This is a genomic window from Flagellimonas flava (assembly GCF_900129665.1).
GTDB classification, from domain to species: domain Bacteria; phylum Bacteroidota; class Bacteroidia; order Flavobacteriales; family Flavobacteriaceae; genus Flagellimonas; species Flagellimonas flava.
This window is the reverse complement of record NZ_FQWL01000001.1, coordinates 633,426-748,768: the sequence shown is the minus strand read 5'-3', so window position 1 is coordinate 748,768 and position 115,343 is coordinate 633,426. Positions and strand designations below refer to the sequence as shown.

The following is a 115,343-nucleotide window of genomic DNA, read 5'->3' as shown; positions in this document are numbered from 1 at the left end:
GAAATATGTCCATGGAGGGTCGGATGACCGTTTGCAACCTTAGTATTGAAATGGGCGCTCGCGGAGGTATGATAGCCCCAGATGAAAAGACCTTCGATTATGTAAAAGGAAGGGAATATGCTCCCAAAGGAGCTGATTGGGATAAAGCTATGAGCTACTGGCAAACTTTGTATACCGAGGATGATGCGGTTTTCGATAAAGAAATATCTTTTGATGCCAGCGAAATAGAACCCATGATCACTTATGGCACCAATCCCGGAATGGGAATGGGTATTCAAAATGATATCCCAACGGCAGATGCCGTGGAAGGTGGAGCGGCCACATACCAAAAGTCCTTGGCCTATATGGCGTTCAATGAAGGCGACGCGATGATTGGGAAGCCCATTGATTTTGTATTCCTGGGCAGTTGTACCAACGGCCGAATTGAAGATTTCAGGGCCTTTGCGTCCATTATTAGGGGTCGTCAAAAGGCCGATAATGTCACCGCATGGTTGGTTCCTGGGTCGCATCGCGTGGAAGAGGCCATAAAGGAAGAAGGTATTCTGGATATACTGCATGATGCTGGATTTGAACTAAGAGAACCTGGCTGTTCTGCATGCTTGGCCATGAACGATGACAAAATTCCTGCAGGAAAATATGCAGTGAGCACATCCAACAGAAATTTTGAGGGAAGACAAGGTCCTGGTGCCCGCACACTTTTGGCGAGTCCCTTGGTTGCGGCTGCAGCAGCAGTTACCGGAAAAGTGACCGACCCGAGAGAATTGCTGGAACTGCAAGAAGCCTAACCGGACCAGAAAATCATTGAACATTGATAATTAAGAAATAATGGCATACGATAAATTCAACATATTAACCAGCTCAGCCGTTCCACTTCCAATAGAAAATGTGGATACGGACCAAATAATACCCGCACGTTTCCTTAAGGCAACCGAACGTAAGGGTTTTGGTGACAATCTATTTAGAGACTGGCGATTTAACTCAGACGACACTCCGAAAGAGCACTTTGTGCTCAACAATCCCATCTACAGCGGAAAGATTTTGGTAGGTGGTAAGAACTTTGGTTCGGGGTCTTCAAGAGAGCATGCAGCCTGGGCAGTTTACGATTATGGTTTCCGCTGCGTGGTATCCAGCTTTTTTGCTGATATCTTCCGGAACAATTGCTTGAATATTGGAGTACTTCCTGTTCAGGTAAGTCCAGAGTTTTTGGACGAAATTTTCAAGGCCATTGAGACCAATCCAAATACGGAGTTGGAAATAAATCTTCCCGAGCAGACCATTACACTTTTGGAAAGCGGTGCAAAGGAAGGTTTTGCCATCAATGACTATAAAAAGGAAAATATGCTGAACGGTTTTGATGACATTGACTACTTGCTGAACATCCAGAACAATATTCAGGAATTCGCCCAAAATACCCCACTTTAAACCTTAAACCTTTTGCCTCGTTATTAAATTTTAATCGCATTCGTAAAAAGGAAATCCATGTCGCATAGAACGGTTGAAATTATGGACACCACCCTCCGTGATGGTGAACAAACCTCAGGAGTTTCCTTTTCGGCTTCCGAAAAACTCACCTTGGCCAAACTATTGTTGGAAGAGTTGAAGGTAGATCGTATTGAAGTGGCTTCGGCACGAGTTTCAGATGGCGAGTTTAAAGCGGTTAAAAATATCACAGAGTGGGCAAAATCTGAAGGGTATCTCCAAAAAGTGGAAGTGTTGACCTTTGTAGACAAGGGTGTTTCCCTAGATTGGATGGTAGCTACCGGCGCCAAGGTTCAAAATCTTCTGACCAAGGGCTCTCTGAATCATCTGACCCACCAGCTCAAGAAAACCCCGGATCAACATTTTAAGGACATTGGTGAAGTGATCAGCAAGGCTGAAACTTTGGGCATTACCACCAACGTTTATTTGGAGGATTGGAGCAATGGGATGCGCAACTCCCCCGAATACGTTTTTCACTTCCTGGATTTTCTGACGGCACAACCGGTAAAACGGATTTTGCTACCAGATACCCTGGGCGTATTAACACATCAGGAAACTTTTGATTTTCTAGATCAAATTATACAACGCTATCCAAACACCCACTTTGACTTCCATGGCCACAACGACTATGATCTTAGCGTTGCCAATGTTATGGAGTCGCTAAAAGCAGGCGTTCATGGACTTCACCTTACCGTTAATGGAATGGGAGAACGGGCGGGCAATGCGCCACTAGCAAGCGTGGTTGCCGTTGTGAACGATTTTATGCCCAATATAGCCATCAACGTCAAGGAATCTTCCTTGTACAAGGTGAGCAAACTGGTATCAGCATTTACCGGCTTTGGCATTCCGGACAACAAACCCATTGTTGGAGACAATGTTTTTACTCAAACTGCTGGCATACATGCAGATGGAGACAGTAAAAAGAATCTTTACTTTAATGATTTATTGCCCGAGAGATTTGGTAGAAAACGCAAATACGCTTTAGGAAAAACCTCCGGAAAAGCCAATATTCAAAAGAACCTTCAAGAGCTGGGATTGACCCTTAATGATGACGAACTTAAAAAGGTTACAGAGCGTATCATTGAACTTGGGGACAAGAAAGAAAGGGTAACCAAAGATGACCTGCCCTATATCATTTCGGATGTACTCGATTCAGAATGGCATCAGCAGCGCGTATTTGTGAAATCTTATGTGCTAACACATTCCAAAGGTCTTAAACCCTCTACCACTCTATCTATTGAAATTGATGGGAAGGCCTATGAGGAAAATGCTCAGGGCGATGGCCAGTTTGATGCCTTTATAAATGCCCTGAAAAAAGTATATGGCCGAGAGAAGATGGAATTGCCCAAATTAGTGGACTATGCAGTACGTATTCCTCCAGGGAGCACCTCTGACGCACTGTGTGAAACCATAATCACTTGGCAAACCAAGGAAAAAAGTTTTACTACGCGTGGATTGGATTCGGACCAAACCGTATCGGCAATCAAAGCCACCGAAAAAATGCTAAACCTATTTTAACATAGAATCAAGATTGGAAGAAACAAGATTCACAACCCAGCATACGGAAACAATACAACGACTGTGATATCTAAAATACCATCTCTAAAAACTGATAACTAACAACTCATAACCACCATATGAAATTAAACATAGCGCTTTTAGCCGGGGACGGAATAGGACCCGAAGTAATAGATCAGGCCGTAAAGGTAAGCGATGCCGTTGCGGCGAAATTCAACCATGAGATTAGCTGGACTCCCGCGCTTACCGGGGCCGCAGCAATTGATGCCGTTGGGGAGCCGTATCCAGATGAAACCCATGATATCTGTGCGAACTCTGATGCTGTGCTGTTCGGTGCCATTGGCCACCCACGCTTCGACAACGACCCATCGGCCAAGATTAGACCCGAGCAAGGCTTGCTAAAAATGCGGCAAAAGCTGGGATTATTCGCCAATGTGCGCCCCACCTTCACCTTTCCATCTTTGATTGATAAATCTCCCCTAAAAAGAGATCGGATAGAGGGTACTGACCTTATTATCCTGAGGGAACTAACGGGCGGGGTTTATTTTGGGGAACGTGGTCGAAAAGACGATGGTGATACGGCATTTGACACCATGACTTATCAACGTTTTGAAGTGGAACGGTTAGCCCGAAAAGGATTTGAAATGGCTATAAAGCGCGGCAAAAAACTGTGCTGTGTGGACAAAGCCAATGTGCTGGAGGCATCAAGACTTTGGAGAGAAACTGTACAGGCCCTAGAAAAAGAATATCCAGAAGTTGAGGTCTCCTATGAGTTTGTGGATGCAGTGGCTATGCGATTAATTCAGTGGCCCAAAGGATACGATGTCATTATCACAGCTAATTTGTTTGGGGATATTTTAACGGATGAAGCTTCCGTGATTTCTGGATCTATGGGATTGATGCCCTCCTCATCCGTGGGAAGCAAGGTTTCTTTATACGAACCCATTCATGGCTCGTACCCGCAGGCAGCGGGCAAGGATATTGCTAATCCACTGGCCACAGTACTTTCGGCCGCTATGCTGTTCGAAGATTTTAATTTGCCGGATGAGGCCCTAGCCATAAGGGATGTGGTGAATAAATCCCTAGCAGAAGGTGTGGTTACCGAAGACTTAGCTGAGGGCGGCAAAGCCTACAAGACCAGCGAAGTTGGCGATTGGCTTGCCGCGAATATTTAGATAAGCAATTATATAAACTCAAAGAGCCTCGGGGATTCCTGGGGCTTTTTTTTGAAATTGTGGGAAAATTCAAATTCAAAGCTCAAGTTCAAGACCAAAGCTCAAGTTCAAGATCAAATCTCAATGTCAAGCATCTGACATTTAAAGAATATAATCGGTGCTTAAAAAGTTGCTCACCTTGGCTTCCAGCAATTGCTCTATGGTCTCATTATTAAGGTCGTTGTCCTTAAAGGCCACAAACGTTCGTACTGAAAAGGAACGAAGAGCGTCATGAACACTTAAAGTAGATTGCGCCGAGTCTTTTCGGCCCGTAAACGGGTATACATCTGGGCCCCGCTGACAGGAACTATTCAAGTTTACCCGGCAAACAAGATTTGCAAGGGTATCAATTAGCGGAGATAGGGTATAAACATCCTTTCCAAACAAACTCACCTGTTGCCCGTAGTTTGATTCGGCCATATCATCCAAAGGTTCTTCAATATCTGTAAAGGAAACCACGGGAATTATCGGACCAAACTGTTCCTCTTCATACACACGCATATCCTTTGTTACAGGATAAAGTACCGCTGGCCAGATATAGTTATCAGAACGTTTCCCTCCCTTTTTGTTTTGGACTTTGGCGCCTTTGCCCTTGGCATCGTCCAATAAATCTTGAATATAATCCGGCTTTCCAGGTTCAGGTAGCGGTGTAAGCTTTACATCTTTGTCCCATGGATTTCCAAATTTAAGTGCGTCCACTTTTTCCGAAAATCGTTTAAGGAATTCTTCTTTTACATCCTCATGTACATAGACAACCTTGAGCGCTGTACAACGCTGTCCATTAAAAGACAATGTCCCGGCGATGCATTCATTAATGGTTAGGTCTAAATCTGCATCGGGGAGAATTATAGCGGGGTTCTTTGCCTCCAATCCAAGTACCAGTCGCAAACGGTTACTCTTAGGATGTTGATCCTGGAGCGCATTGGCCGACTTACTATTTCCGATAAGTGCCAGTACATCCACTTTTCCGGTCTTCATAATCGGTGCAGCAACTGCCCTACCGCGCCCAAAAAGAATGTTCACCACTCCTTTCGGAAAACTGCTTTGAAAAGCCTCTAACAATGGTGTAATTAACAACACCCCGTGCTTTGCTGGTTTAAAGATGGTGGTATTCCCCATAATTATGGCCGGAATCAATAGAGCGAAAGTTTCGTTCAACGGATAATTGTATGGCCCTAGACATAGCACTACACCAAGTGGTCCTCTTCGAATATGTGCATACACCCCATCGTGTTTAGAAAACTTGGCTGAATTACGGTCCAATTGCTTGTAATCCTCAATGGTATCGTAGATATATTCCACAGTACGATCGAACTCTTTATAGGAATCTGGCATGGACTTCCCTATTTCCCACATCAATAATTTAACCACCTCCTCACGTTTTTCCTCCATCTTTTTTACAAAAGATTCCATGCATTCGATGCGATCTTTAACTTTCATGGTAGGCCAAACACCCTGCCCTTGATCATAGGCCCCTACAGCCGCATCAAGAGCCTCCATAGCTTCCGTTTCTCCCATATCCGGGATGCTGCCCAAAATGGTATGTGCATAATCGTCAGTAGATGAAATAGTGGATATAACATCAGTGTTCTTACCCTTCCATTCACGTAATTCACCATTGACCAAGTATGTTTTTTGATGTATTTGGTCGGTGATTTGAAGTGCTTCAGGTATTGCTGATTTTGCAGGCATATTATTGAAGTTTATGTAATTAGTCTATGTTGTTTTTTAACCGAAAATTGAAAACAAATCTACTATAAAAATGCTTGGAATATGCACGTTTTCAAAGCTTTATCTACGCAAACGATATAGTTTTACGGATTGCACAAAAAGAAATTTATTCCAGTCTTTTTTAGACGAGATATTGAAACAAATCAGGTTTGTTGTTAAGATAATCCCCGAAAAAATTTCTAGCTTTCATACGAGCTATCAATGGTTCCAAATCCTCAGGGGACTTTAACTCAATGCCCACCACAGCGGGAGCGTTTTCCCTACTCGATTTTTTCGAATACTCAAAATGGGTTATATCGTCATTTGGCCCCAAAATATCGGCCACAAATTCCTTTAAGGCACCCGGACGCTGGGGAAACCTTATTATAAAGTAATGCTTAAGCCTTCCATGGAGCAGTGCCCTTTCCTTAATCTCCGCTGTTCGCGTAATATCATTGTTGCTACCGCTAACGATGCAGACTACGTTTTTCCCCAGCATCTCCTCCCTAAAATAATCCAATGCCGCTATAGTAAGTGCTCCAGCTGGCTCAACCACAATGGCATCCCTGTTGTATAGCTCTAAAATCGTCTGGCAGACTTTCCCTTCGGGTACAGTTTCCATTCGATAAAGGTGGTCCCTGCAAATTGGGAAAGTATATTCCCCTACTTTTTGCACTGCAGCCCCGTCGATAAACTTGTCTATTTGTGAAAGTTGCACCAACTTACCTTCTTGCATGGACAGCTTCATGGAAGGTGCCCCTTCCGGCTCCACACCAATGATTTTGGTTTCGGGTGATAAAGCTTTGAAAGTAGCACATAACCCCGAGGCGAGTCCTCCCCCACCTACGGCGACAAAAACATAGTCGATTGGCTCTGTGGTTTGATCTAAAAGCTCCAGCCCTACTGTTGCCTGACCTTCAATGGTTTTGGGGTCATCGAACGGATGGACAAAGGTCTTTCTTTTCATTTTACAAAAGTCCATGGCCGCACTGTACGAGTCATCAAAAGTATCTCCGTCCAAAACAACCTTGACCCTATCACCCCCAAACATCTTTGTCTGGTCTATTTTCTGTTTTGGGGTAACCACCGGCATAAAAATCGTACCATCTACTCCCAAGTGCTTGCAAGCAAAAGCCACTCCTTGAGCGTGGTTACCCGCACTTGCGCAGACCACGCCCTGTTTCAGTTCCTTAGGGGAAAGGGAGCTAATTTTATTGAACGCACCTCGAATCTTATAACTTCGAACACGTTGCAAGTCCTCTCTTTTCAGAAGGATATTTGCATCGTAGTTCTTGGAATATCGGATACTATGTTGCAAGGGAGTTTCCGAAACCACCTGTCCAATAGTCTTAGCCGCTTCCTGAATATCGGACAGCTTGGGAAAGTAAAGGGGCACGTTAGAATCATGCCCCTTTTCTTGTTTTGTATTTAGGTTGTTTTTCATAGAAAAACAGCTTTTCCAGTGTTACTCGGATTATTACACGATAGGCTTCATGGCCGTCATGGACTCGCGCAATCTTGCACCAACAATTTCCACGGGATGTTCTCGCAAAGCCTTGTTCACCGCAATCAATTTCATATTGTCCACCCCATTGTCCTTGCTTTTCCCATAATGGGTGCCGATGATATCCGTCTCCACTGTTTTCATGAAACCTTCCAAAAGTGGCTTGCAGGCATGATCAAACAGATAACATCCATATTCGGCCGTATCCGAAATCACTCGGTTCATCTCGAAGAGTTTTTTTCTTGCGATGGTATTCGCGATCAATGGTGTTTCATGCAAGGATTCGTAATAGGCAGATTCCCCAATAATCCCAGATTCGGTCATGGTTTCATAGGCCAATTCCACCCCAGACTTTACCAAAGCCACCATAAGCACGCCATTGTCATAATATTCTTGTTCCGAAATCTCATCGTTTCCGGCCGGAGTTTTTTCAAATGCGGTCTCTCCTGTAGCAGCTCTCCAATCCAAAAGGTTTTTATCCCCATTGGCCCAATCTTCCATCATTGTTTTTGAAAAATGACCGCTCATTATATCATCCATATGCTTTTGGAATAGGGGGCGCATTATCGACTTCAACTCTTCAGCCAAATCAAAAGCCTTAATCTTTGCGGGATTCGACAAGCGATCCATCATATTGGTAATACCTCCATGCTTTAAGCCTTCGGTGATGGTCTCCCATCCGTATTGAATCAGTTTTGAAGCATATCCTGCATCAACTCCTTTTTCAATCATTTTATCAAAACACAGTATGGAACCAGTTTGCAACAATCCACAAAGGATGGTCTGTTCCCCCATTAAATCCGACTTCACTTCGGCAACAAACGACGACTCCAAAACTCCAGCCTTATGTCCACCTGTACCAGCGGCATACGCCTTGGCCTGAGCCAATCCCTTGCCTTCCGGGTCGTTCTCAGGGTGAACCGCTATTAGGGTAGGAACTCCGAATCCCCTTTTATACTCCTCCCTAACTTCCGAGCCTGGGCTTTTTGGCGCAACCATAATAACGGTTAAGTCTTCGCGCACCTGCATGCCTTCCTCCACAATATTAAAGCCATGTGAATACGAAAGGGTGGCACCTTGCTTCATCAGCGGCATAACAGTACTCACTACATTGGTGTGCTGCTTGTCCGGCGTAAGGTTAATGACCAAATCTGCAGTTGGGATTAGGTCTTCATAGGTTCCCACATTGAAATTGTTTTCTTTGGCATTTTTAAAGGATTGACGCTCCTCTTTGATTGCCGCCTCTCTAAGCGCATAGGAAATATCCAATCCTGAATCACGCATGTTCAATCCTTGGTTAAGCCCTTGGGCACCGCAGCCTACGATTACAATTTTCTTTCCCTTAAGGGCCGTAACGCCATCTGCAAATTCGCCAGCTTCCATAAACCGACATTTTCCCAATTGGGTCAATTGATCTCGAAGCGATAGCGTATTAAAGTAATTTGTCATCTTGGTTTTTATTAAGTGCTATTTATTGATTTTGAAATTCTGCTAAAATATTTGTAATCGGCATGGTAGCCTTGGTCACGGCAATCCTACCAGATCGAACAAACTGCATGATGCCATAAGGTTCCAAGGCATCGTGCATTTCATCTATCTCATGACGTCTTCCAGTTTTGGCCAATACAAAGAAATCGCGGGCCACGGTGACAATTTGGGAATTGCTATCCTTTATGATATTCTGGATTTGACGTTCATCGAAAAGTAGGTCCGAAGCAATTTTGAACAAAGCGGACTCCTGATAAATGGTCTCGTCGTCAGTATGGTAATAGGCTTTTATGACCTCGATTTGCTTCTCAATCTGTCCCACAATTTTACGCGCCCAATCTTCAGTTGAATATATTACAATAGTAAATTTTGAAACATTCTCAATTTCTGATTTAGAAACATTTAGACTTTCTATATTAATGTGTCTCTTTAAGAATATTCCTGATATTCTATTCAACAGTCCTACATTATTTTCCGAGTATACGGAAATGGTGTACCATTGTTTTTCCATACCTATTTTATTTTGACGGCCACAATCACTCCTGTGGACCAATCCATTTTTGTTAATACAAAATCCTCTCTTTTCTCCAAGATGTCAACCAGTGATTTAGCAAGTTCTTCATGTCCATCTGGCCAGTTAGGCTGCTTCTTCATATCGTCGATTACATAGTAACCACCCATATTTACCATGGACAAAGCTTTATCAAGAGTACTATATTTTCCCGGCCATGCATCTGCAAATATTAAATCAAAACCATCTCCAGTGTACTCCTTAAGCCATACCTCCCCATCACAACAAAAAAGCTTAAGTCTTGCTTCCTTGTGAAAAAACTCTTTTGCGATATCAATTAAATCGCCATCATTATCCAAACTGATGGCGCATGAATCCTTGTCCATCCCGTCCAAAATCCAAGCTAATGATAGCCCCATTCCAGTACCCAATTCCAAGAAACTCCCACCACGTTTTGAGGCGACCAAAGTTTTCAGAAGCGTTCCAATGTATAAATCAGAAGGCATGGTGAACCCAACTTCCTTGGACTTGGAAACCAAATCGGAATACACCTTTGGTGCATCTAAAATATTGGTCTGGTCCATCTACTTCAATCGAATATCTGAAACCGAAGCTCCTGAGGGAATCATTGGAAATACATTATCCTCCTTTTCCACCCGCACCTCTAAAAAGTATGGATTCTTGGAAGCAATCATCTCCGTTACCGCATCTTGAAGCTCTGAACGTTCTGTTACTCTTCTTGATTGGATATGGTAGCCTTCTGCAATTTTCACAAAATCCGGATTGGTCATCACGGTGGACGCATACCTGCTTTCGAAGAAAAGCTCTTGCCATTGACGCACCATACCTAAATGGTCATTGTTCAGCACAACAATCTTGACTGGGACATTATGTTGGAAAATGACTCCCAGTTCTTGAATGGTCATTTGATAGCCGCCATCACCAATAATAGCAACAACTTCGCGCTCCATAGCGCCCATTTTAGCACCTATAGCCGCAGGCAATGCAAATCCCATAGTTCCCAAACCACCTGAGGTGATGTTACTTTTGGTCTGTTTGAACTTGGCATATCTGCACGCAATCATCTGATGCTGTCCAACATCAGTAACAATCACGGCCTTATGTTCCGAGGCGATGTTGATTTGCTCAATCACCTCACCCATCGTTAATCCATCCTTAGTAGGTGTTATATCTTTTTTTATGACGGTATCGTATTCTATTTGATACTTCTTATCAAATTCAGTCCGCCATGCCGTATGCTCATTTTTGTTGATCAAGGGCAACAAAAGCCCAAGAGTTTCCTTGGCATTTCCAAGTACCGCGACATCTGCCTTTACATTTTTATTGATTTCAGCAGGGTCTATTTCAAAATGAACGACCTTGGCCTGCTTGGCATAGGTATCCAAACTTCCAGTTACCCTGTCATCAAATCGCATTCCAATGGCTATAAGCACATCGCATTCATTTGTGAGCACATTGGGGCCATAATTTCCATGCATCCCAACCATGCCAACATTCAAGGGGTGGCTCGTATCCATGCCAGATAGTCCTAAAATGGTCCACGCTGCAGGGATTCCTGCTTTTTCCACCAAGGCTTTCAATTCGTCCTCTGCCTCCCCTAGAATAATCCCCTGTCCAAAAACAATATAGGGTCTCTTGGCATTGTTTATCAATTCCGCGGCTTGTTTCAACGAATTTTGGTCTGGTTTCGGGATTGGCTTATAACTTCTAACACCTGTGCACTTCTCATAGACAAAGTCCAACTCATCAAACTGGGCATTTTTCGTAATATCAACCAATACTGGGCCAGGTCTTCCAGACCGTGCAATATAAAACGCCTTGGCCATTATCTCTGGAATCTCACTTGCTTTGGTCACTTGATAGTTCCATTTAGTCACCGGAGTTGAAATGCCTACAATATCAGTCTCTTGAAAAGCATCCGAGCCCAACAAGTGCCTCGGTACTTGACCTGTAATACAGACCATAGGTGTGGAATCAATCTGGGCATCCGCCAGTCCGGTAACCAGATTGGTAGCCCCAGGTCCAGAAGTGGCCATGGCCACCCCGACTTTTCCGCTCACCCGGGCATAACCTTGCGCAGCATGGGTTGCCCCCTGCTCATGTCGGGTCAAAATATGAGTCAATTTATCTTGAAACTTGTACAGCTCGTCATACACAGGCATAATGGCGCCTCCAGGGTAGCCATAAATTAGGTCTACACCCTCAGCCAACAGACAATGGATAATGGCCTCCGCCCCACTTATTCTGATGGCAGCCTGCTTCTCGTTCTTAACTTTTTGGGCTTTTAATGTTTCCATAGTTCTCGTTTTTGGCAAGTACTTACCAATATTTTACTGTACTTATGCTAGAGTAAATCTGTTACACAGCCTTGTGAAGCTGACGAAACCGTCTTGGCATATTTGTATAAACTTCCTTTTCTTACTTTTAATTCGGGTTGTGTCCAGGCTTGTTTTCTTGAAGCCAGCTCAGTTTCCGAAACATCAACGGTAATGCTGTTTTTCTCTGCATCGATGGTAATGATGTCCCCATCCATTACTAGCCCTATTGTTCCACCATCCTGTGCTTCAGGAGCTATATGCCCCACCACAAAACCATGTGTTCCCCCGGAAAAACGCCCATCTGTGATCAAAGCCACATCCTTGCCCAAACCTGCACCCATTATTGCAGCTGTAGGTTTCAACATTTCTGGCATCCCCGGCCCTCCCTTTGGGCCTTCATAGCGAATAACGACCACATCACCTTTTTTTACCAAACCATTTTTGATACCATCATTAGCTTTAAACTCTCCCTCAAAAACCTTGGCGGGACCTGAAAAATGCAAACCTTCTTTTCCAGTGATTTTAGCCACAGCACCTTCTTCGGCCAAGTTGCCATATAGAATTCGGAGATGTCCTGTTTCCTTGATAGGATTGTCCAAATCCTTCATCACCTGTTGCCCTTCGGTCAAGTCCGGAACATTGGCAAGATTTTCTGCAACCGTCTTTCCAGTGACTGTCAAGCAATCTCCATGCAACATATTATGTTTCAACATGAATTTCATTACCGCCGGAACGCCACCCACCTTGTGAAGGTCCTCCATTAAATATTTTCCACTAGGTTTTAGGTCGGCCAAAAACGGGGTAGTGTCACTAATTCGTTGGAAATCCTCAAGAGTAAAATCGATTTCCGCTGCCTTGCTAATCGCAAGAAAATGAAGCACTGCATTGGTGGACCCACCAAGCACAGTAATTAGTCGCACAGCATTTTCCAAGGATTTTTTGGTAATAATATCGCTGGGTTTGATGTCATTTTCCAATAGATATCTCAATGCCTTTCCTGAGTCGACACAATCCTGTTTTTTACGATCACCGACGGCAGGGTTAGAAGAATTGTAAGGCAATGCCATGCCCAAAGCCTCTATTGCTGAAGCCATGGTGTTTGCGGTGTACATACCTCCGCAGGCTCCGGCACCAGGACAGGCATTTTGAATGACATTTTTGTATTCGGATTCGTTCATCTTTCCGGCAACCTTCTCTCCCCAAGCCTCAAAAGCCGAAACCACATCCAATTTTTTATTGCCAAGACAGCCAGAGGCTATGGTGCCTCCGTAGACCAAAACGGAAGGGCGGTTCAAACGAATCATGGCCATAAGTGCTCCGGGCATATTCTTGTCACAGCCCACAACGGTAACCAATCCATCATAGTTCATTGCTTGTACCACAGTCTCCATAGAATCTGCAATGATATCCCTTGAAGGTAAGGAATATCGCATTCCATAAGTCCCCATTGAAATACCATCACTTACCCCAATGGTATTGAAAATCAAACCTACCAAATCTCCCTGCTGAACACCCTCCTTTACATAGGTTGACAATTCATTTAGGTGCATATTACAAGGATTACCTTCATAGCCCGTGCTTCCAATTCCAATTAACGGTTTTTGAAGGTCTTCTTCTGTCAAACCTATTGCATGCAACATCGCTTGCGCTGCAGGCTGCGTAGGGTCCTGGGTAACGTTTTTACTATACTTGTTCAATTCCATTATTGATTTTCTTTCCGAAAGGGTATTCTATTGAATTTACTCTAGCATCCAAAGATAGATGTTTCCAAACCTCCATATTTTTAACAGTTTTTGGGCTTATAAAGCCATTTAAATTAATAGTTATTTATCTATTTGATTATCAGTATTTTAAATCCATATAAAATCCCATATTCATTTCTTTTCCAAGGCATAAAAAAAGGCCTGTATCTTTTAGGATACAGGCCTTTTTAATCAATAGCAAGTCTGTATCATTCCATGGCTGGAACAATAATGACGACGCTAATGACCAAATTTTGTCTATTCATACTTCAAGTGTACAAAAAAAGATAGTAAATACCAAGATGAACCAAAAATTCTTAAATCAATTTAAAAGAGATGGAGTCTCCAAATTTCCTTTGGGCCAACAGACCTATTGCCTCTTCTGAAAGCTGCAAGACCCTAGGGTACCCTCCAGTGGTCTGCCCGTCTTTCATAAGGATAATTAAACGGCCGGCAGGCGTGAACTGTACCGTACCGGGCAGCGTTCCCGAAGTAAGCATGGAGTATTTATGCCCTGGAAGCAATTCTGCAAGCTGATAGGCCATTCTGTTGTTCTTCTCAGAAACGGTAAAGGGCTGGGCGAACAAAGTGGCTAATTGTGAATCTGATAAAATGGAAAATTCTGGGCCTCTAAATACTTCGAGTTCGTTTTGTTGAAACTTATTTTCAACTTTTAGCCCAGATAAGGCCGGCTCAAATGCGACGGTTTCTTCATAACGGAGCTCATCACCATCTTTCAAGCATTTTTTTTGAGTTATAGGAATATATTGCGACCTGCTTCCCAAAACAACAGGGGTTTCCAATCCACCTTTAATTGCCAAATAACTTCTAAATCCATTTTCCATTTTGCCGTAAGACAAAATATCTCCCTTGCCGATTTTTAGCACTTGATATTGCGATACGGGCTCGTTATTTAAAGTGGGCGAAATGTTAGCACCTGATAGGCAGATGAACGTTGGCGCTTCAAAAAGCAAAGTGGGCCCAGTCATGGTAATCTCCAAAGCAGCGGCATCCAAAGCATTCTCCAGAAGTTGATTAGCTTTTTTGACAGCTTCGGTATCCATGGCTCCCGATACCGGCACTCCCATGTCCCTGTATCCAAATCGACCTAAATCTTGGATGGACGTAAAAAATCCTGACTTGAGGACCTTAAGCATTTAACCTCTTTTTTTGTGGTTGATATATACCGACTTCAGCTTCAATCTTTTTGAGATCATACGCTGCTTTGGAAATAGGTTCAAACTGAATCTTATCCCCTACCTTAACAAAACACGGTTGCTCTTTTGAAATATCAAAAATGGGAATCGGACAACTCCCGATTATATTCCAGCCACCAGGGGAGTTTTGAGGATAAATTCCTGTTTGTTTTCCGGCCAATCCAACCGAACCTCTGGCCACGGATAACCTAGGCTCTTTTCGTCTGGGGATTTCCAATTGCTGAGGTAATCCCCCCAAATACATGAAACCCGGTAAAAACCCTATCCCATATACTGTATACTGGTAAGCTGTATGTTCCCTGATAAGCTCATCAATGGTCATCCCCAATACTTCGGCCGCTTCTTTTAAATCCAGCCCGAATTCCTCCTCGTAACATACAGGAAGTTTCCAAAGGAAGCCATTACTATGTTTGGTTTTTACTTTTATCCCCTCATAGGCGGATAAAATCTGAGTTTTGACCTGTTCAAAATCAATATTCTGTCTTGTGTTAACCAAGGTTAGGGAATTATATGCCACCGACACTTCCCAATTGGGTAGTCCCAGGTTTTTAAAACTGTCCACAAAATCAAGGATTTCTGCTAAAATGGATTCGCTCACTTGGGCAGGCCATTCCACGAGTACGGCTCTTTGCCCAAATGGCTCTATGCGAAGGGGGTGGTTTTTCACTTTTGTACGAGTACCTTATGTTTAGGCAATTCCTGTGAAAGATACGTTAATATTTGTAATGCAGAGGGCGTATCTCCATGAATGCACAGGGTTTCCGCTTGGAGTTTAACTTTTTTCCCGTCCACCGTAAAAACGGTATCATTTTTAACAATGGGCAATACATGTGTCAAAACTATTTCAGGGTCCTCGATAAGTGCATTGGCCGACTTTCTGGAAACCAGACTCAAATCTGGGTTGTAGTTTCTATCTCCAAAGGCCTCATACTTAATTGTCAATCCTTTTTCCAAGGCCATTTTTGCAACAACAGAGCCGAAGGGAACATATAATGGCACTGAAAGGCCAAACTCCTTAGCCGTGTTTAAATAGAGTTGCGCCAAACCAATATTTTTGGCAGTCTCATTGTATAATGCTCCATGGGCCTTAATGTGGTTCATGACCATACCTTCCCTATCCAAAATATCTTGAAAATCTTTTAACTGCTGCAAAATACTTTGTTTAAGATCCAAATTGGAAATGGTCATCACTTCCCTTCCAAAGTTCGCCTTGTCTGGGTATGAGGGATGGGCACCAACCTTCACCTCATGTTTCTTGGCCAATCTGACCACTTCGGACATTATCTCTAAATCACCGGCGTGTCCGCCACAAGCCACATTGCAAGAGCTTATATGCGGAAAGAGTTCTGCTTCGTTTCCAACTCCCTCCCCTACGTCACAGTTAATGTCTATAATCCAGTGCTCCATTTAGAACAATCCAATAACCTTTAGTATACTTTTTACCCCTAAAAACACAGAAAAAAGCACAATGATGAGTCCAAAAACATTCTGAATTCCAGAGTTACGATGCTTGCCCATTACAGACTTTCGGTTCACGATCCAAAGTAATAAAATGGCCATTACCGGTAAAAGCACCCCGTTTGCAATCTGTGCAAACTGAATAATCTGAATCGGTTTAATATTGAACGACAAAAAGAAAACACCAAGTGCCAGTACCATGGTCCAAATGAACCTGAACCGCTTATCTTGCATTCCCCCTTTCCAACCCAAACAATTACTGGCCACAAAAGCGGCAGCTAAGGGAGCGGTAATCGCAGAGGTAATACCTGCGGCTATTAATCCTACAGCCATAAATAAAATTGCACTCTTTCCAAAAAGAGGTTCCAAACCTTTGGCCAAGTCCATGGCATTGCCAACCTTGCCCATGGGAGCTGCAGCCGCAGCAATCAAAATAGCCATGGACACTATTCCACCAAGTCCAATAGATATTATGGTATCCCACCTTACTGACTTTAGTTCGCGTGTCGATTTCCATTTTTCTTGGGCCAATGAAGCATGTAAAAACAGATTATACGGAACCACCGTAGTTCCCACCAATGCCACCACGGTCAGTACACTGCCATTGGGCAATCCCGGAACCAACAAACCCTCAAGCACTTCAAGAATTGGAGGTTTGGTCAATATCGCGGCCAGTAAAAAGCAAATCCCCATTACACCGACCAAAGCAGCAAAAATCTTTTCCAAGGCCTTGTACCCACTGAACCATAGCAGAATAAAGGCAAAAATTCCAATAATTAATGGGTAGAATGAAGAAATCGCTCTCTTACCAAACAAACCCTCCAATCCCAAGGTAGCCCCTCCAATGTTACCTGCTTCATATGCTGCATTGCCAATTAATATGGCAAACAGCACTATGACGATTACCGATGTCCGTATCCATTTCGTTCTAAGTTCTTTTCTGACAACATCCATCAATCCGCTTTGGGTCACCACCCCAATACGTCCTGACATTTCTTGAAGAACAATGGTAGCCCCTACGGAAAGTAATACAGCCCATAGAAGTGCGTAGCCAAAGTTTACGCCGGCCAAGGTACATACGGTAATAGTTCCCGGGCCAACAAACGCAGCTGCCACCAAAATTCCTGGGCCAATTCTTTTAAGCATATAGGTTCAATTTGTTAGGTTCAAAGTAAGCTGTTTTGCCTAAAAACTTGCATTTCATCCAAAAAAATGCATTTCGTCTAAAAATGGGGTGTTGTACATCGATATTTTATACGAATATGAAAATAGCAAAGTTATAATAGTCCCAAATCAAATAATTGACCTAAACTTAGCCAATACTCATGACATGTAAGGATTGTGGTAAAGACATCGGACATGACGAACACAAAGCATCTCTAGAATCACTAGGCATTGAATTGTGCGAAAGACATAGCCGACTTATCAAAAAAATCATACTGAACAACAATACACCGCTTGAGGCGATTCATCTCTTTTATGCCTTAAAGGAAGCAGGCGCACATCCTATGTTGGAATGGTGGGATGGAAAAAAATCTGTGGACATCGCTATTTCCAGAGTGAAACTTAATATTGAGATCGATAAGGATTACAATATGATTACCCACGAACAGGCCATTAGTGACCTGGAAGAAGCCATGCATTCCTTTAAAAATGGGTTTACCACCATACGGATTCCGCATCTTGCCGTGAAGTATTACCTGAAAGATACCGTACAAAATATTTTAGGAATCATAGACGGATTAAAGGCGAATATTAAGGCTATCTAATTAGGAAACAACACTTGGTGGCCTATAGGGCTTTCCTTGTACTCCAAAATATTGATCACAATAGGATGCTCTCCAATATTCTCAAGGTCGTTGGTATAGTCCTTGCCCTTGTGTTCACGGTATTCTGTATCTCCCGGATCTAGTTTGAGCATATCTATTTTACCATTGCCATGACGGGTTAAGGCCAAGCCACCGGTGACGCAGACCCAACTGTAATTGGTATTATGTTTTCTAAAGGGAATTCGTTCTCCAGGATTCAATCTTAAGTCCCATAATTTGACATTCTCATTTTCAAATACAAGCTTATCACCAAGGGACTGGGAAATGTTTTTATGTAACAGTTCATCTATCTTCTCTTGCTCCCACGGGTCAAAATTGCCCACGGGATTCAATTCTACGCACTGCATAACCGTATGTTAAAAAGGGGTGCAAATTTACTCGCTTAAAACACATTAACACCTACAAATCAGAGTTTTAACTCAAATTTTAAATAAATATAATTTCAGCCGTTACTTTTTAGAGGATTCATGAAAACTCCTTCAAATTTCAAAGGATTCCTTATCAAGAACAGTTCATAAACTGCAATATCGGACCGGGTCTAAGCGATAAGAAATATGCCATATATCCAATAAAACCAACAGCCAACCGATTTTCTATCGTACCCATATTCTGTGAGTTATATTTATTTTCTGTTTTAACAGAGTCATTATTATGGGAAACAATCTTATCGTAAATTTCACACCTACTGGAATGATACCCACCAAGGAAATGACCCCCCATGTTCCTATTATCGTTCCAGAAATCGTTGATCAAGTATTGGAAGCGTCAGAATTGGGAATCACAATGGTGCACTTACATGCACGAGATTCGCAAACGGGCGTACCTACCTACAAGAAGGAAATCTATGGTGAAATCATTGAAGGAATTAGAAAGTATGATCCAGAGTTGGTGATTTGCGTATCGCTCAGCGGTCGCAATTTTTCTGAATTTGAAAAGCGTTCAGAGCCTTTGTTCCTTGAGGGCGCCCTTAAACCTGATATGGGTAGCCTGACACTGAGTTCGCTCAATTTCAACGCTACCGCTAGCACAAACTCACCGGAGATGATTCAAAAACTTGCCAAAACTATGTTGGAAAATGGAATCATCCCTGAATTAGAGGCTTTTGATATAGGAATGATCAATTATGCAAAATACTTGGCTAAAAAAGGCTTGATCAAGCCGCCCTATTATTTTAATCTTATTCTTGGCAATATTGCGTGTGCACAAGCCAATCTGTTAAACGCTGGAATAATGATCAACGATTTACCAGAAAAATCACTTTGGAGTTTAGCAGGGATTGGAAACGCCCAATTGAAAATGAATTCCATTGGAATAGCCATAGGCGGAGGAGTTCGAGTGGGTATAGAAGATAATATCTGGTACGACACCAAACGCACCAAATTGGCTTCAAACAATAGTTTAATAAAAAGAATCCATACCATAGCACAAGCCAATGAAAGGAAAATAATGCCAGCTTCAGAATTTAGGGCCTTAATGAACATGGCTCCAGGAAATGGTTCATATGGTTTAAAAAGATAATGTGAGTTTAGAAAAACAGAATAGGAATTACACTCTATCGTTAATTAGAAACAGGTTTAAAAACGGCTTGGTGCTTTACAGTCTGCGCAACCTTTTAACCCGGACCGGGATTGATATTGATTTATATTATTGGGTAAAAGAAGGGCATGCTGAATATGTGATTCCCGAATCTCGTGATAAAGAAACCCAATATAATTTTGAAATACTTGGAGTAAAAGATATAGAAGCTATGCGATCATTGCGAATGCGATCCAATAAATTCGAAATGGTCAAAGGGATAAAAAGAGGTCAAAAATGTGTTGCCTTCAAAGATGGTGATAAAGTAGCTGCCCTAATGTTTATTGAGTACAATGATATTATCATAAACAATAAAAAAATTCAACTTGATGAAGATGAAGCTTACTTGCTTAACATGTATACAATGAACGACTACAGAGGTCGTAATTTAGCTCCTTTGTTAAGGCACAGATCATACGAACTATTGAAAGCAGAGGGTATAACTAAAATCTTCAGTGTTACAGAATACTTCAATAACTCTTCTAGAAAGTTTAAGGAAAAACTTAATGCTGAAAATGTTTCGTTATACTTTTGCCTTGGGTTGTTCCGAAAAAAGTATTGGACCTTTAAGCTAAGGGACTTTCAAAAAAACTGAAATCACCCCAACCACCCTTCTCTATCCAAACTGCGATATTGGATGGCTTCACTGATATGAGATTCGTTAATTTCTGTTTCATTTGCCAAGTCGGCGATGCTTCTTGCTACCTTTAAAATTCGGTCATATGCCCTGGCAGATAGGTTCAATCTTTCCATAGCTCCTTTCAATAGCGTTTTCTGTGATTCGCCCAAAACACAAAACTTTCTTATTTGCTTGGTGTTCATTTGTGCATTATAGTGAACATGTCCAAATGAAGCAAAGCGTTCTGTTTGTATGAACCTTGCCATTACCACACGTTGTCTGATCTCGGCACTAGTTTCTCCCTTCGACTCATTGGAAAGTTTATCGAAAGGAACTGGAGAGACCTCAATATGGATATCTATTCGGTCTAAGAGAGGTCCTGATATCTTACCCAAATAGCGTTGCATCTCCATTGGGGAGGAAGTCACCGGGGCATCCGGGTCATTGAAATAGCCGCTAGGACTTGGGTTCATACTGGCCACCAGCATAAAACTACTGGGGTAGGTAACCGTAAACCGTGCCCTCGCAATGGTCACTTCACGATCTTCCATAGGCTGTCTCATCACTTCCAACACCCGCCGTTCAAACTCTGGAAGCTCATCTAGGAACAGTACCCCATTGTGCGAAAGTGAAATTTCACCTGGTTGCGGATAACTTCCCCCTCCTACAAGTGCAGCACTACTTATCGTATGGTGCGGATTCCTAAAAGGTCGCTGGTTCATGAGCCCAACATTTTTGACCTTCCCCACTACACTATGTATCTTGGTTGTTTCCAAAGCTTCTTGAAGAGTCATTGGGGGCAAAATAGATGGTAATCGTTTGGCCAACATCGTTTTTCCAGAACCTGGAGGGCCTATTAAAATAATATTATGTCCTCCAGCCGCTGCAATTTCCATACAACGCTTTATACTCTCTTGCCCCTTAACATCCATAAAATCGAAGTCTGGAAAATCCTGGTTTTTATAGAATTGTTCTTTCAGGTCTATAGCGGTCTTGGGCAGCGGTTTTCCCAAGTCAAAAAAATGTATCACCTCTTCTATGCTTTCCACCCCATGCACATCCAGCTTATCCACAACGGCGGCTTCCATTGCATTGACCTTGGGTAAAATAAATCCTGTAAACCCATCTTTCTTAGCTTGTAAAGCGATGGGCAATGCCCCTTTTATGGGTTGTAGTTTTCCGTCCAGGGACAATTCACCCATAATCAAATACCTGTCAACATGTTCGGACTTCATCTGCCCTGAAGCCGATAGAATACCGATAGCCAATGTTAAATCATAGGCCGAACCTTCTTTACGAAGATCGGCAGGAGCCATGTTTATGGTAATTTTCTTACCCGGAATTCTATATCCATTGTTCTGCAAGGCCGCGGCAATCCGATAGTTACTCTCCTTTATGGCATTATCCGGGAGACCCACCAAATGATACCCTATTCCTTGATCAACGTTGACTTCTACACTAATGGTTTGGGCCTCCACCCCAAATACGGCACTTCCATATACTTTTACGAGCATCTTTTACATTTAGAATCTTAAAAGTAAAATTGCACGGAAAACAAAAGTGCACTATTTGATGGTTACCCCATTTGAATTGACGAGTATACCATTTAATCTAATAACCACATTAGTTGATTGGCAAAGTCCATTAGGAATGGAAGACTTATTTAACCATAAACTGCCGAGAGATGGACACCGGATTCCCGGTTGCCGAAAAGCCTTCCAAGGTCAACAAATAAGTCCCGGAGACATCAGATGTAAACAATTCCAACTCCTCGGAGCCATCGGCTAAATCTAATTTTGGAACCCATAAAAGCTGATATCTAAAATCTGGAACCCTGTCATTTGTATTGTCTCCAGTATAGGTTTGATTAAAGTACTGTTTCTTGGGTTGAGGCTTGAACAGGTCCACATTCACAATATTCGGGGTGTAAAAACTGGAATAAAAATCGCCTTCAATAGTTTTAAAGGAGAGCACTCCCTGGAATACCTGTTGCCCTAAAATCACCTTATTTCTGGCAAAACTAATCGACTTTATTTTTTTGGCGCCGAAGTCCATAAATTCCTCATGTCTCTTTACAAAAAGGCCATCTACAAAAACCATTGGTCTCAGGTTCAAATCGGTAAATCCTTCTTCGGGTCTAATTTCAAACCAGCGGTCCCCATTGTCCAATCGTCTTACCGATACTTGGTCAACTACCTCTACAATGGTTTCCTGGATGCTATTGAAACGTGTATAGTCATCCAAATCATAATGTTCCGTATAGTTTCGGTAAAATGGTTTGGCATGCTGGGCAGGAATTATCGAGTCAGACTTCACAGCCCGGAATCCATTCTCAATTTGGTTTTGAATACTTTTTTCTAGGATCAACGCTCCCATTTCTTTGGAAAGTTTGAATTCGACCACTTGTACACCAGGGTAAGCCGCTTTGTTCTCGTCCATTCGAATCTCATAGGATCCTGAATCTTCAGCTAAAACTTGGAGCGCCGCGGTCACATTGTCATATTCTTGATCAACCACAAATCTGAACCTTCCTTGGGCATCAGAAGTGGCAACATTGAAAAGATAATCTTCTCCGGGTAATGATAGCGAAATCTTTACTTCACCAACAGGTGTCCCACCTTCTTTGTTTACTATGGTTCCTGAAATTACTTCTCCTCTTATTTCGGGAAGATTTTGAACGGTACTAGGAGCTTGGGCCGTACTTTCACGGTTCACATAATCTTTGAAAAAAGCCTGAGCCGATATTTGAGAAGGAGCGTCCATTTGGTCCAATTTTCTAACGGAAAGCCCATAATTACCATTGGCGAAATTCTCATTTTCAGTGCTAAAAGTGATGGTCAACTTCTCTCTCTTGTCAAGTTCGTTTTTTTCCAAATCAACCTTAAGCACTCCGTTTCCATTAGTCTCTTTTGGTATATTTTGATGGACACCTTGTGAAATGTTTAAGTTTGTTGTCTCCATGGTAGAATCAACCACCTGCTCTAGATACTCTGCAGGAAGTGGTTGGTAGGGGTTTATAATCTTTACATCTGATTGAAAAAAGGTTTCTTTTCCAAAATTCTTCATCCATTCAGAATAGCCAATGAGCTTATAACTTCCCGTGGTAATTGAAGTTGGCACAAAGAAATCACCATAACCCGCTCCTTTCTCAAGTCGCACCTTGTGGGTAAAAACGGAGTTCCCGTTCTTATCCACCAAGGACACGTAGGCCATTTTACTGATATGGGTAAGTTGTCGTCTACTTTTATCCAAACAGTACACCTTATATAGTAGGTGTTCCCCAGAAAACAATAAAGACTGGTTAAACTGCAAATAAACGGACTCTTGCGGAATCTTATTGCCAAGGTTTGACTGCATGGACTGACCAAAACCGGTCATTCCAAAAGCTAGGCAAGTGAACAAGGTTAAAATACTATTTTTCATAAATCAGCTATTATCGCCAAGGCGTTATTAATAATTTTATTCGGTCCAAAATTCCGGTACTTCGGGTATACCCAAAACCGTACAATCCCCGCAAATACGTGGCGTAATAATATAAGGTCCCGCAAATGGTCCCGGTTCTGGATTCGTATCTATATATTTTATCAAGTTCAAATCTACCTGATTAAATAATTTATCTTCAGGGGGAGTTGAAGTTCCGCAAGGGTCCGCGTATGGGGGAAGTGGCTCGCCGGGAAAAAAATCCTCATAATTGAAGAAAATCCTCTTTTCATGTACTGTGGAAACATCAAAAAACCCCAATACCTTTTCCTCCTTGTTGTCCCGGGAAAATACATTTCCTTCCAAAAATCCTGGCTGCGTTTCCGAAAAAAGACTTTCTTGAGCCGAAAAATTATTCAAGGTCTCATAAAAGTTATACGCTTCGAAAGATTGCACATATTGGCGCACCAAAACGCTATACCTGTGTGAAATTATATAATTATCCCTACTTATAAACCTAACCATCAAACGCTCCAGTCGATTTTCATCCAAATCTTCTGTATCCGCCAAAACAATTTGGCTCGATAAATCCGTGGTATAGCAAACCTTTTCATCCAATGGCCTTTCTGGAAACAACCAACCCCCATCTGGGTTTATCGCCAAATCCCGACCCACAAATCTAGGCGCTATAATTTTATAAGTCTCTTCGTACTCGTAGCGATAGTATCCAGAACTTTCAGGGTCACCAGAATTGCTAATAACAATTGCCATTCCATCCTCACCTAAATCCGAGGTTATACGTTCGGCATACAAGGTGTCCAATTGGGTGGAACCGGACAATCTTGCGGTGTTTGAGGTATAAGACCTTCCATTTTGAGTGGTTACGGAAAGGGTGTAATCGGTGTTGGGAACGGCAGCGAATGCCATCTCTGAACGATACGTTCCAGCTTCCCCCTCTTGAAAGTCAAATCGAGTTCCATCTGCCGAGGTGACCCACACCTGGGCGTTCTGTTCACCTTCGGGGCCCTCATCACTGAACTTATAGGTTCTGGATAATTGTATTTCCTGCTGTTTTAACTGATCCGTAATAGTGGCATTAATCACCAAGGCACTTTCAAAATCCACAAACTTTGCACTAAACTCCTCAATACAACCGTAAAAAAGTAGCGGTAGCACCATGTAAGGTATAAGTGAATATGTAATTGGCCTTTTTATCATTCAATCCAAAAATCTGGTTGTTCTTCTGGTCCCAGTACGCTACAATCCCCACAGACACGAGATACAATAAAATAAGGTCCCTGCCCAACTCGAGGCTCCGGATTATCTCCTGCATACACCCCTATGCCCGCTTCTAAAATGGGCCTTATAATACAACCTCCGGTACTGGCGATTGGCGGAGAACTTGGCTTGCAATCCTCAACATAGGGCGGCAAACGCTCCCCTGGATAAAAATCATCGTAATTAAAAAATAAGCGCTTCTCCGAAACCGAACTTGCATTGAAAAAGCCCAACACCTTTTCATCTTCATCATCTTTAGAAAAAATGTTACCCTGTAAAAACCCTGGCTGCGTCTGGGAAAGAAGACTTTCCGAGCCTGAGAATTCGTTTAGTGTCTCGAAAAAGGTATATGCGTCATTCGATTCCACAAATTGGCGTACCAAAATGCTGTATCGATGTGAAATAATATAGTTGTTTCTGTTTACAAAGCGAACCATGAAATTGCTTACCCTATCCTCATTTAGATTGGCTGTTGAGGTTAAAATAAGTGCGTTGGAAAAATCTGTGGGGTAACAGATGCGGGCATCTGTTCTATTGGGAATTCGTATTACCCCACAACCTCCTTCAGGATCGCCTATCAAGGAATCAGAAAACCATTCCGGCGCGATTACCCTATAGGTCTCTATAAATTCATACCGGTAATTTACCGAGCTGCCTGTTGGGTCAAAACTATCTATAAAAATACCCATACCATCCTGACCATCGTCGTTGATGATACGCTCAGCCCTTATGTCGTCTATTGATGTGCTGCTGGTCAGTTGTACAACCTCCGAAGCATAGCTTTTTCCATCTTGTGTGTCCACCTCTAACTGATAATCGACCCCAAATTGGGCGGCAAAAGCTTCGGAAGGAACATAAACCCCGTCCCCAACATGTTCAAAACTGAAAGTAGTCCCATCTCCAGCAATTATCCTTACGTTCGCCGTAGTTTCTGGCGAAGGTCCATCAGCTTCAAATTCATAAGTTCTTGTCAATACGATTTGGTGCAATTTCAATTCATTCGTAATGGTTCCCTCAATGACCAAGGCACTTTGAAAATCTTCAAATACCGCATTGAAGGGCTCAATACAGCCATAGCAAATTAGCATTAGAAAAATGCTGCATCTAGACAGGTATGTTTTTACCCATTTTCTCATTCAGTCCAAAACTCAGGAATTTCCGAAGTACCCAACTCACTGCAGTCTCCGCATACTCTTGTTACAATAAAAAATGGCCCCTCGCCAAGTGCCGGTTCGCCATTATCTGCGGCATAAATACCGGCTCCTGACTCTAAAATAGGTCTTAATACGCATCCTCCCGGAGATGCAATGGGCGGCGCGCTGGGTCTGCAGTTTTCAACATAAGGAGGTAGTGCCTCCCCTGGGTAAAAATCATCATAGTTAAAGAACAGTCTGGTTTCGGATACTGAACTCACGTCAAAATAACCCAAAACCCGCTCATCCTCATTATCCGTTGAAAAGACATTTCCCTGTAAAAATCCGGGTTGGGTCTGAGAAAAAAGACTTTCCGAACCTGATAGTTCGTTCAAGGTTTCAAAAAAGGTATAAGCTTCGTTGGATTGGACGAACTGTCTTACCAGAATGCTGTATCTATGGCTAATGATATAGTTATTTCTGTTAATAAACCGAACCATAAAATTACTGACCCTATCCTCTTCCAAATCTTCCGTGGAGGTAAGAATAATGGCAGTGGAGTTTTGGGTTGGATAACAGATTCGCTCATCCGTTTCATTAGGCACTTTTAAAACAGCGCAACCCCCTGCAGGATCCCCAATCAATGAAGTTGGTGTCCAAGTAGGTGCAATTACCCTGTAGGTCTCCGCATATTCATAACGATAGTTCTTTGCGCTTCCGGTTGGGTCGAAACTATCCACAAAGATTCCCATACCATCTTCTCCCAAATCATTGGTAATTCGCTCCGCCCTGACAGCGTCAATTGCGGTTGCCGCAGTCAGCTGAGCTTGGCCTGAGCCATAATTACGCCCATCTTGTGTCGTTATTTGTAGTTCGTAGTCAATACCCGGTTGTGCCGCAAAGGCCTGGGAGGAAAGGTAAACCCCATTCCCAATGTGTTGAAAATCAAAATTTCCACCATCCCCTGAAATAACATTTACCGAGGCGTTAGTCTCTGGCTCGGGTCCATCATCCTCAAATTCATAGGTTCGGCTCAACACGACTTGTTGTTGCTTTAGCTCATTGGTTATGGTTCCCTCAATGACCAAAGCACTTTCAAAGTCCTCAAACTTGGCATTAAACGGTTCAATACAGCCATAAAAAAGCAACACTGTTGCGATTATGGTCCATACCTTATATGTCGTCTTTATTGTTTTCATTCAATCCAAAATTCTGGTGGTTCCACTGTTCCAATTTCCACACAATCACCGCAAACCCTCGGAACAACAAAATATGGGCCTTGCAAATCCCCTGGGCTATCATTGTTTCCTACATATCGAACTACATTTGCCGCTACCTGAGCACTTAAAACACATCTGGGAGGAACACTCTCCGTCTGAATCTGTGGTGAGGTCGGAATACAGGGGTCCACATAGGGAGGTAAGTCCTCTCCTGGAAACAAATCTTGATAATTAATAAATATGCGATTTTCCTGAACAGATGCAACATCAAAATACCCTAACACCTTTTCTTCTTCGTTGCTGTCTGATGCTATATTGCCTTCCAAAAAACCAGGTTGTGTTTGCGAAAAGAAACTTTCGTTGCCCGAAAATTCATTGAGGGTCTCATAGAAATTATAGGCCGCATTGCTCTGTATAAATTGTCTTACCAAAATACTGTATCGATGGGATATGATGTAATTCTGGCGACTAATGAACCTAACCAAAAAATTGCTCACACGATCCTCGTTCAAATCGCTGGTATTGGTCTGGATGATGGTATTGGAAAAATCTGTGGAAAAACAAGTTTGTTCGGATACTAGATCCGGAATTATTCGGACTTGACAAAATTCTGTGGCTTCATTCTGAGGAACTACTTCCAAATCCAAAGGCGACCAAGAAGGCGCTATTATCTTATACGTTTCCTCATATTGATATCTATAGTTCACCGAATTTCCGGTTGCATCAAAGCTATCGACTAAAATGGCAACACCCTCTTCTCCGAAATCATTGGTTATACGCTCTGCCCTTACCTCGTCAATCTGGGTGGCCTGAGTCAATTCTTCGTCTTCAGAGCTATATGAACGTCCATCTTGGGTTGTGATTTGCAATTGGTACGCTGTACCGGAAATGGCAGCAAAAGGTTCCTGTGAGACATACACGCCCTGCGAACTCTCATTGAAAATATAGGTGTTGCCTCCACCAACAACCTGCACACTTGCATTGGATTCTGAGGAAGGACCATCTTGTTCAAACTCATAAGTTCTTGTCAAGAAAACCCGTTGCAGCTCCATTTTATCCGTTATAGTGGCCTCTATCACTAGGGCACTCTCAAAATCTTCAAATGTTACCTCAATGGGTTCAATGCAACCATTAAACATTAGAACTGCCAATGAGCAGCCCACATAAACGACCTTATATGTTGAGCCTCGTTCTCTCATTCTACCCAAAAATCTGGAACTTCCACGGATCCAAGTTCTAAACAATCCCCACAAATCTTCGGCACTATAAAATAGGGTCCTTCCAAATCTCCAGGGCTATCATTGTTACCGGTATAACTCACCAAACCAAGTTCTATCTGTGTTCGCAACACACATCTTGGTGGCTCTCCATTAGCAATAAGGGGCGGGGCGTTTTGCACACATGGGTCAATGTAGGGAGGCAAATCCTCCCCCGGAAACAAATCTTCATAGTTGAAAAACAGACGTTCCTCTTGCACTGACGCCACATCAAAATAACCTAAAACCCGTTCCTCTTCGTTGGTATCAGACGATATGTTTCCTTGCAAAAATCCAGGTTGGGTCTGCGAAAAGAAACTATCATTTCCCGCAAACTCGTTTAGAGTTTCGTAAAAACTGAATGCCGCGTTGGACTGTACAAACTGTCTCACCAAAATACTGTAGCGGTGGGAAATGATATAGTTTTGTCGACTTATAAACCGTACCCTAAAATTGCTAACACGGTCCTCGTCCAAATCACTGGTATTGGTCTGGATGATGGCTTTGGAAAAATCGGTGGTAAAGCAAGTTTGCTGTGAAACAACATCGGGAACAACGCGCACCTGGCATAACTCCGTCGCTTCAGCCAAAGGAACGGGTTCCAACTCTTGGGGAGACCAAAACGGTGCAATAATCCTATACGTCTCCTCGTATTGGTACCTGTAGTTTACGGAATTCCCTGTAGGATCAAAACTATCAACCAAAATGGCAACTCCCTCTTCCCCAAAACTGTTTGTGGTTCTTATCGCCTTGACCTCATCTATCTGGGTTGTCTGGGTAAGCTCCTCTTCCTCGGAACTGTAGGATCGACCATTCTGTGTATTGATTTGAAGTTGGTACGATGTGTTTGGTAAAGTTGAAAATGGTTGTTCTGATAGATAAACCCCTGGAGAACTCTCAGCAAACACATAAGTATTACCACCCCCAACTACCCTAACATTGGCATTGGATTCTGCAGAAGGCCCATCATCCTCAAATTCGAAAGTGCGGGTCAAAAAGACGCGCTGCACCTCCATTTTATCGGTTATGGTCGCTTCAACAACTATGGCACTCTCAAAGTCTTCAAAGGTTACATCTATCTGTTCTATGCAGCCCTGAACAATAAAGCTCAAGATTGTTAAAAACAGTATACTCTTTATTTTATTTTCTCTTATCATTCCGACCAAAAATCAGGGGTTTCATTCGATCCCAATACCGTACAGTCCCCACATTCCCTAGGTACCACCAAATAGGGTCCCTCTTCAAAAGGTGGATCAGCATTAACATCAAAATAACTTACTTGACCTGCGTCTACGAGCGCACTTAAAATGCAGCGAGCTCCTCCTTGACTAATTAGCATGGGGGCTATTGTGCGACATGGATTTACGTATGGAGGTAAGTCCTCGCCTTCAAAAAAATCTGAGTAGTTGAAGAAAATCCGTTGTCTATCCACAGCACTTACATCAAAATAGCCCAATACTTTTTCGTCGGTATCTTCCCTCGAAAACACATTGCCCACCAAAAAACCAGGCTGGCTCTCCGAGAAAATACTTTCAGTACTTGAAAATTGATCTAGCGCACTAAAGTACGCCGCTGCTTCATCCGATTGGGTGTACTGTGTCACCTCAATACTATATCGATGGGATATAATGTAGTTGCTTCGGTCCATAAAACGCACCATAAACCGTTGTACGCGGTTCTCATCCAGACTTGCCGTATTGGCCAGAATAATATCATTGGAAACGTTGGAAGCAAAACAGATTTGGTTCTGAACTGTTTTCGGGATGATGTCCACCCCACATTCAATTCCAGTACTCAGTAAATCAAATGCATTCCATTGTGGAGCGATTATTTTATAGGTTTCCTGAAACTCATACCTGAAATTCGGTGAATTGCCAGAGGCATCAAAGCTGTCCACAAAAATTGCGATTCCATCCTTGCCCAAATCGCTGGTTATGCGGTCGGCATATACACTTTCCAAAGCCACTGCATCTGGTAACGAAGCACTTTGGGATTCATAGAAATTGCCTTCCGCAGTCTGAACATTAAGCACATAGGAACTTCCAGGTTGGGCAGCAAAAGGTTGTTGGGAGCGGTACTCCCCATCCTCCATTTCCGTAAAAATGATAGTATTAGTGCCATTCTCAACAATGGTAACCTGAGCTCCACTAACTGCTTCAGGTCCTTCTTCTTCAAACTTATAGGTTCGGGACAGGTAAACTGTCTGATGCTCATTTTCATTAGTAATGGTGGCATCAATAACTATGGCACTGACGAACTCCCCCGTTTCAGCATCAAAAGGGTCTATGCAGGAGGTAAACCCAATGGATCCTCCCACTAAAACTATCCATATGCTCCTTGCTAACGAGCGCATGTTCTAGAATTTAAAGTTATACGTAATCGTTGGAACCGGAATGGCGAAGATGGAGCTCTGGAAAGCCTTGATATCGCCGTCCTCCGTTACAAAAAATACTGAATATGGGTTGTTTCTTCCCAATACGTTATAGATGGAAAAACTCCAAAAACTATGGGCAAACTTCTTGATCTTATGGTTCCCTTCCATATTAAAGCTCAAATCCAAACGATAGTAATCCGGAATTCTGAATTTGTTACGATCGCTATAGAACACAAACTCGGAATTATTGAACGAGAAACTACCTATTGGAAAGGTAACAGGCCGACCAGTTTGATAGACAAAGTTGGCGGACGCACTAAACCTTCGGGTGAATTTGTAATTAGCCACCATGCTAATATCATGGGGTTTATCAAAATTGGATGGGAAAAATTCTCCATTATTTACACGTTCCTCACCAAAGGGGCTATCCAATTTTACAAAGGAACGGGAATAGGTATATCCAATCCATCCGTTCAATTTTCCTTCGTTTTTCTTCATTAGAAACTCTATACCGTAAGCCTTACCGTCACCCTGGATAACTTCAGTCTCTATAGCCTCGTTCAAGAGCAACTGCGCTCCCACCTTATAATCCAACAGGTTCTTTTGCTGCTTGTAGTAGCCTTCCAAACTAAGCTCATACTTATTTCCCTCGAAATTCTTGTAGAACCCAAGCGAAGCCTGGTAGGCCTCCTGCGGTTCAATGTTCAGGTCAGACAACTTCCATGTATCAGTCGGAGAAACCGTGGTGTTGCTGGATAATGTATGGATGTATTGGTATGCATTGTTTAAACTGGCCTTCACAGAAAAGTCCGGTGCCAAAAAGTAACGTGCAGATATTCGGGCCTCTGGCCCTCCATAGGTTTCAATTACCTCATTCTTGTCAAAATCCTGGGTCTCCACCAAAGTGCCGCTGTTTCGCGGCGCGTTGTCCTGATAGATACGCTGGGAAGAGGCCCCCAAAGCTGCATAAAAGGAGTATCGAAGCCCTACATCGATCAACAACTTATCGTTGACCTCGTAGCTGTCAGAAGCAAAAATTGCTGATTCCAATCCCCTTTCCTCGGGAATGACCAAGGAAGTCACATCCGATTCGGCACCCAGCGGAACGATATCCCCTGGATTGACCACATACAACTTGCTGGACAGACCAAAATCAAATTTATGCTTGTCGCTGTGGAGGTATTTCATTTTAAGCTTGACCTCCGTCTCATTGTTTTTGTAACCTAGGTCAAAATCATCATTGGATTCACCATCGAACTCGATACCAAATTTATATTCGCTATTGGACAGAATAACACTTCCCGTGGTCTTCTCACTAAACTTGTGGTCCCATTTTAGGGATACCAACCTGTTGCTGTAATCAAATATGGAATCGGAAGTGATGCTGAATTTATCCCTACTGAAATATCCCGTTGCCTTTATCTCATTCTTGTCATCGATGGTATGATTGTATTTGGCAACTACATCGAAGAAAGAAGCAGTACTGTTGTTCAATTGCTCATCATCCAAAGTTCGAAGGATCCAGTCGGAATAGGTGGCCCTTCCACCAACCAAGAGCGCCGACTTGTCCTTAACAATGGGAGTTTCCAAGACTATGTTACTTGTTACCGGGCCTATGGATGCCTCACCGGAGAATTTCTGGGTGTTCCCATCTTTTGTGGTAATGTCGAAAACGGATGAAAGTCTTCCCCCAAATTCTGCTGGGATATTCCCTTTATAGATTTCTGCCGTTCCGGTAGAAAAGGGGTTGATTGCGGAAAAAATACCGAAAAAATGCGATGGGTTATAGATAACCCCATTGTCCAGCAAAATCAGGTTTTGGTCCGTTCTACCTCCCCTAACATTGTATCCGGCGGAACCTTCGCCCGCTGTGGTAATACCAGGAAGCGTGACCGCTGCCTTTAAAATATCCCTTTCTCCAAGCACCAATGGAATGTTCTTTATTTTCTCTACTTCTATTAGGGTAACCCCTGTGAGAGCCGTTTCCACATTCCTGTCAAGGTTTCCTTGCACTACAACCTCATCAAGTGCCTGTACACTTTCACTCAAATCAAAATTGTAGGTGCCATTGTTGTACAAGATGATTTTGGTCCTGGAATCTTGAATCCCCAATCCTTGGGTTCTAATGATGTTCTCCCCTACAGGTAATTGCAAGCTGTAGTTCCCGTTGGAATTTGTAGAGGTTCCAATATCTTGACCTTCCACCAAAATGGCCAAGTCCGGAATAGGTTGTCCATTTCTAAGATTGGTAACTTTTCCTGATAAGGTAAAGGTGCGCTGTCTATTATTTCTATTTTCCTTTCCAATCTTAACGACCGGCATTCCCCTAGAAACACCACTGTCCTCATCCGTAACAAACAAAGGCCCTAAATCCTCAAGGTCTTCATAACTGGGTCCGTCATCCGCGAGCTGCTCCTCTTCCCCAAAAAAGTCATCTGGTAGGGCATCATAGATTTGATTGTTCTGCAAAAGAAAAATATTGTTGTTCGCGTCTATGTAAAAGTTGAGCACCGTGTCCTTAAAAAGGTCGTCCAGTATTAAACTAACCTGCATGTTTTCATAACTACCGGTTACCCTTACATCCTCTAGCCATTCCTCCAAGTAATAAAACCTGTAATTAGTTTTTTCCTCAATCGTGTTAAGCGCCTCCAACACCTCCACATTGGTAAAGGAAACGGAGATTCTAGGGATTGCATCTTGTGCCATACCTAACTGCATGCCCACTAGAAGCATGATGAATTGCAAACTTTTTTTCATTACTTGGAAGTGTTATTTGGTTGGGTCAAAAGCAACTCGATGCGTTTCATAAGACCAACGTGAAAACCATTTGGGTCAGATTTTCTGAGTCTTCTTGCAAGGTTGTAAAACTTATCGATGTCCTTCTTTAGGTCGGGAAAGACCTGAACTTGTTCTTTCTTTGAGTTGACGATATGGTAATTGCCATTATATAAGAGCACATGCTCCGTAGGGCCATCAGGAAATTCATAATACAGGGACCTTCTGTCCTTACGTTGAAAATTCTTTTTGGTGGGTTTGGAGTACAAGGTGAACCGAGGCCCATCATAGGCTATTTCATAAAACCCATAGGCATTCAAACCAGTGGCGTCCTTCTGATCTAAACGGATGAACTGGTGACCATCGATTTCAAAGCTACCTATCTTATCCTTAAAAAGTTTTAGGGTTCCTCCACCGGCCTTGCTAATAAGCTTTAGCAGAACCTGATCTTCGAACACGTCGTATCTTAAATCCAGATCGTAGTAACATTGACCATCATAACATACACTCCCAGGTAGAAAATCCCGGGTCTTGAAAAACTGCGTAAGCTCGTTTATGGTGCGATACTTTTCGGCATATACCACCCCTTGATACAAACCCGTATTCTCTACACCGATTTTCTGGTCAAAATAATTGTAGTAAGCAATTTCTGAAGAATCCTGTCCGTAAGCGGAAACAAGAAACCCTAAGAGCATAAATGCCTTGAAGTAATTCCTAATAAAAAACATAGTTACCTTTTTGATTGATGTCTGGGATAAGACAATCGTATTGAATTAGCCATTCCTAAATTAACACTTAAAAAGCGTAATTCTAAATATGTGTTAAAAAATGAAGAATATTCAATCATTCCGTTAAAAATCTCAAATTTTAATGATAGTTTAACGTAATATTAACACGAACTGCAAGGATAGGAAATGCTAGTTTGGACTTAGCAAAAGAACCGACTCTGAACTGGATTTTATTTCGGATTCGTTCATCATCATTTTTCGGAATTTTCCATCCACATAAAGTTGCGCCTGATCCCGATAATGCTTGCTGAATGGATTCCCAGATTGACCCGTTGGAAGGATACTGATACTATTTTCTATGTCCGAAAAATCCACGATTCTGCGTGTAGAGGGTCCAACCGTAACTTTATAATTTAAGGTACTATCGTAGGTAAAGGTGAGGTTATTAATAACTTCCCTAGATCCGTTTACGGCAAAAGGGCCAACATTAAAATAACTGCGCAATGCTTCAACCTGTCCAATGGGGTGTGGGTGTTCCAAAGTGTGGACCTTGTCCCAAGTCCACTGGGAGGGGTCAGGTCCGAAATCGGCCACAAGGGAAGCCCAGGCATCGGCAAATGATTTTAAAACAATATCACTTCGAGTCTCCACCCTGTCATCGGTGAGCACATTGTCCCACCAGGCTCCTGTTTGCATTTGAGCACCCCAAGCAATCTGCCTTTTAAAAAGATGTGTCCCCAAGAAATGCTGGAACTTTTCCTTCCCCAATTCGTCTTCGAAAGTGTTCTTTGCAACAAAATACTCGCATCGGTGAAAAAGCACCGGACTTGTTCCATCCAATTTGTAGGTACCGTCCCAATTCTTAAGATTATCGACCTCCACAAGTTGTTCATCCGTCAAATGGGATATATCCAGAAGCTTAATAAGCTCCGTTACCAGTGCGGGATTAACCAAAGAAGTGGCATCCAAAATCATTTCCGAGGTGGATTCTCTATCCCATTGCTTTCTACTTTCCAATAGTTGTACGATACGTAGTGCTCTATTTTCTGGTAAATAATATCCCGGATACAGCATTCCAGCAATGGAATCGGGTTGGTTATTGGCCGAATACACATAGTTCCATGGAGGATTAATGGCACTTGGATTTTCAGAAAAATCCAAATAACGGACGGGCTCATCTTTACCTGAGGTTCCATCCAAAACAAATTTTGTTGATAAGCTATCGGGCATTTGGAACAACTTTGCGGATGCCCACCATGCAACATTCCCCTTGGCATCCCCGTACATGACGTTCAAGCCTGGAGCGTGGATATTTGGGAGCGCGCTCTTGAACTCTTCCAGTTCCTTGGCATGACTCATACCATAGACCGCATCCAACACCTTGCTTTCCATTTGGGTATAGATCCACGACATGGAGATAGGTTCCTCTCCTTGGACCTGCTTAAGAATATTGTTTACCACAGGACCATGACCTGTTTTTCGGAACGAAAAGGAAACCGGCTCGGAGTCCTTTATCTTAATTTCTTTTGTAACCACTTCGTAATCCCTCCAAGCTCCTTCAACATAATACTGGGTGCTATCTGTGGGGTTCGTCCGCTCTCTGTAAAAGTTGAGATCATCATTTTGGAACATGGTGAGTCCATAGGCAATATTTCTGTCATGTGCCAACAATGGAAATGGAACACCGCCAATATGATAGCCATATTTTTCATACGTGGGCGTGCTCACATGCGCCTCGTACCAAACAGAGGGCTGGGCGAAGGAAATATGGGGATCATTGGCCAGAATGACCTTGCCCGACTTTGTTTTTTCTGGAGCAAGCACCCAACTGTTGCTGCCCTGGAACTGTGGCACCGGTAATTTTTCCAATGCTTTGTATACCGTTGCCACGATATCGGTTTCCAAACTATCAGGCACCGTGTTTTTGTAATTTTTTATCCATACCGTAGATGTATCCGAATTGACCGCTAAATCCTGAATATACCTTTCCCCAAGTCGATTTTTAATATCGGTCAACATAGGGTCGGTTTTATGGGCTTGGGCAAAACTGAAGGCCATATACCCCATGGCATCTAGAATATCGTTGAGTTGAAAAGGTTGTTTCTCCAGACCGGTCAGGTAAAACTCCACAGGTGTAGGGCCCTCTTCGATAAATTGATTTATCCCATCCAGATAGGCTTTTGAAAGCAAAACTGATTCGCTTTCCATATCCAACTGGGCCACCGTATTGATGGAATGGTCATCTATGCCCAAGGAAAGGAAGAACTTATCGGTTTCCAATAAATCTGCCCCGAAGACCTCGGAAAGTTTACCTTTGGCAATCCGTCGCAGCAACTCCATTTGCCAAAGTCTATCTTGGGCATGGACATACCCGAGCGCCCTAAAGGCATCTTCCTCGGATGAGGCGTAAATATGAGGAATGCCGAAATCATCAAAATAGACGCTTACCTCCTTCTCAAGACCGTTCAGGGTTTGATTTCCGTTATAATCCGGTTTAAGGGTTTGGACAGCTATGAATGCGCCAATTAAGACAATAAGCAACAGACTGATAAGTACAAGAAGTACTCTCTTTAGTTTTTTCACTGGGGCTTTGGTTAATTAAAATAGTTACTCTAAGGTAAACTATTTTCCCCTACCCATAAAATATGAAACAACTGAAGGACGCTATTTGTTCATGGAAAGCTGGTACTTTTCCAAGCCAGATCTTAGCCAATCGGCGTATGCCTCCACATCTGTATACTGCACTGCATCATTTAACACTTCCAGATTTGGAGAGAGTAGCACGTAGTAGGGCTGCGAAGCAGCATTAAAATTGATGGTTTGAAACGTACCCCATTTCTGCCCAATGGTTGCGATGTTCTTTATGCGCCCCGATTCGTACTGAAAATCAAATTGCTCCCCTTGGGGAAGTTCTTTTCTATCATCCACATATAGCGATATCAGCACATATTCATCCTTGATCAAGGGATACACTTTTGAATCGCTCCATACGTTCTCCTCCATTTTTCTGCAATTCACACAGGCCCAGCCCGTAAAATCCAATAATATGGGTTTGTTCTTTTCTTGCGCGTACGCAACCCCTTCTTCAAAATCCTTGAAACAATCCAAGCCCAACGGACAATCATTCTCCGATTTGGTAATACTGTAAAAATCTGGAGGTGCAAATCCGCTCAATATTTTAAGGTTGGTGAAATTGAAAGTCCCAAGAATAAGGTATACGCCAAAGGCAGCACTTAAGACCCCAACAAATCGCCTACCCACGGAAAGCTTTTGCTTTGGACCATCATGTGGAAATCTGAAAAACCCAAAAAGGTACAGCGCCAAAAGCACAAACAACACTATCCAAATCCCTAAAAAGATTTCCCTTTTAAAAATACCCCAGTTACCCACCAAATCTGCATTGGACAGAAACTTGAACGCAAATGCCAACTCCAAGAAACCGAGGACCACTTTGACAGTTGTCATCCATCCCCCGGATTTAGGCAGTGAATTTAACCACGCGGGAAACAGGGCAAAGAGCGCAAATGGAAGAGCCAGTGCAAGACCGAATCCTACCATACCAGCGGACAGATTGGTGGCCACATTTCCTTCGGCCAAGGTGGTACTCCCCAACAAACCTCCCAAAATGGGTCCCGTGCATGAAAAGGATACAATGGCCAAGGTGAGAGCCATAAAGAAAATACCCAAAAAGCCACCAACTTTGGTTGAAGCCGAATCCATTTTGTTGGCCCACGAGCTTGGTAATGTCAGTTCATAATAGCCGAAAAAGGAAAAGGCAAAAAAGATGAAAATTAAAAAGAAGAGCAGGTTTAACCAGATATTGGTTGCTATGGTATTCAAAATCTGCGAGTCAATCGAATCAAACAAATGAAAGGGCAGACTCAACAGAAAATAAATCAGGACAATAAAAAATCCGTATAGAATCGCATTGGTAATTCCTTTGGTCTTCTGTCCCGACTGTTTTGTAAAAAATGAAACGGTCAGCGGAATCATGGGAAAGACGCAAGGCGTCAGTAAGGCAATCAGTCCACCCAGAAACCCAAGTCCAAAGATCATCCAAAGCCCTGATTTCTCTTTTGCCTCAGACAAATCACCTTGGTTTAGGAGGTGTTTGTTCTTTAAGTTCAATTTAAGGGCTGCGGCCTTTGTCATGCTTGCCGCATCGACTTGTTTATCCTCAGCAACAAATGAATCGCCATCCAAGGAAACTTGGAACAGTTCGTCCTTTGGGATGCAAACCTCCTTGCAGATTTGATAAAACAGATTCACGGTGATCTGCCGCACATCCTGTTTCAGTAACTTTATCTTTTGGGTGAAGATGGCCTCTCCTTTGAAAAAGGTCTCTTCCACCTCAAAAATGTCACTATACTCCTTTATGGTTTCACTCTCTTCCGTTTTACCGACCAATTCATAGTCCTTTCCTGCCCCTTCAAAGGTAAACTCGCTGGGCAAGGAACCACCCTCGGCGGTATACTGCGAATAGACGTGCCAACCTTCCATGATTTGGCCCTTGAAAACCAGTTCATATTCCGTATCGGATATCTTATTGACCTGGTGCGACCAAACAGATGGTTCCGCATCTGTCTGCGCTTGAAGGTTTATTGCAAACCATAATCCAAATAGGAGTACTAACAGTTTTCTCATACAAGAAGTGAAATTTTCAAAATGTTTTGGGTGTCATCATCCACCCTGTATCGTTCGTCTGGCCTTCTGCCCACCACCCATACAATATCATCTCCAGAACAAAGAAGCCATTGATTTTCTTTGGAAACAACGTCTATTTTCTCGTCCTTGAAATATTTGGAAAGCTTCTTTTTTCCTCGCATCCCAAAAGGATAAAAATAGTCGCCTTTTTGCCATTTCCTTAATAATAACGGATAGTTTAACTTTTCCTTATCAACAAAAATGACGTTAGCGTTGGTTTTTTGATGCGTTTTTACCGTTTCAAATTTAAGGGGAATAGGTACGGACAGATTTGCCAAGTCCTTAATCAATGTCACTTTGTCCTCTCCCCTATCCTTTATTTTAGTTAGGATCAAATGCTCCCTATCCTTCACCAAACGGTGTGTCCTGGAACGCACTTCCTTTCCACTAAGAGCCGATAGTAATCCTTTCACGTCATCCCATTCGCTAAAACCATATGCATTAAAGAGCGCATACAAGTAGCCTTCCAAGGGTTCTAATTTTTCCAGCTCTGCTATGGCAATGGAACACCGATCTTCCTGCTCAACAAAAATCCTTTTTCGAGTTTCAGTGACAATTCCCTCTAACAACCGGACACTATCTTTTAAATGGTTTTGGGTCCGGATAAAACTGTCCAAAAACGCAGGATGCATTTTCTTCATCCCCGGAACAACGTCATGTCTGATCTTGTTACGAAGGTATTTGGTTTCAAGATTACTGCTATCTTCCCGCCACTCCAATCGTTCTACTTGGGCATAACTTCCAATATGGATTCGGGAAAACGGCAGCAAGGGTCTTATGATTTTTCCATTTTGTGCAAGAATCCCTGATAGACCATCGATACCCGTTCCCCTGGAAAGATTTATCAAAAAGGTTTCCAGGGCATCATCTGCATGGTGCGCCGTTAAAAGATATCCGAATCTACCCGATTCCAAAAGCTCATTAAACCACTTGTATCGCAGCTCTCGGGCAGCCATCTGCACAGACCCTACATGGATTTTAATATATTCTGTAACATCGAAAGACTTCACCTCTATTCCTGCGCGAAGGTCCGCGGCCAAATTCCGGACGAACGCTTCATCCCCATTACTTTCCTCCCCCCTGAGGTTAAAATTGCAATGGGCCAACGTTATTCTAAAGTCCAACTGTTTGCATAAATAAGCCAAGGTCACACTGTCCAATCCTCCGCTGCAAGCCAAAAGAATGGAGTTTCCCCTTAGAAAAGGGAAGTTTTGATCAATATGACGCTTAAACTCCTTTAACATGTGGCAAAAGTAGCAATAAACCTTAGCTTCCTTCCAAAACAGAGCGCATGGCTTTGGCTTTCAACAGACATTCTTGATATTCTTTTTCAGGTTCCGATTTGGCTGTGAAGGCACTTCCAACAGAAAACGAAACATATCCAGAGGTCTCATTGTATAAAATACTCCGGATGACCACATTAAAATCAAAATTGCCCTGAGGGTCCATATAACCAACCGCGCCACTGTAAAGCCCACGTTTGGTCTCCTCCAATTCCTCAATGATTTTCATGGCGGAGATTTTTGGGGCCCCGGTCATGCTTCCCATAGGAAAAGTCTCTTTGATCAGTTTTATAGGATTTACACCCTCAGGAACATTGGCCGATATGGTGGATATCATCTGATGTACCTGTTTAAAAGTATACACCCCGCAAAGCTCCTCTACCTTTACACTGCCTCTAACAGCACTTTTGGAAAGGTCATTGCGGACCAAGTCAGCTATCATAATGTTTTCCGAACGTTCTTTGGGGTCCAAAGAAAGCTTCTCTTTCAAAATATAATCATCCTTTTGGGTTTCCCCTCTTGGAGCTGTTCCCTTTATTGGCTGGGAAATAACCCTATCACCTTCCTTTTGTAAATACCTCTCCGGTGAGGCACTCATTAAGAACTTATCATGGTGTTTTACATAAGCCGCAAATGGGGCCGAGGAAATCCTGTTAAGATTTTTATAGGTAGCCAAAGGGTCAATTGTTGTGTGCTCCAAATAAAATTCCTGGCAAAAGTTGGCCTCATAAATATCCCCTCGATGGATGTGCTCCAGTAGCTTGGTCGCTTTTCTAAAATAAGCGTCCTTATGGATTCGCAATTTTACTTTGACCGACTGATTTGTTTTTGGATTTTCAGTTTTTCGCTTGATACCCTTTTGTATTGCGGTAAAATCAGAATCGATTTCCTCCTCCCATGCTTCCAAATACATAAAAATCAGCCTCCCATTTCTAAGGGCAATGATTTTTTGAGGCTGAAAAAAATACAATTCCGGAAAATTCAGTCCATCAAAATTGGTGGATTCCAGGTTTTCAATTTGGTTTTTTAGGTCGTATGAAAAGTATCCAAAGAGCCAATCCTTCTCTTTGTCGGCAAAACCCTTCGTTTTATCGATGCTTTTTGAGCTAAAAAAAGACTTATCGTTCTGTCCAGAAATTGCCATGATTGCATCGTATTTTCCGTATGGGTCAACATGGCCGTTGCTGTCCAACCATATTATATGCCCATAAGGTTTTGACCAGTCCAACAGCACTTCTTTGATGTTCTGAAAAGCTGCTACGGAAAAAGAACGTTGCTTGCGCAATTGATTTTACTTAAGGGATTCCAAAAACGTTGCAAGCGCTTCTTGGTGCGACGATTTCAATTCATGATCCACAATTCCATCAGACCCAAAATTTTCATGGAAGGAGGGCAAGGAAAATGTTGCGGTTATCTCCGCGCCAAATCTGGGAAGCAATTGTTCCACGATTCCCAAGGCACCCACACCCCCGCGTTTTCCAGGGGAGGTAGACATTAATAGCACCTTTGTGTCCGCAAGAAACTTTCGTTCCAAACGGGATAACCAATCCAATACGTTTTTAAAATAGGCCGAAGGATTGCCATTGTGCTCATTAACGGAAAGAATGAGTCCATTGGCGGCCTGAATGTCATTTTTTAGTTCAATAAGGGAATTGGAAAAACCGTTTTGCCGTTCTTCATCCTCACTATACATTGGAAAGGGATAACGAACCATATCCATCACCTGGACATCATTATTGTCAACCATTGAAACCGTATGTTGAACAAGTTTATAATTGATGGAAGTTGAAGAATTACTTCCTGCCAGTGCCAAAATTGCAGCCATATGCGAAAAACTTTGATTGTTTCGCTAAAATACCGCAAATGCCATTTACATGCGAGTATTTTGTCTAATTTTGACCCGCCGGACATCCAAACTTGCTGTTAGGCAAGTATATAGGGTAATTGTTTGCCAATGAAAGCCAAAACCTCACGATTGTTTTTTATTGATGCTATGCGTGCTTGGGCCATTTTAATGATGCTTCAAGGTCACTTCATTGATGGGCTTCTAGACCCTGGTTTTAGAGATCAGAACAATGAGGTTTTTAACATCTGGCTTTATTTTAGAGGCATTACCGCACCAGTTTTCTTTACCGTCTCCGGGTTTATTTTTACATATCTTCTTATTCGGGTACCGCAGGTTGGACTGGATAACCCCAGGGTTAAAAAAGGTATTCGGCGAGGATTGCAGTTGCTTTTTATAGGGTATCTGCTGCGCACCAACTTATTGGGACTTCTTAGCGGTAACATCTATAGTTCTTTTTATCTGGTGGATGTACTCCATTGTATTGGACTATCCATTTTAGCTTTGATAGGAATCTATTTGTTTTCATCCAATAGAAAGCCTTTTGTGTTTCCCATGCTTTTAATAGGAATCACTATGGTGCTATTTTTATTTGAACCTATATACAAGCAGTGGTCCTTTGCATTGCTTCCTGAAGCTATTGCCAACTATTTCACCAAGGCGAATGGTTCTGTGTTTACCATCATTCCTTGGTTAGGCTATGCCACCGTCGGCGGATTCCTGTCGGTTCTTTTCACCCGTTTTAAAGATGCCAAACATTTATATACGATTGCCATTCCCATGGCAATATTGGTTGGTTCGGCATTGATTTTTTATAGTTCCGATGGTTTTATTTCACTTTTCGAGCATACAGGAATAGAATTGTTCCATAGGATCCAGATAAACAACTACCTGTTCATCCGATTGGGAGATGTTTTTTTGGTCTTTGCGGTTTTCATGCTATTGCGAAAATTTATGACCAACCCATCCGTTCTGAAAATTGGAGCCAGTACCTTATCTATTTACGTAATTCACTTCGTCATTTTATACGGAAGTTTTACGGGATTGGGATTGTACCGCTTTTTCCACCATAGTCTTAATCCGGGTATTGTAATTCCCGGGGCATTGGCCTTTATGATAGCTTGTACCTACTTGTCCATGCAGTACAATAAGCACGAAGTGGAACTGAAAGATCGTCTGGCCTCTACGGCACTATACGTAAAACTGCATACGGCAGATTTAGCCAAAAAAGCCCAACCCATATTGAAAGAGTTGTCCTTAAGGGTAAAAGCGACCTTAAGGCGTCTTTTCAAGACTGCGCAGTAGTTCTTTTGGTCTTCCACCCAAGTAGTGAAATTCGCATCATTTGATAGCTGCTCTTGTTGAAAGCAGCATTGGATATTTGATCAGGTTCTTGGCAAGGGTTTTCCTAACCACACAGAAATGCAAAACAGCTTATCCTTCTTAAAAGCATTTTGTTGAAATAAAATGTACGCCATTCAATTTCAAGCCCTAAGGGCTGCCTCTTAAGGATAAGCTGCCTTACATTTGAATAAATCTGGACTGCTAAATATGGATAGGTCTATCCTCAGTAGCAGCAAGTGCCGCCTCCTTAACAGCTTCGGCATAGGTAGGGTGGGCATGGCTCATACGGGCAATATCCTCAGCGGATGCCCTAAATTCCATGGCCGTGACCCCTTCCGTAATCAAATCGGCACAACGTGCCCCGATCATGTGGACGCCAAGTACCTCATCTGTTTTTTTATCCGCCAATATTTTTACAAAGCCATCAATATCCATACTGGCGCGGGCACGTCCCAAAGCCCGCATTGGAAACTGACCTGACTTGTATGCTACACCTTCTTCCTTCAGCTGCTCCTCTGTCTTACCCACGGCAGCAACTTCGGGCCAAGTATAGACCACTCCCGGAATAAGATTGTAATTGATATGTGGTTTTTGTCCAGCCAAGGTTTCGGCCACCAAAGTTCCTTCCTCTTCTGCCTTATGGGCCAACATGGCTCCGCGAACCACATCGCCAATGGCATAAATATTGGAAACATTGGTTTGCAAATGGTCATTCACTTCAACCCTACCACGTTCGTCGAGTTTAACACCTGCAGCTTCCGCATTCAAACCATCAGTGTATGGTCTTCTACCTACACTAACCAAACAATAATCCCCCTTAAAAGTAACTTCCTGACCTTTCTTATCATCGGCCTTCACAACAACCTCATCCCCCACCCGTTCCACGGATTTTACTTTATGGGAAAGGTTGAACTTCATTTTCTGTTTTTTCAGGGATCGCATCAACTCCTTGGAAAGCCCCCCGTCCATTCCGGGGATAATTCTGTCCATAAATTCAACCACAGTTACCTCCGATCCCAAACGTTTGTAGACCTGCCCCAACTCCAGGCCAATGACGCCTCCACCAATAACGATCATATGCTTCGGCACCTCTTTGAGTTTTAATGCTTCCGTAGAGGTGATAATACGTTCCTTGTCCAATTTGATAAACGGTAAGGTGGACGGCTTGGAACCTGTGGCAATGATGGTGTTTTTGGCTTCAACGGTTTCTTTTTTCCCATTTGCCAAGGCTATATTGATATGGGTGGCATCCTTAAAACTTCCCAATCCCTCATAGACATCAATTTTGTTTTTATCCATCAAGAACTGAATACCTTTTGTTGTCTGCTCAACTACCCCTTGCTTTCTGGAGATCATTTGCTCCAAATTCACCTTCACCTCCCCGGGGATATCTATACCATGTTCCTCAAAGTGCTTTACAGCATCCTCATAATGATGCGAGGAATCCAACAACGCCTTGGAAGGAATACAGCCTACATTAAGACAAGTTCCTCCGAGGGTTGGGTATTTTTCGATGATTGCGGTTTTCATTCCTAATTGCGCACAGCGAATTGCCGCTACATAGCCTCCAGGTCCAGAGCCTATAACGGCCACATCGTATTGATTCATATCTAATTGTTAGGGATAATACTCGTTTTGATATTGACTACAAAAATAGCAATGTTTCTCCGAATCGCCTTTTGTTTTCCCGAATTGATTTCGGAAAACATCGGATTCTCATAAGATTGGGTTAAAGCTGGTTTTGAAGACCTAAAATTTCCTTAAATTCCACTTAAGAATTATTGGATGAGGACGTTAAGGTTACAAAGGGAATTGGAGCTTTTTATTGCTGGTATTGCAGCTTCGCAAAGTCTTTTTATGGCTATCTACAGCCTTTTTGAACGAAAAAGGGATTTTAGGAACGTACTACTTTTTCTTTTTTTCCTTGTCATAACCATACGCCTAACCAAATCTATTCTTTGGGTGTATTTGGAAACGACCCCTGTTTGGTTGATCAATATTGGTTTTGCCGCCCATGCACTGTCAGGCCCCTCCTTGCTCCTCTACATTTGGTATGTGCTGTACCCCAGGGAATGGTCTAAATGGCAATGGATTCATTTTGTTCCCGGAATACTTTTGGCACTTACTATCCATACTCTTTCATTGGATGGATTCTGGCATTCTGGTGGATATAGCGCGCTTCTTTTTCATCAAATGATCTACAGCATGGCAGGCCTTGCCTTATTCGGGTTTCATTTTTTCAATGCAGGTGGTCCGAAAATTTCTAAAGCTGCTGTTGTATGGACAGGTGCCCTAGTTTTGGGAACTACCCTTCTCCAATTTTTATACTTCTCCAACTACATTCTTGGGCTCACCCCTTATCTCCTTGGACCAATAGTATATGCACCTCTGATCTATTTTCTAGCCTTTCTTCTTTTCAAGAACCCTTCTTTGTTGAAATATAAAGAGCTACATAAAAATGGAAGCATAAAACTGTCCGAAGTAGAAATGCAAAAGGCTGCTGAAAACATAAAACGCCTCATGGAGCAAGAACAATTGTATTTGGATGCCAACTGCACTCTAACCGTGGTTTCCAAAGCAGCCAAACTTCCACCTTATTTGGTTTCACACATTATAAATAATGCGTTGGGAAAGAATTTTCCAGATTTTTTAAACGGATATCGCATTGAGGCTGCCAAGTTTAAATTAAAGCATCCCGATTATCAAAATACCAAGATTGCAAGTATTGCTTACGATGTGGGTTTCAATTCCATTTCTGCTTTTAATATCTTTTTCAAAAGGGCTACCGGCACCACTCCCTCCAAGTACCGGCTTAAGTCGGCATAAGATATTGGATTTATAAATCCATCTTTCCGATTTCCCAATCCTATCGGTTTAGTCCATCGAACATCTTAACTATGGAAAGTTATTTTAAACTCTTCCTATTCAAGATGAAAGACCGTTCAAGCACAACTCTTTATAAAACAACCGCCCTTTCCACACTCTATTTCTTTTGTCTGTTGTGTGGTTATTTCATCCTTAGACCTCTTAGGGACGAAATGGGCATACAAAATGGTGCAATTAATATGCAATGGCTTTTTACAGGAACCTTTGTGGCCATGCTCTGCATTATTCCATTGTTTGGATATCTCATTAGCCGCTATTCCACGGCAAAGGTTTTGGTTTATTCCTACACCTTTTTTCTGGTCAATATTTTGGCCTTTTATCTTGGATTTAAGTTTTATGGACCTTCAAAGGGCATTGCCATAACTTTTTTTATCTGGTTGAGCGTATTCAATCTGTTTGTGGTTTCACTCTTCTGGAGTTTTATGTCGGATATTTTTAACAGCGCCTCTTCGAAGCGGTTTTTTGGGATTATCGCCTCTGGAGGAAGCCTTGGTGCTTTGTCAGGACCTTTAATAGCTCATGAAGTAAGTGCCATCTCCATAGACTTGCTTTTAATTTTAGCTGCTCTGTTTATTGCTGGTGGATTATGTTGTATTCTTGGGCTCATCGCACTGACCGATAAAAAAAGGTTTCAAACGACTCCAAACGATTCTCAGTCCATAACAACAAATCGTCTTTTCGAGGGTATTCAATTCATCTACAATTCGAAATACCTGCTGGGCATTGTACTTTTTGTTCTGCTATATACTTCAATATCCACGGTGCTCTACTTTGAACAGGCCCACATTGTGGAAGCGGAATTTACAAAAAGCTCTAACCGTATCGCCTACTTCTCCAGAATCGATTTCACGGTTAATGCTATAGCCATTTTAGGGCAATTTTTGTTAACCGCGCAGTTCATCAAAAGACTCGGCCTGTCCATCGTCCTAGCCTCCATTCCTTTTCTAATGGGATTGGGCCTTATTGTTTTGGGTGTGCGTCCCAGTTTAGGAATTGTGGCTGCACTAATGATTCTTCATCGCTCCGGCAATTTTATGTTACTTCGACCAGGTAGGGAAATCTTGTTCACCGTTACGAATCAAGCTGAGAAATATAAAGCCAAGAACGTTATAGACACGGCTATTTATAGAGGTGGTGATGCACTTGTCGGTTGGCTTTTTGCGACCTTTACCGCTCTGGGTTTTGGTCTTGGGTTCATCGCCTGGCTTGCGGCACCGATTTCTTTTCTGTGGAGCATTACGGGCTATCGACTAGGGAAATTGCAAAAAAGTAAAGAACATATAGTAACTTTAAAAAACAAGCTTTATGAAAACCCTATTTAGCAGAAGAGATGCGCTGAAATTATCTATACTTGGCAGTGTAGGATTCTCATTTGGTACTATGGGAAACCTCTTGCCCTATTCTAAAGTTCAGACAAGGCCAATTCCGTCCTCAGGAGAGGACCTTCCCGTCGTAGGTCTAGGTACCTGGCAGACTTTTGATGTAGGGAATTCCGATGCGCAAAGAGCGGTGTTGACGCAAGTACTCCAGGAACTATATCGATTTGGGGGCTCTGTAATTGATTCTTCCCCCATGTACGGAAGTTCGGAGCGTGTTGTTGGAGACTTGACCAAAGCACTCAAATTTCAAAACGAACTTTTTTATGCCACAAAGGTGTGGACTTCGGGAAAGTCAGCCGGGATACGGCAAATGGAAGCTTCAATGGCCAAAATGCAACGAGAACAGATGGATTTGATTCAGATTCACAATCTGGTGGATTGGAAAACCCATGTTAAGACACTAAGGGAATGGAAAGAGAAGAGGAAAATAAAATACTGGGGAATTACCCATTACGTAGATTCATCCCATAAGACCTTGGAACACATCATTCAATCCGAAAGGCCAGATTTCGTCCAATTCAATTACTCCATCAATTCCAGAAATGCGGAAAAGTCATTGTTGGACACCACCAAAAAGTACGGCACTGCAACGATCGTCAACCAACCGTATGCTGGAGGTTCGCTTTTTAGAAGGGTCAAAGGGAAAGAAGTTCCGACATGGGCCAAGGAATGGGACATTAATAGCTGGGGGCAATTCTTTTTAAAATTTATCCTTTCCCATCCAAACGTCAACTGCGTTATTCCGGGGACTTCAAAACCACATCACATGGTGGACAATATGCGTTCAGGATTGGGCAAAATGCCCGATGGGACAATAAGAAATCGCATGGTAATGTATTTGAAATCGATTTAGGGGTTGGTTACATGGGTGCCAACGGAAACTTTACAGCCCCGTAGCAGCCCAACCACAAGCCTCCCAAATGGGACAGATTCAGTCCGGTTTCGAACCAAATAGGTCCATGCCACTGTCCGCAAGCAGTAAACAGGAAAATCTTGGCCACAACAAAGAGGGAAATAAACACCAATGGTAAAACATTATCCTTTACCACGATCAAAGTGGAAATAAAACCGGCCACAACAGCGGACAGAAAAAATGCAGCGCTGCCAAAAACCAGTTCTTGAACTGATGAAGAACAAAAACTGAGGCCTTTAAACAGGATATCCTGCGAAATGGTCGTGTAAAGAATCAATGATGAGCCCCCTACCGCGGTGGAGAGCACAGTGAGAAAAACCCGTGTGCGCGAATTCATGATTGAAAAGTAGTTTTTTGATTGTGGTTTGTTTTTTGATTTGACCAGAAATTAGGAAGAACCCTCCAATCCCAAGACTACTTTAACATCGATTTACGTTAAACTTTGCTAAATAAAAACGGCGGTAGTATGCTTTACTTCGTTGATTACAAAGGAACTCTGAGTATTTCCAATGTTACTGATCACCGTTAGTTTTGTAACCATAAATTCCCGGTATTTAATCATATTTTCCACATTGACCCGAAGGATATAATCGTAATCCCCACTAACATGAAAACATACGGAGACCTCGTCAAGTTTCAGGATTTCCCGCTCAAACCGCAATACATTTTCTTTAGTATGTTGCAGCAAACGAATATGGCACAGAGCCGTAAAACTGCGTCGTACTTTTTCTTTATCTACCAACGCAACATAATTGGTGATTACGCCCTGTCTTTCTAATCGCCGGATACGCTCGTACACGGCAGTCTTTGAAAGGCCAAGCAAATCGGCATAGTGTTTTGTGGTCCTCTTACAATCCGCCTGCAACAGCTGTACCAATTCTTTGTCAATATTGTCCAGTTCCATACTGATTTTCTTTCCGATAAAGTTAGTGAAATCAAAGATAATTAGACTAAAGTTCTATTAAAATTGAAATTTTGGATTAAAAAACTAAAATGTAAATTTTTAATTGACTTTTGGTCGACATAAAGTTAATTTTACTTGTAAATCAACCATTATGGACTATAAAGCATCAGACGAAATTCAAAGTTTACAGTATTTCGGTGAATTTGGGGGGGTTAATCCCTCAATCTCGGATTCATCCACCTACACTTTCCTATCCGCTAAAACCATGTTCGATACCTTCGAGGGAAACACAGAGGGCTGTTATCTCTATAGCAGGCACTCCTCCCCGTCCAACCTGTACTTGGGGGAAGCAATGGCCCAACTGGAAGGAACAGAATCTGCAAATGTTTACGCAAGTGGAATGGGTGCTATAAGTGCCGTAATTCTTCAACTGTGCGATGCTGGGGACCATATAGTATGCAGCAGAACAATTTATGGGGGTACCTACGCACTGCTAAAAAACTTTTTAAAGAAATTCAACATTACCACCTCATTTGTGGATATCACAAATCTGGAGCAAGTAGAACAAGCTATCACTTCTAAAACAAAGATGGTGTATTGTGAAGCCGTGAGCAATCCCCTGTTGGAGGTGGCAGATCTTCCACAGTTATCCAAGTTGGCTAAAAAACACCAACTACCATTGGTTGTGGATAATACCTTCTCCCCTCTTTCCATCAGTGCAGCCAAATTGGGCGCTGATATTGTAGTACATAGTTTGACCAAATTCATTAATGGTAGTAGCGACTGTGTGGCGGGAGCCGTTTGTGCTTCGACAGAATTTTGTCTGGCGCTCAAAGATGTAAATGATGGCGCAGGTATGCTTTTGGGAAGCACTTTGGATAGTCTCCGGGCGGCTTCAATTCTCAAGAACATGAGAACGCTTCACATTAGGGTAAAAAAACATAGCGAAAATGCCCAATATCTTGCCAAACAATTTCAAAAAGATGGTCTGAAAGTAGTGTATCCCGGCCTTGAATCACATCAAGGGCACAAAACAATGAGCAAACAAATGAATCCTGAATTTGGATTTGGTGGGCTCTTGACCATTGATGTGGGCTCATTGGATATGGCCAATGCGCTTATGGAATTGATGCAGCGTGAAAAGCTAGGTTACCTTGCCGTGAGTCTTGGATTCTACAAAACCCTGTTCAGCGCACCCGGAACGTCCACCTCCTCTGAAATTCCTATGGAAGAGCAGGAAGAACTGGGTCTTTCCCAAGGGCTTATTCGATTTTCCATTGGTTTGGACAATGATATACACAGGACCTATTTGGCCATGCATTCCTGTATGGAAAAGTTGGGTATTTTGGAAAGCAATCCTGCCATGGTTTAATTGATAAGCCATCTTTTTCGTTTGCAGAACAGCATCCAAAGTTGTAATATTACTCGATTGCAAAACCAAACTACATGGCGAAAAAAGCCCAAAAACCCAAGTACAGAGAAGCTGAAAATATTGTGGAAAACAAAGAGTTAAGTATTTGGGAGGCCTTGATTCCAGTTTTCGCCTTGGTTGCCATGTTGGCATACAACGTTTTTGTGTTTGGTGATAGTGCCATTGAGGGGTCCAACCAATTTATTCTATTGCTTGGGGGGGCTGTAGCTGCCGTTGTGGGTTTTAAGAATAAAGTTTCCTACAAACAGATGCTGGCGGAAGTTGCAGAAAATGTAAGATCTACAACAGGAGCCTTATTAATCCTGTTGATGGTGGGTGCCTTGGCAGGGACTTGGTTGATCAGTGGAATTATCCCGGCCATGATTTACTATGGACTTTACATACTGAATCCAACAATATTTCTTGCAGCCTGTGTTGTTATATGCGCCATAATCTCCATTGCTACGGGAAGTAGTTGGACTACGGCAGCTACCGTGGGCATTGCACTTATAGGCATTGGGGATGTACTTGGAATTTCATTGGGAATGACAGCTGGAGCCGTACTTTCCGGTGCTTATTTCGGGGATAAAATGTCCCCTTTAAGTGATACTACAAACCTGGCACCGGTTATGGCTGGAGGTGAGCTTTTTTCCCATATTAGATATATGGCTCTTACTACAATTCCAACCATAACGGTAACACTGTTGATCTTTATCATAATTGGCTTTTCCATAGACTCAACCGGGCCCGCGGATGCATCCGAAATCCTTAGAATCATCGGAGAAAGATTCAATATAAACGGATGGCTTTTCATAGTCCCCATAGTTGTAATCTTTTTAATCATAAAGAAGACACCTCCTCTGGTGGCACTTTTGATTGGAACACTCCTTGGCGGTGTTTTTGCCCTAATTTTTCAGCCGAGTATTGTGAGTTCTCTTGGAGGTGCAAGCGAGCTTTCGTTCGAATCTGGGTACAAAGGGGTACTCAATGCCATTACGGTTGAAACGCAGTTGGAAGCACCCGAGAAATATAGTAAGCTTTTTAAATCAAAAGGAATGGCCGGTATGCTGGGCACCATTTGGTTGATTGTCTGTGCCATGGTTTTTGGGGGTATTATGGACGGTATTGGAGCGTTACAGCGTATTACCAAGTCGCTTTTAAACATGGCCAAAACTACTTTTGGACTCTTTGCAAGTACAGTAGGTAGCTGTTTGGCTTTGAACGTAACGGCATCGGACCAATATTTGGCACTTGTGGTTCCGGGAAAGATGTTCAGCAATGCTTATAGGGAAAGAGGCCTGGCACCAGAAAACTTGAGTCGTACCTTAGAGGATTCGGGAACCGTCACCTCGGTGCTGGTACCTTGGAATACCTGTGGTGCGTATCATAGTGGTGTACTCGGAGTTCCCGTCATAGACTATTTTGCCTTTGCCATCTTCAACTGGCTCAGTCCGTTTATGACCTTGCTTTTCGCTGCCCTTCAAATCAAAATCAAACAATTGGTAGTTCCTGCCAAAGCGTAGCATTTTTCCAGTTTCTGACCAAACATTTTATGGTAATTCGTTTGGATAGGACGTATATTTACGCTTTAAACTTAAAACATCAGTTTACCATGGCTTCAATTACCTTAGGTGGCAGTCCTGCCAATACGATTGGGGAATTACCAGCATTGAATGCTGCTGCTCCAGATTTTACATTGACCAAATCAGACTTGTCCAGTGCATCTTTATCCGATTATGCGGGCAATAAGTTGGTCCTCAATATATTTCCAAGTGTTGATACGGGTACCTGCGCCCAGTCGGTTCGTCAATTCAATCAAGAGGCTGCAGAATTGGAAGGCACCAAAGTGCTTTGTATCTCCAAAGACCTTCCGTTTGCCCAAAAAAGATTCTGCGGAGCCGAGGGCATTGAAAATGTAGATATGCTTTCTGACTATAAATCCGGGGATTTTGGACGGGATTATGGTCTTGCCTTTGCTGACAGTGCGTTTGAGTCACTGCACTCCAGATGTGTTGTGGTATTGGATGGAACTGGTAAAGTGATTTACACGGAACAGGTGCAAGAAACTGGTGATGAACCCAATTACAAAGCCGCCCTCGAAGCCTTAATGGATGCCTAAGGAGCCATTCTTGATCAATAGGATTAAAAGTGTTGGTTTTGCCTTTAAAGGGTTGTTTTTGTTATTGCGAACTGAAGCCAGCATAAAAATCCAATTTGTAATTGCCTTGCTGGTAACCGGAGCAGGGTTTTATTTCGAAATTTCGAAGACAGAATGGATGCTACAATTATTTGCCATTGGAATGGTCATGGGTATTGAGGGAATGAACACCGCCATTGAAAAATTATCGGATTATGTGCAACCGGAGCAGGACCCGAAAATCGGATTTATAAAAGATATATCAGCAGGAGCGGTTATGGTGGTGTCCCTTATCGCAAGCATTGTTGGACTTATGATTTATCTTCCCAAAATCATCTGATCGACGTCTGTTTCCCTTTCAAGCATCGTAAATTTGTAAATTAGCCCCGTTATTAATCAATTGCATGGCCAAAAAGAGGACGAAATCCAAATCTAAACCCGCAAAAAAGTCTTTTTCATTAAAGCTGTCCAAACAAAACAAGATTATTTTTGGCAGCCTTCTCATTGTGCTCAGTATTGCCCTCTTCTTCTCCTTTATATCCTATTATTTCACCTGGCAGGAGGACCAGAGCATGCTGACGGAGTTCAAGGACAGAAACGCCGAAGCCAGTAATTTGCTCAACAAATTTGGTGCTGCGGTCAGTCATTTTTTTATGTACAAAGGGTTCGGACTCGCTTCCTTCGCTTTCCCATTGCTTTTAGCAGTTACCGGGCTTTATCTTTTTCTTGGTCTAGACAATAAAGGTCTTATTGGAAAATGGATTTGGGGACTTATAGGAATCATTTGGATATCCGTCGCTCTTGGATTTTTCGCCATGGAACAACCTCTTTTGGGCGGACTGATAGGCTATGAAATGAACGATTTTCTCCAGGATTACACAGGTAAAATTGGGGTTTTTCTATTGTTGTTGTTTGTTTTAACGGTGATACTGGTTAGGCTTTTCAACTTTAGCCCGGAAGGTATCGCCAACTTCTTTCGTTCACAGAAACAGAGCCTAAAGGCTGATTTCTCCACTAAAAAAACGACTGCAACAAAAGAAACCATCACAGAGAACAGTATAGAGCTCAGCACAGAATCTGAAGAACCTGTGGTCATTGACACCTATACGCATAAAAAAGACATTCCTCCATTGCAACAAGAAGCAGGACTCGATGTCAATCTTCCTAAAGAAGAGGAATCGGATATCGACTTGAAAGTGGAAAAAGTGAAGGAGGAAAAGGAAGAAAAAAACACCACGGCTGCCAAGTTGGTCAAGGATTTTGGGGAATTTGACCCCAAATTAGAACTGGGCAACTACAAATTTCCACCCATAGACCTTTTGGAACCCCACGGGGCTTCCGGAGGTATCACCATTAACCAGGAAGAGCTTGAGGAGAACAAAAACAGAATTGTTGGCACCCTTAAGAATTACAAGATAGGTATCGCACAGATCAAGGCGACCATTGGTCCAACGGTGACACTTTATGAAATTGTACCTGAAGCGGGTGTTCGTATTTCAAAAATTAAAAATTTGGAAGACGATATCGCTCTTTCTTTGGCTGCCCTTGGCATTCGGATTATTGCTCCAATTCCAGGAAAAGGGACCATAGGTATAGAGGTGCCGAACAAAAACGCAACTGTTGTTTCTATGCGTTCGGTAATTGCCTCCAACAAATTCCAAAAAGCGGAAATGGAATTGCCCATTGCATTTGGAAAGACCATTAGCAACGAAACTTTTGTAGTGGATCTGGCCAAAATGCCACACATGCTCATGGCCGGGGCCACCGGACAGGGTAAATCGGTGGGGTTGAACGCAGTGATCACCTCCCTCCTTTACAAGAAACACCCGGCGGAAATCAAGTTTGTTTTGGTTGACCCCAAAAAGGTGGAACTTACACTCTATAACAAAATTGAGCGTCATTTCTTGGCCAAACTACCGGATTCGGAAGATGCCATTATTACGGACAACACTAAGGTCATCAACACCTTGAATTCCCTTTGTATTGAAATGGATAACCGTTACGAATTGCTCAAAACGGCGATGGTTCGGAACATAAAGGAATACAACGTCAAGTTCAAAGAGCGGAAGTTGAACCCCAATGATGGGCATAAGTTCCTTCCCTATATTGTTTTGGTGATTGATGAATTTGCTGATCTTATCATGACAGCGGGTAAGGAGGTTGAAGCTCCCATAGCTCGTTTGGCGCAGCTGGCAAGAGCCATTGGAATCCATTTGATCATTGCCACGCAAAGACCCTCGGTAAATGTCATTACAGGAATCATCAAAGCCAATTTCCCCGCACGGATAGCATTTAGGGTAACCTCAAAAATTGATTCCAGAACCATATTGGACGCACAGGGTGCAGATCAACTTATTGGTCGAGGGGATATGCTTTTTACCCAAGGGAACGATGTGACACGACTTCAATGCGCTTTCGTAGATACTCCAGAAGTGGGGAAAATAACGGAATATATTGGCTCGCAAAGGGCATATCCTGATGCTCATTTGCTTCCTGAGTATGTGGGCGAAGATTCTGGCACGGGTATTGATTATGACATAGCGGACAGAGATGCCATGTTCCGAGAAGCTGCAGAAGTCATCGTAAATGCGCAGCAAGGCTCGGCATCGCTTATCCAACGAAAATTAAAACTAGGATACAACCGTGCGGGGAGAATTATAGATCAATTGGAGGCAGCTGGAATAGTTGGCCCATTTGAAGGCAGTAAGGCCAGACAGGTACTTGTGCCAGATATGTTTTCCCTGGAACAACTTTTAGAAAATGAAACAAAATAACATGACACCCAAGAAACATATACTTTTTATAGGGCTTTTTGTGCTAAGCCTAATGACCTTCGGTCAAAATTCCCCTAAGGCAAAGGCTTTGCTGGATGATGTTTATAACAAGGCAAGCAGCTACGATAACATTCATATTGATTTCACCTACGCGCTGGAAAATACCGAAGCTAACATCAAGCAAGAATCCAGCGGTAATGTTACACTAAGCGGGGATAAGTATCTCTTGGATTATCTAGGTGCTCAACAGTTAAATGACGGAAAAAAAGTATATACCGTAGTGCCGGAGAACGAGGAAGTCACTATCGAGGACATCAGCGAGGATGACAATAACATCACCCCATCCAAAATGCTTACCTTTTATAGAACTGGGCATAATTACGCTTGGGATATTCTGCAAAATGTTGGGGGAAGAAAAATCCAATATGTAAAATTGACTCCTATTGACAGCAATACGGAAATCAAAACCATTCTTCTAGGTGTGGATACTCAGACAAAGCATATTTATAAACTCATCCAGACCGGGCAAAACAACACAAAAACAACAATTACAGTTAATTCTTTCAAAACCAATCAGCCATTGTCCAGCAAGCTCTTTACCTTTGACGGGAAAAAGTACGAGGACGAAGGGTACTATATTATAAGAAATTAGTGCATTGAAAATACTAGACCGATATATTCTATCGAGATTTCTGTATAACTTCTTTAGCTCCTTCCTCATCTTGATTGTCATTTTCATCTTTCAGGGGATATGGCTTTTTATAGATGATTTGGCGGGAAAAGGACTTGGCGTGGTCATCATTGCCAAGTTTATTTTTTATTTCATACCCACACTTGTGGACAAGGTACTACCGCTAACGGTGCTCCTATCTTCCATTCTTACCTTCGGGACCTTTGCTGAAAATTATGAGTTTGCCGCCATGAAGGCCTCGGGGATTTCTTTACAGCGGGGAATGCGAAGCCTTATTGTTTTTGTACTGTTTTTGGGTGTTGTTACATTTTTCTTCGCCAATAACATAATTCCAAAATCGGAGCAAAAAATGTTCAACCTTAGACGAAACATTGCCAAGGTTAAGCCCGCAGCGGCCATTACCGAAGGCGTGTTCAGTGATTTTGAAGGTACGGGAGAGGGCATGAACATTAAGGTGGAAAAGAAATATGGCGAACAAGATCGTTTTCTGGACAATGTGATTATCCATAAAAAGACCAAACAGAGCGTCAACAATACCGTCATCAAGGCCAAAGCCGGGGAGTTGATCAGTAGCGAGGATTCGGACATCATCCAGTTGGTATTGAAGGACGGAAATTATTATGAAGAGCTGAAGCCCAAATCAAGTAAGGATAAAAGGAAACACCCTTTTGCCAAGTCCAAATTTGAAACCTATACCATCAATATCGATATCTCCGAACTTAACAACCAGGATTTGGAAGAGGACGGGAACATCACCACGGATAAAATGAAAAATGTGGTACGGCTCGTCAAGGACATTGATTCTCTGGGAAAAAATAACGTTGAGAAAGTAGAGGCCTTTTCCAAAAATATTATCACAAGAATGGGTGGCTTTCCAGAACCTCCAAAGCTGGATAGCCTTCAACTGGCCAGCGAAGCGTTATTGAACAAATCAAAAGTTGATTCCTTACAACAAATCCAGTACGATACCATCAGTACCATAAAGGAGTTCATCAATACCTTACCGGAGTGGCAACAGTTGCAGGTAGTGAGCTCGGCCAAGACCACAACGCAAGGGGTGCTATCCACGGTAGTGGCCAAAAAGGAAGAACTACAGAAGCGTTTCAAGTTCTACAATAGCCATATCCTTTCCCTACATAAAAAATACGCATTGGCTTTTTCCTGCATTATTTTGTTTTTCGTAGGGGCTCCCCTAGGTGCTATAATTAGAAAAGGTGGGTTGGGACTCCCGATGGTAATCGCCATTATCTTATTTTTGACCTATTATTTTATTGGAGTTTTTGCAGGAAATTATGCCAAGGAAGGGAATATCCATCCATCCATTGGAGCGTGGCTTTCAACCTTGATCATGCTGCCCTTGGGTATTTCGCTTACCCGACGCGCGACAGCAGATAGAGGATTGTTCGGATTTGGACATATTTTTGATGCGATAAAGAACCTGTTTAAAAGGAAGAAAAAAGACGAGGAAGATGATGATAACGAAGGATAAGAAAATACAACTCAACGCCATTGAGGAAGCCATTGAGGATATCCGACAGGGTAAGGTAATCATTGTGGTTGATGATGAAAACAGGGAGAACGAAGGGGATTTTCTGGCTGCTGCAGAGTTGATAACCCCAGAGACCATCAACTTTATGGCGACCCATGGCCGTGGTCTTATCTGCGCACCCCTTACCGAAGGTCGTTGCGAGGATTTGGGACTTCATAAAATGGTAAGTCATAATTCCGATCCTTTGGAAACCGCATTTACCGTTTCTGTTGATTTACGTGGAAATGGCGTCACTACGGGTATTTCGGCCAGTGATCGCGCCAAAACCGTGATTGCACTTACCGAACAACAGACCAAGCCGCATGATTTGGCCAGACCAGGTCATATTTTCCCATTGATCGCAAAAGAAGGTGGAGTGCTGCGAAGAACTGGACATACTGAAGCCGCCATAGATTTTGCTCGCCTAGCAGATTTAAAACCGGCCGGAGTGATCGTGGAGATCATGAATGAGGATGGTACCATGGCGCGTTTACCGGAACTTGTGGGGGTTGCCAAGAAATTTGACCTAAAGATTGTTTCCATAGAGGACCTGATCGCCTACCGTATGGAGCATGACAGTCTGATTGAACGCAAAGAGTCTTTTGACATCAAGACACGTTTTGGGGATTTCCGACTGCGGGCCTATAAGCAAACTACCAATGACCAAGTACACATTGCGCTTACAAAGGGCAGTTGGAAAACTGGGGAGCCAGTCTTAACCAGAATTAACTCGACCCTCGTAAACAATGATATGTTGGGGACACTGACCAACAATCCCGACGAAACCTTGCAACGTATGTTCAATGCCATCAATGCGGAAGAAAAAGGTGCTATGATCTTTATCAATCAGGGCAATCAACATATGAACCTGTTGGGACGACTGGCAGAGCTCAAAAAACTGCAGGCACAGGGTATTACCAAGGCACCAAAGATTGAAATGGATGCTAAAGATTTTGGAATCGGTGCCCAAATATTACATGATCTGGATATTTCCAAATTGCGATTGCTCACCAACTCCGAGCAGACCCGCCGTGTTGGTATGGTAGGTTATGGTTTGGAGATTGTAGACTATGTAAAGTATTAAAGTTGGGATTGAATCGTTGCAGCCATCCTTTGTGCTCTTTGTTGCACTTCTTCAATGGTCCAACTGAGTTTTATTAAGCAAGAGATGTTTCTTCCCACCCAACGGTCTGAAGCTGAAAAATCACTCTTAGAATCATCAGGCAGAGATTCCAAAACATCTTCAGGAAGTTTACCCAAGGATTTCTTTTGGGTTAGATGTTCCCATCTGCGGTAATAATGCCAATTATTATCAAACCAATAAAAACAGCCATCCACTCCATTTTGACCAAGAGCGGCATGTGTTTTTCTTGCTACTTCTTCCGAGGGAAGGAAAAAGTTCAGAAAGGAATAATTTTCCTCCCCTCCTTCTGGCACACGCCTAAAAACGATCCCAGGGATTTCCGAGAGGGCCTCACGTAAAATGGTATAGTTTCTTTTTTGGATTTCAAGAAAATCGTCCAATCTATCAATTTGGGCAAGACCAACCGCAGCGTTCAATTCGGAAATCCTAAAATTATAGCCCAAAAAAGGATGGGCTTCTGCCCCCCTATCATTTCCGATATGGTCATGACCGTGATCGGAATACTTATGGGCATTTTCATAAAAGCTTTTTGTATTGGTAATCAAAGCCCCACCTTCGCCGCAGGTAATGGTTTTGACATAGTCAAAAGAAAAACAGCCTAAATCCCCAATACTGCCCAAAGGTTTCCCATTATAGCTTCCTCCTATAGCCTGACATGCATCTTCCAACAACAATAAACCATGCTCTTTGCATATAGATTGTAAAGCGGTCAAATCTGCCATAGAACCACACATATGAACAGGCATGACAACCTTTGTTCTTTTTGTAATTGCAGTTGCTACTGCTTTTGGGTCTAGTGTAAGTGTATCATCCACATCAACCAGAATGGGGATTGCCCCCAATGCCAAGATGGATTCAAAACTGGCTACAAAAGTGAAGGTGGGCATTATGACCTCATCCCCGGCCCCTACCCCTGCACTTGCCAAAGCAACGGTCAAAGCAGCAGTACCACTACTAACTAGATGCACATATTCGGTCTTCATACGCCGTTCAAGAGCAGCTTCTAGTTCCTTGGCCTTCCAATGCCCATTCCGCATCCCATCAAATCCATAGCGCATGAGAACACCAGAGTCCAATACATCCTGTACTTGCTTTTTTTCCTGTTCCCCGAATAATTCAAATCCCGGCATATCCTATATTTTGAAATAATTAAAAGTCAATAATTATTGAAAAGAAACCATCATGTAAAAAACCATAATTTAATGGCCATAACCACCACCATCACTACTAAAAATGACTTGATAAATCCATCTCCTTTTTTTACCGAAAACCGACTGGCAACCCAAGCCCCTGTTCCATTCCCAATGGCCAATATAAATCCCAATTTCCAATCAACTTTGTCATTGAAAGCAAAAACTGCCAAGGCGGAGAGCATATAAACAAATACCACCACCACTTTTGTTGCGTTTACCCTAACCAAATTCATCCGGTTCACAAAATGCATGAACAATATCATTAAAAACCCAAGGCCAGCATTGATAAATCCACCGTAAATTCCAAAAAAGAAAAAGACGATCACACTCCACCAAAGGTACTTTCCGGTAAGTCTTTCCTGCATTTCCATCAATTTCATTTTTGGTTTGAAAATGATGATGAGGACTACGGCCAGCATTACAATGGCCAAGATTCGGTTAAAGGTCTCACCTTTAATGTCGACGGCTATCCTAGCACCTATTATGGCTCCCAAAAAAGCAGAAATACCCAAATAAAGATTGAAGGGATAGGTAGAGATTCCTTTGCTTTTAAATCCTGCTGTGGCCATGGCTGTTTGGATAACGATAGCCACCCTATTGGTTCCGTTGGCCACGGCTGGAGGAAGGCCCAGAAAAATCAAGGTGGGAAGGGAGAGCAGTGATCCGCCACCGGCAATGGTATTTATAAAGCCTACAGCAAAACCCACAACTACCAAAAGTACGTAATGCCACCATTGATCCATGGGCACAAATGTAGGAGGTAATATCGGAATTGAAGCTTCAAAAAAAATAAAGTAGAGAGGCTTTTATAGAAATAAAAAAGCTTAGTATATTTGCACCCGCATTGGAGGAATGGCAGAGTGGTCGAATGCGGCAGTCTTGAAAACTGTTGAGGGTCACACCTCCGGGGGTTCGAATCCCTCTTCCTCCGCAAGAACAGTTGAAAAGCCCCTCAATCAGGGGCTTTTCTTTTCTGGTTGACAATCTAGTTGACAGAACTCTAAAGTATAATGTGCTTACACGCACATGTTAATCTGCAAAATGTGACTGTATGAAGGACGAAATAAACAAGCTCTTTGGAATCGATTTAGATTCTTCTGGAAGAGCAGAGAGTTATGACTATATCGAATCATTCATAGAGAAACATGTCGCAGATTGGACAAAACCCCCGAAAACCGAGGAGATAGTAGATCTTTTCTTCAAGGAACTCAAGCAGATTCCAGATAATGAATTAGCCTTTTTGATTTGTCATACTGGCTTTATTCCTGAGTTTTATGGACATGATTCAAGCCAAGAAACACTTTATTCAAAATTAGTTGAGGCAGTAGTCTGTGAATGGGCTATCCGATTAGGTTTTAAAAAATCTTTTTTGCAAACCCAAAAAGCAAGTAAAGAGGACGTAACGATAGTTGATTATAATGACCATACTATTGTATGCGATGCTAAAAGTTTTCGATTAGGTCGTAGTCAAGGAGCACCGAACGTAAAGGACGTAATTAAAAAGGCAGATTATGATAAATGGCTAGAATCATATGCTGAGGACAATAGGAAAGGTGGTTTACTTACGTTTCCTTCCTTGCATAATTGGAAGAAGGGTAGTGATGTATATTTATATTGCAGTGATAAGTCCGAACCGATAATGCTTCTTTTTTATGAACATATGTCCTTCGCTCTCCTAAAAAACATTGAATCAAATCATCTTCTTACAATCTTTGATAATTACGATTCCGTACATCCAACAGAAACAAAGGAGGCTTCGGAATACTTAAGTCGACTTGAACCGCAATTGTTTGATAAGATGATAAAGGAATGGGAGGATTACAAAAAAGTGTTTAATTTCATTATCGCAGAAAGGGTACAACATACTATTCAGCGAATTTCAAGGGAATTAGAAACAATCAAGGAACGTATTACTATTGAAATAACCACAGAGGAGGATCTCGAAAAGCTAAAGTCTGCACTAATTGATTCACTTTACCATAATGAGAGTTCTCAATTGCAAAAAAATCTGAAAAACATTAAGAAATTTAGATCTCACTAAGTTTTGAAAGAACCATTCTAGAAACTTTTTCCTCTACCCTATTTGATCGTCTGGATAATGTATTAAGTCTAAGTCCTCCGACTACACTAAAAAAGAAATTTAGTTTTTCAATATTTGACTGGTTCTTATTTATTTTTGTTTTACTACTATTCTCAAATTCTGAAAATACCTCAATAGCCATCTTGAGAACGGAATTGGGTGGCAGATTTTCCGAATTTATTTCTGATAAGTCTTTAATCGTATTTTCATTTATCAATCCTTTAGACTTTAGCAGCTTTTTCACCTTTGCTGGCTGGTCGTCGGAAAGTTTATATTCTAAAAATGCAGTTGTTAGTGTGTCTAATTTTACTGGAGACCATTTTTTTATCCTTTGTTCTTCATACAGTTTAATTAGTTCATCATAACTTTCTTTAAAGGGCAAACCCTCATTATTAGATAATTTACATGCCAAAGCAGCCAAATATATAACCACCTGACTTTGTTTAAGCTCACCATCAACCATCATCTGATGAATCCCGTTTACATCTTCAATTGCAGTTGATACTGACTGTGTTTCCTTTGTCAATCTAAATACTATCACACCATTAAGTGCTTCATAGTTCATAGCTCTTGGGCGTGCTATTCTTTCCATTTCCAATGGAATGCAAGAGTCGATTTTAAATCCAGAGTCAGTAATTGACCTATTTATGATTTCCCATCCCTCAAAAGTCTTATGAGAGTACAGCATCAACATCTTTCCTTTGTTTTTTAGTACTCGATAAGACTCTCTTAATACATTGGTCATTATTCTTTCATAATGTTGGCTAGACCTATGTTTTCCATTCTTTTTACTTGTTAATTCTACTATTGCTTCCTGAGACGCATCATTTCGAAGATCAATTGACTTATCATAAGTGTTTGCAATCAGTATTTCAAACCACGGTCGAAAAAATTCACTAAGTGCTGTATAGTCAACCGAATCAAAGTAGGGAGGGTCCGTTAAAACCATATCTATTGTTCCATCTTTGAGATTCAGCTTCTCCGAAGAACCTTTTAATATGTCTACTTTGTTAAGCCTATTGATGGAGGTGTAAGTCTTAACCACACGATTCAACTTTGACTTTAAGTTCGAGCCTTTGTTAAAAAAAGGATTGACTTCAATATAATCCCATTTCATTCCAACTCCTGGCCCAGCAAGACTTCTACCAGTTTGTTCGTTTTGACTTATCCACATGGTTCCATTACTGTTCCAATCAACTAAAAACTCTATTAAACATGTCAAACCGAGTAAAATCTGTTTCGCTTTTAATTTTCCGTGAATATTTACATCTATGTGATATTGCTTAGTTAGTTCCTCTATTAATCCTAATAAAATTAGAAGTTGTCTATCGTTAAAAAAGTTCTGATGATACTTTAAATCATATAAAGTAGGATTGATTACTCCCCCTCTGCTTCTAACAGTTGACTTAGGATTAAATTCAGAAAGCCTTTTGATTTCCTTTTGAACAAAAGTCTCCTTAAAGGATAATTCTTCGAGCATTTCTGAATCAAATGACTTATATGTTTTTTTTCCGTCCAAATAGTAGCAAATTGCCAATGGCGAGGAACCTAGGGTATTTTCATTGCAATACTCTTTTATGTCTTTAAAGCTATTTTCCACTCCACAGGCAGGACAGGTGAAACCGTTCGCTCTTTCCCTTTCATACTCGGTACTTCCAATTTTGTACCTTCCATTTTTTCCATCTAGGGTAACTAACTTATTCTTCTTTTTCGAGAAGTACCTTAATCTCCTAAGTTCTAATTCCCCTCCGCATGATTTACAATTTGCAGTTTTGGACCAAAAGATTACATAAGGTATAGTACTCTCAAAATTATATAAGGAGGAGTACTTGTCTTCTAACCTTTTAATTACCTGACTTCCCGAATTTTCAAGCATTAATCCGAAATTTTCGATGCCCAGAGAGTCAAAAAGAGTATGTTGAAGAAGACTTGCTACAGGGTTTAATTCGGAAGAAAAAGTCTTAAAACCTAAGCGTGCACTTTCAAATGGAATGGAACCTCCTCCAGCGAATACATCTAGAATATTTATTTCACTTGTATTGAAAATGCTAGAAAATCTTTTTAAATCCTTTTTAGAGGGATTTAATTCAGCGGCTAACCTGTTAAGGAAATCAATTTCTTGATTGTCTAGCTCGGAATTTCGTAATTGAATTGATTCATTAATTAGAAGTGCTCTCATAGCCCGGATTGGTCTTCGAGCCCACCAGACTTTCATTGAATTATAGTGCTCATCCCTTAAGTATTTCTCGCTTACTCCAATCTCACTTATGAACTTATTCGATAAAATCATTAACTGTCTATTGTTAACCAAATTTAATCTAAAGTTTCTATTTTTAAGCTTAAAATAATCAGATGAGTAAGATAAAACTAGAACTTAAAAAGAGAAATAAATCGTTCGGAATTATTACTTGGCCGTTTAGTATGGACGAAACTATTAGAGATTTTTTAAAGAGTAATCCAACCATAGATATAATGTTTGAAAACCAGTTATATCCAAATAGAAAAGTTGATTACAAGTATAGGCGAATATCGTTTGGAGGGAAAAGTAAAATGAAGAAACTCCAAGACAGCAACTATATAACATTGGAAAAACAAAAAAAACATGTTTTAGTTAAGGGCCACTAGATTATGATTATTGTAGGTTGATTTGAAGGCTATTTTCATTGAATATGATGTTCAATGTTATTTTCCAAAGTAGCAATAAGATAGTCGGGAACCTTATAATTAGTTAAACAATCTCCATCAACGTTTATCCAATCGCATCGTTCAGAACAATATTCCCATTCTCTGAAATTACTCAATAACTGAGTTACAGATTTCTTTTTCCCCACAGTTGAGAAAGTATTAAAACCAAATCGATCAAATATTCTTTTACCTTTCATGGCCTTAAGAATTGTATCAAGGGCTTTTATGTAAATTCGGCCTGCATCTTTTGTTTTTGATCTTTTTTTAAGATCAGGCTCGGTAAAAATCTTACTTCCATACTTAATAATTTCGATTAGCCCTGATTCCAAATTATATACTTTTTGCAAGTTTTGCGCTTGTCTTTTAGCAAATTTTCTAGTCCATAACCTCAACCACTCTTCAAGCAATAGTTCGGCAGTTTCTTTGTCTTTTGTAATTATATGAAAATGGGGGTTATAGGTTTTTTTAACTGGATTAAAATTACATTCGAGTGATCGTATGCCCATTAACAGCTTCCCCCTACCTCTTTGGTGTCTTTTACGATACTTAGAAGTAATTCTACTAAAACCAATTATAAATTTCTTTATATACAAGGACAAGTTATTTGCGTTACAGGATTTAACAGTTAATGTAAGGAAGTATGGGCTCTCCCAATTTCTCATAATTGGATAATACTTGTTAATTAGTTCTGCCTTTCTAATACTACAACAAAGGGTGCAGAATCTATTTTTACAATATTTACCATACAACCTACTATCATCTGTAATAATTCTTTGTTGGCAGTGATAGGTGTTCCAATACGCTTTTTCCATTTCTAACTCTCCATCTTCTTTAGCAATATCTATTAAACTCAGCATCATAGACTGAGTAATTGTTTTTCGTTTTGCACGTCCTTTTAACGCATCTGTCTTACTCAAATCAGAACCATTTCCATCAACAAATATGTATTCTTGTCTCGGTTTGTTTGTCCCGTTTTCTGCTAATGTATAGATGTGATCACCTCCGAATGATTTCTCTTCCATAACTAGCCCTTACAACCTTTGGTATTTTAGAGACTTAACTTCACCTAATTCATTAAGCAAATCGGATTTCAGAATGAGATAAGGCCTTCCAACCTTTTTAGCAGGTATTTTACCCTCACGGATGTAATTATGCACAGATTGTTCAGATACATTAAGAAACTTGGCAGTTTCTTTAACGCTTAAATAACTGTCTTCTTCCTCAATTGATTTTGTATAGATTTTACCTAATAGGACTTCAATACCAGCAAGCCTATTCTCAATTGTTATAAATGGATTTTCCATATCGCTCATTATTTTTGAGCAATACTAACGTTAAGCTATAAGAAGTTTGTGACGTGGTAACCACGTGGTAGGTACACTAATTTATTTTTAAAAGTTTAAGCTCTTCTAAGGCTAACTTTTTAGCTTTCGGGTAGTTCTCCAACATTTCTTTCAAAACAAAATTTATATTGTCAGCCTTTGAGTTTTTTAATCGTTCACCCTTGTTGTTCGCTATTCGATTATAGGCCTTCTGAATATTAGTATCATCTTTTGAATACTGTGCTCCAATCTCTTTCCATGCCTTTTTTGATGGAAAAGAGTTTTCCGTTATAAGCTCTTTTGATTCTGAAGTGTAAAAACAGAAATATGCAATATCTGTACGATTAGGTCTATTCCCATTTGAATTGGAGTTGTTTCTGATAACTTTTTCCAGCTTCTCCAACCTATTCAACCTTTGTTCTTCCTTGTAAAAACTCTGTTTCGAAGTAAAAAAGTCTTGCTGCAGGGTGATGTGTTCGGGAATTTCCTCACCATTTAACTTATATTGAAGACCCTCATTGTCCAGTGCATGTAAAGTGCTGTTTATAACCCTGAGACTTTTGCTCAAGTGTTTCGTTTTCAAAAACATATCATTTAAAGACAAAAATCCCATTTTCAAAGTTTTATGCATCAATCGACGCATATCAAACCCCATTAGGCCTTTACCTTTTAGAAAAAAAATGGATTTGTAAAACTCCTTGGTTAGTTCAAAAACAACCTCATCATTTGATAAAATATGTCTATTCCCTCTTACAACATCTACAAATTCAACCGCTACCAACTTAAAGGTAATCAGCATCTGTAGTTTATATTTTTCACATCCTTTGTCCTCTTCACTACTGCTAAGGCCTTGACACCATAGACATTTCTTTTTAACTGCTTCGGGTATACTATCCTCAGCTGCTTTTTCCAACGTGTCGCATACTTTTTTATAGTTTTCTTCAGTACGTAAAAACTTTTTAAGAAACACTTCCGGCTGGACAAGGTTGGCATTCCTTTTTCGAAACTCTTCTTTACTTTTTTGATCCATTGGAATACGGACAATACTATCTTCGTCTTCCATCAAAATTTCGAACCCCACTGACTTATTAGTACTATACAACTTCCAAATCTTTTATATCAATTTTCCATACCGTCTTCATAAAAGTTTGCTTCTCCTTAATACTTGGCTTATAGTATTTATTGAAAACCTCCAAACTTCTATGCCCTGTGTAACTCATTATAACCTTGTCAGGGATTTTTTCATTTTTCATTATGGTAATAAAGCTGCGTCTTGCGGTATGGGAAGATACCCTCTCATAAAATGGGCTAAGGGTTTCCACAATATCACGGCCTATTTTCATGGTCTTTTTAACTGTCCAATCATATTTCATTAGTTTAAAAAGCTCTTTCAAATAGTCATTGAACTTTTGATTTGAGATTTTTGGTAATCGATAGTCATATTTTCGTAAAATATAGCTGGAAAGGTCGTTTAAAGGTATTTCCAAGGTCTTCTCCTTGTTCTTATCATCTACCACCCTAATTAATTCGTTTTGAACATCAACTTTTCGAACTTTGGAATAATTGCTATATCTCATTCCAGTGGCGCACCCAAATACAAATAAGTCTCTCACTTTTTCTAGTCTTTGATTCTTGCCAATTTCAAATCGAAATATGTCGTAAATCTGTTCTTGAGAAAGAGCTACCTCATCTGTATCCTGTGCCTTCGGAAGTTTAAATTTTTGGAAGTCCATTTTATAGGTATGATTGTTGTCAAATGCCCAATACATAAAGGTTTTGAAAAGTCCTACATTCCTTCTAAGTGTGTTGGCTGAATGATGTTTGATTTTAATGGAAAACTCAATTAACGAATTATAGAAGGATTGATTTATTTGATTGAAATGAATTTTCTTTTTCCTGTAATCCTCAAATTCTTCTAGCAGCTTTTTATTATATCTATATCGATTAATGGTAGAAACTGAATTAGCGGTTTCAGTAAAATCAGTTTCCTTAGATAAAAGAAAGAGATTGTAAACTTCAAAAAACTTACTTGATATAGCCTTGGAACGTTTAAACTCCTTATCAAAGTCTTCCTTAATGGATGAAATAGTTACCTCCTTATTGGCAAGTTTATATTCACTGATTAAATCGGAAAAGAAGTTTGAATATCTGTCCAATTGTCTTTGAATTGCCCTGTGTTTGTTGGCTTCCTCAGTTCTTCCTGTTAAGTTTTTAGGCTGCCTGAAATCATAATTCCATTCATTAGGTGACAGAAACTCCCCCGTTGAGTAAACAAACTTTCTTCCCTCTGTCTTAAAATACACCGAGAACAGTATCAGAGAATGCCCCTTTTTATTGGGTTTCTTTAAATTAAAAGTAAACTTCATGTCTTAATCTACTGGTTGACAATCCAGTTGACAGTAAAGTTAGGTTTAAGTAGCAGTTTTGTATATAATAGTTTTTATCATTTATCAACAACCAGCTGATTATTAGATAACTTATGATAAATCGTTAAAGTAGTTATAAAAGGTTCAAATACCTCTTCCTCCGCAATCTAAGTTTAAAAGCTCCTTTTTAAGGGGCTTTTGCTTTTTCAACAAACCGGTCAATCAGCTTAAACTTCATTGGAAATCAACTCTAAACTAGGCCCGTAAAAGGTTCACCGCCTTAACCAATTAATCATTGCTCAAGCGATGGGTATAACAACAAATCTCGATCTTAGGAAAGGCAACGTGCTAATCTTCAAAATCGTCATGGAATTTAATTTCCCCTTCGTCATTGGCAAGTTTAACATTGTCTATCATACCTATCCCATTAAAGAAATAGCTTAATTCCATAATGTCCCCAAGAGAATCCAGATATGAGGTGGAAAAAACTTCCGATCCGTTGAGATCTATACGTACATTTTTATCGTCCGTATTGATTTGTAAATCATTCCATTGATACATATTTGTGGTAAGAGCGGTAAGGTCACTGGTTTTGCCATTATGAAGTTTATCCCCTACCCTAACGGCGAGCTCACTGCCGCAACCTTTATTTCCAATCATTATCCAATAATAACCTTTTGTCCCTTGAAGATGAATATTGATTATGGGGCAATCCACATTTTCAAGAGGTTGCATTCCAAATGAGGTGGTATAGGATAGATTATCGCCTTCAACCTCAAAATTTTTGACGTAGTAATATGCCAATTGAAATTCCTTATTGACATCAATGCCCTTAATCTCCAAGGTATCCTTGTTGATCCGTAAATGCCCATTTTTTGACCAAAGCGTTTTATCAAAAGTAAAGATTCTGGACATGGGCTGTCTTGCTGCGACAAACCAATCTTCATAAACCACATGAATGGGCATTTCCTTAACAACCTCATCATCGGCCATAAGCTTTGCCGTAAAGTATCCTGGAATGTAGTAGATGTCGGTCCGCTCTTGGGTGCCTTTAAAAATCTCCACCTTTCTGGAGCTATCCCAACTTTGTTGTAGAAAAAAACTATCGGCATCGATCGCTTCAATGTCATACGTAAAGACCACGGTATTTGGCAATTTGTTCTCAACCGTCTTTCGATGCCCAAAAGTAACATCTCCAATTACTTTGGTTTTGGTGGGTCTTTTTTGAAGGGTTGTTGCCGCTCCAATAAGAATCAAAATGATGGGTATAGCCAACATCCAACCAACAGTCACTTTTCTAAATTTCTTTTGTTGTCGAAATAGTTTTTGGGGTTCAGTCCGCTTCTTTACGGCTCTATTGACCAAGGAATCCGATTTCAGCGTTCGCCAATCCTTTTCAAATGCTGTTTTTGATAAAGCATCTAGGGTTGATATATGGGGAAGACGCTGGTAATTATTGGACCAAATCCTTTTTAAAGTGGATACACTAAGTCTGCATCCTGCCTTTTCCTCGATATAATAGGAAAGAAAATCGAAGTCTTTTTGGGTCCACGTGGCGGACCCCTGAAGATTGGCCTCCTCAGCAATTTTCTGCTTCACATTCTCTAAAAGCGTCCAATCCGAAGTTATCATCTAATTGATTTTCAGTGTTTTGTATCCATGAAACTAAAATGAACAAAAAATGATTCAAAAATGACCACGCTCCTAAATGAAGTATCTATAGTTTGGATTTCTCACATTCAAAAGACAGTCAAAATGAAAATCCGTTACACTAATTTACTATTTATTGCCATGTTGGCAATCACCTTTGCCAATGCCCAACAATCCATTTTCAAAACCAGCGAATACACCGTGTATTCAGAAGATAACAAACAAGTGATTGTAAAAGATACCTTGTTCAAAGGAAAACAGGCTCTAAAATTGGACGGTAAAAGCCGTTCCATTGCCTTTTTGCATGGAATCGATACAAAAAATTTTCGAGTAGAAATGGATATTGCCGGTCAGATAATGTCCGGGTTGGGATTCCACGCCAAGGACGGAATGAACTACCAGTTTATTTACTTTAGACCAGGATTGGGTGGTACTCGGGAGGCTATCCAGTACATTCCAATTTATAATGGGGCACTGAGCTGGGTCTTTTACAATTATCCGATTTATGAGACCTTAGCGGATGTAAAATCCCTGGAATGGTTCCACGCGGCCTTCGAGGTCAGGGGCAAAAACTTGAAAGTCTTTGTAAACCATGACCCCGAACCAAAAATGGATATTTCTATTTTGGAGAACCCAGTTGGTGGTGGAAAGCTTTTGCTCAGAAGTCTATTCGGTCCCTCCTACTTCGCCAACATTACATACCAGTCGCTGACCGATGTTGACATTATGGATGAGCCCCTTCCCAAATCCGATTTTTTAACCACCTGGGAGATCTCCGAACAATTCCCTAGAGATACGACTGACCATGATTTCCATAAGATTCTGGACCGGGCCAAGGAACTTGATAATTGGAAAACCATCAATGTACCTGAAGATTCCTATGTTAATTTATCTCGATACTTCGAGCATCCACAGGGGGTACTGGTGGCTAGGACCAATATAGATAGTGAGACTACATCCAGCCGAAACCTCCATTTTGACTATGTAGGACGAATAAAAATCATCTTGAACGGAATCGACCTATTCGCAAACAACAACATAAAATTTGAACGAGTTTTCGATGGTACATTTACCACTGGATTACGCCTGGAAAAAGGTAAAAATGAACTTGTGATCATAGCCGAGGGAGATGGCGCTTTTTTTGGCGAGGGTTTTAGATATTTGGGAAGAAACCAACACACTAATTGGGGTTTCATTGCTAGAATTGAATAAATGTTGATTCTTTTTTAAATGGGAAAATCAGGTTCTTTGGTTGATGAGTTCTATCCGAGTGCAAGCAACCTCACAAGTCCATCCGATTTGTGGGGATGTTTTTTTGTCAAACACGTTCAAGACCAACTTGTTTAGTAAGAAAAGTAAGCAAGGATTGAAATACATCTCCCGGCAGAATAAAAAGAACAAAAGTGCTGAAATAAATACAGAACCCTAGCCACCGGTGGTTTTTGGGAGGGTTGCCACATTTATCCTTACTTTAAATTATTCTTATCAATCCGTTAGGATATTTGTCATTTTTCGAAGACAAATACATTTTTTATACATTTATCGTATAAAATTTCATTTAATCAGGTATTGGATTGAAATGTCAACCTTAAAACCAAAAACCAACATACTGCTCCTAGGGGAGTTCAAAAAGGGGAATAAAAAAGCTTTTAGGAAGCTATTTGAACTTTATTGGGAATCCATGTTCATCAGGGCAAAATCCATACTCTTGGATGAGGATGTTGCCAAGGACGTGGTACAGGAAATCTGGTTAAACCTATGGCAAAAAAGGGAACATGGCAACTTTGAAAACTTTGAGGCCTACATTTTTAAATCCGTCAGCAATGGTTGTTTTAAATATTTACGGGACCATAAACTCAAAACTGTTCACGTACGGGCTATAGCCGCATTGGAATTGCCCCAAGCATCTGACATTACCAACAAACATAACCTGGACCAGACTAGGTATATCATAGAAAAATCCTTGACTGAGCTACCACCACGTTGTCAGCAGATTTTCAGACTGAGTAGAATTGAAGCTGCCAGTAATGAGGAAATTGCGGAACGTTTGGGCATCTCAAAGCGATCCGTGGAAAATCAAATGTCCATTGCCTTAAAGTCCATTAGACAAAATCTGAGGCTGGCGCAATCCTCGATCATTACCGTTTTGGTTCTCCTTTCCCTCCTATAGTCATTTTGCAAAAGCAAGGTTTTTTACACTCCATCATTCATGTTTCAAATGTTAAAATTATGTTAAATTTATTATATCAATGTGAGTTCCAACCTCTTCTGGGTTCATCTATGTATAGCGACGAAATATGCAAGAGCACGAATTCAAAAAACTGTTGGGCAAATACCTAGATGGATCGATATCCAAGGAGGAGTTGGAATTATTGGAAAAGTTTGAGCAAGAACTAGACAAAGCCAACGATCAGCCCCACTTCGAAAACGAGTCGCACAAAAAAGCAATCAAATCCTCCTTGTGGACTTCAATCCATACCAAGGCCCAAGATTCTAGAAAGAGGCGGTCCATTGTTTGGAAAATATCAGGAGTTGCGGCCCTATTCTTAATCCTGCTTACCACAGGATATCTCTATATGGAGCAAAGCAGTACAAATACAAACTTTGTAATTCCTGAAAATGCTATTACCCTGCAACTTGAAAATGGGGATGTTAAGGTCATTCATGAAGATGGACAGGCGGAAGTGCTTGATGCCAATGGAAATGTAGTCGGAAAACAGGATGGGGAACGTTTGAAATACTCCAACAGTGCTTCCAAAAAGGAATTGGCCTTCAACACCTTGACCGTACCCAGAGGAAAAACTTTTCAACTTCAATTGTCTGACGGAACAATCGCCCATCTGAATGCAGGGTCTTCCATTCAATATCCCGTGCAGTTTATACCTGGTTCGGACAGATTGGTCTCGGTAACAGGTGAAGCTTACCTGGATGTGGCAAAAGATCCTGAGCATCCTTTCGTTGTAAATGCCAATGGATTAAATGTTCGCGTGCTGGGCACACAATTCAATGTATCCGCTTACCCGGAAGACGAAACTACCGAAGTTGTGCTTGTTGAGGGAGCCGTAAGTCTGTATACCGAGGAGGAAGGATATGGTTCTGAAAAAAATGTAAACCTAAAGCCCGGCTTCAAGGGAAGTTTTGATAAGATTAAAAACAATATTCAAACCTCTAAAGTCATAACCGGTCTGTATACCTCGTGGATCGATGGGAAACTGGTTTTCCGAAACATGACCTTTAGCAACATCATGAAGAAATTGGAGCGACACTACAATGTGAATATAATAAACAACAATTCGGATTTGACCCATGAAGAGTTCAATGCAAATTTCGGAAATGAACCCATAGAAGATGTACTCATGGAACTAAAGGCCAATTATGGTATTGAATATCAATTCCTGGACAATAAAATAATTATCGAATAACTACCTAACAGCTAAACTTTAAACCGTACCGCGTATGACATAAACCCAGAAAAGATGTGAACTAATATAAAAATGATCACTTCAAGTAAAGGTCGGAATGGGCCAAAAAAAAATCGGAAAATGCTGCGAACATCTTCCGATTGGTAGAAGTGATCCATCTAAAAAGATTAACCACAATTAACACTATAAAAGTATGAAAAAACTTCTTACACCTAAAAGAAGCCTATTTCCAGTATTTAAATATGACCTAAAAATGAAACTCAGTACGTTGTTCCTTCTGGCTGCTCTTTTTTCTATGCAGGCCAATGATGCCTACGGACAGCGTGCCAAAATAACACTGGAACTGAACAACGTTTCTGTTGGACAATTGATAGACGAAATAGAAAGCAAAACCGAGTTTGAGTTTGTCTATAAAATCAAAGATGTCGACATAGACCGAATTGTCTCCATTAAGGTGGACCGAGAGCGTATCACCAATGTATTGAACCAAGTATTTCTTAATACGGAGACCACATTCAATTTGAACGACCGCAGAATTTACTTGGTAAAAAGAGCTGAACCTGAGCACCTTGCCCCACCGGAAGAATCCAATGTCCCTGACAAAATTCAGTTTTCGGTTAACGGTTCCGTAACCGATGAGAATGGACAACCACTTCCCGGTGCCAGTATCGTTGAGCAAGGTACCGCAAATGGGGTGAGTTCTGACTTCGATGGCAATTATAGCATTGCGGTTTCCTCCGAGAATGCCATCCTAGAGGTTTCCTATTTGGGATATTCCACTCAAGAAATCGCCGTGAGCGGACAGTCAACAGTAAATATTCAACTGCTACCGGATGCCGGCAAATTGGAAGAAGTGGTCATCATTGGTTACGGTGCAACCACCAAAGAAAAGTTTAATGGGGCGGTTTCTAAGATTGACAATGAAAAGTTGAACAACTTCTCTTCTGCAAATTTTGAGCAGGCACTTTCGGGAAATGTATCGGGAATACAGGTTCTTGGGAACGGAAAGAACCCGGGTGAAAACTCTGTAATACAGATTCGTGGTCTTAATACACTTACCGCAGGAACCAATCCATTGATCGTAATAGACGGAAATCCATTGTCCGAAGGTTCCTCATTTAGTTCCATCAATACTCAGGATATCGAGTCAGTGAATATTCTTAAAGATGCAGCCTCTGCTGCCATCTACGGTTCCAGGGCCTCCAACGGGGTAATTTTGATCACCACCAAAAAAGGAAGACAAGGAAGTCTAAAGGTCACCTATGATACCTACTATGGTTTTCAGAATCGTATCGACAACTTCGAACTGGTGGATGCCTATGATGCTGCCTTATTCGATTCCGATTCCAGGAATTTTGGATACGTATCTGGAGGACCAGGTAGGAGCATCAATGATGATAATGCCACTCGAGATGCCAACGGTGGAGGAAAGCGTAGCCGTATTCCAGGTTATCTTCAGGGCTATTTGGATGGACAGGCAGGTTTGACGAATACCAATTGGACAGAAGCCGTATTCCGCACTGCAGCCCAGCAAAACCATTATCTCAATCTTAGTGGTGGAACCGAGAAAACAGATTACTCCATTTCCTTCGGGTATCTGAATCAGGAAAACATCATTATGGATTCTGATTATAAACGCTATACCGCCAACATGCAGTTGAATTCCCAAATAAACAAACGGATTCGATTTGGAATTACTTCCAATGTTTCGTTGGTTAACTCCAACCCCACCGGTGAGGCCGGTTGGTCCAATTACGGATTGGGAGAGCGTGCCCAGCCAGACCCCAGCTTCTCCATCATATTGATGCAGCCCTATTATCCAATTCGTAATGCAGACGGTACTTTTGCCATTGCAAACCAGTTGCAGGATAATAATGATAATTGGGACGGCCCCATTTCTGAAAATACCGTGGCGCAAACCGCCTTGACCGATTTTTTTGAGCGACGTCTAAGAGTTTTTGGAAATGCCTACGTGGAAGTAGAGCCTTGGAACGGCCTAAAGTTTAAAACTTCACTAGGTGGTGATTTCAATACCATTTTCACTGAGTTTTTTGCCCCTTCTAACATAGGTAACTATAGAACCCCTGTGGCAAATAACCTTACACAGGCCTTTGAGAACAACGCAAGAAGAGAGAATTTCATCACGGAAAACCTATTGACCTACAACAAAACATTGGACAAGCATACCTTTGATGCTCTATTAGGTTTCAGTTATCAAGAAGAGAGTTTTTTCAACACAAGATTACAGGGAAACAATTTTGCGGATGACAATCTTAGAAACATTGCCGGGGCCACCAATCCCTCTTCAATTGTTAATAGGAGCAAATGGGCCCTTGAATCCTATTTTACCCGTCTGCAATACGATTATGATGGTAGATATTCCCTTTCAGGTTCCTTCAGAAGGGATGGTTCATCCCGTTTCGGAGCGAACACAAAATACGGAAACTTCGCATCGGTCTCTGCCGGATGGACCTTGAGCAACGAAAGCTTTTTTCCAGAAGACGGACTTTTAAGTTTCTCAAAACTGAGGGCCAGCTGGGGCCAGACTGGAAATAACCAAATTGGGGATTTCGGTTCCATAGCATTGATCGATCCAGATAATTATGTGGTAGATGGACAATTGATTCCCGGTTCGTATACCGAAACCTCTCCAAACCCGGACCTTTCATGGGAAACCAATACCGCACTAAATGTGGGTGTCGACCTGGGTATTTTGGATAACAAGCTATTGTTTACTGCAGAATATTACAAATCCAAGACTTCTGATTTGCTCCTGGAAGTTCCAGTGCCACAACAATCAGGATTTTCCCAGTCCTTACAGAATATTGGGGAGTTGGAAAACAAGGGATTCGAATTTGAAATCCGGGGAAATGGTTTTGAGATTGGCGAACTTCAATTGGGCTTCAATGCCAACATCACAACCAATCAAAACGAAATATTGGCCTTAGGTGAAGGTCAGGAACAGATTATCCAGAACAACGGAGGGATGAATTTCTTGACGAAGGTTGGCGGAAGCATTGCCGAGTTCTATGCTTATGACATTCAGGGAGTGTTCAGGTCTCAAGCTGAACTAGATGCGGCCACTGTTACCCCATTAGCAGGTACAGAAGTTGGCGATTATGTGGTGCGGGATGCCAATGGTGATGGTCAGATTACTCCAGATGATAGGGTCACCCTTGGGGACTACAATCCAGATTTCACTTATGGCTTCGGTTTCAACCTTAATTACAAAGGATTTGATTTTAGTGCACAGTTTACCGGAATTGAAGGTAGAAAAGTCTCTGATCGAATGGTATACTTTGCAGAAAGTGGCGAGGGCTTTTTTGTACCGACCAAACATTATTTTGACAACTACTATTCCGATAGAAATCCTAATGGCATTTTTAGAAGACCTGATTTTTCAAGTTTTTCCTCTGCGGGAAGGCTGACAAGGGCCTCCAGCCTATCCGTATATGATGCGGACTATTTCCGTTTGAGAAGTCTGCAAGTGGGCTATAACTTCCAAGAAAGTGTAACCGATTATCTGGGAATCGATTTCCTAAGAATATACCTAACTGGGAACAACATTTTCAATATAACGAATTTCAGGGGGTACAACCCGGATGCCTTAGATACTAGGCCGGACCCCTCGGGAACAAGAGGAAATAGAAGACAAACCCTGACCAGGGGATGGATTCAATCCGCAAGTCCACTGACACGCTTTATGGCGCTTGGATTAAACGTTAAATTTTAAACCGAAAACTGAACAAAATGAACTTTAATAAATATATATATTTAATGGTTTTCGTCCTCCTTGGGCTGTTTTCTTGCGAGGATGAATTGGATATTGTACCCATTACCGAAAAGTCTGCCAATAACTTCTACTCCAATGAGCAAGAACTCGAAAGTGCAATAGCCGGGGTTTATGCTCAATTGCAGAATGGAGGACTCTATGGCCTGGATCTAATTGGTGTTGGTGAAATATCGGGGGAAGATTCCTTTGAGGAAATCGCAGCAAATGATGGGGGTCGTTTTGGGCAATTGGATGATTTTTCGACCAACGCGGGCAACGACCTTGTTGGGGACATATGGCGCGAATCCTATAAAGGTATCCAGAGGGCCAATACCGTTTTAAATCGAATTACCGATATTGAATACGAAGATGCCTCTCTCAAAACGAACAGAATCGGCGAGATGAAATTCATTCGGGCCCTGCTGTACTTTAACTTAGTAAGGCTCTATGGAGATGTTCCCTTGGTCACAACGGAAACAGAGAGTCCCTTCGATTTCTTTGGGCAGGGACGAACCCCACTGGCCCAAGTTTATACCCAAATAGAATCGGATTTAAACGATGCCATTCAAGATCTCCCTATAAGCAAGGAATCAGGTAAACCTGCCAGGGGTGCGGCCCAGGCACTGTTGGGTGATGTGCAGTTGACCCAGAGTGACTTTAGTAATGCCCTGACCAATTTGGAGGCGGTTGTCAATTCTGGTGAATACGCCCTAGCCGCTACTACAGCGGAGATATTTGGTGTGGACAATGAAGGTAATTCCGAGATTTTATTTGAGGTACAGTTTGCAAGTGGATTTAATGTAGATGGCAGTTTTGAGGGTAGTCCTGCAGGTTCGCAGTTTCGTCCCTCCGGGACAACCGCAAATGCAAAGGGGCATAATCTGCCCACTCAGGATTTTATAGACTCTTATGACGCGGCGGACACCAGACTCAATGATTATGTCGGTGTTGACCCCGGGGCGAATCCTTTCTATTTTTCCACAAAATATGAGATTTCAACCACAGGTGCCGATGATGGCGGAAGTGACCACCTCATTATTCGATACGCTGATGTCATTCTAAAATATGCCGAAGCACTGAACGAAAACAATCAGACCCCTGAAGCTATACTTCAGCTAAATGCAGTTCGGTCCCGGGCCGGCCTAGGAGCAACCACGGCAACAACACAGACCGAAGTTAGGGCTGCCATTCGCCAAGAACGCCGTTTTGAGTTTATTGGAGAGGGACACCGTTGGTTTGATCTAAAACGATACGGTACGGCAGTTTCGGTAATGAATACTTTTTTCAATAATACCGGAGTCAATGTAACCATAGATGACAACAATCTGATCCTTCCAATACCGCAAAGTCAATTGGACACGGATTCGTCCATAACCCAAAATCCAGGGTATTGATTAGAATGACCGTAATAAAAACAACACCAGTTAGTTTGAGTTAGTTTAGTTTATTTTAATTCCATTGGGGGGATTATATCCCCCCTTTTTATTTTAAGCTGCGCTCAAACAAAACAATACTAAAAACAACATGAAACGCCTTTTCTTTTTTTCAGTTCTTTTGATATGGGTAAGCTGCAAAGATCAGCAACCCAATCCAATACCTTCAAAAGATGGGACACATCACCAAGTGTCCTCCATCCAGGATAAAATTGCCAATCTGAACAATTCGGAGAATAAAGAGATTATCGTGGTAGCGCATCGCGGAGATTGGCGGAATGCTCCCGAAAACTCCTTGAAAGCCATCCAAAATTGCATCGACATGGGTGTGGATATGGTCGAGATCGATATTAGGGAAACCAAAGACGGCCATTTGGTGCTCATGCATGATGAAACCATTGACCGTACCACTACCGGAAAAGGATTTGTCAATGATTGGACCTTGGACTCATTAATGACATTGTACTTAAAAGATGGTCTGGGAGTCCCCACTCCACACAAAATACCAACGCTGGAAGAAGCTTTGAGGACAACTAAAGACAAAATCTTGGTAAATCTGGATAAGAGTTACACCATTTTTGATAAATGCTTCCAAATTGTACAACTTACCGAAACCTCGGATCAAGTACTTATTAAGGGAGCAAAGACAAGAACAGAAGTAGAACAAGAATTTGGCCTTTATCTGGACGACTTCAATTTTATGCCCGTAATCCGTCTAAAAAAGAACAGCAAAGAAATCGTGGATGATTATATAAAGCATCGGAAACCGGTGGCCTTCGAATTCATAGTTTCAAAGGACACCACAGGTTTAGGAACTTACTTTAATACAATTCGGAAAGCGGGGTCAGGTGTTTGGGTCAATTCCCTTTGGCCCCATCTAAGTGGTGGACATGATGACGAAAAAGCAGCAATTGATATCACTACATATCAGTGGTATCTGGACAATAACGTTGATATCATACAAACGGACCGACCGAAGCTGCTCTTAGATTATTTGCGAAGCAAGAACATGCATAACTAAGAATCCCATGATTTTAGATTCCGAATTGATTCTAAACGCTGATGGAAGTATTTTCCATTTGCATTTGAGGCCGGGGCAAGTAGCCGATACCGTTATTCTTGTGGGTGATCCAAAACGGGTGGATGTAATTGAATCTTTATTTTCCGATATCGAATTCAAAATAGCCAACAGAGAATATGTGAGCATGACCGGAAAATTCAAGGACAAACGAATTACAGTGGTTTCCACAGGTGTTGGAATCGGCAATATCGATATTGTGATGAACGAACTGGATGCATTGGTCAATATCGACTTTGAAACCAGAGAAATAAAAAGTAAAAAGAGAAAATTGGAATTTATACGGATCGGGACCTCCGGCAGTCTTCAAAAACATATTCCGGTTAACTCATATGTCATTTCCGAGAAATCCGTAGGGTTCGATAATCTTCTATATTTCTATGAAAAAGGAGCTGAAGTCGTCAATGAAGAGTTCCGTAGGTTACTTCGGATTTTGGTGGGAGGACATTCCATTTTTCTAAACCCGTATGTGGTGGATGCTTCAGAGAACTTGCTTGCCCAACTAAAGAGTGCGGAGACCTTTACGGGAATCACCATCACCGCTCCAGGGTTTTATGTGCCGCAAGGCAGAGAACTGCGCCTCTCCAAAAAACTGGATGGCATCAACAACAAGCTTTCACTATTTGAATATCATGGTTACCAAATTACCAATTACGAAATGGAGAGCTCTGCCCTTTATGGCCTGTCCAAAATGTTGGGACACGATGCTATTGCCATTTGTTTGATCATTGCAAATAGATTGAACAAGAAAGCCAATAAAAACTATCGTAAAAATGTGAAAGAACTCATAACCTATGTTTTACATAAGATTACCGCAGATGAATCCTAAAATCGTCCTAATTCTGACCACCCTGCTACTAGGTTCCCATTTGGCCTGTAAACCAAGGTCGCAACCAGTTGATTCCCATCGGCAAAACATGGAATCATCCAAAACCCAAAAGAAACTCGGAGATTGGCAAGAGGGTTATATGGATATTCACCATATCAATACTGGAAGTGGAAACTGCACGTTTTTTATTCTTCCCGATGGCACTACTATCATTTTGGATGCAGGAAGTATGGACAAGAAACGATTTGAAGAAAAATACGCCCCTTTAAAAGCCACCTCGCCCGCACCGGATGACAGCCAACCTACTTGGAAATGGATATCGGACTACATCAAAAGTACCACTCCTGAAAGACATCGGGACACTATAGATTATGCTGTAATCTCACATTTTCATTCGGATCATTATGGAAGTCTAATGGATTTAGGGAAGGACATTCCATTTGGAAAGATAATTGATCGGAATTCTCCCGGGCTCAATTTTCCATTTGACCTTGCAACCCATCTAAAAAATGACAGCATCTTTCAAGAATATCTTTCTTTTCTAAGAACAAAAAAAGTACCTGCCGAAGCCTTGAATGTTGGCAGTAAATCCCAAATAGAACTTTTGAATAACAGGAACAGGTATCGCAACTTTTCCATTCGTAATATAAAGTCCAATGGTACTATTTGGACAGGAACGGATAGCACTACCATGGAATATTTTTCCGCAAAGGAGATGATCTCGTTTTATGAAGGTGGTTACAATGAAAATCCGCTGAGCTTAGCGTTAAAAATGTCCTATGGCGATTTCGACTATTTCACTGGAGGTGACAACACAGGTCTTCAAGGCTTTGGCCTTCCTAAATGGTTTGATGTTGAAACTCCAATGGCCAAAGCGGTTGGGCAAGTAGAAGTAACTACGCTCAACCATCACGGAAACCGAGATGCTACGAACCAGTTCTTCGTTGAAACCCTAAACCCAAAAGTGGTAGTTCAGCAACTATGGTGCTCGGACCATCCGGGACAAGAAGTATACCAACGGCTCATTTATCAAAATCAAAAAAACAACGAAAGGCATATTTTCTCCACAAACATGCACCCTGAAACCTTGGTTACCTACGGTCCTTGGTTTAGGGACAATTACAAGAGCCTTCAAGGGCATATTTTAGTTCGAGTCACCCAAAATGGAGCAAGCTATATGGTCTATATTTTGGATGAGAAAACCCTAAATATCAAAACAACTTATGGTCCCTATCAAAGTCAATAAACGAAATCTTGTGGTTATGTCAATGGTTGCACTATGCAACCTGTTTGGCCATGCACAACAAAAGGATAAACCCAAATTGGTTGTTGGTATCATTATCGACCAAATGCGGGCAGAATATTTGTATCGATTCCAGGACAATTACACGGAAAACGGTTTCAAACGACTGATGTGGGAAGGGTTCAATATCAAGAACATGCACTACAATTATATGCCGACCGCAACCGGTCCCGGACATGCATCCGTATTTACAGGTACAACTCCAGCAAATCATGGTATAGTAGCCAATGATTGGTACAGTAGATCTAAAGTAAGAACCATGTATTGCGCCGAAGATGATTCGGTCTTTTTAACCGATGGGGATAAAATCATGCAGGAAAAAGTAGATATGTATTCTCGTTCCCCAAAAAATCTTTTGGCTTCTACCATTACCGATGAGTTGAAACTATTCAGCAATGGACGCTCCAAAGTCGTTGGATTATCAATCAAGGATCGTGGTGCAATTTTTCCCGCTGGGCACTTGGCCGATTATGCCTTTTGGTACCACTCGCCAACAGGAAAGTTCATTACCAGTACCTATTATTCAGAAAAACTTCCCAATTGGTTGATGGAATTTAATCAACAAAAACTGGCCGATTCCCTATTAAATCTTACTTGGAATATGCTAAAACCATTGGAAGCTTATAAACACAGTGGACCAGATAATGCAGCCATGGAAAAGGTTTTTAAGGGAAGGGTCAATGCAACATTCCCCTATGGTTTGAAACAGCTGTATATGGCCAATGGGAATTTTGAAATGATTCCCTTTGTTCCCTTCGGGAATACCCTTTTAAACCAATTGGCCAAAACAGTTGTACTGGAAGAAGGTCTGGGGCAGCAAAATGAAACGGACTTTTTAACCATAAGTTATTCCAGTACGGACTATATAGGTCACAGCTTTGGCATTCGATCCAAGGAATTGGAAGACACTTACATCCGTTTGGATCTGGAAATTGCCGATTTGCTATCCTTTCTGGATTCCCAAGTGGGTAAGGGCAACTACCTCGTGTTTCTTACTGCAGATCATGCGGCCAGTGACCATCCTGACTTTCTTAGGGCTTCAAAATTGCAAGGAGAGTACTTTGATGTAGAATCCATTAAACAACAATTGGATTTAGAATTATCCGAGCTTTTCGGAAATGAAAAATATGTCGCATATATGGATAAGACGCAGATCTATTTTAATCCAGTAAAAACTCCAAAAGACGAAATATTAAAGGCCGCTGTATCTGTTTTGACAAAGTTGGAGGGAATTCAAGAAGTATACGTTCCCGGGTTTCACTCCAACAGGAATCTGAACATAGATAAGACTTTTAGGAAAAGTCACCACAAGGAAAATTCTGGGGACATTTTGTTACATTTTAAGGAGGGTTGGATGCCAAAAAGAAGTGTAGGGACAACACATGGTGCCTTTTACAATAATGATACCCATGTGCCTTCCCTTTGGTTTGGATGGCATATTCAAAAGGGACAAACGGTCAAAAAAAAGACCATTGATCAGATAGCCCCCACCCTTTCCATGTTGTTGGACATCCCCTTACCGTCCAATGCCAGTAACGAACCCATACATGAGTTGTTCGAATAAATTCAATGAAAAGACATGAAGTAGTCCCATCAATCCTTTGAACAATCTTCTCCCCACCCGATGGGATATTGTACAACAACGATCAATAAACCAAAAGGTTTCTATCGAACTCGTCAAAATGGTTTATTACCGGTAATTCAAATTCTAAATATTCATCGTCGTTTGAATTCACAATAATAACTGTTGAAGCCTTGCTATTAATTGCTGACTGTATGCCAGAAAAAGAATCTTCAAATATTATGGTTTGCTCTTTTGCTATGCCCAAGCTATCCATAGCTTTCAAAAATATCTCCGGGTGCGGCTTGCCCTTCACGGAACCATCGTTATAGATGATGTTTTCCGCATCAAAATATTCCAGTAGGTTGAATCTATCTATAAAGAAATCCACATTGCTTTTTCCTGAGGCGGTTGCAATTGCCATGGGAACCTCATTTGCCTTAAGCTCTTCCAACAACAATTTGGCTCCCGGGGCAAGTTCCATCTTGTGTTTTAGGCATTCATTCCTGTAGAGCACTTCTTTTTCTTCCGTAAACTGATGAATCTCAACGGCACTCAACTTTCTGCCAAACAGGATTTCAAAGGTGTCTTTCCCGTTTCTCCCATGAATATATTCCCGTTTCTGGGCCTTGGTCAAACTGATGCCATAGTGTTGCAAATATTTATCCCAAGAACTTTCCTGATATGGTGAATCCCAAAATAAAGTTCCGTTAAAATCGAAAATCACCCCGCCTTTTCTCATCATACTTTAATTATAACTGGATTTTGTATTGGCATATAGCCCATCATTTAGTTATCATTAGCTATCGGATAGGGCGATTTTTACTCCTAGAATTATGAACACGCCACCTGCGACTCTATCCAACCACAATTTAATTTTATTATTCTTTCTGAACTTAGCGGCTATTCTAGACGAAAACCAGGCAACCATAAAAATTTCAAAGTTTATGACTCCCATGACTTCTCTTACCAAGCGTTATTTCAAAGATATCAACTTCGCTTTGGATTTAATGCTCCCGCTCCGCACATCAATGTCATTATCCAGACTCCATACATGATAATTTTCTGCAAGGGCATCCGGGGCATAGGCAATTTCAGCCTTGGTGTACTTGCCAAGCACCATATTTTCGTGAATCGTCTATAAAGATTTATCTATTGCAACAAAATAGAATAGATTTCTGCGCGTATTTTTTCAATCCCATCGTGTAGTGGACTGTAGGTGACGGTCCCTAAATTGACCGCCAAGAAGTAGTATAGGTTTTTTTCCGGAATATAATAGAGTTCACAGCCTGCTCCGATACCGCCGCCTGAATGCCCATAGGCTTCCAAGTTACCCACCTGGACAAAATCAAGTCCCAGACCATAGGCAAATTCCCCCTTATCATTTTTCACCCATTGTTTCATAAGTCCAAGGGTCTTTTTGGAAAGTAGTTGACCTTCCATTAACCCTTTTAAGAACTTAACGGCCTCCACAGGTGTGGTCACTATACCATCGTCCCCGATCATATGCTGGACGTTTTTCCGTTGCAGGTACGTTGCATTTTCCACTATCCCGGTACTGTTGCGGTCCCAATAGCTGTTAACAAGTTCTTGGTAGTTCAGGAAATTGGCATCATTTCTATAAAAGGTACTGGATAGCCCCAATGGCTTAAAAATAATATCATCAATACATTGGGCATGGTCGCCTGTTATCTGATCAAGAATCAATGCCAGCAAAACATAATTGGTATTCCGATACGAATATCGACTCCCAGGTTCAAAATCAAGTGGTTTCTTCCTTATATAGCCAAGATAGTCCTCACCGGTAAAGGCATATTCGGGAGTTTGCAGTAACCTTGCCACATAGTTTGGATTAAAATTGTACTCTGGAATACCGGAAGTATGGTTCAAGAGCATCTTAACACTGATTTTTCCTGCTTCTGAAATATAGCCACTGATGTTTTTGGGCAGATAGTCCGTAATGGGCTTGTCAAGATCAATTTTTCCTTGCTCGTGCAGTTTCAAAATGGCCACCGCATGATAGGTTTTAGCAACGCTTTGTAGATATTGAAGATTGCAAATCCTTAGCGGGGTTTTATCCTCTATTCTGGAAAATCCTTTTGCGGTGTACCACCAACCATTATCCGAAAACACGGCAATAGCTGCTCCCGGAACGCCATTCCGGACAAGCTTTCCCATGGCCTCATCCAATGCCTCGGCTCGTACAAACCCCCCAATAGGCTGAACGGATTCGCATGGATGTACCATAAAATCCTGTGCTAGTGCATTATTGAACATTACAGCAATCCAAACAATGTATATTTTAATGCTAAGTCTTTTCATCTCTCTACTGTTTAAAGTGAATGCGTGAACCAACCTGTAAAAGTGTTTCTGGCACTAGGGGAATACTCTCATTGTATCCTTTCAACAATACAAATTGATAACTTACAAAAGGTGACACATAGGTTCCCTCTGAATACTTATTATGGCCCAAGGAAACTCCAACAGGAAGCGCAAAAAGCCCTTTACCCTTTTTCCCAACGGACTTCCATTCACTGTTTTCTTGCCGGAACGATTGTGTTGGTCTGGATGTTAGCATATAGCCGGCACCCAATTTCAGTTCTGTATAGAGATTATTGGTAATTGTTGGTCGCCATACTGCTTGGGAATACAGGAAAACACCATTCCCAACATTTTTATTCCTGTACCACATTAGGTTGAATTGTTGTACCCAGTTGTGATTACCATTATAGCTTACCTCCGTGCCTATACCGATTCCAATATTGGACAAATTGGCCTTTAGATTCTTAAAGGGCATTGATAGTGAATGGAATTGCAAGGTTATGACCAAGGGGTAGTTCCTATAACTCTTAGCAGGTTCGCCCTGCCCACTTATGGAATTCATGAACCAACAGCTCATCAGAAATAACAAAAGTTTTTGTTTCATGATTTAATTGATTGATGATTCAAAAGTATAATCCACTTTGGATAGGAATGTGGACCGCAATGTTCTTTTAAGGCGAAGTGTAGTATTTAAACCCGTGAAATGTCACTATGTTGGCCTAAACCACCTTTTAAACGAAGGGGCCTTTGTACGACTAACTGGAATATTAGAGGGAAAAAAATCGGTTTCATGGAGAAGAACCAAAAGTTTTCCATTCTCTACCCTTTGAAAGCCAGAAATCATTTTGCGATGTAATATATACTTCCTGTTCAGCCTAAAGAAAGTATGTGCTGGCACACGGTTTTCAATTCTTTCCAAGGAATCATCCAGATAAAACTTTTTCCCACTAAGGTCTTGAGCTATGGTATAATCCGCATCAACAAAAAAACCAGCCAATCGTTCAAAATCCAGCTTCAAATCTTTCTTCCCAACTTTTACCACAAAACCATCCGCCCTTAGTTTTTCCTCTTTGGCAATCTTTTGCTCTGTTTTTTTCCATTGATTGTAGTAGTAGAGTCCCAAATAGAGTGCATTTATAAAAAAAAACCAAATGCCGATTATGATAAGATCAATCGTGTAGAAATCCAAGGGAGCACTTTCACCTTTAGCAATAAAACTAGTTAGTTCGGTCAAAAAACTTATAATGGCCAAGCCAAGGAAGGTTGTTGCGGGTATCTGTACACCCAAACGTTTTAGAATGCCTTTATCATAAGGGAGTTTTAAATCCAAGAACAAAATCAATTTTCGTACAAAGTACCAGGCGATGTATCCCGTTACGGTATCTATGGTGAATGTCAACAGTAAGAAACCATTGAATTTGACATTGGCATAGGTAAGGTAATAGTTGATGGCACTAATGATAGGAATTGCGACCAGGAAAATGGAAACATCGGGGTAATAAATAGACCTATTCTTATTATTTTTTTCCATCGCTTAAATTCCCGAAGGGATTTGCATTCTCTTCAATAGTGCGCCTCTTGACAACCTTATCAAAAATAATGAGATTCCCTTGCATACAGAAGTCAATCCAAAATTTCAATAGCGAAGTGAAAGTTAAAAACTACCAATAATCCACACTTTGCCACTCCGTTTATCTTCAATGCCCTGGCACCTTATTTTCGTTCTTGTTGTACTCTTTGATCCTAGATCCATATAAGTTTTGATTACCTTGTGCAGAACATCAAAAAAACAATCTTGAAATTCCGTAGATTTTCAGTTTCGCTTTTACTTTTAGCCGTCTTAGCTTGCAGGCCCTCTACAGAAGTAAAACTAACCATTGCCGTAGCTGCCAACATGCAATACGCAATATCCGAGATTGTAGAGGCTTTTACCAACAAAACCGAAATACAATGCAACCTAATCATCGGCTCCTCGGGAAAACTTACGGCTCAAATAAAGGAAGGCGCGCCCTATGATGTTTTTCTTTCTGCGAATATGAAATATCCCATGGAGCTGTTTGATGATGGCTTGACCACCGCTCCGCCCAAAGTCTATGCCAATGGTGGGTTGGTGCTTTGGACACAGAGCGACCAAATAGTTCCTTCTTTAACAAGTCTTACCAATAAGGATGTCAAACACATCGCCTTGGCCAACCCTGAAATTGCGCCTTACGGAAGGGCCTCTATTCAAGTATTGAGAAATTTGGACCTGCACGACACTTTGGTGGAAAAACTGGTTTATGCGGAAAGCATTTCGCAAACCAATCAGTTCATAAGCACCGGGGTGGCCCAAATAGGGTTTACCGCAAAATCGGTGGTCCTATCCCCTGACCTCAAAGGCAAGGGCAAATGGAAAACACTCGACCCAAAATATTATGATCCGGTGCAACAAGGAATCGTATTGACCAGGCGAAACGAGAACAGGGACAATTCGCCCCAACGCTTTTTTGATTTTATTTTTTCAGAGGAAGCCCGCAAAATTTTAGAGAAATACGGATATTCGATGGATGAATAGCTTTCAGGGACACATTTCAGCAATTGTTTCTAGCGGCAACCTGTCCGTTGTATCGGTTGTTCTCGACCAAAATATCTTGGTCAAGGCCATTGTGATTGAAACCCCTGAAACATCCAAGCTTTTGCAGGAAAACGGTCAGGTAAAAGTGCTTTTTAAAGAGACCGAAGTGGTTATCGGTATTGGGCAAAATCCTGCTGTAAGTCTGCAAAACCGAATTCCTGGAAAGATTAGGGCCATCAAAAAAGGAACATTGTTAAGCAGCGTACATTTAGACACTAAAGTAGGTGAAATTATTTCGGTCATAAGCACCAATGCGGTAAACACACTTGGGATAAAAGAAAATTCGGACGCCCTTGCGATGATAAAACTAAATGAAGTAATGTTGGCTTCTGTATGAATTGGGATCCATTGATATTGACCTTTAAATTGGCATTGGTAACCACTGCCCTACTCTTTTTGGTCTCCCTTCCCTTGGCATACTGGTTGACCTATACCAAATCAAAGTTCAAACCCATTGCGGAAACCTTGGTTAGTATGCCCTTGGTTTTACCCCCTACCGTATTGGGGTTCTATTTTTTAATAGCCTTTAGCCCAAATAACTTCTTCGGAAACTGGTTAGACCAAACTTTTGGAATACAGTTGGTTTTCTCATTCTGGGGACTGGTTCTGGCCTCTATGATCTATAGCCTTCCATTTATGGTGCATCCGCTGCAGTCCGGACTATCAGGATTGCCAAATTCGCTGAAAGAAGCTTCATATGTAATGGGAAAGTCCAGATTTCAAACCCTTGTTAAGGTGTTACTTCCCAACATAAAGTCTTCATTGCTGACAGGAATCGTGCTTGCCTTTGCCCATACCATTGGCGAGTTTGGGGTAGTCCTAATGATTGGTGGCAGTATTCCCGGCAGCACCAAAGTTGCGTCCATAGCCATTTATGAAGAGGTGGAAGCCTTAAACTATACTGCGGCCAACACTTATTCTTTGGTGCTCTTCGCCATTACCTTCGGAATCTTGCTCTTGGTATACCTTAGTAACGGAGGGTATTTAAAACGGTTTTTGAAATGATTGAAATCAAACTGCAAAAGGCGTTGAACGGTCCTGAAGGCCCCATGATGTTAAGTCTGGACATTGCCATAGACAAAGGCAAGTTGGTTACGCTCTACGGACCTTCCGGTGCAGGTAAAACCTCAACACTTCGAATATTATCCGGTCTGCTAAAACCCGATAATGGCTATATAGCCGTAGATGGAAGAATATGGCTGGATACTGCAAAAGGCATTGATCTAAAACCTCAGGAAAGAGGTATTGGTTATGTTTTTCAAGATTATGCGCTCTTCCCCCATTTAACAATAAGACAAAACCTGGAATTTGGTTTGAAGAAAAGCCAACCGCGGGAGGTTGTTTCAGAATTGATCCATATCATGGAGTTGGAAAACATCCAGGATCGAAAACCCAATACCCTATCCGGCGGACAGCAACAACGAGTGGCCCTGGCCAGGGCCTTGGTACAACGACCAAAACTTTTATTATTGGACGAACCACTTTCAGCCCTTGACTTTGGCATCCGTCTTAAATTACAGAACTACTTGCAAGAGGTTCATAAAACGTATGGTCTCACAACCGTTCTCATCAGTCACGATATTGGTGAAATCCTGAAGCTTTCGGACTGGACCTTCAAACTGCATCATGGAAAGGTGATACAGCAAGGTAATCCCACCGATGTATTCACCCAAAGTAGTTTGAGCGGTAAGTTTAAATTTAAGGGCGAAGTAATACAGATACAGCAGGAAGATGTTGTTTTTGTTGTTTCAGTTTTGATCCAAAATGAATTGGTCAAAATCGTTGCTCAAGAGTCTGAGGTAAAAGAATTGTCCATAGGCGATACGGTTATTGTGGCCTCCAAAGCCTTTAATCCCATTATTTATAAAATCAAATGAAGCACCTGGCACTCTATTTTTTAATCACTTTAGCCTTTACCGGCTGCAAACAGGAAGCAACTGTTGCCCTACACACCTCTGAAACCTTGGTAATAGAAAAATTATCGGCCAATACCTACGTCCATATTTCCTATTTACAAACCGATAGTTTTGGGAATGTTGCCTGCAATGGCCTGATTTATAAAAATGGGAATGAAGTGATTGTGTTTGACACCCCAACTACGGATGCAGCATCTGAAGAACTTTTGACATGGATTTCGTCAGAACTCAAGGCGAAGGTAGTTGCTATTGTCCCCACGCACTCCCATGACGATTGTCTTGGTGGTCTTGTTGCTTTTCACGAAGCTGGTATTCCTTCCATAGCCAATAGTCTGACCAAAGAATTCGCCTTAAAGAACGAAATGACCGTTCCCCAAAAAGGCTTTCAGCATCAAACAAATATTCGGGTCGGAAACGAAAGCGTATCCTGTATTTTTGTTGGACCCGGACACACTCTGGATAACATTATTGGATACATTCCAGCCGAAGAAGTACTGTTTGGTGGTTGCTTGTTGAAATCCTTGGGTGCCGGAAAAGGATATTTAGGGGAAGCCGATGTGCCTCAGTGGCCAATTACAGTAAATAAGGTAAAAACTAAGTTTCCCAACCTTAAGTGGGTGGTCCCGGGCCACGGGAAGTCAGGTAAAACGGATTTATTGGACTATACCATAACCTTATTCCAATCGGAAAACAAAACTCAGGATGAAGGAAACCCGAATTAACAAATATTTGAGTGAAGTAGGGTATTGTTCCAGAAGGGCAGCGGACAAACTTATTGAACAAGGTAGGGTCACCATCAATGGGAAGACACCCGAGATGGGAACCAAAGTAACCGCCAATGATGAGGTTCGGGTAGATGGGGAGTTGGTTTCGAGGCCTAAGAAACAATCGGTCTACTTGGCATTTCATAAACCCGTGGGCATTGTCTGTACCACGGATACCCGGGTGGAGAAGGACAATATTATCGATTTCATCAATTATCCAGAGCGTATTTTTCCAATTGGAAGATTGGACAAACCCAGCGAGGGACTCATTTTCTTGACGAATGATGGAGATATCGTCAATAAAATTCTACGGGCTCGAAACCATCATGAAAAAGAATATCTGGTTACTGTAAATAGACCGATTACAGAAGAATTTCTGAAGCGAATGCGGAACGGTATTCCCATTTTGGGCGCTATGACTCGTAAATGCGAGGTGGAAAAAATAGGCCCGAACCAGTTTAAAATTATTCTTACACAAGGTTTGAACCGACAAATTCGAAGAATGTGTGAATATCTGGACTATCGGGTAAAAAAGCTTAAACGGGTTCGAATCATGAATGTAAAACTGGATGTACCTGTTGGAAAATGGAGGCATCTATCGGATCAAGAACTAAAGGAAATTCAAAGACTGGTCTCTTACTCTTCCAAAACCCATAACTAAGGCGTTGAAATTCAAGGTATTTTAAACACGTCAGCCGCATCCATTCAATCCGTTGAATGACACAAAACACCGTTTAACTGCAAAATCTCAATTCATAGATGTTAATTATCTAAAAAATATTCGATTAAATGCACTTTTTATTCGTTAAAATTCAAAACCTATGAAAAATTCATAAGTAATCCTCAAAAATAATTCTCCAACTTTGTGATGTTGTTAACCCCCAAATCTATTTTATCATGACACGTTCAATTACCTACAGCCTAAGTTTAGTTTTTGGTTTTCTATTTACAGTTACACTAACTGCCCAGAATCCAATAAAGTTTGAATCGACGAACCAAAGTTTCCCTGAAACCAAAGGACAGCTTTCTACACTTGAAGGGTATATTCCTTCCATGACGATGACACAGGATGGAAAGACCGCCTATTTCAGCAAATCAAGTGAACAGAAACCACTTTATGGATTGTTTTCAAAAAAAGAAGTTGTCCATGAAATCTATCGTGCAGAAAAAATTGATGGCACCTGGGGCAATATTACCAAACTGAATGTCTGCCCAAAGTACGCATCAGCAAAGCACCCTACTATCTCTGCCAATGGAAAACGTCTTTTCTTTGCCTCCAATATGAAAGGTAGCTATGGTAAATATGATATTTATGTTGCCGATATCAATGCAGATGGAAGTTTGGGTGTATCCAAGAATCTTGGACCTAAAGTAAATACCAAAGAAGACGAGTTATACCCTAACCTTTATAACGAAACACTACTGTTCTTTGCATCAGAAGGTCGTGAAGGCTTCGGCGGATTGGACCTTTATGCTACCCAGGTGGTACAGAACAACCTTACTGCTTCTGTAAACCTTGGAAGCCACATCAATAGCAACAAGGATGACTATGCCATTCAACTTGATTTGGAAAAAGGAGAGAGCTATGTAGTTTCCAACCGAGGACAGAACCAGACCATCCAGCAGGTAACCATCGCCTACAGAAAACAAGCTGGGGACGGTACCATGATGGCCTATAATGATGAAAAGTTGGACACTGCATTGCACAGTGGCACCAACTACGAGCTTACCAGTACCTCCTTTGAAGACTAGAACAATATAAATTGGTCCACTACCTGAACGTTATCTGATTTTGTCTATTACTGAGATACTGAAATTGTTGGACTATGGTAATTTAAACAGGGGGAACTGCACTTTATCATAGAAGCGGGTTGTATTATTTCACTCGGACCGATTTTGTTAAGAATAGGATGCTCCAAAAGGGCATCCTATTTTTTTATGGCCTTATTTGACATCAACGTCCTACCTCGGAAAACAAGGATATCGACAAGAATCCCTCTGTTTTTTCCAAAAAACCACAAAGTGCATTTGAACGAAAAAAACTACAAATACTTCTTTCAAAAGAAAAAAAATCCTAATTTAATTCTTGAAATAATACATAATCCCAAATCTTAAACTCATGAAAAAAGCTATAATTTTAAGTGCCAGACCTAGTCCTTTTAGCATATTAGGGTTTCTTCACTAGCACACAGCGACCTTTCTAAATCATTTTTGATTTGACCTTTTCGAGGTCAAGACCACTGCCTGTCCGTTAAGGAGGTGTAAGCGTTATTTAGGTAGTTCCAAATTTGATGGAACACCAAATCTCTTCTTAAATCTCTTCTTAATACGACATGGAGGAAAGCATATGCTTTGCCTAAATTTTTGGTGAAGAATGTTCAAGTACAGACAAAATCAGATAACTCAAATCTAGTAACCATGAAAACTTCCCCCTTAAAAATCGCGATTGTTGACCATGACGAAAAACTACATCCCTTATACCGATTTTATTTCAGTGACCATGACGAATATGAATTGGTTGGTATCCATACTTCCATAAACCGGTATATGTGCCATACTTCTGGGAATGCAATTGATATAGTGGTTTGCGAAGTACAATTGACCGGTCTATCCGGAATAGATGGAATTCCATACTTCCATAAAAAGAGTAACGTTCCTCAAATATTAATGACGAGCCAGAAATGCGATTTCAAAATTATCAAGGAAGCCTTTAAAAAGGGTGCAAGTGGATTTTTGACCAAGCCGCTGACCAAAAGTAGGTTCTTCAATGCCCTTGACGAATTGAATGAACATGGTATAGCCCTGGAACACGATGTTGCAAAGAAAATCATCCATTCTTTTCAAAGTAAAAGCTATGAGCGCTTCTCAAAAAAAGAAAATCAAATTATCGAGCTCCTTACCCAAGGCTATACGTATAAAATGATTGCTGACAGACTTTGTGTCACTCCTAGTGCGGTAAATTTCCACATTCAAAATATATACGTAAAACTCAATGTAAACTCGAAAGCGGAGGCTTTAAAAAAACTCCAAGAACTGGAAGTGCGTCAATTGAATGCAGCTTAGCCAGTTTGTCTTCTTTGTATAAAAAAGGCCCGCTATTTATTGCGGGCCTTTTAACTATATTATAATTGAAGGATTACTTCACCTCTTCAAAATCAACATCCTCAACATTATCACCTTCTGCACTGTCATTGGTGCCCGCGTCACCTGCTGCGGTATCTGCCCCATTGGTCTGGCCAGCCGCCTCAGCTTGCGCCTTGTACATTTCTTCCGATGCAACTTTCCAGGCCTCATTGATTTTCTCCAAAGCTGGCTCGATAACAGCCACATCTTTTGTCTCATAGGCTTTCTTCAACTCTTCCAAAGCATCTTCGATAGGTTTTTTCTTATCGTCGGACAACTTATCGCCGAACTCCTTTAGTTGCTTTTCCGTTTGGAAAATCATTCCGTCCGCCTCGTTCAACTTATCAGCTTTCTCCTTGACCGCTTTATCCGCTTCAGCATTCGCCTCCGCTTCAGCTTTCATTTTTTGGATTTCTTCTTCGGTCAATCCAGAAGAAGCTTCAATTCGGATGTCCTGCGTTTTGTTCGTAGCCTTATCCGTTGCGGAAACCTTGATGATACCATTGGCATCAATATCAAAGGTCACTTCAATTTGGGGAGTACCCCTTGGTGCAGGTGGAATTCCATCCAAATGGAACCTGCCAATTGTCTTATTATCCGCAGCCATTGGTCGTTCTCCTTGCAACACATGGATTTCAACCGAAGGCTGATTGTCCGCCGCAGTAGAGAATACCTGAGATTTTTTCGTAGGGATAGTTGTATTGGACTCAATTAATTTTGTGAACACACTTCCCATGGTTTCAATTCCCAAGGAAAGTGGAGTTACATCCAATAGTAGTACATCTTTAACATCACCGGTCAATACTCCACCTTGGATAGCGGCACCTACCGCCACCACCTCATCCGGGTTTACCCCTTTTGATGGTTTCTTACCAAAGAACTTTTCCACAGCCTCTTGAACCGCGGGAATTCTAGTGGAACCACCTACCAAGATAATCTCGTCAATATCGCTTTTTGAAAGTCCGGCACTTTTAAGGGCAGTTTCACAAGGCTCGATGGTACGTTTAACCAAATCATCGATCAACTGCTCAAATTTTGCACGGCTCAATGTCCTTACCAAGTGCTTTGGCCCTGAAGCCGTTGCGGTAACATAAGGAAGGTTGATTTCAGTCTGGGCAGAAGCCGACAGTTCAATCTTTGCTTTTTCAGCAGCTTCGCGTAAACGTTGCAATGCCATGGCATCTTCACGAAGGTCCATACCCTCATCACTCTTAAATTCCTCAGCCAACCAATCAATGATTTTTTGATCTACATCATCACCTCCCAAGTGGGTATCCCCATCGGTTGCCAAAACCTCAAAAACACCATCACCCAATTCCAAAATGGAAACGTCATGGGTTCCTCCACCAAAATCGAACACTACGATTTTTTGATCCGTATCTTTTTTGTCAAGACCGTAGGCCAAAGAAGCCGCGGTAGGCTCATTTATAATACGTTCCACGGTCAATCCTGCGATTTCACCCGCCTCCTTGGTAGCTTGGCGCTGGGAATCATTAAAGTAGGCAGGAACGGTAATCACCGCTCTTGACACATCTTGACCTAAATAGTCTTCCGCCGTTTTCTTCATTTTTTGAAGAATCATGGCAGAAAGTTCTTGAGGCGTATACAAACGTCCGTCAATGTCCACTCGAGGAGTGTCATTGTCACCTTTTACCACATTGTAGGGAACACGATCTGCTTCTCTTTTGGACTCAGAAAATTTGTTCCCCATAAATCGTTTTATGGAATATATAGTCTTGTGTGGGTTAGTCACCGCCTGACGTTTGGCCGGGTCCCCTACCTTAATTTCACCGCCTTCTACAAATGCGATAACTGAGGGAGTAGTGCGTTTTCCTTCAGCATTTGGGATTACCACCGGCTCATTTCCCTCCATTACAGAGACGCAGGAGTTGGTCGTACCCAAGTCTATACCTATAATTTTGCTCATTGTATCTAAAGTTATATCTGTTGTAAATTCATTTTTGTCTCGACCAAGAAGTGACAATGATTATGCCATGCCATGGAATATGACAAGGTGTCAGATTTACACCAGATAGACCTGCATAGTAGTAATGAGGTTTCGCAGCATATCTAGAAAATTGATGAACTTCTGGCCCGGTATTTTTTAAATACCGTTGCTGCTCTTCTTATATTTGGCCAAACAATATTCGCCTGTGGAATGCATTAGTGTTTTTGATATGCTCAAGATAGGAGTTGGCCCATCCAGCTCCCATACACTGGGCCCTTGGAGGGCTGCCGAGCGTTGGATTCATGAACTCAAAGAACAAGGTCGTTTTGAATCTGTAAGCTCCATCAAAGTATACCTTTATGGTTCCCTTTCGTTGACCGGAAAGGGCCATGCTACTGATATTGCCGTGGCCATGGGACTCTTGGGAAGCGACCCAGAAACTGTTCCAACAGATAAAATTGAGGTTTATCTGAAGGAACTAAAATCATCTAGCCAGCTCAATTTAGGCGGATCTCGAAAAATCCCATTCCACTTTGAAGATGACATCATTTTTAAAAGAGAGTTTTTGCCCTTCCATGCCAACGGGATGCTTTTTGAGGCAACTTTTCCTAACGGACAAAAATCTTCGGAAACCTATTATTCCATAGGCGGTGGGTTTGTGGTCAAGGAGGATCGCTCCCATTCCAAAGAGAACAAAGTAACTTTCAAGACCTTCCCCTGCCCTATCAAAACGGGGGAAGAACTCCTAAAATATTGCCAGACGAAACAAAAGACGATCTCAGAGATTGTCCTAGAAAACGAATTGGCGCTTCGATCTTCAGAAGAAATAGATTCTGAACTGCTTCGTATTTGGAATACCATGCTGGAATGCATGTACACAGGATGTCATACCGAAGGCACCTTGCCAGGCGGTTTGAATGTACGGAGGAGGGCCTTCAATTTAAATCAGAAATTAATTGGCGCGCACCCGTATACCACACCTCAAGAGTGGCTGGAAAGTATTAGGGAAACAGAGGTGAAGTTTAGGCAAATTATCAAATGGGTAAGCTGCTTTGCCCTTTCCGTCAATGAAGTAAACGCCGCGTTGGGAAGAGTGGTAACAGCCCCTACCAATGGAAGTGCAGGTGTTATCCCGGCTGTGCTTATGTACTATCTGGTCATTGAAAACCATGATGGCGACTTTGAGGACATCAAACAATTTTTGCTGATAGCCGGAGAAATCGGCAGCATATTCAAAAAGGGCGCCACCATTTCAGCGGCGATGGGAGGCTGCCAGGCAGAAATTGGAGTCTCGTCTGCAATGGCTGCAGGTGCATTGACCGAGCTGATGGGAGGAACTCCTGAACAAGTGCTTATGGCCGCTGAAATCGCTATGGAACATCACCTCGGCCTGACCTGTGACCCCATTGGCGGACTGGTTCAAGTGCCATGTATTGAGAGAAATTCCATGGGCGCAATAAAAGCCATAAATGCCGCAGAACTTGCAATGGATACGGACCCTAGCGAGGCTAAAGTTCCTTTGGACAAAGTAGTGAACACCATGTGGGAAACGGCGAAGGACATGAACAGCAAGTACAAAGAAACCTCCGAAGGGGGACTTGCAGTGGGCGTCTTTTTAAGTGACTGTTGATTGGTAAGGTATTTTTTTGGAACTTACATCATATTTCACTTTATGTCGACCTCAAGACTCTGGAAAATAGTTATCTCACTCTGTGTGTTATGTGCCCTTTCCTTTGCTCCACATAAAGATTTGGATTCCAAGTATACACTTATCCTCTTTGAAGGCTCGGATTGGTGCATGAACTGCATCCGGTTTGAAAAAAATGTGCTTTCGAGTACTTATGTAAAGTATTTCTTTTCCCAAGAGGACATTGAAGTGGAGCGCATTGATTTCCCACAAAAAAAGAAATTAAAGCAGGAGATTAAAGATTACAATGCCAAAGTAGCAGAGGAATATGACTTCAAAGGTATTTTTCCCACTATTCTGCTAATCAACAATAGTACAGACAAAGTTATTACCCTGGAGTACCATGATCAAAGTCCTGCAGATTTTGTTTCGCAAATCAAGTCAAATCTGTCCAAATGACTATAAAACGCTTCAAAAGAAAATGTAAATTGATGGGCTGTTCCTTTGAGCTTGGCGTTGTTATGGCCAGTGAGCGGGAAGCCAACATTTTGCTTGATGAGGGTGTAGGGGAAATTCAACGTATAGAGGCGTTACTATCAGAATTTCAGGAGGATTCAACAATTTCCAAAATCAACGAGAATTCTGGAGGGAACCCCATTGCTGCAGAACCAGAGGTCTTGGCACTTCTAGAGCGCTCTATTAAAATTTCCAAATTATCCAAAGGCTATTTCGATATAACCATGGGGCCTTTGAAAAAACTGTATCAATTCAAAAACCAGACGTTTAAATTTCCAGAGAAAAAAACAATTTCCAGAACCCTTAGGAAAATTGGCTATCATTTTTTGCGTCTGGATACCGGGAATGGCACCGCACAACTATATCAAAAAGATATGCGAATTAGTTTGGCCGCTATTGGTAAGGGTTATGCCGCAGACGCGGTCAGAAAAAAATGGAAAAAACATAACTTGGTCGGCGGTTACATCGATGCAAGTGGAGATCTTACCGCCTTCGGTAAAGATGAAAATGACGAGGTTTGGAAAATTGGGATTTCAAATCCCGATGACAGAAACCAATCGCTGTTTTATGTGCCTTTACAGGATGCTGCGGTGGCCACTTCTGGAGATTATGAACAATATTTCATGCACAATGGAGTGCGCTATTCCCATAACATCAATCCCAAAACCGGTCTGCCGGTGAGCGGGGTCAAAAGTGTTTCCGTCTTTTCTCCTAGCGCGGAACTCTCCGATGCTCTGGCCACCGCAGTGTACGCTATGGGGTTGGAAAAAGGAATCTCATTTTTAAATCAACTCCCCCAAACACATGGCATCGTCATAAATGCCGAAAATAAAGTTTTCTTTACCAAACAACTTCAATATGAACCAATTCCTGCTTAGAACGTTGTTCATGTTATTTATCGGCGGATTCTTTGGGTCCTGCGCCACCTCTTTAAAACCCTATGAAAGACAATACATCAACGACCCCGAAATGTCCATGTTCGGTGCGAATGGAACCAAATTTCAGCAATATGTGAATACCATTCGGGAGGGCTCGTTAGCGGCAGAAGGTAAAAAAGGTAGTGGTGGTTGTGGTTGTAACTAGGGTTGATACATGAACAAAAGAACCATTCTTGTCGGTAGTCTTGCTTTTTCCATTTTGTTTGGAAAAGCCCAAAAACCAAAGAACAAAGCATTCAAAGTACGGGAAACAGAGGTTGAACTATTGTATAACCACTATATCCAGGACGGCGATAATTCAGCTGTTACCGGCGGGGAAGGCACAGAACGCCTAATTGTTTACGGGCCTTCGTTTGGACTTAAGAAAACTTTTGGCAAAAATGGGATCAACTTCCAATTGGGTGCTGATATCATTTCCTCAGCTTCCACAGACAATATCGATCGTGTCCAATCCTCTGCCTCACGACTTGATGCAAGAAGTTACACCAATCTCGGCTATTCAAGGTATTTTGAAAAAAGTAAAAGCAGCATAAGCATCGGACTTAGTGGTTCTATAGAATCCGATTATTTCTCATTTGGTAAATATCTTGGTTGGACCAAAACTTCAAAGAGCGACATGCAAACTTACTCTGCTGAATTACAGGTTTTTAATGATGACCTTAGGTGGGGAAGACTGGATGACGGGTTCTTGTCCGAACCCCAGTTCCTTATTTACCCCGTGGAACTGCGCTTTCAGGAATGGTATGATGAGTACAAACGAGATTCTTATAATTTGAACTTGGGCTTTACACAAGTTTTGGACCAACGAAATACAATAGGCATCTTTACCGCCCTAAGTTTGCAAAAGGGTTTATTGGCTACGCCCTTTCACCGTATTTTCTTTACAGATAACACCAGAGCGGTAGAACAACTTCCTGATCAAAGACAGAAATTGGCCATTTCCTTAAAATGGAACACCTTTACTTCAGGTGGAGTGATACTGCGAAACAAAATTGCAGGATATACCGATGATTTTGGAATTTTAGGACTTACCATAGACAATGAAACTGCTATAAAGCTGAGTCCCAAATGGACTTTGTTGCCAAGTGCCCGCTATTATATCCAACAAGGTTCAAAATATTTTGCCGCCAAGGGTGAGCATGATGCCAATGAAACCTACTACACTTCTGATTATGATTTGTCCTCTATAAATTCCCTCACCATTGGTATGGGTTGGCGCCATTGGCCCGCCGTGCGCAAGAATAGGGGTTTGCACAGTTTTTCCATACAATACTTCTATTATTCAAGATCTAATGGCTTAAGGGCCCACACGCTTGCCACCTCCTTTAACTTTTTAAAGAAAAAAGCCCTGAAGGAAAAGAGACCCAAGCGAAGGAATAAAAACTAGATGTTCTCGTTTTAGCATACCAAAAAAGCCTCAAAACACTCCGGAAACAATTCATAACTACCCATTTAAACAATTCGTGAAACGAGATTGCAAAACTTTGATTACCTTGTAAACGATGACCGCAACCTGTAAGGTTGCCCCAGTTTTGGACAGGAGTGTACTAGGACCGACTTCCCCCATGAAAGTGCTTCCTCCAAAAAATCCACTTGATGGATTCAAAACCGGCATACCATAGCCAACGAAAAATAAACAACCTTAACATTATGAAAACGAAACTAAGCCTAGCCCTTGTACTATTGGGAATGGCGGTAGCCATTCATTTTTTAACCAAAAACAACAACACAAAGACCTTTGCCAAATATCAAAGCGCGTCTTTTAGCTTTATCAAGTGTACACCTACCCAATATTTGTTGGAAGTACCTGATAGTACGCAGCAAATAGCACCGCTTTTCGAGAATTTGGGAGAACTCCAGTATAACATTAGTACAGATAATGAAATGGCCCAGACTTTTTTCAATCAAGGTCTGCGCCTCACCTATGCTTTTAATCATGCTGAGGCCCATAGATCCTTCATGGAAGCGTCAAGGTTAGATCCAACTTCTGCTATGACCTTTTGGGGCCAAGCCTATGCCCTAGGTCCAAATATTAATGACCCCCTTCCTCCGGAGGACCGCAAAATTAAGACCAACGAGGCTTTGGCAGAAGCAATGCGCCTATCCGAAAATGCCACACCCAAGGAAAAAGCACTTATTGGAGCTTTGCAGGCTAGGTATAGCACTGATCTAGAGAAGGATGTTGCCGAATTAAACCTAGCCTATATGGAAGCCATGGCCAAGGTGGTAAAACAATTCCCTGAAGATGCAGAAGTACAAGTACTCTATGCCGCTTCGATAATGAATACGGTACCATGGAACTATTGGGATGAGGAAGGCAATCCCTCGCCCAACATCCCAGAGGCCAAGGCGGCCCTGGAAAAAGCCATGCAACTTAACCCCAATAATCCTGGGGCCCACCACTATTACATTCACATGGTAGAGCTTCCAAAGCCTGACCTAGGTGTAGCCAGTGCTGACAAATTGGGGCAGTTGATGCCTGCCGCTGGGCATTTAGTGCACATGCCCTCACATATTTATATCAGGGTAGGGAGATATCTCGATGCCGTTGAGGCGAATCAGGCAGCAATTATGGCAGATGAGGACTATATTTCCCAATGTTATTCCCAAGGTTTATATCCATTGGGGTATTATCCACATAACATTCATTTTTTATGGTCTGCGGCAAGTCTACTAGGTGATAGTCGCATAGCCATGGACGCCGCCAAAAAAACAGCCGAAAAAGTACCTGTCGGAGAATTGGTTTCCATGCCCTTTTTGCAAGATTTTGCTTCTACGCCCATGCTTGCCTATACTCGGTTTGGCAAGTGGAATGAGATATTGACCATTCCGGCTCCAAATCCCGACATAAAACATCTTAATCTCATTCGTCATTATGCGCGGGGGATGGCATTCATCAGAAAAGGGAATGTCAAGGAAGCACAGGAAGAGCTGGAGGCCATTGGTGCTCTAAAGAACGATCCAGAGATGGAAACATTGATTGCCACAGCCCAGAACCCATCCATCAACTCGGCCAACATTGCCTATGAAGTTGTCTCCGGGGAATTGGCCGCCTTAAATGGAGATCTAACAACTGCTATAAAGCATCTGGAGCAAGCGGTTCAATATGAAGATGCACTTACGTATACGGAACCGGCAGCATGGCACATCCCAACACGACAAAATCTAGGTGCTGTCCTGATGCAGGCCGAAAACTTCAAGGAAGCAGAAAAGGTGTACCGGGCAGATTTGGATGTGCTCAGACAAAACGGATGGTCGTTGATGGGTTTGTACAAAAGTTTAAAGGCCCAAGGACGGATGGATGAGGCTTCCGTCATAAAACAAGAATTTGACAAGGCCTGGGAACATTCAGATATTAAAATTGAAAATTCCGTGTTATAAAAGCTACCTATGAAAATGTCCACAACACTAAAAGCAGTCAAAATACCCTTTCTAATTGTGATTATTGGCATTTTAATGGTGGTTTCAATATTTCCTAATCAAAAAGCTGAGCTCCCCGTATTTGGTCCAAAAGATTTTCATCCAGATTTAGTGGATTCGGAAACACAGCAAGTAGCATCCCATCATACAGTATCCGACTTTAATCTTACCAACCAGAATGGGGAGTTGATAACGCAATCCACATACGACAACAAGATATATGTTACCGATTTCTTTTTTACCCGTTGTCCCAGCATCTGTCCCATTATGTCCAACAATATGGGAAAATTGCAAAAAGAGTTTATCAATAATGATGATGTTATGTTTTTATCCATGTCCGTTACCCCGGAAATGGACAGTGTCCCCATTTTAAAGGAATACGCCCGTAAAAATGGGGTTCTGGATTCAAAATGGAACGTGACCACTGGTGACAAAAAACACATTTACGATTTAGCGCGAAAGAGCTTTTTTGCAGCTTTGGACTATGGCGATGGCGGATTACAGGATTTTATCCATACCCCAAACTTTGTACTGGTCGATAAAAAAAGACAAATTAGGGGTGTATATAATGGCACCGATCCAGATGAAATACAACGACTCATTGAAGACGTCAGATTGTTGACCCATAGGTTTAACAATACCCCATCGCCTTAAAAAATGCTATTCTTCCAGACAACCAGATCGTCCTCTAGTATCTATGAGATAAATGATTTTCCATTCCCCATCAAAATTAATGAGTTGGAATGAGTTGATTCCGCAGTGACTGAATTTATCGTTCATCCAAAATTCATATCCGACCCAGGCATTGGCCATCGTCCGGTCCACTTGAATGGAGAAAGAGGTTAACTTTTCCTCAAATTGGATACTGTCTGGAATACTCGTTATTGAGTTGATAAAATTGGCATATTCCTCGGTACGGAATCTTGTTTTGCCCTCTTTATCCCTACCCGTGGTCTGCAAAACCATATCCTTGACCACGGTACTATTGATAATGCTGGAGTCTTGTTTGTGAAACCCATCGAAAAAAGTTTCCACAACCTTTTTAACCGCCTGCTGTTCATCATAAGTGGAAGGGTTTGGCCCTTGGGCGTTTACGGTTAAAACTAAACCTAAGGTCAAGCTTAAAATCGAAATAGTTCTCATTTTTGAAGTTTTTTGATTGCGCTTCAATTTAAACAAATCTGCTTACATTTAGCTATTAAAACAAAACCGAATGTCAGTCGCAAAAAAAGAATATAAAAGGGTAACGGTAAAGTCATTGATAGAAATGAAACAAACTGGGGAAAAGATATCCATGCTTACCTCCTATGATTATTCCATGGCCAAAATCGTTGATGCCGCCAATGTAGATGTGATTCTTGTTGGAGACTCAGCAAGCAACGTCATTGCAGGTCATGAAACCACACTGCCCATAACCTTGGATCAGATGATTTACCATGCCAGCTCCGTAGTACGTGCCGCAAAAAGAGCACTTGTCGTGGTGGACATTCCTTTTGGAAGCTATCAAGGTGATTCGAAAGAAGCGTTGCGTTCCGCTATCAGAATCATGAAGGAAAGCGGAGCCCATGCTGTAAAAGTGGAAGGTGGAGCGGAGATAAAGACTTCTATAAGCCGAATTCTGGAAGCTGGAATTCCTGTTATGGGACATCTTGGGTTAACACCTCAATCCATTTATAAATTTGGCACCTATACGGTACGTGCGAAGGAAGATCAGGAAGCCATAAAACTTAAGGAAGATGCCAAACTCTTGGAAGAAATTGGTTGTTTCGGGATCGTTTTGGAAAAAATTCCAGCCAAATTGGCCCAAGAAGTAGCAGAGAGTGTTTCCATACCCATCATTGGTATCGGTGCCGGTAACGGGGTTGATGGTCAGGTGCTTGTAGTACATGACCTTTTGGGAATGACACATGAGTTTAATCCTCGATTTCTTAGGAGGTACATGAACCTCTATGAGGAAATGGGGAATGCCATTTCACAATATGTTGACGATGTGAAGCGTCGGGATTTTCCGAATGAAAACGAACAGTACTAATTGCCAATTCTGAACTAACAATTTTCAATTGGGAGACAGGTCCAATTCTTCAAATCTTATGGTCCTCTTTGAGGACAACCATCTTATTGTAGTCAACAAGAGATCAGGAGATATTGTACAGGGCGACAAAACTGGGGATACGCCCTTAAGCGAGGTCGTTAAATCCTATCTCAAGAAAAAGCACAATAAACCAGGCAACGTATATTTAGGGGTAGTGCACAGGCTGGACAGACCCACCTCGGGAATTGTGGTTTTTTCGAAAACGTCAAAGGCCCTACCCCGGTTGAATAAATTATTTTCAGAGGGAAAAACCAAAAAAACCTATTGGGCCGTGGTCAATAAGGCGCCGGAAAAAGAAAATGGGGAGCTCATACATTGGCTTGTAAGAAACCCAAAACAGAATAAGTCCTACGCCTATAAAAAGGAAGTTGCCGATAGCAAGAAGGCTATTTTAACCTATAGGTCAATAAAGGTTTTAAATTCATATACCCTTCTGGAAATAGATTTGAAGACGGGCAGACATCACCAGATTCGGGCCCAATTGGCAGCCGTAGGATGTTTTATTAAAGGGGACTTAAAATACGGTGCTCCAAGAAGCAACGCCAACGGCGGGATTCATCTCCATGCTAGAAGACTAGAGTTTGAACATCCGGTAAAAAAAGAAACTATCCAGTTTGAGGCGAACCCTCCGGAAGACCCGGTTTGGAATGCCTGTATCTAGCGTGTTACCGCCAGCGCTTTTTCTCTAATAATCTGTCCTACCGGCTTTCCATGCAAATGGCTTTCCAACCAGGAAAGGATATCCAAATATAAAAATGCCCTTTTTTCATAGGGATGATTCTCATATTTCTTGAGTTCCGTGTACAGTTTCTGAAACTCATTCTTCAAATCACTCGGATAAATATCGCCCAAACTCCGCAGAAACTTGATCATCTCTTTTTGTACGGCATGAAGGTCATTCATTTTCAGTAAAAACTTGTAGGTGCTTTTTAACTGTACCTCCAAATGATAGTCCATACCAGCCTCATAATGTGCCACCAAACTAAGTACCCGGGCAAAGCACATCAAGTCCTCGCGCATTTTCAAGTTCTTATTGGAAATGATTTTTTTGAGGTAGATGATGCAATTTTTGTGGTCTCCATTCCCAAAGTAAAGGCAGGCAATTTTATAATACAACAGCATAATATGATGCTCATCAATCCTTGCCCTGTGCTTTTTGATCCCGTATTCAATGATGTTTACCAAATACAACCCCTTGTCAAAAGTACCCTCCAGGAAATGTTGGTTGAGCTTGTTGGAATTGATATACAAAAATGCGAGAGATGATATATTGTCATTTTTTGGGAATCCAGGACTTGCAACCTGCTCCTCCAATCGTTTCAAGGTATCCTTGAATTGAGAACCGTATTTGACAAAGAAAAGCGCCTCCAATAGGTAATGGTTTCCCTTTAGGAAGAAAACCGGATTTAGCGCAATCATTTCCTTATTGTCGTAAAACAGGTCTACCCATTTACTTGCAAATTTGTAGGAGGATAAAAAATCTTGGGTCAATAAGCTATACCAGAGATGCGCCTTATAGAGCCAGAGTTTCTCCCTGAAACCTAATTTCTCAATGTTGTAATGAGGCAATTGCGCTTCAAAATAGCTTTTCACTTCCTGCAAATCCTCATCGTTTCGCACGTAACCTACCTTGAGCATTTTTCCATAGAGCTGAAGCGAAAGATTGGACAATTTGCTTGTCATCACATTGTCTTCAGAAAGCTCTTTGGCCAAAACGGCCAGCTCATCCGCGCGATGGGGTATGCTTCGAGTGATATATTGGGTCTCAATAATTTTCTCCAATTCCACAATTTCATAGGCGACATTTTTTTCCTCATTCTCAATGGCCATGTTCTTGGCCTTATCCAAAATCTTAAGACTTTGTTTATACAGGCCTTTTTGGTACAAAATAGTTGCGAAGTCCAGTTGTTCACGAATCTGGACCCTAATATTCTGGTTGACCGGGTTCAATCGCAGACTTACCAAAATCTGCTTGTACAAATGCGCCTTAAGGTTGGATAGTTGTGCTTTTTTTACGATTCCACTATCTAAAATCTGCTTTTCGTCGTAGTTACGCATTTTATCAAGCAGGTTAAAAAGTGCCAAAAATTTTGCATCTGTATTAACTCCAAGACGACCCACATACAGTTTGAACTGTCGTTTTTCCGATTTAGAAAGTGATTCAATCAACACGAATAAGGCATCCCTATGGGTATTTGTCATCGTAAAAAATATACTTTAAACAATTGTATAACAGCTATTTAAACTACTTGAAATACAATTTAACGTTGTAATGGATTAGCGCAACTACCGCTTCTAGCCTACTCCTGCCCTATCTTCGTATAGTTTAGATAAAACTGGCTAAAATAATGAGTAAAGATAAGGTACAAATATTTGATACAACCCTAAGAGACGGGGAACAAGTTCCGGGTTGTAAATTGGATACCACCCAAAAATTGGTCATAGCCGAGCGTTTGGACGAATTGGGCGTGGATATTATTGAAGCTGGCTTTCCTATCTCCAGTCCTGGTGACTTCAATTCGGTTAATGAAATTGCCAAGCTTGTAAAAAATGCAACGGTTTGTGGTCTTACCAGAGCTGTTAAAAAAGATATAGAAGTGGCGGCAGATGCCATTAAGATTGCAAAGCGCCCTAGAATACATACCGGAATAGGAACTTCCGATTCCCATATCAAATACAAGTTCAACTCTACCCGTGAAAAAATTATTGAACGAGCTGTAGAAGCTGTGGCCTATGCCAAGTCCTTTGTGGAAGATGTTGAATTCTATGCTGAGGATGCCGGTAGAACAGACAACGATTTCTTGGCACAGGTCTGTGAAGCCGTTATCAAGGCAGGAGCCACTGTACTTAACATCCCAGATACTACAGGTTATTGCCTTCCCGAAGAATACGGGGCCAAGATGAAATACCTAAAGGAGAATGTCACTGGGATAGACAAGGCCATTCTATCTTGCCACTGTCATAACGATTTAGGTTTGGCAACGGCCAATTCCATTGCAGGGGTTATCAATGGTGCTCGTCAAATTGAATGTACCATCAACGGCATTGGGGAACGTGCTGGAAACACTTCGCTAGAGGAAGTAGTGATGATTTTGAGGCAGCACCCTTACCTGAATCTCGATACCGATATCAATAGTCAATTGCTGTTGGATACCAGTCAAATGGTATCACAAAAAATGGGAATGCCGGTGCAGCCCAATAAAGCAATTGTTGGTTCCAATGCCTTTGCGCATAGCTCGGGAATTCATCAGGATGGGGTAATCAAGCAACGTGAGACCTATGAAATCATTGACCCCAAAGATGTTGGAGTAAGTGAGTCCTCAATTGTGCTTACTGCGAGAAGTGGTCGTGCGGCATTGGCCTACAGAGCGAAAAATGTGGGATACGAACTCACCAAACTACAATTGGATGTGGTGTATGAGAACTTTTTAAAGTTTGCCGACCAGAAAAAGGAAATCATGGATGAGGATATCCACCAAATTGTTGAAACCAGTGGTGTTTCCATCCAAAGCATGGCCTAATCTTCTTCTTTAACCGGAAAAGTACCATTAGATGAACTTGAAAATTGCATTGTTGGCCGGAGATGGTATTGGACCTGAGGTTTTAAGTCAGGCAGTAAAGTGTTTACAGGCTGTAGAAGAAACCTTCAATCACAATTTTGTGTATCGCGAAGCTCCGGTTGGAGCCATCGCTATTGACAAGCACGGGGATCCATTACCGGAGAAAACCCTAAATCTTTGTGAAGAAGCGGATGCCGTTTTATTCGGAGCTATTGGTGATCCCAAATACGATAACAACCCTGATGCGAAGGTGCGACCGGAACAAGGTCTTTTGAAACTTCGAAAAGAATTAGGTCTTTTTGCCAACATTAGACCCGTAAAAGTTTTTCCAAAGCTCCTAAAAAATTCCCCTTTAAAACCAGAAATTATTTCTGGAACGGACTTTACTATTTACCGTGAGTTAACAGGAGGTATCTACTTTGGTGAAAAGAAAATAAATGCTGAAGGTACAGAGGCTTCTGATTTGTGTTCGTATACTGAAAAGGAAATAAGCCGTATTGCTCACCTAGCATTCAAAGCGGCAAAAAATCGAAAAAACAAACTTACCTTGGTTGATAAGGCCAATGTTTTGGAGTCATCGAGATTATGGCGCAAGGTGGTTTCAAAAATTGGGGAAAGTTACCCAGAGGTCAAGCTCGAATACATGTTCGTTGACAATGCTGCCATGCAAATCATTCTCAACCCTAGTCAGTTTGATGTGATTTTGACAGAAAATATGTTTGGGGATATCATTTCCGACGAGGGCAGTGTTATCGGAGGATCTATAGGCTTATTAGCTTCAGCTTCAGTAGGTACTGATAGTGCAATGTTTGAACCCATTCATGGCTCTTATCCCCAGGCTAAGGGACAGGATATTGCCAACCCCATAGCTTCCATCTTGTCCGCAGCAATGTTGTTGGAACACTTCAAACTTTTCGAGGAAGCCATGGCTGTTAGGGAGGCCGTGGACAAATCCTTAAAAAAGGGTATTGTTACTCCGGATTTAGATTCCAAAAGCCAATACGGGACCAACCATGTAGGTGATTTTATTGCCGAGAACATTGTGGATAGCGACGATGATTTCAATATGAACGATGAAAACATCGATTTGGGAAAATCCACAATCATTTAGAGGGACTTCCCTCTCCTGAAGTCAGTTCCTGAATGGTTTGACTGAATTCTTCTTTAAACGCTTCAAACTTTTTGCCAGTAGCGGGTCCATTAAATCCGGTATGGATTTTTTTCACCTCGCCCTGTTTATCTATGTATATAGTTGTGGGATATGACAGTACATGATTGAGCATGGGCAATTTTTCATTGGCCTTTTGCTTGTTGGATGTTCCATATTGAGCCAACACTATGGGGTAAGGAACACCAGTCCGCTCCTTCAAACGCGCAATCCCTTCAAAAGCCTTTTCCTTGGTCTTGGCATATTCAAACGCCAATGCCACAAACTCTACCTCCAACTCTGGGTTTTTCTGCAAAAAATCGACATAAAACCGGGTCTCGTCCAAACAGTTTGGACACCAAGTTCCCATAATTTGTACCAAGGTCACCTTGTTTTGGAAGCGGCTATCCGACAAACTAACCATGGTTCCCTCTTCGTCTGGAAAACTAAAGTTGAACCTATCATACCCCTCTTTCAAATATGTAAGTGAATTGGCATCTGGAAGTTCAAAAGCTTCGTTTCTAACAGCCTTAAACTTTTCTACCGAATGATTTCCAGAATAAAACAGACCATTCAAGGTACTGTCCGTAACATGAGCCGTAAATAAGAACACATGGGCGCCATCAAACGCCGAAAGCTTTAGCGTATCACCACTGACCGCCCCTTCCAAAAACCTATAGTCACCCGTTTTCGTTCTAAATGTACCTGTGACATCATTTCCGTTTTGCATAAGAATACCCTTGGCAGGATAGGGATTGTCCGTGTCATAATCAAAATGAGTCTCCCAAATTCCCGAAATATTGCTTATCGGCTCCTTCTCCACTTTAAACCGATCGCGCTTGCCAAACATGGCACTAAATGGTACTACCCTATTCAGGCTCTCCTTGATAAAGTTTCCCTGAATCCCGTTTTCATCGTAGGTTCCCAGAATATACCCTTCAAAAATGGGCATTTTAATACGAATGGAATCTTGGGTAAGTGTGATTTCATCAACGACCACTTCCTCATCAGCATTATACATTTTCATGATATAGTTACCCTCTTTACTTTTGGACAAGTTGAAATTGAATGGAAGATTCTCCGTTGGAGAAACGTCCATGGTTGCCCACCAATCCCCTAGATTTAAGGATTTTTTCTCCTCTGTACAGGAAAAAAGGAAAAGAAAAGAGACAAGAACTGGAAACCAAAATCTTCGCATGGAGTGGATATTTGACTTAAATATCGTAAATCCTACGGATAACTTACATATACCTCACCATGCCATGGTATATTTCCGTTGAATCTGTTGACCTATTGTTTTATCTTTGTCCACTTTAAATTTGGGGTATGAAGATTTCTTACAACTGGTTAAAGCAGTTTTTACAAATTGATTGGGATGCCGACAGGACTGGGGAATTACTCACAGATCTTGGTTTAGAGGTTGAGGGAATCTCCAAGTTTGAATCCGTCCAAGGTGGTTTGGAAGGTGTTGTGGTTGGGCACGTTCTCACCTGCGATAAACACCCCAATGCAGATCGTCTTAAACTTACCACAGTAGATATCGGCCAAAGCACCCCAGTTCAAATTGTATGTGGTGCGCCCAACGTAGAGGCCGGACAAAAGGTACCTGTTGCCACCATTGGAACCACTCTGTATAGTAAGGAAGGGGAAGCCTGGCAAATTAAAAAAGGGAAGATACGGGGAGAGGAAAGCCATGGGATGATCTGTGCCGAGGATGAGCTTGGCTTGGGTGAAAGCCATGATGGCATTATGGTGCTTAGCGAGGTACTGGAAGTAGGCACTCCTTGCGCCAAAGTTTTTGAGATTGAAAAAGATCAAGTTTTCGAAATTGGACTTACCCCCAACAGAGCCGATGCCATGAGTCATTTTGGAGTGGCCAGGGATTTAAAGGCCGGATTGGAGCAGCAAGAAATTCAAAAGGGATTGCTTACCCCTTCCACCAGTAACTTTCTTATAGATAACAGGTCCCTAAAAATTGATGTGGAGGTTGAGGACAGCCAATTGGCACCTAGATATTGTGGGGTGACCATAAGCAATATCATTGTCCAGGAATCCCCTGACTGGTTAAAGAACCGATTGAAGGCCATTGGACTTTCGCCCATTAACAATGTGGTGGACGTGACCAACTATGTGCTTCATGAATTGGGACAACCGCTGCATGCCTTTGACGCAAACAAGATAAAAGGAGGAAAAATTGAAGTCAAGACGTTGCCCGCGGGAACCAAGTTTGTGACTTTGGACGAGGTAGAACGTGAATTGCACGAGGATGACCTCATGATTTGTGACAGCGAAAAACCCATGTGTATCGCCGGTGTTTTTGGCGGGATTCATTCAGGAGTTACAGAAGACACTACTTCCATCTTTTTGGAAAGTGCCTATTTCGATTCGGTTTCCATTAGAAAAACGGCCAAACGCCACGGTCTAAATACAGATGCCTCCTTTAGGTTTGAGCGGGGTATCGATATTAACATGACAGAGTATGCGCTAAAACGTGCTGCTCTTTTGATCAAAGAAATTGCCGGAGGGGATATCAGTTCGGAAGTGGTGGACCTTTACCCAAAAAAGGCGCAGGAGCGTCAGGTTTTCCTAACTTTTGATAAAATCAACTCTTTAATAGGACAAGAAATTCCGAGGGATACCATTAAATCGATTCTTTCTTCTTTGGAAATCAAGGTCAACAATGTTACCGAATCCGGATTGGGGCTTACCATTCCCAACTACCGTGTCGATGTAGAGCGTGAAGTGGATGTCATCGAAGAGATTTTAAGGGTCTACGGTTACAACAATATTGACCACAAGGAAAAACTGACCGCATCCATTGCCAAGTCCTCTAAATTTGAGAATTACAGGGTACAAGATGTGGTCGCCAATATGTTGGCTTCCCAAGGATTTTACGAAACCATGACCAACAGTTTGGTAGCCGCCGGAAAGCAAGATTTGTTGAGTGGTGAGGACGCCAATGTCACCATGCTCAATCCCCTTAGTGCTGATTTGTCAGTCCTTAGGACCTCCATGTTGTTCTCTGGGCTCCAGACCGTGGGTTACAATTTGAACCGTCAAAAAACGGATTTGAAACTCTTTGAGTTTGGCAAGACCTACCACAAGTCCAAAAACGAGAATTTGGAAAAACAACATCTCTGTGTCTTCATTACAGGGAACCGCAATCAAAGTAGTTGGACCCAAGATTCCAAAAAAACGGATTTCTTCTACCTAAAAGGAAGCGTTGAAAATGTCCTTAGCCGATTGGGCATTGAGGGCGTGCTAACCAAACCGCATCAAGATGCTTCTTTTGCTGAAGGATTGGGCCTAAGCAAGAATGGGAAGCACATAGGGGCTTACGGACTTGTAAGCAAGACCATGTTAAAGGAGTTCGATATCAAACAGGATGTTTTTTATGCCGATTTGGATTGGGATGTAATTATGGAATTGGTTCGCGACCAAAAGATTTCGTTTAAGGATATCCCAAAATACCCTGAGGTCACAAGAGATTTTGCGCTTCTGTTGGATGAAAGTATTACATTTCAGCAGGTATATGATATAGCATGGAAAACGGAGAAAAAACTCCTTAAAAAAGTCAGCTTGTTTGATGTTTATCTCGGTAAGAAACTGCCAGATGGTAAAAAGTCATATGCGGTAAGTTTTACACTTTTGGATGAAAACAAAACTCTAACAGACAAGCAAATTGACAAAATAATGTCAAAGTTCCTAGCTGGATATCAAAAAGAACTTGGAGCGGAACTTCGCTAGATTCCCTTTTTACATTTGGGTGGGTTGGATTACACTGTCTATCTCGTGGATAACACTGTTTTTTTGACGTACATCTGCAGTTGTGATTCGAGCCGTATTGCCAATTGGGTCAGTCAATACAATATCATAGCCGTCCATATGGGCTACTAATTTTTTCCCTTGTATCGTGGTAAAACTTGCCTTGCCATTTCCCCTACACATAGCCCTTAAAATTTTGGAAGCTGTTAAATGACCGGCAACAATATGATACCCCAAAAGGGATTTCAATTCACTCTTGTCTTCGGAATTCAATAGCTCTTCAACCTTTCCATTGGAGAACCGCTCAAAAGCCGCATCGGAAGGAGCGAATACGGTAAGGGGACCCGCCTCATCCAATAACGATTCCATCTCAGACGCCTTAACCGCCTCAAAAAGTATTTTATGACGGTCTGAGTCCAAGGTTCTTTCCGCAGTGATATCGCTAGTAAAGGTTTTAGAATTTTGGCCGTAAACCGATAGGGAAAGGACAAAGCACAGACTAAGTAGGATTTTGTTTGAGGGAGCTTTCATAATGGTTCTAATCTTTGGGACTTTTCAATCTGCAGCACCTAAAATAATGCCTTTATACGTTTAAATGCCAAAAACTTCGATAAGATACACTTTTTTAACAAAACCGCCTCCGGAATTCGCTTTGTGAAATTTATTTAACAATATGTTAACATTTGCTTTTAGAGAGTCTTTTTCAGATGATTTTCCTAATTCGTTAACTTTGAAGAGATTGCTAAGAAGAACAAAATGATTTTACCAAAAACCAACATTGAGCTACAATTGCAAAGACTCAGGAAAAAGGAGGTGACTGAAGCACAGATTCTTGAAAATGTACAAAAGCTCCTTGAAGAACGTTTCACCCAAGAAAACAGAATCGATTCCGAATTAACATCAAGCAAAGGGGCCTCAACAAACGATTTTAATTTTGAATTGCTTGAAGCAGAAAATATCTATCACCTGGAGCACATCAAAAAAATATGCATCGATTATCGACTTCGATTTCTGGACAGCAGATACTTTAAGGGAGAGGTGCCCAAAAGTGGTGTGTCCAAAATCAAAAAATTGGAGGCCCAGCACAATACCGAACTGAAAGGTTTTAAGGTAATGGCACCTTCCAAGCTTTTTAAACTGGAAGACAAGGACGACCCATTGCTTTTTGCCCCGATCGGGAACGACTATTACTACCTAGTTCACAAATGGGGCAATGACCTGCACCCTCTTCGAAAACTGTTGGTATGGCCCTTTAAGAACATGGTGAATCTTGTGTTTTTCGTCCTTTTGATAAGTTACTGGATCACCCTATTGGTACCTGATGGGCTTTTTTCCAAAAATAGCTCTACCGCCGAGTTTTGGATTGTTTTCTTTTTTATGTTCAAGTGCATAGCCTCAGTGGTTATTTTCTATGGCTTTGCATTGGGTAAAAATTTCAATCCCGCTATCTGGAACAGTAAGTATTTCAATGCTTGATCAAACCGCCGCCACAGCATACATTTTGTCGCGCTGCTCCTTAATGGATTTATCCGACATATAATCATCAAAACTCAGGTAACGATCAATGGT

100 protein-coding genes and 1 tRNA gene (2 of these 101 cut by a window edge) are annotated in these 115,343 nt (G+C 41.6%); 52 read left to right on the top strand and 49 right to left on the bottom strand.

Features of this window, described 5'->3' with window-relative positions:
- The 4 genes from leuC to leuB (BUC10_RS03405) all read left to right on the top strand — a co-directional run.
- Positions 1-785, top strand: the 3' portion of a protein-coding gene (gene leuC / locus BUC10_RS03420; RefSeq protein WP_073176482.1) for a 3-isopropylmalate dehydratase large subunit. 625 nt of this gene lie to the left of the window's left edge; the window shows 785 of its 1,410 coding nt (coding positions 626-1,410); its start codon lies off the left edge, out of view; its stop codon occupies positions 783-785.
- A gap of 40 nt (positions 786-825) precedes the next feature.
- Complete coding sequence (leuD, locus tag BUC10_RS03415; protein ID WP_073176481.1) at positions 826-1,422, top strand: 3-isopropylmalate dehydratase small subunit; 597 nt, start codon at positions 826-828, stop codon at positions 1,420-1,422.
- Positions 1,423-1,479: 57 nt separating this feature from the next.
- Positions 1,480-2,997, top strand: coding sequence for an alpha-isopropylmalate synthase regulatory domain-containing protein (locus tag BUC10_RS03410; RefSeq protein WP_073176480.1), 1,518 nt, complete (start codon positions 1,480-1,482; stop codon positions 2,995-2,997).
- A gap of 119 nt (positions 2,998-3,116) precedes the next feature.
- On the top strand, positions 3,117-4,172 hold the full coding sequence (gene leuB, locus BUC10_RS03405) for a 3-isopropylmalate dehydrogenase (protein ID WP_073176479.1): 1,056 nt from the start codon (positions 3,117-3,119) through the stop codon (positions 4,170-4,172).
- Between the two features lie 141 nt (positions 4,173-4,313).
- On the opposite strand, the gene BUC10_RS03400 is transcribed toward leuB (BUC10_RS03405), so the two are convergent.
- The 11 genes from BUC10_RS03400 to BUC10_RS03350 all read right to left on the bottom strand — a co-directional run bounded on the left by BUC10_RS03400 (position 4,314) and on the right by BUC10_RS03350 (position 17,326).
- On the bottom strand, positions 4,314-5,903 hold the full coding sequence (locus tag BUC10_RS03400) for an NADP-dependent glyceraldehyde-3-phosphate dehydrogenase (RefSeq protein ID WP_073176478.1): 1,590 nt from the start codon (positions 5,901-5,903) through the stop codon (positions 4,314-4,316).
- A gap of 160 nt (positions 5,904-6,063) precedes the next feature.
- Positions 6,064-7,365 carry a threonine ammonia-lyase IlvA gene (ilvA, locus tag BUC10_RS03395; RefSeq protein WP_073176477.1) on the bottom strand — a complete coding sequence of 434 codons (1,302 nt, stop codon included), beginning with the start codon at positions 7,363-7,365 and terminating at the stop codon, positions 6,064-6,066.
- A gap of 33 nt (positions 7,366-7,398) precedes the next feature.
- Positions 7,399-8,874, bottom strand: coding sequence for a ketol-acid reductoisomerase (gene ilvC, locus BUC10_RS03390; RefSeq protein ID WP_073176476.1), 1,476 nt, complete (start codon positions 8,872-8,874; stop codon positions 7,399-7,401).
- A gap of 22 nt (positions 8,875-8,896) precedes the next feature.
- Positions 8,897-9,424 carry an acetolactate synthase small subunit gene (ilvN, locus tag BUC10_RS03385; RefSeq protein ID WP_073176475.1) on the bottom strand — a complete coding sequence of 176 codons (528 nt, stop codon included), beginning with the start codon at positions 9,422-9,424 and terminating at the stop codon, positions 8,897-8,899.
- A 2-nt stretch (positions 9,425-9,426) separates the two neighbouring features.
- On the bottom strand, positions 9,427-10,008 hold the full coding sequence (locus tag BUC10_RS03380; protein WP_073176474.1) for an O-methyltransferase: 582 nt from the start codon (positions 10,006-10,008) through the stop codon (positions 9,427-9,429).
- Positions 10,009-11,742 carry a biosynthetic-type acetolactate synthase large subunit gene (gene ilvB / locus BUC10_RS03375; protein ID WP_073176473.1) on the bottom strand — a complete coding sequence of 578 codons (1,734 nt, stop codon included), beginning with the start codon at positions 11,740-11,742 and terminating at the stop codon, positions 10,009-10,011.
- Between the two features lie 47 nt (positions 11,743-11,789).
- Positions 11,790-13,466 carry a dihydroxy-acid dehydratase gene (gene ilvD / locus BUC10_RS03370; protein ID WP_073176472.1) on the bottom strand — a complete coding sequence of 559 codons (1,677 nt, stop codon included), beginning with the start codon at positions 13,464-13,466 and terminating at the stop codon, positions 11,790-11,792.
- A 356-nt stretch (positions 13,467-13,822) separates the two neighbouring features.
- Positions 13,823-14,662: a 5-oxoprolinase subunit C family protein gene (locus BUC10_RS03365; protein WP_073176471.1), complete on the bottom strand. Its 840-nt coding sequence runs from the start codon at positions 14,660-14,662 to the stop codon at positions 13,823-13,825.
- On the bottom strand, positions 14,655-15,389 hold the full coding sequence (pxpB, locus tag BUC10_RS03360; protein ID WP_073176470.1) for a 5-oxoprolinase subunit PxpB: 735 nt from the start codon (positions 15,387-15,389) through the stop codon (positions 14,655-14,657). The genes BUC10_RS03365 and pxpB overlap by 8 nt, the downstream gene beginning before the upstream one ends.
- Positions 15,386-16,129 (bottom strand): 5-oxoprolinase subunit PxpA, encoded by a 744-nt coding sequence (pxpA, locus tag BUC10_RS03355; RefSeq protein WP_073176469.1) that lies wholly within the window; start codon positions 16,127-16,129, stop codon positions 15,386-15,388. Before pxpA ends, pxpB begins: the two co-directional genes overlap by 4 nt.
- Positions 16,130-17,326 (bottom strand): Nramp family divalent metal transporter, encoded by a 1,197-nt coding sequence (locus BUC10_RS03350; protein WP_073176468.1) that lies wholly within the window; start codon positions 17,324-17,326, stop codon positions 16,130-16,132.
- A gap of 179 nt (positions 17,327-17,505) precedes the next feature.
- Here BUC10_RS03350 and BUC10_RS03345 point away from each other — a divergent pair, with 179 nt between their 5' ends.
- Positions 17,506-17,949 (top strand): hypothetical protein, encoded by a 444-nt coding sequence (locus tag BUC10_RS03345; RefSeq protein WP_073176467.1) that lies wholly within the window; start codon positions 17,506-17,508, stop codon positions 17,947-17,949.
- Here the strand turns inward: BUC10_RS03345 and BUC10_RS03340 are convergent.
- Positions 17,946-18,356: a hypothetical protein gene (locus tag BUC10_RS03340; protein WP_073176466.1), complete on the bottom strand. Its 411-nt coding sequence runs from the start codon at positions 18,354-18,356 to the stop codon at positions 17,946-17,948. The genes BUC10_RS03345 and BUC10_RS03340 overlap by 4 nt on opposite strands.
- Positions 18,357-18,660: 304 nt before the next feature.
- Here BUC10_RS03340 and BUC10_RS03335 point away from each other — a divergent pair, with 304 nt between their 5' ends.
- Positions 18,661-19,527: a beta-keto acid cleavage family enzyme gene (locus tag BUC10_RS03335; RefSeq protein WP_073176465.1), complete on the top strand. Its 867-nt coding sequence runs from the start codon at positions 18,661-18,663 to the stop codon at positions 19,525-19,527.
- Position 19,528: 1 nt separating this feature from the next.
- On the top strand, positions 19,529-20,179 hold the full coding sequence (locus BUC10_RS03330) for a GNAT family N-acetyltransferase (protein WP_131819036.1): 651 nt from the start codon (positions 19,529-19,531) through the stop codon (positions 20,177-20,179).
- Between the two features lie 2 nt (positions 20,180-20,181).
- On the opposite strand, the gene BUC10_RS03325 is transcribed toward BUC10_RS03330, so the two are convergent.
- The 15 genes from BUC10_RS03325 to BUC10_RS03255 form a co-directional block, all read right to left on the bottom strand.
- On the bottom strand, positions 20,182-21,717 hold the full coding sequence (locus BUC10_RS03325; RefSeq protein WP_073176463.1) for a YifB family Mg chelatase-like AAA ATPase: 1,536 nt from the start codon (positions 21,715-21,717) through the stop codon (positions 20,182-20,184).
- A gap of 145 nt (positions 21,718-21,862) precedes the next feature.
- A complete protein-coding gene (locus tag BUC10_RS03320) occupies positions 21,863-23,626 on the bottom strand; it encodes a hypothetical protein (protein WP_131819035.1) in 1,764 nt (587 codons plus the stop codon).
- A gap of 36 nt (positions 23,627-23,662) precedes the next feature.
- A complete protein-coding gene (locus BUC10_RS03315) occupies positions 23,663-24,802 on the bottom strand; it encodes a DUF4249 domain-containing protein (RefSeq protein ID WP_165614848.1) in 1,140 nt (379 codons plus the stop codon).
- Positions 24,803-24,837: 35 nt separating this feature from the next.
- Positions 24,838-25,989 carry a DUF4249 domain-containing protein gene (locus BUC10_RS03310; RefSeq protein WP_165614847.1) on the bottom strand — a complete coding sequence of 384 codons (1,152 nt, stop codon included), beginning with the start codon at positions 25,987-25,989 and terminating at the stop codon, positions 24,838-24,840.
- 44 nt (positions 25,990-26,033) lie between these two features.
- Entirely contained in the window at positions 26,034-27,233 is a 1,200-nt protein-coding gene (locus BUC10_RS03305) for a DUF4249 domain-containing protein (RefSeq protein ID WP_073176459.1), read from the bottom strand.
- Positions 27,230-28,453: a DUF4249 domain-containing protein gene (locus BUC10_RS03300; RefSeq protein ID WP_084732520.1), complete on the bottom strand. Its 1,224-nt coding sequence runs from the start codon at positions 28,451-28,453 to the stop codon at positions 27,230-27,232. Before BUC10_RS03300 ends, BUC10_RS03305 begins: the two co-directional genes overlap by 4 nt.
- Positions 28,450-29,667, bottom strand: coding sequence for a DUF4249 domain-containing protein (locus BUC10_RS03295; RefSeq protein ID WP_073176457.1), 1,218 nt, complete (start codon positions 29,665-29,667; stop codon positions 28,450-28,452). The genes BUC10_RS03300 and BUC10_RS03295 overlap by 4 nt, the downstream gene beginning before the upstream one ends.
- Positions 29,664-30,863, bottom strand: coding sequence for a DUF4249 domain-containing protein (locus BUC10_RS03290; protein ID WP_084732519.1), 1,200 nt, complete (start codon positions 30,861-30,863; stop codon positions 29,664-29,666). Before BUC10_RS03290 ends, BUC10_RS03295 begins: the two co-directional genes overlap by 4 nt.
- Before the next feature lie 3 nt (positions 30,864-30,866).
- Positions 30,867-33,641 carry a TonB-dependent receptor gene (locus BUC10_RS03285; protein ID WP_073176455.1) on the bottom strand — a complete coding sequence of 925 codons (2,775 nt, stop codon included), beginning with the start codon at positions 33,639-33,641 and terminating at the stop codon, positions 30,867-30,869.
- Positions 33,641-34,387: a hypothetical protein gene (locus BUC10_RS03280; RefSeq protein ID WP_131819034.1), complete on the bottom strand. Its 747-nt coding sequence runs from the start codon at positions 34,385-34,387 to the stop codon at positions 33,641-33,643. Before BUC10_RS03280 ends, BUC10_RS03285 begins: the two co-directional genes overlap by 1 nt.
- A 189-nt stretch (positions 34,388-34,576) precedes the next feature.
- The gene (locus BUC10_RS03275; protein ID WP_073176453.1) at positions 34,577-36,970 is read right to left on the bottom strand and encodes a penicillin acylase family protein; all 2,394 of its coding nucleotides are present in this window, start codon (positions 36,968-36,970) and stop codon (positions 34,577-34,579) included.
- 81 nt (positions 36,971-37,051) lie between these two features.
- Positions 37,052-39,031 carry a protein-disulfide reductase DsbD family protein gene (locus BUC10_RS03270; RefSeq protein WP_073176452.1) on the bottom strand — a complete coding sequence of 660 codons (1,980 nt, stop codon included), beginning with the start codon at positions 39,029-39,031 and terminating at the stop codon, positions 37,052-37,054.
- Positions 39,028-40,335, bottom strand: a complete 1,308-nt coding sequence (tilS, locus tag BUC10_RS03265; protein WP_073176451.1) for a tRNA lysidine(34) synthetase TilS — start codon at positions 40,333-40,335, stop codon at positions 39,028-39,030. Before tilS ends, BUC10_RS03270 begins: the two co-directional genes overlap by 4 nt.
- A gap of 22 nt (positions 40,336-40,357) precedes the next feature.
- On the bottom strand, positions 40,358-41,659 hold the full coding sequence (locus BUC10_RS03260) for an anthranilate synthase component I family protein (protein ID WP_073176450.1): 1,302 nt from the start codon (positions 41,657-41,659) through the stop codon (positions 40,358-40,360).
- Between the two features lie 6 nt (positions 41,660-41,665).
- Positions 41,666-42,199 carry an NADPH-dependent FMN reductase gene (locus BUC10_RS03255; protein WP_073176449.1) on the bottom strand — a complete coding sequence of 178 codons (534 nt, stop codon included), beginning with the start codon at positions 42,197-42,199 and terminating at the stop codon, positions 41,666-41,668.
- A gap of 129 nt (positions 42,200-42,328) precedes the next feature.
- On the opposite strand from BUC10_RS03255, the gene BUC10_RS03250 reads away from it, so the two are divergent.
- Positions 42,329-43,522: a heparan-alpha-glucosaminide N-acetyltransferase domain-containing protein gene (locus tag BUC10_RS03250; RefSeq protein ID WP_073176448.1), complete on the top strand. Its 1,194-nt coding sequence runs from the start codon at positions 42,329-42,331 to the stop codon at positions 43,520-43,522.
- Positions 43,523-43,762: 240 nt separating this feature from the next.
- On the opposite strand, the gene lpdA is transcribed toward BUC10_RS03250, so the two are convergent.
- Positions 43,763-45,169, bottom strand: a complete 1,407-nt coding sequence (lpdA, locus tag BUC10_RS03245; protein WP_073176447.1) for a dihydrolipoyl dehydrogenase — start codon at positions 45,167-45,169, stop codon at positions 43,763-43,765.
- Positions 45,170-45,346: 177 nt separating this feature from the next.
- Here lpdA and BUC10_RS03240 point away from each other — a divergent pair, with 177 nt between their 5' ends.
- The 3 genes from BUC10_RS03240 to BUC10_RS03230 all read left to right on the top strand — a co-directional run bounded on the left by BUC10_RS03240 (position 45,347) and on the right by BUC10_RS03230 (position 48,679).
- Positions 45,347-46,387 carry a helix-turn-helix domain-containing protein gene (locus BUC10_RS03240; protein WP_073176446.1) on the top strand — a complete coding sequence of 347 codons (1,041 nt, stop codon included), beginning with the start codon at positions 45,347-45,349 and terminating at the stop codon, positions 46,385-46,387.
- Between the two features lie 104 nt (positions 46,388-46,491).
- Positions 46,492-47,769 (top strand): NTP/NDP exchange transporter, encoded by a 1,278-nt coding sequence (locus tag BUC10_RS03235; protein WP_073176445.1) that lies wholly within the window; start codon positions 46,492-46,494, stop codon positions 47,767-47,769.
- Complete coding sequence (locus tag BUC10_RS03230) at positions 47,753-48,679, top strand: aldo/keto reductase (RefSeq protein WP_073176444.1); 927 nt, start codon at positions 47,753-47,755, stop codon at positions 48,677-48,679. Before BUC10_RS03235 ends, BUC10_RS03230 begins: the two co-directional genes overlap by 17 nt.
- Positions 48,680-48,686: 7 nt before the next feature.
- Here BUC10_RS03230 and BUC10_RS03225 read toward each other — a convergent pair whose 3' ends face one another.
- Positions 48,687-49,076, bottom strand: coding sequence for a hypothetical protein (locus tag BUC10_RS03225; protein ID WP_073176443.1), 390 nt, complete (start codon positions 49,074-49,076; stop codon positions 48,687-48,689).
- 108 nt (positions 49,077-49,184) lie between these two features.
- Complete coding sequence (locus BUC10_RS03220) at positions 49,185-49,643, bottom strand: Lrp/AsnC family transcriptional regulator (protein WP_073176442.1); 459 nt, start codon at positions 49,641-49,643, stop codon at positions 49,185-49,187.
- 151 nt (positions 49,644-49,794) lie between these two features.
- On the opposite strand from BUC10_RS03220, the gene BUC10_RS03215 reads away from it, so the two are divergent.
- The 8 genes from BUC10_RS03215 (at position 49,795) to ribB (ending at position 59,268) form a co-directional block, all read left to right on the top strand.
- Positions 49,795-51,015, top strand: a complete 1,221-nt coding sequence (locus BUC10_RS03215; RefSeq protein WP_073176441.1) for an aminotransferase class I/II-fold pyridoxal phosphate-dependent enzyme — start codon at positions 49,795-49,797, stop codon at positions 51,013-51,015.
- Between the two features lie 74 nt (positions 51,016-51,089).
- On the top strand, positions 51,090-52,577 hold the full coding sequence (nhaC, locus tag BUC10_RS03210) for a Na+/H+ antiporter NhaC (protein ID WP_073176440.1): 1,488 nt from the start codon (positions 51,090-51,092) through the stop codon (positions 52,575-52,577).
- 89 nt (positions 52,578-52,666) lie between these two features.
- The gene (tpx, locus tag BUC10_RS03205; protein WP_073177119.1) at positions 52,667-53,173 is read left to right on the top strand and encodes a thiol peroxidase; all 507 of its coding nucleotides are present in this window, start codon (positions 52,667-52,669) and stop codon (positions 53,171-53,173) included.
- Complete coding sequence (locus tag BUC10_RS03200; protein WP_073176439.1) at positions 53,166-53,531, top strand: diacylglycerol kinase family protein; 366 nt, start codon at positions 53,166-53,168, stop codon at positions 53,529-53,531. Before tpx ends, BUC10_RS03200 begins: the two co-directional genes overlap by 8 nt.
- A 64-nt stretch (positions 53,532-53,595) precedes the next feature.
- Positions 53,596-55,965: an FtsK/SpoIIIE family DNA translocase gene (locus BUC10_RS03195; protein ID WP_073176438.1), complete on the top strand. Its 2,370-nt coding sequence runs from the start codon at positions 53,596-53,598 to the stop codon at positions 55,963-55,965.
- A gap of 1 nt (position 55,966) precedes the next feature.
- Entirely contained in the window at positions 55,967-56,617 is a 651-nt protein-coding gene (gene lolA1 / locus BUC10_RS03190) for an outer membrane lipoprotein periplasmic chaperone LolA1 (protein WP_073177117.1), read from the top strand.
- Positions 56,618-56,621: 4 nt separating this feature from the next.
- A complete protein-coding gene (locus BUC10_RS03185) occupies positions 56,622-58,145 on the top strand; it encodes an LptF/LptG family permease (RefSeq protein ID WP_084732517.1) in 1,524 nt (507 codons plus the stop codon).
- A complete protein-coding gene (ribB, locus tag BUC10_RS03180; RefSeq protein WP_073176437.1) occupies positions 58,129-59,268 on the top strand; it encodes a 3,4-dihydroxy-2-butanone-4-phosphate synthase in 1,140 nt (379 codons plus the stop codon). The genes BUC10_RS03185 and ribB overlap by 17 nt, the downstream gene beginning before the upstream one ends.
- On the opposite strand, the gene BUC10_RS03175 is transcribed toward ribB, so the two are convergent.
- Both BUC10_RS03175 and BUC10_RS03170 read right to left on the bottom strand, forming a co-directional pair.
- Positions 59,265-60,458 carry a DegT/DnrJ/EryC1/StrS family aminotransferase gene (locus tag BUC10_RS03175; RefSeq protein WP_073176436.1) on the bottom strand — a complete coding sequence of 398 codons (1,194 nt, stop codon included), beginning with the start codon at positions 60,456-60,458 and terminating at the stop codon, positions 59,265-59,267. The two genes, ribB and BUC10_RS03175, sit on opposite strands and share 4 nt — an antisense overlap.
- 50 nt (positions 60,459-60,508) lie before the next feature.
- On the bottom strand, positions 60,509-61,264 hold the full coding sequence (locus BUC10_RS03170; protein ID WP_073176435.1) for a sulfite exporter TauE/SafE family protein: 756 nt from the start codon (positions 61,262-61,264) through the stop codon (positions 60,509-60,511).
- 103 nt (positions 61,265-61,367) lie between these two features.
- Between BUC10_RS03170 and BUC10_RS03165 the strand changes: the two genes are divergently transcribed.
- Together BUC10_RS03165 and BUC10_RS03160 are read left to right on the top strand one after the other, a co-directional pair.
- A tRNA-Ser gene (locus BUC10_RS03165) sits at positions 61,368-61,452 on the top strand.
- A gap of 120 nt (positions 61,453-61,572) precedes the next feature.
- Positions 61,573-62,562 carry a HindIII family type II restriction endonuclease gene (locus BUC10_RS03160; RefSeq protein ID WP_073176434.1) on the top strand — a complete coding sequence of 330 codons (990 nt, stop codon included), beginning with the start codon at positions 61,573-61,575 and terminating at the stop codon, positions 62,560-62,562.
- On the opposite strand, the gene BUC10_RS03155 is transcribed toward BUC10_RS03160, so the two are convergent.
- A complete protein-coding gene (locus tag BUC10_RS03155; protein WP_073176433.1) occupies positions 62,549-64,891 on the bottom strand; it encodes a DNA methyltransferase in 2,343 nt (780 codons plus the stop codon). The two genes, BUC10_RS03160 and BUC10_RS03155, sit on opposite strands and share 14 nt — an antisense overlap.
- A 62-nt stretch (positions 64,892-64,953) precedes the next feature.
- On the opposite strand from BUC10_RS03155, the gene BUC10_RS03150 reads away from it, so the two are divergent.
- Positions 64,954-65,226 carry a hypothetical protein gene (locus tag BUC10_RS03150; RefSeq protein WP_073176432.1) on the top strand — a complete coding sequence of 91 codons (273 nt, stop codon included), beginning with the start codon at positions 64,954-64,956 and terminating at the stop codon, positions 65,224-65,226.
- A gap of 35 nt (positions 65,227-65,261) precedes the next feature.
- On the opposite strand, the gene BUC10_RS03145 is transcribed toward BUC10_RS03150, so the two are convergent.
- From BUC10_RS03145 to BUC10_RS03125, 5 genes are all read right to left on the bottom strand, one after another.
- Positions 65,262-66,308 carry a protein rep gene (locus BUC10_RS03145; RefSeq protein ID WP_073176431.1) on the bottom strand — a complete coding sequence of 349 codons (1,047 nt, stop codon included), beginning with the start codon at positions 66,306-66,308 and terminating at the stop codon, positions 65,262-65,264.
- A gap of 9 nt (positions 66,309-66,317) precedes the next feature.
- Positions 66,318-66,590, bottom strand: coding sequence for a helix-turn-helix domain-containing protein (locus BUC10_RS03140; RefSeq protein WP_073177113.1), 273 nt, complete (start codon positions 66,588-66,590; stop codon positions 66,318-66,320).
- 76 nt (positions 66,591-66,666) lie between these two features.
- A complete protein-coding gene (locus BUC10_RS03135; protein WP_073176430.1) occupies positions 66,667-67,689 on the bottom strand; it encodes a hypothetical protein in 1,023 nt (340 codons plus the stop codon).
- A gap of 13 nt (positions 67,690-67,702) precedes the next feature.
- Complete coding sequence (locus BUC10_RS03130; protein ID WP_073176429.1) at positions 67,703-68,974, bottom strand: tyrosine-type recombinase/integrase; 1,272 nt, start codon at positions 68,972-68,974, stop codon at positions 67,703-67,705.
- A gap of 348 nt (positions 68,975-69,322) precedes the next feature.
- Positions 69,323-70,606, bottom strand: a complete 1,284-nt coding sequence (locus BUC10_RS03125) for a hypothetical protein (protein ID WP_073176428.1) — start codon at positions 70,604-70,606, stop codon at positions 69,323-69,325.
- 123 nt (positions 70,607-70,729) lie between these two features.
- On the opposite strand from BUC10_RS03125, the gene BUC10_RS03120 reads away from it, so the two are divergent.
- The 9 genes from BUC10_RS03120 (at position 70,730) to pafA (ending at position 84,025) form a co-directional block, all read left to right on the top strand.
- Entirely contained in the window at positions 70,730-71,836 is a 1,107-nt protein-coding gene (locus BUC10_RS03120) for a hypothetical protein (RefSeq protein ID WP_073176427.1), read from the top strand.
- Between the two features lie 367 nt (positions 71,837-72,203).
- On the top strand, positions 72,204-72,794 hold the full coding sequence (locus BUC10_RS03115; RefSeq protein WP_073176426.1) for an RNA polymerase sigma-70 factor: 591 nt from the start codon (positions 72,204-72,206) through the stop codon (positions 72,792-72,794).
- A 127-nt stretch (positions 72,795-72,921) separates the two neighbouring features.
- The gene (locus BUC10_RS03110) at positions 72,922-74,046 is read left to right on the top strand and encodes a FecR family protein (protein WP_073176425.1); all 1,125 of its coding nucleotides are present in this window, start codon (positions 72,922-72,924) and stop codon (positions 74,044-74,046) included.
- A 193-nt stretch (positions 74,047-74,239) separates the two neighbouring features.
- Positions 74,240-77,779: a SusC/RagA family TonB-linked outer membrane protein gene (locus BUC10_RS03105; protein ID WP_084732515.1), complete on the top strand. Its 3,540-nt coding sequence runs from the start codon at positions 74,240-74,242 to the stop codon at positions 77,777-77,779.
- 17 nt (positions 77,780-77,796) lie between these two features.
- Entirely contained in the window at positions 77,797-79,212 is a 1,416-nt protein-coding gene (locus tag BUC10_RS03100) for a RagB/SusD family nutrient uptake outer membrane protein (protein ID WP_073176423.1), read from the top strand.
- 130 nt (positions 79,213-79,342) lie between these two features.
- Positions 79,343-80,272, top strand: a complete 930-nt coding sequence (locus BUC10_RS03095) for a glycerophosphodiester phosphodiesterase family protein (protein WP_073176422.1) — start codon at positions 79,343-79,345, stop codon at positions 80,270-80,272.
- Between the two features lie 7 nt (positions 80,273-80,279).
- Positions 80,280-81,158 carry a nucleoside phosphorylase gene (locus BUC10_RS03090; protein ID WP_073176421.1) on the top strand — a complete coding sequence of 293 codons (879 nt, stop codon included), beginning with the start codon at positions 80,280-80,282 and terminating at the stop codon, positions 81,156-81,158.
- A gap of 88 nt (positions 81,159-81,246) precedes the next feature.
- Positions 81,247-82,404, top strand: coding sequence for a ComEC/Rec2 family competence protein (locus BUC10_RS03085; protein ID WP_165614846.1), 1,158 nt, complete (start codon positions 81,247-81,249; stop codon positions 82,402-82,404).
- Between the two features lie 16 nt (positions 82,405-82,420).
- Positions 82,421-84,025 carry an alkaline phosphatase PafA gene (pafA, locus tag BUC10_RS03080; protein WP_165614845.1) on the top strand — a complete coding sequence of 535 codons (1,605 nt, stop codon included), beginning with the start codon at positions 82,421-82,423 and terminating at the stop codon, positions 84,023-84,025.
- An 82-nt stretch (positions 84,026-84,107) separates the two neighbouring features.
- Here the strand turns inward: pafA and BUC10_RS03075 are convergent, their stop codons facing one another.
- The 5 genes from BUC10_RS03075 to BUC10_RS03060 form a co-directional block, all read right to left on the bottom strand.
- Positions 84,108-84,767 carry an HAD family hydrolase gene (locus tag BUC10_RS03075; protein ID WP_084732513.1) on the bottom strand — a complete coding sequence of 220 codons (660 nt, stop codon included), beginning with the start codon at positions 84,765-84,767 and terminating at the stop codon, positions 84,108-84,110.
- Positions 84,768-84,998: 231 nt separating this feature from the next.
- Positions 84,999-85,145, bottom strand: coding sequence for a hypothetical protein (locus tag BUC10_RS17795; RefSeq protein WP_165614844.1), 147 nt, complete (start codon positions 85,143-85,145; stop codon positions 84,999-85,001).
- 29 nt (positions 85,146-85,174) lie between these two features.
- Positions 85,175-86,344 (bottom strand): serine hydrolase domain-containing protein, encoded by a 1,170-nt coding sequence (locus tag BUC10_RS03070; RefSeq protein WP_222843710.1) that lies wholly within the window; start codon positions 86,342-86,344, stop codon positions 85,175-85,177.
- 4 nt (positions 86,345-86,348) lie between these two features.
- Entirely contained in the window at positions 86,349-86,948 is a 600-nt protein-coding gene (locus tag BUC10_RS03065) for a hypothetical protein (protein WP_073176417.1), read from the bottom strand.
- A 105-nt stretch (positions 86,949-87,053) separates the two neighbouring features.
- The gene (locus BUC10_RS03060) at positions 87,054-87,875 is read right to left on the bottom strand and encodes a LytTR family DNA-binding domain-containing protein (protein WP_073176416.1); all 822 of its coding nucleotides are present in this window, start codon (positions 87,873-87,875) and stop codon (positions 87,054-87,056) included.
- 264 nt (positions 87,876-88,139) lie between these two features.
- Here BUC10_RS03060 and modA point away from each other — a divergent pair, with 264 nt between their 5' ends.
- The 8 genes from modA (at position 88,140) to BUC10_RS03020 (ending at position 94,701) form a co-directional block, all read left to right on the top strand.
- On the top strand, positions 88,140-88,898 hold the full coding sequence (gene modA / locus BUC10_RS03055) for a molybdate ABC transporter substrate-binding protein (protein ID WP_245812763.1): 759 nt from the start codon (positions 88,140-88,142) through the stop codon (positions 88,896-88,898).
- Complete coding sequence (locus BUC10_RS03050; RefSeq protein ID WP_073176415.1) at positions 88,891-89,295, top strand: TOBE domain-containing protein; 405 nt, start codon at positions 88,891-88,893, stop codon at positions 89,293-89,295. Before modA ends, BUC10_RS03050 begins: the two co-directional genes overlap by 8 nt.
- A complete protein-coding gene (gene modB, locus BUC10_RS03045; protein ID WP_073176414.1) occupies positions 89,292-89,963 on the top strand; it encodes a molybdate ABC transporter permease subunit in 672 nt (223 codons plus the stop codon). Before BUC10_RS03050 ends, modB begins: the two co-directional genes overlap by 4 nt.
- Positions 89,960-90,835, top strand: a complete 876-nt coding sequence (locus BUC10_RS03040; protein WP_073176413.1) for an ABC transporter ATP-binding protein — start codon at positions 89,960-89,962, stop codon at positions 90,833-90,835. The genes modB and BUC10_RS03040 overlap by 4 nt, the downstream gene beginning before the upstream one ends.
- Positions 90,832-91,596 carry a subclass B1 metallo-beta-lactamase gene (bla, locus tag BUC10_RS03035; protein WP_073176412.1) on the top strand — a complete coding sequence of 255 codons (765 nt, stop codon included), beginning with the start codon at positions 90,832-90,834 and terminating at the stop codon, positions 91,594-91,596. Before BUC10_RS03040 ends, bla begins: the two co-directional genes overlap by 4 nt.
- Positions 91,577-92,299 carry a 23S rRNA pseudouridine(2604) synthase RluF gene (rluF, locus tag BUC10_RS03030; RefSeq protein ID WP_073176411.1) on the top strand — a complete coding sequence of 241 codons (723 nt, stop codon included), beginning with the start codon at positions 91,577-91,579 and terminating at the stop codon, positions 92,297-92,299. The genes bla and rluF overlap by 20 nt, the downstream gene beginning before the upstream one ends.
- 236 nt (positions 92,300-92,535) lie before the next feature.
- Positions 92,536-93,390 (top strand): TolB-like translocation protein, encoded by an 855-nt coding sequence (locus BUC10_RS03025; protein ID WP_073176410.1) that lies wholly within the window; start codon positions 92,536-92,538, stop codon positions 93,388-93,390.
- A 666-nt stretch (positions 93,391-94,056) separates the two neighbouring features.
- Positions 94,057-94,701 (top strand): LuxR C-terminal-related transcriptional regulator, encoded by a 645-nt coding sequence (locus BUC10_RS03020; protein WP_073177089.1) that lies wholly within the window; start codon positions 94,057-94,059, stop codon positions 94,699-94,701.
- A gap of 73 nt (positions 94,702-94,774) precedes the next feature.
- On the opposite strand, the gene dnaK is transcribed toward BUC10_RS03020, so the two are convergent.
- Positions 94,775-96,688 carry a molecular chaperone DnaK gene (gene dnaK, locus BUC10_RS03015; RefSeq protein ID WP_073176409.1) on the bottom strand — a complete coding sequence of 638 codons (1,914 nt, stop codon included), beginning with the start codon at positions 96,686-96,688 and terminating at the stop codon, positions 94,775-94,777.
- Positions 96,689-96,914: 226 nt separating this feature from the next.
- On the opposite strand from dnaK, the gene BUC10_RS03010 reads away from it, so the two are divergent.
- The 7 genes from BUC10_RS03010 (at position 96,915) to BUC10_RS02980 (ending at position 103,864) form a co-directional block, all read left to right on the top strand.
- Positions 96,915-98,339 carry an L-serine ammonia-lyase gene (locus BUC10_RS03010; RefSeq protein ID WP_073177088.1) on the top strand — a complete coding sequence of 475 codons (1,425 nt, stop codon included), beginning with the start codon at positions 96,915-96,917 and terminating at the stop codon, positions 98,337-98,339.
- A gap of 42 nt (positions 98,340-98,381) precedes the next feature.
- Positions 98,382-98,795, top strand: coding sequence for a thioredoxin fold domain-containing protein (locus BUC10_RS03005; RefSeq protein WP_073176408.1), 414 nt, complete (start codon positions 98,382-98,384; stop codon positions 98,793-98,795).
- 32 nt (positions 98,796-98,827) lie between these two features.
- Positions 98,828-99,730: an FAD:protein FMN transferase gene (locus tag BUC10_RS03000; protein ID WP_165614843.1), complete on the top strand. Its 903-nt coding sequence runs from the start codon at positions 98,828-98,830 to the stop codon at positions 99,728-99,730.
- Entirely contained in the window at positions 99,711-99,935 is a 225-nt protein-coding gene (locus tag BUC10_RS02995) for a DUF4266 domain-containing protein (RefSeq protein WP_165614842.1), read from the top strand. The genes BUC10_RS03000 and BUC10_RS02995 overlap by 20 nt, the downstream gene beginning before the upstream one ends.
- Positions 99,936-99,944: 9 nt before the next feature.
- A complete protein-coding gene (locus BUC10_RS02990; protein WP_073176406.1) occupies positions 99,945-101,177 on the top strand; it encodes a DUF3570 domain-containing protein in 1,233 nt (410 codons plus the stop codon).
- A 263-nt stretch (positions 101,178-101,440) separates the two neighbouring features.
- A complete protein-coding gene (locus BUC10_RS02985) occupies positions 101,441-103,171 on the top strand; it encodes a tetratricopeptide repeat protein (RefSeq protein ID WP_073176405.1) in 1,731 nt (576 codons plus the stop codon).
- Positions 103,172-103,186: 15 nt separating this feature from the next.
- Positions 103,187-103,864 carry an SCO family protein gene (locus BUC10_RS02980; protein WP_073177086.1) on the top strand — a complete coding sequence of 226 codons (678 nt, stop codon included), beginning with the start codon at positions 103,187-103,189 and terminating at the stop codon, positions 103,862-103,864.
- 6 nt (positions 103,865-103,870) lie between these two features.
- Here the strand turns inward: BUC10_RS02980 and BUC10_RS02975 are convergent, their stop codons facing one another.
- Positions 103,871-104,353, bottom strand: a complete 483-nt coding sequence (locus tag BUC10_RS02975) for a nuclear transport factor 2 family protein (RefSeq protein ID WP_073176404.1) — start codon at positions 104,351-104,353, stop codon at positions 103,871-103,873.
- A 70-nt stretch (positions 104,354-104,423) separates the two neighbouring features.
- Here BUC10_RS02975 and panB point away from each other — a divergent pair, with 70 nt between their 5' ends.
- Entirely contained in the window at positions 104,424-105,242 is an 819-nt protein-coding gene (gene panB, locus BUC10_RS02970) for a 3-methyl-2-oxobutanoate hydroxymethyltransferase (protein ID WP_073176403.1), read from the top strand.
- 58 nt (positions 105,243-105,300) lie between these two features.
- Positions 105,301-105,963: an RluA family pseudouridine synthase gene (locus BUC10_RS02965; RefSeq protein WP_073176402.1), complete on the top strand. Its 663-nt coding sequence runs from the start codon at positions 105,301-105,303 to the stop codon at positions 105,961-105,963.
- Here the strand turns inward: BUC10_RS02965 and BUC10_RS02960 are convergent.
- Entirely contained in the window at positions 105,960-107,504 is a 1,545-nt protein-coding gene (locus tag BUC10_RS02960; protein ID WP_073176401.1) for a hypothetical protein, read from the bottom strand. The two genes, BUC10_RS02965 and BUC10_RS02960, sit on opposite strands and share 4 nt — an antisense overlap.
- A 146-nt stretch (positions 107,505-107,650) precedes the next feature.
- Between BUC10_RS02960 and BUC10_RS02955 the strand changes: the two genes are divergently transcribed.
- Both BUC10_RS02955 and leuB (BUC10_RS02950) read left to right on the top strand, forming a co-directional pair.
- Positions 107,651-108,823, top strand: a complete 1,173-nt coding sequence (locus BUC10_RS02955; protein ID WP_073176400.1) for a 2-isopropylmalate synthase — start codon at positions 107,651-107,653, stop codon at positions 108,821-108,823.
- 31 nt (positions 108,824-108,854) lie between these two features.
- A complete protein-coding gene (gene leuB / locus BUC10_RS02950) occupies positions 108,855-109,973 on the top strand; it encodes a 3-isopropylmalate dehydrogenase (protein WP_073176399.1) in 1,119 nt (372 codons plus the stop codon).
- Here the strand turns inward: leuB (BUC10_RS02950) and BUC10_RS02945 are convergent.
- Entirely contained in the window at positions 109,966-111,207 is a 1,242-nt protein-coding gene (locus tag BUC10_RS02945) for a peroxiredoxin family protein (protein WP_073176398.1), read from the bottom strand. The two genes, leuB (BUC10_RS02950) and BUC10_RS02945, sit on opposite strands and share 8 nt — an antisense overlap.
- Positions 111,208-111,335: 128 nt before the next feature.
- Here BUC10_RS02945 and pheT point away from each other — a divergent pair, with 128 nt between their 5' ends.
- Positions 111,336-113,756 carry a phenylalanine--tRNA ligase subunit beta gene (gene pheT / locus BUC10_RS02940; protein WP_073176397.1) on the top strand — a complete coding sequence of 807 codons (2,421 nt, stop codon included), beginning with the start codon at positions 111,336-111,338 and terminating at the stop codon, positions 113,754-113,756.
- A gap of 9 nt (positions 113,757-113,765) precedes the next feature.
- Here the strand turns inward: pheT and BUC10_RS02935 are convergent, their stop codons facing one another.
- On the bottom strand, positions 113,766-114,305 hold the full coding sequence (locus BUC10_RS02935; RefSeq protein ID WP_073176396.1) for a fasciclin domain-containing protein: 540 nt from the start codon (positions 114,303-114,305) through the stop codon (positions 113,766-113,768).
- Between the two features lie 225 nt (positions 114,306-114,530).
- Between BUC10_RS02935 and BUC10_RS02930 the strand changes: the two genes are divergently transcribed.
- Positions 114,531-115,250 (top strand): hypothetical protein, encoded by a 720-nt coding sequence (locus tag BUC10_RS02930; RefSeq protein WP_073176395.1) that lies wholly within the window; start codon positions 114,531-114,533, stop codon positions 115,248-115,250.
- Here BUC10_RS02930 and BUC10_RS02925 read toward each other — a convergent pair whose 3' ends face one another.
- Positions 115,251-115,343: the 3' end of an ABC-F family ATP-binding cassette domain-containing protein gene (locus BUC10_RS02925; RefSeq protein ID WP_073176394.1), read on the bottom strand. The gene runs 1,539 nt beyond the window's last position; only the last 93 of its 1,632 coding nucleotides appear in the window; the start codon falls outside the window, past its right edge; the stop codon is at positions 115,251-115,253.

Coding starts and splice junctions, on each gene's coding strand:
- leuD (WP_073176481.1), top strand. CDS start 826: ATGGCATACGATAAATTCAACATATTAACCAGCTCAGCCGTTCCACTT.
- BUC10_RS03410 (WP_073176480.1), top strand. CDS start 1,480: ATGTCGCATAGAACGGTTGAAATTATGGACACCACCCTCCGTGATGGT.
- leuB (WP_073176479.1), top strand. CDS start 3,117: ATGAAATTAAACATAGCGCTTTTAGCCGGGGACGGAATAGGACCCGAA.
- BUC10_RS03400 (WP_073176478.1), bottom strand. CDS start 5,903: ATGCCTGCAAAATCAGCAATACCTGAAGCACTTCAAATCACCGACCAA.
- ilvA (WP_073176477.1), bottom strand. CDS start 7,365: ATGAAAAACAACCTAAATACAAAACAAGAAAAGGGGCATGATTCTAAC.
- ilvC (WP_073176476.1), bottom strand. CDS start 8,874: ATGACAAATTACTTTAATACGCTATCGCTTCGAGATCAATTGACCCAA.
- ilvN (WP_073176475.1), bottom strand. CDS start 9,424: ATGGAAAAACAATGGTACACCATTTCCGTATACTCGGAAAATAATGTA.
- BUC10_RS03380 (WP_073176474.1), bottom strand. CDS start 10,008: ATGGACCAGACCAATATTTTAGATGCACCAAAGGTGTATTCCGATTTG.
- ilvB (WP_073176473.1), bottom strand. CDS start 11,742: ATGGAAACATTAAAAGCCCAAAAAGTTAAGAACGAGAAGCAGGCTGCC.
- ilvD (WP_073176472.1), bottom strand. CDS start 13,466: ATGGAATTGAACAAGTATAGTAAAAACGTTACCCAGGACCCTACGCAG.
- BUC10_RS03365 (WP_073176471.1), bottom strand. CDS start 14,662: ATGCTTAAGGTCCTCAAGTCAGGATTTTTTACGTCCATCCAAGATTTA.
- pxpA (WP_073176469.1), bottom strand. CDS start 16,129: ATGGAGCACTGGATTATAGACATTAACTGTGACGTAGGGGAGGGAGTT.
- BUC10_RS03350 (WP_073176468.1), bottom strand. CDS start 17,326: ATGCTTAAAAGAATTGGCCCAGGAATTTTGGTGGCAGCTGCGTTTGTT.
- BUC10_RS03345 (WP_073176467.1), top strand. CDS start 17,506: ATGACATGTAAGGATTGTGGTAAAGACATCGGACATGACGAACACAAA.
- BUC10_RS03340 (WP_073176466.1), bottom strand. CDS start 18,356: ATGCAGTGCGTAGAATTGAATCCCGTGGGCAATTTTGACCCGTGGGAG.
- BUC10_RS03335 (WP_073176465.1), top strand. CDS start 18,661: ATGGGAAACAATCTTATCGTAAATTTCACACCTACTGGAATGATACCC.
- BUC10_RS03325 (WP_073176463.1), bottom strand. CDS start 21,717: ATGCTCGTAAAAGTATATGGAAGTGCCGTATTTGGGGTGGAGGCCCAA.
- BUC10_RS03320 (WP_131819035.1), bottom strand. CDS start 23,626: ATGAAAAATAGTATTTTAACCTTGTTCACTTGCCTAGCTTTTGGAATG.
- BUC10_RS03315 (WP_165614848.1), bottom strand. CDS start 24,802: ATGGTGCTACCGCTACTTTTTTACGGTTGTATTGAGGAGTTTAGTGCA.
- BUC10_RS03310 (WP_165614847.1), bottom strand. CDS start 25,989: ATGCTAATTTGCTATGGCTGTATTGAGCCCTTCAATGCGGTATTTGAA.
- BUC10_RS03305 (WP_073176459.1), bottom strand. CDS start 27,233: ATGAAAACAATAAAGACGACATATAAGGTATGGACCATAATCGCAACA.
- BUC10_RS03300 (WP_084732520.1), bottom strand. CDS start 28,453: ATGAGAGAACGAGGCTCAACATATAAGGTCGTTTATGTGGGCTGCTCA.
- BUC10_RS03295 (WP_073176457.1), bottom strand. CDS start 29,667: ATGATAAGAGAAAATAAAATAAAGAGTATACTGTTTTTAACAATCTTG.
- BUC10_RS03290 (WP_084732519.1), bottom strand. CDS start 30,863: ATGCGCTCGTTAGCAAGGAGCATATGGATAGTTTTAGTGGGAGGATCC.
- BUC10_RS03285 (WP_073176455.1), bottom strand. CDS start 33,641: ATGAAAAAAAGTTTGCAATTCATCATGCTTCTAGTGGGCATGCAGTTA.
- BUC10_RS03280 (WP_131819034.1), bottom strand. CDS start 34,387: ATGTTTTTTATTAGGAATTACTTCAAGGCATTTATGCTCTTAGGGTTT.
- BUC10_RS03270 (WP_073176452.1), bottom strand. CDS start 39,031: ATGAGAAAACTGTTAGTACTCCTATTTGGATTATGGTTTGCAATAAAC.
- tilS (WP_073176451.1), bottom strand. CDS start 40,335: ATGTTAAAGGAGTTTAAGCGTCATATTGATCAAAACTTCCCTTTTCTA.
- BUC10_RS03255 (WP_073176449.1), bottom strand. CDS start 42,199: ATGGCTGCAATTTTGGCACTGGCAGGAAGTAATTCTTCAACTTCCATC.
- BUC10_RS03250 (WP_073176448.1), top strand. CDS start 42,329: ATGAAAGCCAAAACCTCACGATTGTTTTTTATTGATGCTATGCGTGCT.
- lpdA (WP_073176447.1), bottom strand. CDS start 45,169: ATGAATCAATACGATGTGGCCGTTATAGGCTCTGGACCTGGAGGCTAT.
- BUC10_RS03240 (WP_073176446.1), top strand. CDS start 45,347: ATGAGGACGTTAAGGTTACAAAGGGAATTGGAGCTTTTTATTGCTGGT.
- BUC10_RS03235 (WP_073176445.1), top strand. CDS start 46,492: ATGAAAGACCGTTCAAGCACAACTCTTTATAAAACAACCGCCCTTTCC.
- BUC10_RS03230 (WP_073176444.1), top strand. CDS start 47,753: ATGAAAACCCTATTTAGCAGAAGAGATGCGCTGAAATTATCTATACTT.
- BUC10_RS03225 (WP_073176443.1), bottom strand. CDS start 49,076: ATGAATTCGCGCACACGGGTTTTTCTCACTGTGCTCTCCACCGCGGTA.
- BUC10_RS03220 (WP_073176442.1), bottom strand. CDS start 49,643: ATGGAACTGGACAATATTGACAAAGAATTGGTACAGCTGTTGCAGGCG.
- BUC10_RS03215 (WP_073176441.1), top strand. CDS start 49,795: ATGGACTATAAAGCATCAGACGAAATTCAAAGTTTACAGTATTTCGGT.
- nhaC (WP_073176440.1), top strand. CDS start 51,090: ATGGCGAAAAAAGCCCAAAAACCCAAGTACAGAGAAGCTGAAAATATT.
- tpx (WP_073177119.1), top strand. CDS start 52,667: ATGGCTTCAATTACCTTAGGTGGCAGTCCTGCCAATACGATTGGGGAA.
- BUC10_RS03200 (WP_073176439.1), top strand. CDS start 53,166: ATGCCTAAGGAGCCATTCTTGATCAATAGGATTAAAAGTGTTGGTTTT.
- BUC10_RS03195 (WP_073176438.1), top strand. CDS start 53,596: ATGGCCAAAAAGAGGACGAAATCCAAATCTAAACCCGCAAAAAAGTCT.
- lolA1 (WP_073177117.1), top strand. CDS start 55,967: ATGACACCCAAGAAACATATACTTTTTATAGGGCTTTTTGTGCTAAGC.
- ribB (WP_073176437.1), top strand. CDS start 58,129: ATGATAACGAAGGATAAGAAAATACAACTCAACGCCATTGAGGAAGCC.
- BUC10_RS03175 (WP_073176436.1), bottom strand. CDS start 60,458: ATGCCGGGATTTGAATTATTCGGGGAACAGGAAAAAAAGCAAGTACAG.
- BUC10_RS03170 (WP_073176435.1), bottom strand. CDS start 61,264: ATGGATCAATGGTGGCATTACGTACTTTTGGTAGTTGTGGGTTTTGCT.
- BUC10_RS03160 (WP_073176434.1), top strand. CDS start 61,573: ATGAAGGACGAAATAAACAAGCTCTTTGGAATCGATTTAGATTCTTCT.
- BUC10_RS03155 (WP_073176433.1), bottom strand. CDS start 64,891: ATGATTTTATCGAATAAGTTCATAAGTGAGATTGGAGTAAGCGAGAAA.
- BUC10_RS03150 (WP_073176432.1), top strand. CDS start 64,954: ATGAGTAAGATAAAACTAGAACTTAAAAAGAGAAATAAATCGTTCGGA.
- BUC10_RS03145 (WP_073176431.1), bottom strand. CDS start 66,308: ATGGAAGAGAAATCATTCGGAGGTGATCACATCTATACATTAGCAGAA.
- BUC10_RS03140 (WP_073177113.1), bottom strand. CDS start 66,590: ATGGAAAATCCATTTATAACAATTGAGAATAGGCTTGCTGGTATTGAA.
- BUC10_RS03130 (WP_073176429.1), bottom strand. CDS start 68,974: ATGAAGTTTACTTTTAATTTAAAGAAACCCAATAAAAAGGGGCATTCT.
- BUC10_RS03125 (WP_073176428.1), bottom strand. CDS start 70,606: ATGATAACTTCGGATTGGACGCTTTTAGAGAATGTGAAGCAGAAAATT.
- BUC10_RS03120 (WP_073176427.1), top strand. CDS start 70,730: ATGAAAATCCGTTACACTAATTTACTATTTATTGCCATGTTGGCAATC.
- BUC10_RS03115 (WP_073176426.1), top strand. CDS start 72,204: ATGTCAACCTTAAAACCAAAAACCAACATACTGCTCCTAGGGGAGTTC.
- BUC10_RS03110 (WP_073176425.1), top strand. CDS start 72,922: ATGCAAGAGCACGAATTCAAAAAACTGTTGGGCAAATACCTAGATGGA.
- BUC10_RS03105 (WP_084732515.1), top strand. CDS start 74,240: ATGAAAAAACTTCTTACACCTAAAAGAAGCCTATTTCCAGTATTTAAA.
- BUC10_RS03100 (WP_073176423.1), top strand. CDS start 77,797: ATGAACTTTAATAAATATATATATTTAATGGTTTTCGTCCTCCTTGGG.
- BUC10_RS03095 (WP_073176422.1), top strand. CDS start 79,343: ATGAAACGCCTTTTCTTTTTTTCAGTTCTTTTGATATGGGTAAGCTGC.
- BUC10_RS03090 (WP_073176421.1), top strand. CDS start 80,280: ATGATTTTAGATTCCGAATTGATTCTAAACGCTGATGGAAGTATTTTC.
- BUC10_RS03085 (WP_165614846.1), top strand. CDS start 81,247: ATGGAATCATCCAAAACCCAAAAGAAACTCGGAGATTGGCAAGAGGGT.
- pafA (WP_165614845.1), top strand. CDS start 82,421: ATGTCAATGGTTGCACTATGCAACCTGTTTGGCCATGCACAACAAAAG.
- BUC10_RS03075 (WP_084732513.1), bottom strand. CDS start 84,767: ATGATGAGAAAAGGCGGGGTGATTTTCGATTTTAACGGAACTTTATTT.
- BUC10_RS17795 (WP_165614844.1), bottom strand. CDS start 85,145: ATGGTGCTTGGCAAGTACACCAAGGCTGAAATTGCCTATGCCCCGGAT.
- BUC10_RS03070 (WP_222843710.1), bottom strand. CDS start 86,344: ATGAAAAGACTTAGCATTAAAATATACATTGTTTGGATTGCTGTAATG.
- BUC10_RS03065 (WP_073176417.1), bottom strand. CDS start 86,948: ATGAAACAAAAACTTTTGTTATTTCTGATGAGCTGTTGGTTCATGAAT.
- BUC10_RS03060 (WP_073176416.1), bottom strand. CDS start 87,875: ATGGAAAAAAATAATAAGAATAGGTCTATTTATTACCCCGATGTTTCC.
- BUC10_RS03050 (WP_073176415.1), top strand. CDS start 88,891: ATGAATAGCTTTCAGGGACACATTTCAGCAATTGTTTCTAGCGGCAAC.
- modB (WP_073176414.1), top strand. CDS start 89,292: ATGAATTGGGATCCATTGATATTGACCTTTAAATTGGCATTGGTAACC.
- BUC10_RS03040 (WP_073176413.1), top strand. CDS start 89,960: ATGATTGAAATCAAACTGCAAAAGGCGTTGAACGGTCCTGAAGGCCCC.
- bla (WP_073176412.1), top strand. CDS start 90,832: ATGAAGCACCTGGCACTCTATTTTTTAATCACTTTAGCCTTTACCGGC.
- rluF (WP_073176411.1), top strand. CDS start 91,577: ATGAAGGAAACCCGAATTAACAAATATTTGAGTGAAGTAGGGTATTGT.
- BUC10_RS03025 (WP_073176410.1), top strand. CDS start 92,536: ATGACACGTTCAATTACCTACAGCCTAAGTTTAGTTTTTGGTTTTCTA.
- BUC10_RS03020 (WP_073177089.1), top strand. CDS start 94,057: ATGAAAACTTCCCCCTTAAAAATCGCGATTGTTGACCATGACGAAAAA.
- dnaK (WP_073176409.1), bottom strand. CDS start 96,688: ATGAGCAAAATTATAGGTATAGACTTGGGTACGACCAACTCCTGCGTC.
- BUC10_RS03005 (WP_073176408.1), top strand. CDS start 98,382: ATGTCGACCTCAAGACTCTGGAAAATAGTTATCTCACTCTGTGTGTTA.
- BUC10_RS03000 (WP_165614843.1), top strand. CDS start 98,828: ATGGGCTGTTCCTTTGAGCTTGGCGTTGTTATGGCCAGTGAGCGGGAA.
- BUC10_RS02995 (WP_165614842.1), top strand. CDS start 99,711: ATGAACCAATTCCTGCTTAGAACGTTGTTCATGTTATTTATCGGCGGA.
- BUC10_RS02990 (WP_073176406.1), top strand. CDS start 99,945: ATGAACAAAAGAACCATTCTTGTCGGTAGTCTTGCTTTTTCCATTTTG.
- BUC10_RS02985 (WP_073176405.1), top strand. CDS start 101,441: ATGAAAACGAAACTAAGCCTAGCCCTTGTACTATTGGGAATGGCGGTA.
- BUC10_RS02980 (WP_073177086.1), top strand. CDS start 103,187: ATGTCCACAACACTAAAAGCAGTCAAAATACCCTTTCTAATTGTGATT.
- BUC10_RS02975 (WP_073176404.1), bottom strand. CDS start 104,353: ATGAGAACTATTTCGATTTTAAGCTTGACCTTAGGTTTAGTTTTAACC.
- panB (WP_073176403.1), top strand. CDS start 104,424: ATGTCAGTCGCAAAAAAAGAATATAAAAGGGTAACGGTAAAGTCATTG.
- BUC10_RS02965 (WP_073176402.1), top strand. CDS start 105,301: ATGGTCCTCTTTGAGGACAACCATCTTATTGTAGTCAACAAGAGATCA.
- BUC10_RS02960 (WP_073176401.1), bottom strand. CDS start 107,504: ATGACAAATACCCATAGGGATGCCTTATTCGTGTTGATTGAATCACTT.
- BUC10_RS02955 (WP_073176400.1), top strand. CDS start 107,651: ATGAGTAAAGATAAGGTACAAATATTTGATACAACCCTAAGAGACGGG.
- leuB (WP_073176399.1), top strand. CDS start 108,855: ATGAACTTGAAAATTGCATTGTTGGCCGGAGATGGTATTGGACCTGAG.
- BUC10_RS02945 (WP_073176398.1), bottom strand. CDS start 111,207: ATGCGAAGATTTTGGTTTCCAGTTCTTGTCTCTTTTCTTTTCCTTTTT.
- pheT (WP_073176397.1), top strand. CDS start 111,336: ATGAAGATTTCTTACAACTGGTTAAAGCAGTTTTTACAAATTGATTGG.
- BUC10_RS02935 (WP_073176396.1), bottom strand. CDS start 114,305: ATGAAAGCTCCCTCAAACAAAATCCTACTTAGTCTGTGCTTTGTCCTT.
- BUC10_RS02930 (WP_073176395.1), top strand. CDS start 114,531: ATGATTTTACCAAAAACCAACATTGAGCTACAATTGCAAAGACTCAGG.